Source organism: Methylobacterium sp. UNC378MF (genome assembly GCF_900103195.1).
In the GTDB taxonomy this organism is placed as follows: domain Bacteria; phylum Pseudomonadota; class Alphaproteobacteria; order Rhizobiales; family Beijerinckiaceae; genus Methylobacterium.
Map to the genome: position 1 here is coordinate 56025 of NZ_FMWU01000010.1, position 111621 is coordinate 167645.

At 70.5% G+C, this 111621-nt stretch carries 106 protein-coding genes, 4 pseudogenes and 1 riboswitch (2 of these 111 running past the window's edge); of the genes and pseudogenes, 71 read left to right on the forward strand and 39 right to left on the reverse strand.

Annotated features, from left to right (window positions below; translation table 11 throughout):
* The 4 genes in view from BLT59_RS12180 to BLT59_RS12195 are tightly spaced (at most 31 nt apart) and all read left to right on the forward strand, a layout consistent with a single transcriptional unit that may run on beyond the window.
* Window positions 1-472, forward strand: the 3' portion of a protein-coding gene (locus BLT59_RS12180) for an acetolactate synthase large subunit (RefSeq protein WP_091780242.1). It extends 1073 nt beyond the left edge of the window; the window shows 472 of its 1545 coding nt (coding positions 1074-1545); the start codon falls outside the window, past its left edge; its stop codon occupies window positions 470-472.
* On the forward strand, window positions 469-2826 hold the full coding sequence (locus tag BLT59_RS12185; RefSeq protein WP_091779850.1) for a penicillin acylase family protein: 2358 nt from the start codon (window positions 469-471) through the stop codon (window positions 2824-2826). The genes BLT59_RS12180 and BLT59_RS12185 overlap by 4 nt, the downstream gene beginning before the upstream one ends.
* Before the next feature lie 31 nt (window positions 2827-2857).
* Window positions 2858-4330 carry a M81 family metallopeptidase gene (locus tag BLT59_RS12190; protein ID WP_091779852.1) on the forward strand — a complete coding sequence of 491 codons (1473 nt, stop codon included), beginning with the start codon at window positions 2858-2860 and terminating at the stop codon, window positions 4328-4330.
* Complete coding sequence (locus BLT59_RS12195) at window positions 4327-5469, forward strand: M20/M25/M40 family metallo-hydrolase (RefSeq protein ID WP_091779855.1); 1143 nt, start codon at window positions 4327-4329, stop codon at window positions 5467-5469. The genes BLT59_RS12190 and BLT59_RS12195 overlap by 4 nt, the downstream gene beginning before the upstream one ends.
* 169 nt (window positions 5470-5638) lie before the next feature.
* Here BLT59_RS12195 and BLT59_RS12200 read toward each other — a convergent pair whose 3' ends face one another.
* Window positions 5639-7033 (reverse strand): amidase family protein, encoded by a 1395-nt coding sequence (locus BLT59_RS12200; RefSeq protein WP_091779858.1) that lies wholly within the window; start codon window positions 7031-7033, stop codon window positions 5639-5641.
* Window positions 7034-7353: 320 nt separating this feature from the next.
* Here BLT59_RS12200 and BLT59_RS31275 point away from each other — a divergent pair, with 320 nt between their 5' ends.
* A complete protein-coding gene (locus BLT59_RS31275) occupies window positions 7354-7515 on the forward strand; it encodes a hypothetical protein (RefSeq protein ID WP_173009238.1) in 162 nt (53 codons plus the stop codon).
* Window positions 7516-7574: 59 nt separating this feature from the next.
* Here BLT59_RS31275 and BLT59_RS12205 read toward each other — a convergent pair whose 3' ends face one another.
* On the reverse strand, window positions 7575-8498 hold the full coding sequence (locus BLT59_RS12205) for a metallophosphoesterase family protein (RefSeq protein WP_091779861.1): 924 nt from the start codon (window positions 8496-8498) through the stop codon (window positions 7575-7577).
* A gap of 64 nt (window positions 8499-8562) precedes the next feature.
* Window positions 8563-9054: pseudogene (locus BLT59_RS12210) on the reverse strand (VIT1/CCC1 transporter family protein); the annotation flags it as partial.
* Between the two features lie 294 nt (window positions 9055-9348).
* Between BLT59_RS12210 and BLT59_RS12215 the strand changes: the two are divergent.
* Genes BLT59_RS12215 through lpxK form a run of 3 tightly spaced genes read left to right on the forward strand, consistent with a single transcriptional unit; the run spans window position 9349 to window position 12442 of the window.
* Window positions 9349-10134 carry a lysophospholipid acyltransferase family protein gene (locus BLT59_RS12215; RefSeq protein ID WP_091779867.1) on the forward strand — a complete coding sequence of 262 codons (786 nt, stop codon included), beginning with the start codon at window positions 9349-9351 and terminating at the stop codon, window positions 10132-10134.
* Entirely contained in the window at window positions 10131-11462 is a 1332-nt protein-coding gene (locus BLT59_RS12220) for a 3-deoxy-D-manno-octulosonic acid transferase (protein ID WP_091779870.1), read from the forward strand. The genes BLT59_RS12215 and BLT59_RS12220 overlap by 4 nt, the downstream gene beginning before the upstream one ends.
* Window positions 11462-12442: a tetraacyldisaccharide 4'-kinase gene (lpxK, locus tag BLT59_RS12225; protein ID WP_091779872.1), complete on the forward strand. Its 981-nt coding sequence runs from the start codon at window positions 11462-11464 to the stop codon at window positions 12440-12442. Before BLT59_RS12220 ends, lpxK begins: the two co-directional genes overlap by 1 nt.
* A 3-nt stretch (window positions 12443-12445) precedes the next feature.
* Here the strand turns inward: lpxK and BLT59_RS12230 are convergent, their stop codons facing one another.
* Both BLT59_RS12230 and BLT59_RS12235 read right to left on the reverse strand, forming a co-directional pair.
* Entirely contained in the window at window positions 12446-12664 is a 219-nt protein-coding gene (locus tag BLT59_RS12230; RefSeq protein WP_091779874.1) for a DUF2093 domain-containing protein, read from the reverse strand.
* Between the two features lie 62 nt (window positions 12665-12726).
* Complete coding sequence (locus BLT59_RS12235) at window positions 12727-13713, reverse strand: bifunctional riboflavin kinase/FAD synthetase (protein ID WP_091779877.1); 987 nt, start codon at window positions 13711-13713, stop codon at window positions 12727-12729.
* A gap of 301 nt (window positions 13714-14014) precedes the next feature.
* Here BLT59_RS12235 and BLT59_RS12240 point away from each other — a divergent pair, with 301 nt between their 5' ends.
* The 6 genes from BLT59_RS12240 to BLT59_RS12265 all read left to right on the forward strand — a co-directional run bounded on the left by BLT59_RS12240 (window position 14015) and on the right by BLT59_RS12265 (window position 18124).
* Window positions 14015-14398 carry a response regulator gene (locus tag BLT59_RS12240; protein ID WP_012317888.1) on the forward strand — a complete coding sequence of 128 codons (384 nt, stop codon included), beginning with the start codon at window positions 14015-14017 and terminating at the stop codon, window positions 14396-14398.
* 109 nt (window positions 14399-14507) lie between these two features.
* Complete coding sequence (locus tag BLT59_RS12245; protein ID WP_091779881.1) at window positions 14508-15041, forward strand: protein phosphatase CheZ; 534 nt, start codon at window positions 14508-14510, stop codon at window positions 15039-15041.
* 123 nt (window positions 15042-15164) lie between these two features.
* Window positions 15165-15953: a creatininase family protein gene (locus BLT59_RS12250; RefSeq protein WP_091779884.1), complete on the forward strand. Its 789-nt coding sequence runs from the start codon at window positions 15165-15167 to the stop codon at window positions 15951-15953.
* Window positions 15954-16023: 70 nt separating this feature from the next.
* Entirely contained in the window at window positions 16024-16767 is a 744-nt protein-coding gene (locus BLT59_RS12255; RefSeq protein WP_091779887.1) for a DUF1223 domain-containing protein, read from the forward strand.
* Window positions 16764-17435, forward strand: coding sequence for an RNA polymerase sigma factor (locus BLT59_RS12260; protein ID WP_244513957.1), 672 nt, complete (start codon window positions 16764-16766; stop codon window positions 17433-17435). The genes BLT59_RS12255 and BLT59_RS12260 overlap by 4 nt, the downstream gene beginning before the upstream one ends.
* Window positions 17435-18124: an NrsF family protein gene (locus BLT59_RS12265; RefSeq protein ID WP_091779890.1), complete on the forward strand. Its 690-nt coding sequence runs from the start codon at window positions 17435-17437 to the stop codon at window positions 18122-18124. The genes BLT59_RS12260 and BLT59_RS12265 overlap by 1 nt, the downstream gene beginning before the upstream one ends.
* Before the next feature lie 96 nt (window positions 18125-18220).
* On the opposite strand, the gene BLT59_RS12270 is transcribed toward BLT59_RS12265, so the two are convergent.
* Window positions 18221-18712 (reverse strand): YcgN family cysteine cluster protein, encoded by a 492-nt coding sequence (locus BLT59_RS12270; RefSeq protein WP_091779893.1) that lies wholly within the window; start codon window positions 18710-18712, stop codon window positions 18221-18223.
* Between the two features lie 311 nt (window positions 18713-19023).
* On the opposite strand from BLT59_RS12270, the gene BLT59_RS12275 reads away from it, so the two are divergent.
* The 4 genes and pseudogenes from BLT59_RS12275 to BLT59_RS12290 all read left to right on the forward strand — a co-directional run bounded on the left by BLT59_RS12275 (window position 19024) and on the right by BLT59_RS12290 (window position 23434).
* Window positions 19024-21321 (forward strand): transglycosylase domain-containing protein, encoded by a 2298-nt coding sequence (locus BLT59_RS12275; protein WP_091779896.1) that lies wholly within the window; start codon window positions 19024-19026, stop codon window positions 21319-21321.
* A 4-nt stretch (window positions 21322-21325) separates the two neighbouring features.
* On the forward strand, window positions 21326-22006 hold the full coding sequence (locus tag BLT59_RS12280; protein WP_091779899.1) for a DUF1214 domain-containing protein: 681 nt from the start codon (window positions 21326-21328) through the stop codon (window positions 22004-22006).
* The gene (locus tag BLT59_RS12285) at window positions 21994-22623 is read left to right on the forward strand and encodes a DUF1254 domain-containing protein (protein ID WP_091779902.1); all 630 of its coding nucleotides are present in this window, start codon (window positions 21994-21996) and stop codon (window positions 22621-22623) included. Before BLT59_RS12280 ends, BLT59_RS12285 begins: the two co-directional genes overlap by 13 nt.
* A 145-nt stretch (window positions 22624-22768) precedes the next feature.
* Window positions 22769-23434: pseudogene (locus tag BLT59_RS12290) on the forward strand (isocitrate lyase/phosphoenolpyruvate mutase family protein).
* Between the two features lie 121 nt (window positions 23435-23555).
* On the opposite strand, the gene BLT59_RS12295 reads toward BLT59_RS12290, so the two are convergent.
* Together BLT59_RS12295 and BLT59_RS12300 are read right to left on the reverse strand one after the other, a co-directional pair.
* Window positions 23556-24380, reverse strand: coding sequence for a hypothetical protein (locus tag BLT59_RS12295; protein ID WP_175544004.1), 825 nt, complete (start codon window positions 24378-24380; stop codon window positions 23556-23558).
* A 53-nt stretch (window positions 24381-24433) separates the two neighbouring features.
* Complete coding sequence (locus tag BLT59_RS12300) at window positions 24434-24646, reverse strand: hypothetical protein (protein WP_091779906.1); 213 nt, start codon at window positions 24644-24646, stop codon at window positions 24434-24436.
* A gap of 439 nt (window positions 24647-25085) precedes the next feature.
* Here BLT59_RS12300 and BLT59_RS12305 point away from each other — a divergent pair, with 439 nt between their 5' ends.
* The gene (locus tag BLT59_RS12305; protein ID WP_091779910.1) at window positions 25086-25379 is read left to right on the forward strand and encodes a hypothetical protein; all 294 of its coding nucleotides are present in this window, start codon (window positions 25086-25088) and stop codon (window positions 25377-25379) included.
* A 46-nt stretch (window positions 25380-25425) separates the two neighbouring features.
* Complete coding sequence (gshB, locus tag BLT59_RS12310; protein ID WP_091779913.1) at window positions 25426-26382, forward strand: glutathione synthase; 957 nt, start codon at window positions 25426-25428, stop codon at window positions 26380-26382.
* A gap of 139 nt (window positions 26383-26521) precedes the next feature.
* On the opposite strand, the gene BLT59_RS12315 is transcribed toward gshB, so the two are convergent.
* Both BLT59_RS12315 and BLT59_RS12320 read right to left on the reverse strand, forming a co-directional pair.
* Window positions 26522-28057 (reverse strand): cation:proton antiporter, encoded by a 1536-nt coding sequence (locus tag BLT59_RS12315; protein ID WP_091779916.1) that lies wholly within the window; start codon window positions 28055-28057, stop codon window positions 26522-26524.
* A gap of 57 nt (window positions 28058-28114) precedes the next feature.
* Window positions 28115-29560, reverse strand: a complete 1446-nt coding sequence (locus BLT59_RS12320; RefSeq protein ID WP_091779919.1) for a carbohydrate porin — start codon at window positions 29558-29560, stop codon at window positions 28115-28117.
* Between the two features lie 121 nt (window positions 29561-29681).
* Here BLT59_RS12320 and BLT59_RS12325 point away from each other — a divergent pair, with 121 nt between their 5' ends.
* The gene (locus BLT59_RS12325; RefSeq protein WP_091779921.1) at window positions 29682-31280 is read left to right on the forward strand and encodes a gamma-glutamyltransferase family protein; all 1599 of its coding nucleotides are present in this window, start codon (window positions 29682-29684) and stop codon (window positions 31278-31280) included.
* A 34-nt stretch (window positions 31281-31314) separates the two neighbouring features.
* Here BLT59_RS12325 and BLT59_RS12330 read toward each other — a convergent pair whose 3' ends face one another.
* The 3 genes from BLT59_RS12330 to BLT59_RS12340 all read right to left on the reverse strand — a co-directional run bounded on the left by BLT59_RS12330 (window position 31315) and on the right by BLT59_RS12340 (window position 33935).
* The gene (locus tag BLT59_RS12330) at window positions 31315-32172 is read right to left on the reverse strand and encodes a class I SAM-dependent methyltransferase (RefSeq protein ID WP_091779924.1); all 858 of its coding nucleotides are present in this window, start codon (window positions 32170-32172) and stop codon (window positions 31315-31317) included.
* A 12-nt stretch (window positions 32173-32184) separates the two neighbouring features.
* Complete coding sequence (locus tag BLT59_RS12335; RefSeq protein ID WP_091779927.1) at window positions 32185-32694, reverse strand: OsmC family protein; 510 nt, start codon at window positions 32692-32694, stop codon at window positions 32185-32187.
* 116 nt (window positions 32695-32810) lie between these two features.
* On the reverse strand, window positions 32811-33935 hold the full coding sequence (locus BLT59_RS12340; RefSeq protein WP_091779930.1) for an aminotransferase class I/II-fold pyridoxal phosphate-dependent enzyme: 1125 nt from the start codon (window positions 33933-33935) through the stop codon (window positions 32811-32813).
* Between the two features lie 91 nt (window positions 33936-34026).
* Between BLT59_RS12340 and BLT59_RS12345 the strand changes: the two genes are divergently transcribed.
* The 3 genes from BLT59_RS12345 (at window position 34027) to BLT59_RS12355 (ending at window position 36527) form a co-directional block, all read left to right on the forward strand.
* Window positions 34027-35292 (forward strand): adenosylmethionine--8-amino-7-oxononanoate transaminase, encoded by a 1266-nt coding sequence (locus BLT59_RS12345; RefSeq protein WP_091779933.1) that lies wholly within the window; start codon window positions 34027-34029, stop codon window positions 35290-35292.
* Window positions 35293-35426: 134 nt separating this feature from the next.
* Entirely contained in the window at window positions 35427-35816 is a 390-nt protein-coding gene (locus tag BLT59_RS12350; RefSeq protein WP_091779936.1) for a response regulator, read from the forward strand.
* Between the two features lie 135 nt (window positions 35817-35951).
* On the forward strand, window positions 35952-36527 hold the full coding sequence (locus BLT59_RS12355) for a MarR family winged helix-turn-helix transcriptional regulator (protein WP_244513958.1): 576 nt from the start codon (window positions 35952-35954) through the stop codon (window positions 36525-36527).
* A gap of 9 nt (window positions 36528-36536) precedes the next feature.
* On the opposite strand, the pseudogene BLT59_RS12360 reads toward BLT59_RS12355, so the two are convergent.
* A pseudogene (locus tag BLT59_RS12360) lies at window positions 36537-36938 on the reverse strand (GTP-binding protein); the annotation flags it as partial.
* A 151-nt stretch (window positions 36939-37089) separates the two neighbouring features.
* On the opposite strand from BLT59_RS12360, the gene BLT59_RS12365 reads away from it, so the two are divergent.
* A complete protein-coding gene (locus BLT59_RS12365; protein WP_175544005.1) occupies window positions 37090-39234 on the forward strand; it encodes a TonB-dependent receptor in 2145 nt (714 codons plus the stop codon).
* Window positions 39235-39258: 24 nt separating this feature from the next.
* Here BLT59_RS12365 and BLT59_RS12370 read toward each other — a convergent pair whose 3' ends face one another.
* Both BLT59_RS12370 and BLT59_RS12375 read right to left on the reverse strand, forming a co-directional pair.
* A complete protein-coding gene (locus BLT59_RS12370; RefSeq protein WP_091779942.1) occupies window positions 39259-40743 on the reverse strand; it encodes a peptidase in 1485 nt (494 codons plus the stop codon).
* Entirely contained in the window at window positions 40737-42920 is a 2184-nt protein-coding gene (locus BLT59_RS12375) for a TonB-dependent receptor (protein WP_091779945.1), read from the reverse strand. Before BLT59_RS12375 ends, BLT59_RS12370 begins: the two co-directional genes overlap by 7 nt.
* A gap of 282 nt (window positions 42921-43202) precedes the next feature.
* A riboswitch (cobalamin riboswitch) is annotated at window positions 43203-43396 on the reverse strand.
* A 211-nt stretch (window positions 43397-43607) separates the two neighbouring features.
* Here BLT59_RS12375 and BLT59_RS12380 point away from each other — a divergent pair.
* On the forward strand, window positions 43608-43970 hold the full coding sequence (locus tag BLT59_RS12380) for an NUDIX hydrolase (RefSeq protein WP_244513966.1): 363 nt from the start codon (window positions 43608-43610) through the stop codon (window positions 43968-43970).
* A gap of 142 nt (window positions 43971-44112) precedes the next feature.
* The gene (locus BLT59_RS12385; protein WP_091780253.1) at window positions 44113-45507 is read left to right on the forward strand and encodes an RluA family pseudouridine synthase; all 1395 of its coding nucleotides are present in this window, start codon (window positions 44113-44115) and stop codon (window positions 45505-45507) included.
* On the opposite strand, the gene BLT59_RS12390 is transcribed toward BLT59_RS12385, so the two are convergent.
* Window positions 45474-46205 (reverse strand): alpha/beta fold hydrolase, encoded by a 732-nt coding sequence (locus BLT59_RS12390; protein WP_244513959.1) that lies wholly within the window; start codon window positions 46203-46205, stop codon window positions 45474-45476. The two genes, BLT59_RS12385 and BLT59_RS12390, sit on opposite strands and share 34 nt — an antisense overlap.
* A 179-nt stretch (window positions 46206-46384) precedes the next feature.
* On the opposite strand from BLT59_RS12390, the gene BLT59_RS12395 reads away from it, so the two are divergent.
* The 4 genes from BLT59_RS12395 to BLT59_RS12410 all read left to right on the forward strand — a co-directional run bounded on the left by BLT59_RS12395 (window position 46385) and on the right by BLT59_RS12410 (window position 48786).
* A complete protein-coding gene (locus BLT59_RS12395; RefSeq protein WP_091779951.1) occupies window positions 46385-46765 on the forward strand; it encodes a hypothetical protein in 381 nt (126 codons plus the stop codon).
* 58 nt (window positions 46766-46823) lie between these two features.
* On the forward strand, window positions 46824-47489 hold the full coding sequence (locus BLT59_RS12400; RefSeq protein ID WP_091780257.1) for an HAD-IA family hydrolase: 666 nt from the start codon (window positions 46824-46826) through the stop codon (window positions 47487-47489).
* 46 nt (window positions 47490-47535) lie between these two features.
* The gene (locus tag BLT59_RS12405) at window positions 47536-48327 is read left to right on the forward strand and encodes an ATP12 family chaperone protein (protein WP_091779954.1); all 792 of its coding nucleotides are present in this window, start codon (window positions 47536-47538) and stop codon (window positions 48325-48327) included.
* A 138-nt stretch (window positions 48328-48465) separates the two neighbouring features.
* On the forward strand, window positions 48466-48786 hold the full coding sequence (locus BLT59_RS12410) for a hypothetical protein (protein WP_139174048.1): 321 nt from the start codon (window positions 48466-48468) through the stop codon (window positions 48784-48786).
* 12 nt (window positions 48787-48798) lie between these two features.
* On the opposite strand, the gene BLT59_RS12415 is transcribed toward BLT59_RS12410, so the two are convergent.
* On the reverse strand, window positions 48799-49290 hold the full coding sequence (locus BLT59_RS12415; RefSeq protein WP_091779960.1) for a glutathione peroxidase: 492 nt from the start codon (window positions 49288-49290) through the stop codon (window positions 48799-48801).
* Between the two features lie 205 nt (window positions 49291-49495).
* On the opposite strand from BLT59_RS12415, the gene BLT59_RS12420 reads away from it, so the two are divergent.
* Window positions 49496-49756 (forward strand): DUF6894 family protein, encoded by a 261-nt coding sequence (locus tag BLT59_RS12420; protein WP_091779963.1) that lies wholly within the window; start codon window positions 49496-49498, stop codon window positions 49754-49756.
* A 52-nt stretch (window positions 49757-49808) separates the two neighbouring features.
* On the opposite strand, the gene BLT59_RS12425 is transcribed toward BLT59_RS12420, so the two are convergent.
* The gene (locus tag BLT59_RS12425) at window positions 49809-50342 is read right to left on the reverse strand and encodes a hypothetical protein (RefSeq protein ID WP_091779966.1); all 534 of its coding nucleotides are present in this window, start codon (window positions 50340-50342) and stop codon (window positions 49809-49811) included.
* 136 nt (window positions 50343-50478) lie between these two features.
* On the opposite strand from BLT59_RS12425, the gene BLT59_RS12430 reads away from it, so the two are divergent.
* Window positions 50479-51867: an aminotransferase gene (locus BLT59_RS12430; protein WP_091779969.1), complete on the forward strand. Its 1389-nt coding sequence runs from the start codon at window positions 50479-50481 to the stop codon at window positions 51865-51867.
* Between the two features lie 246 nt (window positions 51868-52113).
* Here BLT59_RS12430 and BLT59_RS12435 read toward each other — a convergent pair whose 3' ends face one another.
* Both BLT59_RS12435 and BLT59_RS12440 read right to left on the reverse strand, forming a co-directional pair.
* A complete protein-coding gene (locus BLT59_RS12435; RefSeq protein WP_091779973.1) occupies window positions 52114-53436 on the reverse strand; it encodes an HlyC/CorC family transporter in 1323 nt (440 codons plus the stop codon).
* Between the two features lie 60 nt (window positions 53437-53496).
* Window positions 53497-54927: a hypothetical protein gene (locus BLT59_RS12440; protein ID WP_244513960.1), complete on the reverse strand. Its 1431-nt coding sequence runs from the start codon at window positions 54925-54927 to the stop codon at window positions 53497-53499.
* 345 nt (window positions 54928-55272) lie between these two features.
* Here BLT59_RS12440 and BLT59_RS12445 point away from each other — a divergent pair, with 345 nt between their 5' ends.
* The 7 genes and pseudogenes from BLT59_RS12445 (at window position 55273) to BLT59_RS12475 (ending at window position 62790) form a co-directional block, all read left to right on the forward strand.
* Window positions 55273-55671 carry a DUF3775 domain-containing protein gene (locus tag BLT59_RS12445; RefSeq protein ID WP_091779979.1) on the forward strand — a complete coding sequence of 133 codons (399 nt, stop codon included), beginning with the start codon at window positions 55273-55275 and terminating at the stop codon, window positions 55669-55671.
* Window positions 55672-55694: 23 nt separating this feature from the next.
* On the forward strand, window positions 55695-56984 hold the full coding sequence (locus BLT59_RS12450) for an App1 family protein (RefSeq protein ID WP_091779984.1): 1290 nt from the start codon (window positions 55695-55697) through the stop codon (window positions 56982-56984).
* Window positions 56985-57109: 125 nt separating this feature from the next.
* Window positions 57110-58222, forward strand: a complete 1113-nt coding sequence (locus BLT59_RS12455; protein WP_091779987.1) for an alpha/beta hydrolase — start codon at window positions 57110-57112, stop codon at window positions 58220-58222.
* A 150-nt stretch (window positions 58223-58372) separates the two neighbouring features.
* Window positions 58373-58630: a hypothetical protein gene (locus BLT59_RS12460; RefSeq protein WP_091779990.1), complete on the forward strand. Its 258-nt coding sequence runs from the start codon at window positions 58373-58375 to the stop codon at window positions 58628-58630.
* Window positions 58631-58831: 201 nt separating this feature from the next.
* Window positions 58832-59998 (forward strand): annotated as a pseudogene (locus tag BLT59_RS12465) (MFS transporter).
* Window positions 59999-60063: 65 nt separating this feature from the next.
* On the forward strand, window positions 60064-62250 hold the full coding sequence (locus tag BLT59_RS12470; RefSeq protein WP_091779993.1) for a primosomal protein N': 2187 nt from the start codon (window positions 60064-60066) through the stop codon (window positions 62248-62250).
* Between the two features lie 177 nt (window positions 62251-62427).
* Window positions 62428-62790 carry a SpoIIAA family protein gene (locus BLT59_RS12475; RefSeq protein WP_091779996.1) on the forward strand — a complete coding sequence of 121 codons (363 nt, stop codon included), beginning with the start codon at window positions 62428-62430 and terminating at the stop codon, window positions 62788-62790.
* A gap of 6 nt (window positions 62791-62796) precedes the next feature.
* Here the strand turns inward: BLT59_RS12475 and BLT59_RS12480 are convergent, their stop codons facing one another.
* The 6 genes from BLT59_RS12480 to BLT59_RS12510 all read right to left on the reverse strand — a co-directional run bounded on the left by BLT59_RS12480 (window position 62797) and on the right by BLT59_RS12510 (window position 67178).
* Window positions 62797-63186: a hypothetical protein gene (locus BLT59_RS12480; RefSeq protein WP_091780000.1), complete on the reverse strand. Its 390-nt coding sequence runs from the start codon at window positions 63184-63186 to the stop codon at window positions 62797-62799.
* 441 nt (window positions 63187-63627) lie between these two features.
* On the reverse strand, window positions 63628-63834 hold the full coding sequence (locus BLT59_RS12490; protein WP_091780006.1) for a Trm112 family protein: 207 nt from the start codon (window positions 63832-63834) through the stop codon (window positions 63628-63630).
* Window positions 63835-63846: 12 nt separating this feature from the next.
* Window positions 63847-64512: an LON peptidase substrate-binding domain-containing protein gene (locus BLT59_RS12495; RefSeq protein WP_091780009.1), complete on the reverse strand. Its 666-nt coding sequence runs from the start codon at window positions 64510-64512 to the stop codon at window positions 63847-63849.
* A gap of 49 nt (window positions 64513-64561) precedes the next feature.
* The gene (trxA, locus tag BLT59_RS12500) at window positions 64562-65476 is read right to left on the reverse strand and encodes a thioredoxin (RefSeq protein ID WP_091780012.1); all 915 of its coding nucleotides are present in this window, start codon (window positions 65474-65476) and stop codon (window positions 64562-64564) included.
* Between the two features lie 82 nt (window positions 65477-65558).
* Window positions 65559-66026, reverse strand: coding sequence for a hypothetical protein (locus BLT59_RS12505; RefSeq protein WP_091780017.1), 468 nt, complete (start codon window positions 66024-66026; stop codon window positions 65559-65561).
* A gap of 123 nt (window positions 66027-66149) precedes the next feature.
* Complete coding sequence (locus BLT59_RS12510) at window positions 66150-67178, reverse strand: glutathione S-transferase family protein (protein WP_091780260.1); 1029 nt, start codon at window positions 67176-67178, stop codon at window positions 66150-66152.
* 261 nt (window positions 67179-67439) lie between these two features.
* Between BLT59_RS12510 and BLT59_RS12515 the strand changes: the two genes are divergently transcribed.
* Entirely contained in the window at window positions 67440-67664 is a 225-nt protein-coding gene (locus BLT59_RS12515) for a hypothetical protein (RefSeq protein WP_091780020.1), read from the forward strand.
* Here BLT59_RS12515 and BLT59_RS12520 read toward each other — a convergent pair.
* Window positions 67658-68626: an alginate O-acetyltransferase AlgX-related protein gene (locus tag BLT59_RS12520; RefSeq protein ID WP_091780023.1), complete on the reverse strand. Its 969-nt coding sequence runs from the start codon at window positions 68624-68626 to the stop codon at window positions 67658-67660. The two genes, BLT59_RS12515 and BLT59_RS12520, sit on opposite strands and share 7 nt — an antisense overlap.
* A gap of 73 nt (window positions 68627-68699) precedes the next feature.
* Between BLT59_RS12520 and BLT59_RS12525 the strand changes: the two genes are divergently transcribed.
* From BLT59_RS12525 to BLT59_RS12545, 4 genes are all read left to right on the forward strand, one after another.
* A complete protein-coding gene (locus tag BLT59_RS12525; RefSeq protein ID WP_348272287.1) occupies window positions 68700-69815 on the forward strand; it encodes an SPL family radical SAM protein in 1116 nt (371 codons plus the stop codon).
* A 26-nt stretch (window positions 69816-69841) separates the two neighbouring features.
* Window positions 69842-70360, forward strand: a complete 519-nt coding sequence (locus BLT59_RS12530) for a 2'-5' RNA ligase family protein (RefSeq protein WP_091780026.1) — start codon at window positions 69842-69844, stop codon at window positions 70358-70360.
* Window positions 70361-70391: 31 nt separating this feature from the next.
* On the forward strand, window positions 70392-71150 hold the full coding sequence (locus BLT59_RS12535; RefSeq protein ID WP_091780029.1) for a phosphatase PAP2 family protein: 759 nt from the start codon (window positions 70392-70394) through the stop codon (window positions 71148-71150).
* A 555-nt stretch (window positions 71151-71705) separates the two neighbouring features.
* The gene (locus BLT59_RS12545; protein WP_091780031.1) at window positions 71706-73004 is read left to right on the forward strand and encodes a Gfo/Idh/MocA family protein; all 1299 of its coding nucleotides are present in this window, start codon (window positions 71706-71708) and stop codon (window positions 73002-73004) included.
* A gap of 6 nt (window positions 73005-73010) precedes the next feature.
* Here BLT59_RS12545 and flgH read toward each other — a convergent pair whose 3' ends face one another.
* The 4 genes from flgH to flgF are packed head-to-tail and all read right to left on the reverse strand — an operon-like array spanning window position 73011 to window position 76512.
* On the reverse strand, window positions 73011-73760 hold the full coding sequence (gene flgH, locus BLT59_RS12550) for a flagellar basal body L-ring protein FlgH (protein WP_091780034.1): 750 nt from the start codon (window positions 73758-73760) through the stop codon (window positions 73011-73013).
* Between the two features lie 36 nt (window positions 73761-73796).
* Window positions 73797-74921, reverse strand: a complete 1125-nt coding sequence (gene flgA / locus BLT59_RS12555) for a flagellar basal body P-ring formation chaperone FlgA (RefSeq protein ID WP_244513962.1) — start codon at window positions 74919-74921, stop codon at window positions 73797-73799.
* 46 nt (window positions 74922-74967) lie between these two features.
* Window positions 74968-75759 (reverse strand): flagellar basal-body rod protein FlgG, encoded by a 792-nt coding sequence (gene flgG / locus BLT59_RS12560; protein ID WP_091780037.1) that lies wholly within the window; start codon window positions 75757-75759, stop codon window positions 74968-74970.
* 12 nt (window positions 75760-75771) lie between these two features.
* The gene (flgF, locus tag BLT59_RS12565; protein ID WP_091780040.1) at window positions 75772-76512 is read right to left on the reverse strand and encodes a flagellar basal-body rod protein FlgF; all 741 of its coding nucleotides are present in this window, start codon (window positions 76510-76512) and stop codon (window positions 75772-75774) included.
* Window positions 76513-76767: 255 nt separating this feature from the next.
* On the opposite strand from flgF, the gene fliL reads away from it, so the two are divergent.
* The 8 genes from fliL to BLT59_RS12605 all read left to right on the forward strand — a co-directional run bounded on the left by fliL (window position 76768) and on the right by BLT59_RS12605 (window position 84494).
* Window positions 76768-77319 (forward strand): flagellar basal body-associated protein FliL, encoded by a 552-nt coding sequence (gene fliL, locus BLT59_RS12570; protein ID WP_091780043.1) that lies wholly within the window; start codon window positions 76768-76770, stop codon window positions 77317-77319.
* Window positions 77320-77383: 64 nt separating this feature from the next.
* Window positions 77384-78601, forward strand: coding sequence for a flagellar motor switch protein FliM (gene fliM / locus BLT59_RS12575; RefSeq protein ID WP_091780047.1), 1218 nt, complete (start codon window positions 77384-77386; stop codon window positions 78599-78601).
* Between the two features lie 19 nt (window positions 78602-78620).
* A complete protein-coding gene (locus BLT59_RS12580) occupies window positions 78621-79151 on the forward strand; it encodes a DUF6468 domain-containing protein (RefSeq protein ID WP_091780050.1) in 531 nt (176 codons plus the stop codon).
* Window positions 79152-79204: 53 nt separating this feature from the next.
* Complete coding sequence (locus tag BLT59_RS12585; protein WP_091780269.1) at window positions 79205-80008, forward strand: MotE family protein; 804 nt, start codon at window positions 79205-79207, stop codon at window positions 80006-80008.
* Window positions 80009-80127: 119 nt separating this feature from the next.
* Window positions 80128-81765: an ABC transporter ATP-binding protein gene (locus BLT59_RS12590; protein WP_091780053.1), complete on the forward strand. Its 1638-nt coding sequence runs from the start codon at window positions 80128-80130 to the stop codon at window positions 81763-81765.
* Between the two features lie 2 nt (window positions 81766-81767).
* Window positions 81768-82988 carry a phosphopentomutase gene (locus BLT59_RS12595; RefSeq protein WP_091780057.1) on the forward strand — a complete coding sequence of 407 codons (1221 nt, stop codon included), beginning with the start codon at window positions 81768-81770 and terminating at the stop codon, window positions 82986-82988.
* Between the two features lie 12 nt (window positions 82989-83000).
* The gene (locus BLT59_RS12600; protein WP_091780061.1) at window positions 83001-83192 is read left to right on the forward strand and encodes a DUF1192 domain-containing protein; all 192 of its coding nucleotides are present in this window, start codon (window positions 83001-83003) and stop codon (window positions 83190-83192) included.
* Window positions 83193-83195: 3 nt separating this feature from the next.
* Entirely contained in the window at window positions 83196-84494 is a 1299-nt protein-coding gene (locus tag BLT59_RS12605) for a leucine-rich repeat-containing protein kinase family protein (protein ID WP_091780066.1), read from the forward strand.
* 53 nt (window positions 84495-84547) lie between these two features.
* Here BLT59_RS12605 and BLT59_RS12610 read toward each other — a convergent pair whose 3' ends face one another.
* Window positions 84548-85147 carry a cysteine hydrolase family protein gene (locus BLT59_RS12610; protein WP_091780069.1) on the reverse strand — a complete coding sequence of 200 codons (600 nt, stop codon included), beginning with the start codon at window positions 85145-85147 and terminating at the stop codon, window positions 84548-84550.
* Window positions 85148-85316: 169 nt separating this feature from the next.
* On the opposite strand from BLT59_RS12610, the gene BLT59_RS12615 reads away from it, so the two are divergent.
* The 5 genes from BLT59_RS12615 to BLT59_RS32140 all read left to right on the forward strand — a co-directional run bounded on the left by BLT59_RS12615 (window position 85317) and on the right by BLT59_RS32140 (window position 90885).
* A complete protein-coding gene (locus tag BLT59_RS12615) occupies window positions 85317-86240 on the forward strand; it encodes a lytic transglycosylase domain-containing protein (protein ID WP_091780072.1) in 924 nt (307 codons plus the stop codon).
* 82 nt (window positions 86241-86322) lie between these two features.
* Complete coding sequence (locus BLT59_RS12620) at window positions 86323-87225, forward strand: alpha/beta hydrolase (protein WP_091780075.1); 903 nt, start codon at window positions 86323-86325, stop codon at window positions 87223-87225.
* Window positions 87226-87352: 127 nt separating this feature from the next.
* Complete coding sequence (locus BLT59_RS12625) at window positions 87353-88678, forward strand: O-antigen ligase family protein (protein WP_091780078.1); 1326 nt, start codon at window positions 87353-87355, stop codon at window positions 88676-88678.
* 450 nt (window positions 88679-89128) lie between these two features.
* Window positions 89129-90685, forward strand: a complete 1557-nt coding sequence (locus BLT59_RS12630) for a sensor domain-containing diguanylate cyclase (protein WP_280141052.1) — start codon at window positions 89129-89131, stop codon at window positions 90683-90685.
* Complete coding sequence (locus BLT59_RS32140; protein WP_280141053.1) at window positions 90667-90885, forward strand: EAL domain-containing protein; 219 nt, start codon at window positions 90667-90669, stop codon at window positions 90883-90885. Before BLT59_RS12630 ends, BLT59_RS32140 begins: the two co-directional genes overlap by 19 nt.
* A gap of 272 nt (window positions 90886-91157) precedes the next feature.
* Here the strand turns inward: BLT59_RS32140 and BLT59_RS12635 are convergent, their stop codons facing one another.
* From BLT59_RS12635 to BLT59_RS12645, 3 genes are all read right to left on the reverse strand, one after another.
* Window positions 91158-91589 carry an acyl-CoA thioesterase gene (locus tag BLT59_RS12635; protein ID WP_091780272.1) on the reverse strand — a complete coding sequence of 144 codons (432 nt, stop codon included), beginning with the start codon at window positions 91587-91589 and terminating at the stop codon, window positions 91158-91160.
* A 52-nt stretch (window positions 91590-91641) separates the two neighbouring features.
* Window positions 91642-93375 (reverse strand): pyrroloquinoline quinone-dependent dehydrogenase, encoded by a 1734-nt coding sequence (locus BLT59_RS12640; RefSeq protein ID WP_244513967.1) that lies wholly within the window; start codon window positions 93373-93375, stop codon window positions 91642-91644.
* 85 nt (window positions 93376-93460) lie between these two features.
* Window positions 93461-93994 (reverse strand): ankyrin repeat domain-containing protein, encoded by a 534-nt coding sequence (locus tag BLT59_RS12645; protein ID WP_091780086.1) that lies wholly within the window; start codon window positions 93992-93994, stop codon window positions 93461-93463.
* Between the two features lie 137 nt (window positions 93995-94131).
* On the opposite strand from BLT59_RS12645, the gene BLT59_RS12650 reads away from it, so the two are divergent.
* Window positions 94132-94350 (forward strand): hypothetical protein, encoded by a 219-nt coding sequence (locus BLT59_RS12650; RefSeq protein WP_091780275.1) that lies wholly within the window; start codon window positions 94132-94134, stop codon window positions 94348-94350.
* Between the two features lie 13 nt (window positions 94351-94363).
* Here the strand turns inward: BLT59_RS12650 and uvrB are convergent, their stop codons facing one another.
* The gene (gene uvrB / locus BLT59_RS12655) at window positions 94364-97099 is read right to left on the reverse strand and encodes an excinuclease ABC subunit UvrB (RefSeq protein WP_091780277.1); all 2736 of its coding nucleotides are present in this window, start codon (window positions 97097-97099) and stop codon (window positions 94364-94366) included.
* 292 nt (window positions 97100-97391) lie between these two features.
* Here uvrB and BLT59_RS12660 point away from each other — a divergent pair, with 292 nt between their 5' ends.
* The 8 genes from BLT59_RS12660 (at window position 97392) to BLT59_RS12695 (ending at window position 103463) form a co-directional block, all read left to right on the forward strand.
* Window positions 97392-98009: a hypothetical protein gene (locus BLT59_RS12660; protein WP_091780090.1), complete on the forward strand. Its 618-nt coding sequence runs from the start codon at window positions 97392-97394 to the stop codon at window positions 98007-98009.
* Window positions 97996-98385, forward strand: coding sequence for a transcriptional regulator (locus tag BLT59_RS12665; RefSeq protein WP_091780093.1), 390 nt, complete (start codon window positions 97996-97998; stop codon window positions 98383-98385). The genes BLT59_RS12660 and BLT59_RS12665 overlap by 14 nt, the downstream gene beginning before the upstream one ends.
* Before the next feature lie 77 nt (window positions 98386-98462).
* Window positions 98463-99185 (forward strand): di-trans,poly-cis-decaprenylcistransferase, encoded by a 723-nt coding sequence (locus tag BLT59_RS12670; RefSeq protein ID WP_091780096.1) that lies wholly within the window; start codon window positions 98463-98465, stop codon window positions 99183-99185.
* 42 nt (window positions 99186-99227) lie between these two features.
* The gene (gene coaBC / locus BLT59_RS12675; RefSeq protein ID WP_091780100.1) at window positions 99228-100451 is read left to right on the forward strand and encodes a bifunctional phosphopantothenoylcysteine decarboxylase/phosphopantothenate--cysteine ligase CoaBC; all 1224 of its coding nucleotides are present in this window, start codon (window positions 99228-99230) and stop codon (window positions 100449-100451) included.
* A gap of 232 nt (window positions 100452-100683) precedes the next feature.
* A complete protein-coding gene (locus tag BLT59_RS12680) occupies window positions 100684-100902 on the forward strand; it encodes a hypothetical protein (RefSeq protein ID WP_139174049.1) in 219 nt (72 codons plus the stop codon).
* Between the two features lie 106 nt (window positions 100903-101008).
* Window positions 101009-101425 (forward strand): FKBP-type peptidyl-prolyl cis-trans isomerase, encoded by a 417-nt coding sequence (locus BLT59_RS12685; RefSeq protein ID WP_053610948.1) that lies wholly within the window; start codon window positions 101009-101011, stop codon window positions 101423-101425.
* 48 nt (window positions 101426-101473) lie between these two features.
* The gene (locus tag BLT59_RS12690) at window positions 101474-102844 is read left to right on the forward strand and encodes a Wadjet anti-phage system protein JetA family protein (RefSeq protein ID WP_091780106.1); all 1371 of its coding nucleotides are present in this window, start codon (window positions 101474-101476) and stop codon (window positions 102842-102844) included.
* On the forward strand, window positions 102837-103463 hold the full coding sequence (locus BLT59_RS12695) for a DUF4194 domain-containing protein (RefSeq protein ID WP_091780108.1): 627 nt from the start codon (window positions 102837-102839) through the stop codon (window positions 103461-103463). The genes BLT59_RS12690 and BLT59_RS12695 overlap by 8 nt, the downstream gene beginning before the upstream one ends.
* Before the next feature lie 64 nt (window positions 103464-103527).
* Here BLT59_RS12695 and BLT59_RS12700 read toward each other — a convergent pair whose 3' ends face one another.
* Window positions 103528-105204: a methyl-accepting chemotaxis protein gene (locus tag BLT59_RS12700; RefSeq protein WP_091780112.1), complete on the reverse strand. Its 1677-nt coding sequence runs from the start codon at window positions 105202-105204 to the stop codon at window positions 103528-103530.
* 175 nt (window positions 105205-105379) lie between these two features.
* Between BLT59_RS12700 and BLT59_RS12705 the strand changes: the two genes are divergently transcribed.
* Window positions 105380-108817, forward strand: coding sequence for an SbcC/MukB-like Walker B domain-containing protein (locus tag BLT59_RS12705; protein ID WP_091780280.1), 3438 nt, complete (start codon window positions 105380-105382; stop codon window positions 108815-108817).
* 96 nt (window positions 108818-108913) lie between these two features.
* Here the strand turns inward: BLT59_RS12705 and BLT59_RS12710 are convergent, their stop codons facing one another.
* On the reverse strand, window positions 108914-109129 hold the full coding sequence (locus BLT59_RS12710; protein ID WP_091780115.1) for a hypothetical protein: 216 nt from the start codon (window positions 109127-109129) through the stop codon (window positions 108914-108916).
* 414 nt (window positions 109130-109543) lie between these two features.
* Here BLT59_RS12710 and BLT59_RS12715 point away from each other — a divergent pair, with 414 nt between their 5' ends.
* The 3 genes in view from BLT59_RS12715 to BLT59_RS12725 are tightly spaced (at most 3 nt apart) and all read left to right on the forward strand, a layout consistent with a single transcriptional unit that may run on beyond the window.
* Window positions 109544-110674 (forward strand): S1C family serine protease, encoded by a 1131-nt coding sequence (locus BLT59_RS12715; RefSeq protein WP_091780119.1) that lies wholly within the window; start codon window positions 109544-109546, stop codon window positions 110672-110674.
* A complete protein-coding gene (locus BLT59_RS12720; RefSeq protein WP_091780122.1) occupies window positions 110671-110931 on the forward strand; it encodes a hypothetical protein in 261 nt (86 codons plus the stop codon). Before BLT59_RS12715 ends, BLT59_RS12720 begins: the two co-directional genes overlap by 4 nt.
* Window positions 110932-110934: 3 nt before the next feature.
* Window positions 110935-111621, forward strand: the 5' portion of a protein-coding gene (locus BLT59_RS12725; protein ID WP_091780125.1) for a J domain-containing protein. It continues 72 nt past the right edge of the window; only the first 687 of its 759 coding nucleotides appear in the window; its start codon is at window positions 110935-110937; the stop codon falls past the right edge of the window.

Consider the following 111621-nt stretch of genomic DNA (forward strand, 5'->3'; position numbering starts at 1 on the left):
CGAGTCGATCACCACGGGCCGCAACTTCTTCACCCTCACCCGGGACGCGGCGCCCCATACCTGGCTTCAGCTCAGCGGCGGCTCGATCGGCCTCGGCATCCCGATGGCGACCGGCGCGGCAATCGCCTGTCCCGACCGCAAGGTCATCAACCTGCAGGCCGATGGCAGCGGGCTCTACACGGTGCAGGCGCTCTGGACCCAGGCCCGCGAGCACCTCGACGTGGTGACGCTCGTCTGGTCGAACCGCTCCTATGCGATCCTGCGGGCGGAACTCACCAATGTCGGCGCGCTCAATCCCGGCCCGAAGGCGCTGGGCATGCTGAGCCTCGACGATCCGGCCGTGGATTGGGTGAGCCTTGCCCGCGGCTTCGGCGTCGCGGGCCGGCGGGTCGAGACGCTGCCCGACTTCATCGAGGCGTTCCAGCACGCGCTGGCCAATTCGGGGCCGCACCTCATCGAAGTGGCTCTGTGAGCGGGGCGACCTATCCCCTCCCCGGCCTCGACGGGCCGGTGGAGATCCGCGTCGATCGCTGGGGGCTGGCGCATATCCGCGCCGGCACGGCGCTGGACGCGTACCGCGCGCAGGGGTTCAACGCGGCGCGGGACCGGCTCTGGCAGCTCGACCTCTGGCGCAAGCGCGGCCTCGGCCTGCTGGCGGCGGATTTCGGACCGGGCTACCTCGCCCAGGACCGGGCCGCCCGGCTGTTCCTCTACCGCGGCGATATGGCGGCCGAGTGGGCGGCTTACGGGCCGCAGGACACGCGGGCCATCGTCACGGCCTTCGTGGCGGGGATCAACGCCTACGTGGCGCTCACCGAGGCGCGGCCCGAATTGCGGCCTCCGGAATTCGCGCTGACCGAGACGCGCCCGGCCCGGTGGCGGCCGGAGGACGTGGTGCGCATCCGCAGCCACGGGCTGATCCGCAACGTCCTGTCCGAGGTCGCGCGCGCGCGGGTGCTCGCCCGCAATCGGAGCCCGGCGGACGGGCTCGCCGTGGACGACCTGCGCAAGCGGATCAGCCCGGCGCATGCGCCGGTCGTTCCGGACGGGTTCGACGCCGCCGACTGGCCGGATGATCTCCTCGACGACTTTCGCCTAGCCACGGCGACGGTGGGGTTCAGTCCCGAACGGATGGCCGCATCGCGCGAAGAGGCCTGGGACTGGTCCAAGGTCGACGCACACGGGGCCGTCACGCGGGGGCCGCGCAGCGCGCCGAAGGAGCCATCCGAAGGCTCGAACAACTGGGCGGTGGCGCCGTCCCGCACCGCCACCGGACGGCCGATCCTGGCAAGCGATCCGCACCGGGTCTACCTGCAACCGTCGCTGCGCTACGCCGTCCACCTCACTGCCCCGGGACTCGACGTGATCGGGGCGGGCGAGCCGGCTCTGCCCGGCATCTCCATCGGCCATAACGGCCACGCTGCCTTCAGCCTGACCATCGCGCCGATGGACCAGGAGGATCTGTTCGTCTGCGAGATCGACCCGGCTGATCCGGATCGCTACCGCTCCGGCGACGGCTGGGCGCCGATCACGCGGATCACGGAGGAGATTCCGGTGCGGGGCGAACCGGACGAGACCGTGATTCTGGGCTTCACCCGGCACGGACCGGTGCTCCGCGAGGCGGGCGGCCAAGCCTTCGCGCTGCGGACCGTGTGGTCGGAGCCCGGTGCCGCCGCCTATCTCGGCAGTCTCGCCTATCTCGGCGCCATGACGCCCGAGGCCTTCGGCGAGGCCCTGCACCACTGGTCGGCGCCCTCCGTGAACCAGCTCTACGCCGACACGACGGGCCGGATCGCGTGGTTCATGGCCGGCAAGGCGCCGGTGCGGCCGGCTCATGACGGCCTGCTGCCGGCGCCGGGCGACGGCCGTTACGACTGGGCCGGCTTCCACGATCCCGGCGCCCTGCCCCGCAGCATCGATCCGGATTCGGCCTGGCTCGCCACCGCCAACGAGATGAATCTGCCGCCCGATTATCCCGCAGAGGATCGAAAGCTCGGGTTCGAATGGGCCGAGCCCTGGCGCGCCCGCCGCATCCGCGCGGTGCTCGGCGGCCAGGTCCGGCACAGCCTCGCCGATTCGCAGGCGCTCCAGAGCGACGTCTTCTCCGAGCCGGCCCACCGGTTGGCCGAGCTGGTTCGGGCGCTGCCCACGGCCCCGGATCCCGATGTCGCGTCGGCTCAGGCCGTACTGGCGTCCTTCGACGGCGCGCTGCACCATGGCTCTGCCGCGGCCGCCCTCATTGAGGTCTTCTGGGTCCGCCATCTGCGGCCGGCATTGCTCACGGCGCTCGCGTCCGACGCCGAGACCCGCGGGCTGCTTCCGCCCGGCGACACGCAGAGCCTGATCGAGCGGCTGGAGACCGATCTCGATCCGGAGGCGCGCATGGTGCTGCTCACGGCCGCCCTCGGCGCCGCCTACGGCACCTGCCGCGAGCGGATGGGATCCGACCCCTCGGGCTGGTCCTGGGGCCGCCTGCACCACGCGGTGTTCGCCCATCCCCTCACCGCGCTGACGCCCGATTCCGGCTGGGACGTCGGTCCGCTGTCCCTCGGCGGCGCCGCGGCATCGGTCATGCACGCGGAGTACCGGACCGATACGTTCCGGCTCACCCACGGCGCCTCGTTCCGCATGGTCGTGGATGTGGGGGACTGGGACCGCTCGGTCTTCATCAACGTGCCGGGCCAGTCGGGGGAGCCGGCAAGCGCGCACTATGCCGACTTGGCCCCGGTCTGGGGGCGCCAGGATTATGTGCCGATGCTCTACGGCCCTGCGGCCGTGGACGCGGCCACCGAAACGGTCATCACGCTGACCCCCAGCCCCGCCTGACCCGGCGGCCGGGACGGATAGGGACAGGACCTTGAAGATCTTCATCGCGGGTCTCGCTACGGAGACCAATACCTTCGCACCCTTGCCTACCGGACTGGCGGCGTTCCACGCCGATTACGCCCGTCGGGACGGCAGCCGGACCCCCCCGAGCCTCAGCAATATCGGTCTCAAGGCCTGGCGCGAGATGGCCGAGGCCGACGGGCATACGATCGTCGAGAGCCTTTCGACCTTCGCCCAGCCCGGCGGGATCACCCTGCGGGCCGTCTACGAGGAGCTGCGGGACGCCCTGCTGGAGGATCTGAAGGCCGCGATGCCGGTCGACGCGGTGCTGCTGTTCATGCACGGCGCCATGGTGGCCGAGGGCACCGATGATTGCGAGGGCGACATCCTGGAGCGGGCCCGCGCCATCGTCGGGCCGGACGCCACGATCGGCGTCGAACTCGACCTCCACTGCCACCTCACCGAGACGATGCGGGCCAATGCCGACGTCATCGTGATCTACAAGGAGTATCCGCACACCGACATCGTCGACCGTGCCCGCGACCTCTACCCGCTGGTGGTCCGGACCGTGTCAAAGGAGATCCGGCCGGTGATGGCCTATGCCGATTGCCGGATCGTCAACATGTGGCGCACCAGCCGCGAGCCGGTCGCGGGCTTCGTACGTCGGATGGAGGCGCTGGAGGGGCGCGACGGCATCCTGTCGGTCTCCTTCGGGCACGGCTTCCCGTGGGGCGACGTGGCGGATGTGGGTGCCAAGATGCTGGTCGTTGCCGACGGTGATGGCGCCAAGGCGCAGGCACTGGCCGACGAACTCGCCGGCGCCGTCTGGGCGATGCGGGAGGAGGCGGCGAGCCACTGCGACACGATCGATGCGGCGATCGATCTCGCCCTCGCCTCCGACGACCCGCGCCCGATGGTGCTGGCCGATTTTGCCGACAATGCCGGCGCGGGCGCGCCCTCCGACAACACCGCGATCCTCGCGCGACTCGCGGAGCGGGGCATCAGGGACGTGGCCCTCGGCCTGATCTGGGATCCCGGCGCGGTCGGCATCTGCCACGAGGCCGGGCTCGGGGCGACCTTCACGGTTCGGATCGGCGGCAAGTGCGGCGTCACCTCCGGGGATCCGGTGGACCTGCGAATTACCGTGCGTGGCCTCGCGGACGACCACAGCCAGACCGGCCTCAGCGGCGGCCGGGCCCATCTCGGCCCCGCCGCCTGGGTCGAGGCCGACGGGATCCACGTGGTTCTGACCCACAAGCGCCAGCAGGCCTTCGCGCCCGACGCGTTCACGGGCCTCGGCCTGACCCTCGACGACAAGCGGATCGTCGTGGTGAAGTCGATGCAGCATTTCTATGCCGCCTTCGCTCCCATCGCGAGCGAGGTCCGCTACGTCGGGGCACCCGGGGCAGTTCCGCCGGATTACGGTGCGATCCCCTATACCAAACGGCCCCGCCCCTACTGGCCGCGGGTCGCCGATCCGTTCGCCGAGGAGACAGCCCGATGATCCGGGACCTGCATTTCGACGCGCGCGAGATCCTCGCGGCACTGCGCCCCTGGGTGGAGTGCGAGAGCCCGACCCACGACGCGTCGGCGGTCAACCGGATGATGGGCGTCGCCGCCCGCGATCTCGCCCTCTTGGGGGCCGCCGTCGAGACGATTCCCGGCCGGATGGGCCTGAGCGACTGCGTTCGCGCGCGGTTCCCGCACAGGGATCGCGATGCGCCCGGCATCCTCGTGCTCGGCCATCTCGACACGGTGCACCCGGTCGGCACCGTCGGAAGCCTTCCCTGGCGGATCGAGGGCGATCGTGCCTACGGCCCGGGCATCCTCGACATGAAGGGCGGCAACGTCATCGCGCTGGCGGCGATCCGCGCCTTGGCGATGGCCAAGATCGAGACGAGGCTGCCCGTGACCGTGCTGTTCACCGGTGACGAGGAGGTCGGCAGCCCCTCGACCCGCGACCTGATCGAGGCGGAGGCTGCACGCCACGCCTTCGTGCTCGTCCCCGAGCCGGGTCAGCCCGAGAACGGCGTGGTCACCGGTCGTTACGCCATCGCCCGCTTCGACCTCGAGGCTCTGGGCCGGCCGAGCCACGCCGGCGCCTCGCCCCACGAGGGGCGCTCGGCGATCCGCGCGATGGCGCGCAAGATCCTGGCCATCGACGCGCTGTCGGATGCCGACTGCACATTCTCCACCGGGATCGTCTCGGGCGGGCAGTGGGTGAATTGCGTCCCGACCGTCTGTCGCGGACAGGCGCTCAGCATGGCCAAGCGCCAAGCCGACCTCGACCGCGGCGTCGAGCGGATGCTGGCCCTCACGGGGGAGGAGGACGGTGTCCGCTTCACCGTGTCCCGGGGCGTGACCCGGCCGGTCTGGGAGCCGGATGCGGGCTGCATGGCCCTCTACGAACAGGCGCGTGCGTTGAGCGAAGCGCTCGGCCGGCCCCTGCCCCACCGCAGCGCCGGCGGCGGCTCGGACGGCAACTTCACCGGCGCCAACGGCATCCCGACCCTCGATGGCCTCGGGCCGCTGGGCCAGGGCTACCACACCCTCGAGGAGCACGTGCTGATCGAGACGCTGCCGCAGCGGGCGCAGCTGTTCGCAGCATTGCTGGCAAACCTCGGAGCGTCAGGCGGGGCCTGACCTAACCCGACCGCCCGCATGTCAGGCGGCGCCCCGTCAGAGCGGCCAGCAACCAGGTTGCTTTCCAGACACCCATTGGTGGCGATCGCCGACATGTTGCGGCGTTTGCAATCACTGATTGCAAACGCCGGGCTATGACGATTCAGTTTCGGGGAATGACGGTCGGGCGTCAGACCGGGTCCACCGGCATCTCCGGTACGCCGCCGGCCTCGATGGCCGCGCCGGCCGCGAGGCACAGGTCTTCCCGATATCGGGCCGCGACCAATTGCACGCCGACGGGGGTGCGTCCGATGAGTCCGGTCGTCACGGTGAGCGCCGGGATTCCAAGCGGCGCCAATCCCACCTGAAGCAGGTTCGCCTCGAAGGCCCGGGCGATCCCGGAATCGCCGGTCCGGTCGAGCCCGTCCGGGAAGGGCAGCTCGCCGGAGACCGGGACCAGCAGCACCGGGTTCTCGGTGAGGAACAGCGACCATTCCCGCGCCAGTGTCGCGCGCCGGGTCAGCGCCCGGGCGATGGCGTCGGGCGCCATCGCTTCGGCCCGCGCCCGGAAGCTGTCCAGAAGCCCGATCGCGGCCGGATCACCCTCCCGCTCCGCCGCAGCCCGGACCGCCGCGTAGCCGTCGCCGAGCCAGAGCTGGAGCTGGAGTTCGCTTGCCTCGCGGATCGGCGGCGTGTCGGCGATCTCCGTGACCACCCACCCGGCCCCGCCGAGGCGCCGCGCGGCCTCGCGCAGGGCGGCCTCGACCTCCGGCACCGTGTCGAGCCCCCCCGGCCGCACGCAGAGAGCGACCTTGCGCGGGACGCGCGGCCCCTCCAGCGGCGCCGGCACCCACCATGGGTCGCGCGGATCCGGTGCCGCCATGACCTCCAGGCCGAGGCGCACATCCGCGATGCTGCGGGCGAGCGGGCCCGAGACCGCCATCAGCTGCGGACCGATGCCGCGCTCGGGGGAGGAGGCGTTCCAGGCCGGGATCCGGCCCAGGCTCGGCCGCAGCCCGTGCACGCCGCAGGCATAGGCCGGATAGCGCACCGAGCCGGCAATGTCGGTTCCGTGGGCGATCGCGCCGATCCCGGCCGCCACCGCGGCGCCGGCGCCGCCGGACGAGCCGCCGGGCGTCAGCGCCGGATCGCGGGGGTTCTTGGTGTCGCCGTGGAGCTGGTTGGTGGTGAACCAGCGGAGGGAGAAAGCGGGCGTGTTGGTTCGCCCGAGCAGCACGGCGCCGGCCCGGCGGAGATTGGCGACGACGGGATTGTCGTCCGTCGCCACGAGGTCGCGCTGGAGGCGCAGCCCGTTCGTCGTCGCGAAGCCCCGCTGGTCGGCGTTGACCTTGATGGTGACCGGCACGCCCGCGAGCGGACCGGCGGCCTCGCCGCGCGCCCGGGCGGCGTCCACCGCGTCGGCCTGCGCCAGCACCTCCTCCGGCCGGTGCTCGACAACGGCGTTGATCCGCCCGTTGACCGCATCGAGCCGGTCGAGAGCGTCCCGCGCGACCTCCCTGGCCGAAACTTGGCCGGTGCGGATCAGGGCCGCGAGATCGGTCGCCGTCAGACGCCAGAGCTGCATGGGGGTACCTTTCGAGCGCCCGGACGGGCGGGATCCATCCTACGATTCGCGCCGCCCGAGCGGCTCTCGGCCGGCCCGCGCAGCATATTCAATATGCAAAGCGACGGCCGCTTTTTTGCGCATCCGCGGATCGCAAGCCCGGGCAAGGCTTTGCCGCGTTGCAGCAGAAAGACCTAAGCATTTCGACGTAGACGGCTCTTGCCACCCCTGGAACGACTGATAACCTCGCCCTCGTTCGCGCGTTCGACCGGCCAATTCAGCAAGAAGGGATGATTTCCTTAGACTAAAGGCAGGCAATCTCCAGCATAAGGCAGGCTCCCATGGCAGAGGTGATTCGCGTCAAGCCGACTCACGACGGCACCTACACCGTGTATCGCGGAACACTCGCGTTGATATGCGGCCTCACCCGCCTCCAGGCCGAGCGCTACGAAGCGAGCCTCAGCCGACAACAGCGCGCCGACCTCGCGGTCGCCGGCATCTGATCCGCCCACCGATCTTCGGGCCGGCGCCGCCGATTGCGCGGTCGCGCCGGCTCAGGAGCTCAGGCGTGTTCCGCCTCGCCGAGATCCAGGGCGCCGAGATCGCCCATGGCGCCTGATGCGTCGAGACCTCGTCTGCGGGCCGTGACCGTGAACCCCCGTTCCGCCCGGCCGATCTCGAACAGCAGATAGGAGGCCCGGCGCGACGCGATCGCCCCGTGCCCGTCCGCGCGTGCCGACGCGGAGGGGGCCCCGATCACCGGAACGACCCGACCGTCCGGTCCCGGGATCTGGGCCGCGCTGGTAATATGATTGTGACCGTGCAGGATCAGGTCCGCTCCGGCCCGCGCGATCATCGCGGTGAACGCCGCGGCGTCCTTCAGTTCGCGCCCCGGCGAGGCGCCTCCCGGCTGCGGCGGGTGGTGGATCATCACCACGCGGAAGGGCCGGCCCGGCTCCGTGGCGAGGGCCCGGAGCAGGGCTTCGGCCGCAGCCAGTTGGGGCGCCCCGAGGCGGCCTGTCGCCACAAAGGGCTTCGTCGGGATCGCGCTCGACAGGCCGACCAGAGCCAGAGGGCCACGCCGCCGCAGGTAGGGAAAGCGGCCCCACGAACCGGAATCGTCGCCCGTGTAGCGGCCGCAGGCCGCGAGCAGGCCTTCCAGGGAACCGCGGACATAGGCGTCGTGATTGCCCGGCACGAAGCTCACCGCCTCCGGCGACCCCAGCGCTTCCAGGAACGTCCGGGCGGTCTCCCACTCGCTCGGCAGGCCGATGTTGCACAGGTCGCCCGTACAGGCGACGTGCTCGGCACCCTGCGCCTTCATGTCGGTGACCAGCGCCTCCAGCACGGTCATGTCGTGGCTGCGCGAGCGCCCGCGCCGCCAATTGGCGTAGCCGGTGGCGCGCTTGCCGATGAGATGGCGGAGGCGCACCCGGCCGAGAGGCCCGACATGCGGATCGCTGAGATGGATGAGGCGGAAGGTCAACGCCGGTGGTCACCCTCGACACGGGGACGTAAGGCGCTCCGCATCGCGGGCGCGACGCTTCCCGTCAAGCGCTTCCGATCAGCATCCCGACCACCAGCACCAGCGCGCCGCCGACCATGACCTGCAGGGCCGCGCGCCAGAACGGCGTTGCCATGAAACGCGTGCGGATCGCCGCGATGACCGCGAGTTCCACCACCACCACGAGAATGGCCAGGCTCGTGGCCAGGACGAAAGGATCCGGCCAGCCAGCCGGGAGCGTGTCGGGGATCGCATAGGGCAGCGTGTGGCCGAGGCCGCCCAGTGTGGTCATCGCGCCGCAGACGAGGCCGCGCAGCCACGGGTCGCCGCGGCCCGTGACGGCGCCGTCGTCCGACAGGGCCTCTGTGAACCCCATGCTGATGCCAGCGCCGACCGAGGCCGCGAGCCCCACCAGGAAGGTCGCGCCGTTATGCCCCGTGGCGAAGGCCGCGGCGAAGATCGGTGCAAGGGTCGAGACCGAGCCGTCGATCAGTCCGGCGAGGCCGGGTTGGACATAGCGCAGGACGAAGGCGCGCCGCGCCTCCTCGTGAATCTCGGCGGCGCTCTGGAGAAGGGCGGCCATCGTAAAACTCCTCTTTGGATCAATTCCAATCTACAGTCTGGAATTTGTCTAAACAAGAGGCGCTGCCGTGTTTTCGCCGCGCCGCGGGAGCATCGGCGGGACCGGAATGGCCACCCGTACAGGTCGCCTATCCGTAGGGTTGTGGGCGAGGCGGATTGTTTCGTCTCAGGCGCGGGGGCTAGACCATGCGCGGTCGAATTCGATCCCGAACTGATCGGGTGATGGCGGTCGAGCCGCCTCAGGCGTGACATGGGTCTCGGCAAGCGTATCCTCCGTCATCCCGCAGTGCAGCGCCTCCTCGGCCGCATCGCCGCGTCCTATCTGCGGCTCGTGCAGACGACCAACCGCTTCGAGGTCCACGCGGCCGGGGCTGCGCCGGGCAGCGTGGACCGGTGGATGGACGCGCGGCTGCCGCTCATCGCCGGCATGTGGCACGGGCAGCACATCATGATGCCGTTCATGCGCCGGCCGGGTGATCGGGTCGCCACGATCATCTCCAAGAATCCGGACGGCAACATCAACACCATCGCGCTGGAGCGCCTCGGCGTGCGCGTGATTCGGGCATCCGGCGCCCGCGGCCGAAGCCGGGCCAGCGACACCCGCGCCAAAGGTGGTGCGGAGGGCTTCCGAGCGATGCTGCGGGCTCTCAAGGCAGGCGAGTCCGTGGCCTTCAGCGCGGACGTGCCGAAGGTGTCGCGCCGGTGCGATGCCGGGATCCTGACGCTGGCGCGTTTCTCGGGCCGGCCGATCGTTCCCGCTGCCGTGGTGACGAGCCGGCATCTGCGGTTCAAGTCCTGGGACCGAGCCTGCCTTGGCCTCCCCTTCGGGCGTGGAGCGATCGTGCTCGGGGAGCCCGTCTACGTTGCGCGGGATTGCGAGGGTGAGGCGTTCGAGGCGCTTCGACGCCATGTCGAGGCCGAGATGAATCGCGTCCATGCCCGCGCCTACGCGCTGGTGGGGCGCGCCGACCGGGCCGCGCTCTACCGCGAGGCGCCCGAGGTGACAGCCTCCACGCCGGTGGGAGACCTCGCGTGAGGCGCCCCTCCGTCACGCTGCCGCTGCAGGCCTACCGGGCCGGCCTGCGCATCGGCGAGCCAGCGCTGACCGGCCTGCTCGCGTGGCGCGCGCAGCGCGGCAAGGAGGATCCGCGCCGGCTCCCGGAGCGGCGGGGCCTGCCGGGCCGGGCCCGGCCCGTCGGGCCGCTGGCCTGGATGCACGGGGCGAGCGTCGGCGAGGCCCTGTCGCTGATCGGGCTCGTCGACGGCATGATCGCCCGCGGCTTCTCGGTCCTCGTGACCACGGGCACACGCGCGGCCGCCGAGCTGGTCGGCGTCCGGCTGCCCCCGGGCGCGGTACATCAGTACATGCCCCTCGACGCGCCGCGCTGGGTCGGCCGTTTCCTCGACCACTGGCTGCCGGATCTCGCGGTCATCGCTGAGTCGGAAATCTGGCCGAACACGATCCTGGCGCTGGACGAGCGCGAGGTCCCCCTCATTCTGGTCAACGGGCGCATGTCTGAGCGCTCGTTTCGGGGTTGGGAGCGCTGCCCGCGCACCGCGAAGGCACTCCTGACGCGGATCGCGATCTGCCTGGCGCAGACTCAGGAAGACGGCGAGCGCTTCGCCAAGCTCGGCGCGCCGCGGGTGAGCATCGCCGGGAATCTGAAATTCGACGCGCCGGTGCCCCCGGCCGATGCGCAGCAACTCGCCTATCTGGGTTCCATGATGGCCGGCCGGCCGGTTTGGGTCGCGGCGAGCACGCATTCCGGCGAGGAGGCGATGGTCGCCTACGCGCACGCGATGCTGAAGGCGCAGTTTCCCCAGCTCCTGACGATCATCGCCCCGCGGCACCCGGCCCGGGGTGCAGAGGCGGTCGCGTGCGCGAACGCCGTCGGCCTGCGCAGCGCCCAGCGTTCCACCGGCGGTCGGCCCCATCCCTCCATCGAGGTCTACGTCGCCGACACGATCGGCGAGCTGGGCCTGTTCTACCGCCTGAGCCCGCTGGTGTTCCTCGGCGGGTCTCTGGTCCCGCGGGGCGGCCAGAATCCGATCGAGCCCCTGCGTCTCGACTCGGCGGTGCTGCACGGGCCCCACACCGAGAATTTCGGCGTGATCTATCAGGCCCTCGACCGTGCCGGCGGCACCCTGCCGGTACGCGACGGCGTCGAGCTGGCGGCGGTCGCCGCCGAGCTTCTCGGCGACCAAGCGCGGCTCGCCGACATGGCCCGCGCGGGGCAGCGCGCCCTCGAGCCCTTCGAGGGGGCGGTGGCCCGTACGCTGGCGGTGCTTGACCCGTTCGTGGCGCAGATGAAGCTCCAGCGCCTCGACCGGGGCACCCCCGTACGACCGCTGGCGCGAGCCTGATGCGACCTCCGGCCTTCTGGGCGGCGGGGCCGGATCACGTGGCCGCGCGCGGCCTCGCGCCGCTCGGGGCGGTCTACGGGGACCTCGTGGCCCGGCGGATGGATCGTCCCGGCGCGCGAGCCGGCTGCCCCGTCCTCTGTCTGGGCAACTTCACCCTCGGCGGGGCCGGCAAGACTCCGGCCGCCCTGATGGTCGCGGCCCTCCTCGCCGAACTCGGTGCCGCGCCGGCCTTCCTGTCCCGCGGATATGGGGGGCGGACCGCGGGTCCGGTGCAGGTGGATCCCGAGCGCCACGCGGCCGCCGAGGTCGGCGACGAGCCGCTGCTCCTCGCCCGTCAGGCACCCACGATCGTCTCCCGCGACCGCCCGGCGGGTGCTGCCCTGTGCCGGAGCCTCGGCGCTGACGTCATCGTGATGGATGACGGTCTGCAGAATCCGAGCCTCGTCAAGGACCTCAGTCTCGCGGTGGTCGACGGCTCGGCCGGCCTCGGCAACGGCCTGCCGTTCCCGGCGGGGCCGCTGCGCGCGCCGCTGGCCCGGCAATGGCCGCATGTCGGCGGGGTGATCGTGATCGGCGACGGAGCCGCGGGCGAAAGGGTCGCCCGGGCGGCCGAGCGACGCGGCCTGCCGGTCCACCGGGCGCGGCTCGTCCGGGAGGCGGACGATCTGGCAGGCCGCCGCTGCCTTGCCTTCGCGGGCATCGGCTACCCGGAGAAATTCTTCGCGAGCTTGGCCGAAGCGGGAGCGGTGGTCGCCGGGATGCGCCCGTTCCCGGATCATCATCCTTACCGGGAGCGAGAGCTTGCCGGTCTTGCCGATGCGGCCCGGCGCCTCGGGGCGGACCTCGTCACGACCGAGAAGGACGCGGTGCGCCTGCCGCCGGCCTTCTCGGCCGGCGTGCGAATCCTGCGCGTCCGCCTCGTCCTCGACGACGCGGACGCCCTGCGCCGGCAGATCCGCGACGCGGTCGGCGCGCCGTAACGGTCAGGGGCGCCCGGTTTCCTTCAGCCGCTTCAGGATCGCCTCAGGGGAGGCATAGGCTTCCTGGCGGGTCGCGCTCCAGTAGCGCAGCGCGTCGATCGCGATCGGCTCGCCAGTCACCGCGCAGCGCACGAAGCTGCCGGGCTTGACCACCCGCATGGTGCCATCGCCGTACTCGACGACCGCCTCGCCGTTGTTCCCGCGCTCGTAACGACCCAGCACGTCCGCCTCCTGCCCGTTGATGCCTTCTACACGATCCGCGCGCCCCGCGATGCCCGCGTGGCTTAGGTCAGCATCGATGGGGTCTCATCCCGCGCCAGCATCGCCCGCGCCGCGGCCGCATCGATATGCATACGCTCGACAAGCGCCTCGGCGCTGGCGAACCGCTCCTCGCCGCGGATGTAGCTGACGAACTCCACAGCGATGTCCTGCCCGTAGAGATCGCCGGAGAAGTCGAAGAGATAGGTCTCCAGCAGCGGTGCGCCGTCATCGAACGTCGGACGGCGCCCGTAGCTCGCCACGCCGCCGTGGAATCCGCCCGAGGCCAAGCGGACCCGCACCGCGTAGATGCCGTGCGCCAGCCCGCAATCGGGCAGCATCATGTTGGCGGTGGGAAAGCCCAGCTGCCGGCCGCGCTTGTCGCCGTGTCGGACCGCGCCAAGGACGAACCAGCGGTAGCCGAGAAGCGTGTTGGCGCGGACGACGTCGCCGGCCGCAAGCGCCGCACGGATCGCACTCGACGAAACCGGCTCGGTCTCGCCGCCGAGGGCGACCGGTGCCACGATCTGGCAGATCATCCCCGCCTCGCGACAGAGTTCGGCGAGGATCGCAGGCGTACCTTCGCGGCCGCGGCCGAAATGGAAATCGTGCCCGACGACCACGCCGGAGAGGGCCAGGGACCCCTTCAGGAAGTCGAGCACGAAGGCGCGAGCCCCGGTCTCGGCCAGAGCCCCGTCGAATCGGCGCACGATCAGCCCGTCGAGGCCCAGATGCGCGAACACGATTTCCTTGGCGGCGAGGCCGGTCAGCCGGAACATCGGCGCGTCGGGCGCAAAATAGGCCCGCGGATGCGGCTCGAAGGTCAGGATGGCGGCCGGCCGACCGGCGGCATGGGCCGCGGCACGCACGATGTCGACGAGCATCCGATGGCCGAGATGGACGCCATCAAAATTGCCGATCGCCGCCACGGCCCCGGCGAGGGCCGCGGGGACTGGCGCGTCGGCGCGGCAGATCGTGAAGGGCCGCGCGGCCGTGTCGTCGCCTGGGGCCATCGGTTCGGGGTCGAGTGCCTGGAAGAGTCGGATGGGGTCGCCTGACAGATCCGCGAGGGGCCCGACGCCGCCGGACCCTGCCGAAAGGTGCCCGGAGGGTCAAGCGATGCCCTGGCGTCCGTGCGCGCCTCCGCGCCGCAGGCATCGGCGTTGTGGGCCGGCCGCGCCGATTAACGGCTTCGCAATGCGGATGCCCTATTTGAAAAGCTGTGCAGCGCAGCTAAATTGCAGCGTTAGCGAAGCGTTAATCTATCCGGGAGCCGCCGCGGCTTCCCGCCGGGCAATACGGAGCAGTTGTTCGATGGCTCTCGATCTGAGCATGCCGATCCTCGTTGTCGACGATTACCAGACGATGGTTCGCATTATTCGCAATCTACTGAAGCAGCTCGGCTTCGAAGAGGTCGATGATGCTTCCGACGGGACCGAGGCGCTCGCGCGACTGAAGGGGCGCAAATATGGCCTGGTCATCTCCGACTGGAACATGGAGCCGATGACGGGCTACGAGCTGCTCCGGCACGTGCGGGCCGACGAAAATCTTCGGACGACGCCGTTCATCATGGTCACCGCCGAATCGAAGACCGAGAACGTGATTGCGGCAAAGAAGGCCGGCGTGAACAATTATATCGTGAAGCCCTTCAACGCGGCCACGCTGAAGTCGAAGATCGAGGCAGTCTGCGGGAGCTGACCGGCCCCCTACTTCGTCCCCGCACCGTCCGACCGGATCGCCGCTGTGGCGCCCGATTCCGAGACGTGGTGTGGCCGGACAGGACGGCCACAGATCCGAGGAGGAGAGCATGTCGTCAGCCGCTGCCCGGCAGGCCGATCTGCGGTTTCGGGAACCGCAGACGGTGATCGCCGAGCTGATCGAGATTGCGGATTACATCGCCCATCTCCGCGAGGAGATCGGTGCGTTGCGCGCGAACGAGATGAGCCGCGACCGGATCCCCATGGCGCACGAGGAACTCGGCAGCGTCGTCACGGCGACGGCGGGCGCCACCAACACGATCATGGAAGCCGCCGAGGCGATGCTCGGCCTGCCCGACGGGACAGGCTACCGCGAGGCCGTCGAGGAGCGCATCAACACGATCTTCGAAGCTTGCGCGTTCCAGGACATCACCGGCCAGCGGATCGCCAAGGTGGTGGAGTCGCTGAGACTGTTCGAGCAGCGCCTGGACCGATTCGTCAGCGCCGTGAAGGCCCGCGATGCGGCCTCGCTGGACCCGGCCGAGCGCGCCCGGCGCACCCGGGCCGAGGATCTCATGTTGAACGGCCCGCAGGCCGTGGACGCTATGCCGTCTCAGGACGACATCGACGCGCTGTTCGCTTGACGCGGTCTCAGCCGGCTGAGCCTCGGCCGGCGATATGACATTCGACTTGGCGGCGACCAGCCGGTTAGATCGCCTTCCGGATCCGCCGCTGCTCGGCGGCGCCGGCAGGAGGCCTCGGCAGGAATGACGGCGCGGTTCTGGTCCGAGCTGACCACTGAAGACTTGGCCCACCGCGACATGGGGCGGGCGATCGCGGTGCTGCCGGTGGCCGCCATCGAGCAGCACGGCCCCCATCTGCCGCTCGCCACCGACACGATCATCGCCGAGGGTTATCTCGCCCGGGTGCGCGACCACGCGCCGACGGATCTCGACGTGCTGCTGCTGCCGGTCCAGCCGGTGGGCAAGTCCGACGAGCACGATTCCTTCCCGGGCACGCTCTCGCTGGAAACCGGAACGGCGCTCGCCGCCTGGACGGGGATCGGCGCCGCCGTTCACCGTGCCGGCTGCCGCAAGCTGGTGATCGTCACGAGCCACGGCGGCAACAGCGCGCTCATCGACCTCGTGGCGGGCGACCTGCGCGCCCGGTTCGACATGGTGGCGGTGACGACATCCTGGGCGCGGCTCGGCTATCCCGAGGGACTGTTCCCGGTGGACGAGATCGCGCACGGCATCCATGCCGGCGGCATCGAGACGGCGCTGATGCTGGCCCTGCGGCCGGATCTCGTCCGGACCGATCGGATCGCCGATTTCCCGCCGCGCACGCTGGCGATGATCCGCGATTTTACCCATCTGCGCGCTGGCCGCCCTGCCGCCTTCGCGTGGAAGGCTGGCGACCTCCAGGCCTCCGGCGCCATGGGCGATGCGCGGCTCGGAACCGCCGAGGCCGGCCGCGTGGCATTGGACCACGGCGCCCGGGCCTTCGTCGCGCTGCTGCGCGACGTTGACGCCTTCGAACTCGAGCTGCCGGCGTAACCGTCGTCGTGGTCCCGCCGAAGAAGCTGGTACGCTGGATTCGAACTGCCGGCGTGCGGGAGTTCCGGCCATGCGCCCTACCCTCTTGATCGCCGCCGCTCTGCTCTCTGCCGGCCTCCGTCCGGCCACGGCGGCGCAGCGCCCCGTCGTTGTCGAATTGTTCACCTCGCAAAGCTGCTCCTCCTGCCCGCCCGCGGAGGCGCTGATCGGCCGTCTCGCGCGCGAGACGGCTGGGGAGCGGGGCGACGTCCTGCCGCTCGCGTTCCACGTCACCTATTGGAACCATCTGAACTGGCGCGACCCCTTTGCCCTGCCGGCCGCGAGCGCGCGCCAGGAGGCTTACGCGGCCCGCTTCGGCGGACCCACCTACACGCCGCAGGCGGTGATCGACGGGCGAATCGGGCTGGTCGGGTCCGACGAGGTCGGCCTGCGTGCCGCGATCGCCCGGGTCCAGGAGACCGGCCCCGGCATTCCCGTGACGCTCGGCCGCGACGGCGAGCGCGTCGTCGCGCAGATCGGGGCCGGCACCGGCGCCGGGACGGACAGCGCACGCGTCCTGCTGATCGGATACGATCCGAGCCACACCACACGTGTGCTGCGCGGCGAGAATGCCGGCCGCACCATCGAGCAGGCCAACATCGTCCGCTCGCTTCAGGATCTCGGACGCTGGTCCGGTACGGCCGCGACCTTCACGTCGACCCGCCCCGAAGGCGCGAGTGCGGCCCTGCTGCTTCAGGCCGTTGACGGGCGCATCCTTGGCGCCGCGCGCCTCGCTGCGGCCCCTGCCGGGACGGTCCGGGAGGCCGTGCGATGATCCTCGCCGTTCCGGGCGGGATGGCCGCGCGCAGCTGGGCCCTGGCGTCGGGATCGGACCACGGGGTAGATACGGCGCTGGCCGGGGGGCGGAACGACGGCGGAGCCCGGATGGCGCTCGAACAGGAACTGGCAGCCCTGATGGCGGCGGCGCAGGGCGGTGACGCGGCCGCCTATCGTGCCCTGTTGAAGGCCTGCCTGCCGGTGGTCTCGGCGATCGCGCGGACGCAGGGCGTGCGCGGCGAAGCGGTGGACGATGTCGTGCAGGATGCGCTGATGACGGTCCACCGGGCTCGGGCGAGCTACGATCCCGCCCGCCCCTTCATGCCCTGGCTGCGCGCCATCACCCAGCGTCGGGCGATCGATCGGCTGCGGCACGCCGGGCGGCGTCCCAGAGAGGTCAACGATCCCCTGGCCTACGAGGCTGAAGTCGATCCGGGCCCGGCTCCCGGGCAGGGGCTCGAGGCACGGGACCGGGCCGCCGCCCTGGCCCGCGCGGTGGCGGCCCTGCCCGACGGACAGCGGCAGGCGGTGGAGCATCTCGGCCTGCGCGAATTGTCGCTCGACGAGACAGCCGCGCTCACCGGCCGGAGCAAGGGGGCCCTCAAGGTGAACCTGCACCGGGCGCTGAAGGCGCTCCGGGCCAGCCTGACGCAGGAGCGGGAGTGATGCCCGGAGAAGGGAGCAACTGGGCCGGCGTCGACCTGTCTCGTCACGAGCGGCTCGTCGAGGAGCTCGCGGGACGGCTCGAACCTGTGCGACGCCTCCCTGCCCCGGAGGCTCGCGCGGCCCTGTGGCTCGGCGCGACGCTGGGGGTTGGGCTGATTCTTGCCGCCTGGAACGGCACGGGTGGCTTCATGCTGCGCATGCACGTGCCGGACCTGGCCTTTGCGGCGATCGGCGCCGTGCTGACGGCGATCGCCGCCGCCTTCGCGGCCTTCGCCACCAGCGTGCCGGGCCGCTCCAGCCGCTGGGCCCTGCTGCCGCTTCCGCCTCTCGTCCTCTGGATCGGCGCGAGTGGGTTGGGCTGCCTGCGCGAATGGATCGCCCCGGGGGCCGACATACCCGGTGCGCATGCGGTCTCAGGCTGCTTCAGCTTCCTGATCTGCGTCTCAGTCCCGCTGTCGGTGCTGATCGTCGTGATGCTGCGACGCGCCTGCCCGCTGCGACCGAACCTCACGGCCGCCCTCGGCGGGCTTGCGGTGGCCGCAGCGGCGGCGGCGCTGCTGATGCCGGTCCACCCGCACGACGCCACCGCCACGGATCTTCTGATCCACGCGGCGGCGGTCACCCTCGTCATCGCGGCGAACGGATTGGCGGGCGGCAGGCTGCTGGGCCGTCAGGTCGGGACCGGATAGGACGCTCTTGCTGAAGCGCGGATCCGCTTACAGCCCGCGGGAACCCTGGACCCGGAGCGAAAGGATCTCCCGCGGCGGAGTTCCGCGCCTGTCGTCTCAGCCGGCACTGGGATCGAGGGCCGGCCAGTCCACGATCCGGTCTGGCAACTCGTCATCCGAGAATTCCTCCTCGTTGCCCGAGAGCCGGCCACGAACCGAGATGCCGGCCTCGTGCACGCTCGCGGCCCGGCCGGAGACCAGCGGGTGCCACGGGTAAAGCGGCTTCCCGTCGCGCACGAGCCGGTATGCGCAAGTCGGCGGCAGCCACGCGATCGACCGCACCGCATCTGGCGTCAGGCGCACGCAATCGGGCACGCGCTTCTGCCGCCGGGCATAGTCGCGGCACCGGCAGGTAAGGCCGTCGAGCAGCGTGCAGCCGATATCGGTGTGGTGGACGTCACCGGTATCCTCGTCTTCGAGCTTCATCAGGCAGCACCGGCCGCAGCCGTCGCACAGGCTCTCCCATTCGGACGGGGTCATGGCTTCGAGCGTCTTGGTCTGCCAGAACGGCTCGACCGCCCCGCGGCGCGGCGCCTCGGGCTTGGGCATCGGAATGGTCTCTCGATCGGGGAGGCGCCTCTCTGCCCGAGCCACAGGACCGCTGCAAGCGTGGCCGCCGCCTCACGAGCGCCGGGACGCCGGGCCCATGCGGCCGAATCGCGCGCTCGTGCGTTATGCCCAAGCTCGTCCGCGGCGATTCGCGAGACTGCGCAGAGCCTCGCCCACGGGTCCGGATCCTGCTATGGACGTCGGGCGCTGCGCGGTGGCGTCGGCGCAGGTTCCGTGTCCGCGGCGCGGGCGCCCGACCATCCGCCGCCAGGATCCGCCGCAGAGGCGCTCGACAAGCCGGGTTCGACATCGTGCGCCTGCCGACGCTCACCGAAATCAAGATCCGCCTAGAACGCGCCGCGCTCGCGTTCGACGCCTGGGTCAATGCCAGCCTGTACGACAGTGGCCAGTCCACCGGGAACGCCTACGAGCGCTTCCAGCGCGTCATGAGCCGCTTCGCGGTGCGCGGCTGGAAGCGCGTCGCCCTGGACCTCACCAGCGAGGGCGTCACCATCGGGACCGGCGGCGCGGTGCTGATGCTGGCCCTGGCGCAGCCCGCCTTCCAGCTGACCAGCGAGAACTGGCTGAAGCAGCAGGACCTCGCCGTCACCTTCCTCGACCGTTACGGCACCGAGGTCGGGCGGCGCGGCATCAAGCACGACGACTCGCTCAAGCTCGACGACTTTCCCGACATCATGATCAAGGCGCTGGTCTCCACCGAGGACCGGCGCTTCTACGAGCACTGGGGCATCGATCCGATCGGCACCCTGCGGGCGCTGGTCAACAATTCGAAGGGCGGCGGCGGCACGCAGGGCGGCTCCTCGATCACCCAGCAGCTCGCCAAGAACCTGTTTCTGACGAATGAGCGCTCGCTCGAAAGAAAGGTCAACGAGGCGTTCCTGGCGCTCTGGCTCGAGAGCCATCTCACCAAGAACGAGATCCTGAAGCTCTACCTCGACCGGGCCTATATGGGCGGCGGCACCTTCGGCGCGGTCGCGGCGGCGGATTACTATTTCGGCAAGCCGCTCAAGGACATCAGCCTCGCCGAGGCCGCCATGCTGGCGGGCCTGTTCAAGGCGCCGACCAAGTACGCCCCGCACGTCAACCTGCCGGCGGCCCGCGCCCGGGCGGCCGACGTGCTGCACAACATGGTGGAGGCGGGATTCGTCACCGAGGGGCAGATCCAGACGGCGTTGCGCAATCCGGCGACACCGGTGACCCGGACCCGCGACATCACCGCCGACTACTACCTCGACTGGGCCTTCGGCGAGATTAAGGGCATGGCCGATGCCGGGAAGCTGCGCAACGACCGCGTGCTGACGGTGAAGACCCCCCTCGACCTCGCCATCCAGAAGCGTGCCGACGAGGTGGTGGCGGACATCCTGCGCAAGTCCGGCGACGCCTACGACGTCGACGAGGCCGCCATGGTGATCCTCGATCCCGACGGGGCGCTCCGCGCCATGGTGGGCGGCGCCGACTACGGCGAAAGCCAGTTTAATCGCGCCACCGACGCGCTGCGCCAGCCCGGCTCGTCGTTCAAGCCCTACGTCTACTCGGCCGCGCTCGCCTCCGGTCTGTTCAAGCCCGACACGGCGGTGGTCGACAGCCCGGTCTGCATCGGCAACTGGTGCCCGCAGAATTACGGCCGCTCCTATGCTGGCCGGGTGCCGATGTGGCTCGCCGTGGCGAAGTCGATCAACACGATCCCGATCAAGATCTCCATTGCGCTGGGCAAGGCCATGGGCATCTCCCACGAGGCCCGGGCGGCCAAGGCGGGCCGCGCGAAGATCACCGAACTCGCCCACAAGATGGGCATCACCTCGAACCTGATCGACACCGTCTCGATGCCGATCGGCTCCGACGAGGTGACAGTCATCGATCAGGCGGCCGGCTACGCGGTGTTCGCCAATGGCGGGTTCCGTGCCAAGCCCTACGCGGCCATCGAGGTGAAGAACTCGTCCGGTGACGTGATCTACCGCCACGCCGACGAGCCGCCGGACCGGGTACTCTCGCCCCAGGTCGTGGCCGACATGAACTTCATGCTCAACAAGGTTGTCGAGGAGGGCACGGGCAAGCGGGCGCAGCTGGAGGGCGTAAAGGTCGCCGGCAAGTCCGGCACCACGAACGCCTACCGGGACGCTTGGTTCGTCGGCTACACCGGTAATTATGTCGGTGCCGTCTGGTTCGGAAACGACGACCACACCTCGACAAACAAGCTGACCGGCGGCTCGCTCCCGGCTCAGACCTGGCACGACGTGATGGAGCCAGCCCACCGGGGCATCGAGATCAAGGGCCTGCCCGGCCTGAAGGAGAGCCCTCGCGCGGCCCAGCAGCAAGCCTCCGGCGGCCCTACAGCCCCGATCGACCCCAACGCCAGCGCCTACGGCAAGCTCTCGCGCCGCTCCTTCGAGGTGATCAGCGGCCTGAACGGCCTGTTCCGGACGGTGGAACGCTCGCCCGGATCGCCTTCGGACGCGCGGTCCGGCGCCGGTGACGCGCCGAAGACCGGCCGGAAGCCCGGCGATCGGGCGGTGGCGACGCCGTCCGGCCCGCTTCGCGAGGTCGCCGAGGGCGGCCGTCCGGTCGGCGGCTTTACCGAGGTCCGCTGAGCGCATGAAGCTCACGATCCCTGATGCATTCGGCAGGGCCTCGCCCGCCCGTGCTCCACGTCACGGCGCGGTCCGGTTCATCCTGCGCCTCTGGCGCAAGAGTTCGATCGCTGGCCTCGCCGTCTACGTCCTGGCGTTGGGGGCCCTCCTCGGGCTCGCCAGCGCCGATTGGGCCACGAGTGGCGGCTATCCGTTCGGCGGGGTGCAGGTCGGGTCCTGGACCGCTTGGCCACGGGCTGGCGCCGCGAATGCCGATCCCTATACGCGCGCGGTCAATGCGCGGCGGGGGGAGATCCCTCTGGCGGTCGGGGAAGGCCTGCTGCTCACGGCGGCGGTCGACGATTCCGGGCAGGCTCTCGACGCCACCTGCACCTACCGGATCGGCGGCGCAACGCCGCCCGCCCGCGCCTGGACCGTCACGGTGGCCGGCCGTGGCCCGCGCGAGCCCGGGCGCGCGCCCCTGCGCGAAGGCTTCACTTCCACGGAAGTGCTCCGCGCGGCGGATGGGCGGTTCGCGATCATGCTGGCGCCGGACGTTCAGCCAGGGAACTGGCTCCCGAGTCCACGGGCGAGCGGCCCCGTGCGTCTGGCTCTGCGCCTCTACGACACCCCGGTCGCCGCCAGTGTCGGAGCCCTCGATCGGAATTCCGTGCCGGCCATCACCCGCCTGGGATGCGCCCCGTGAGCCTGCGCTTCGTCTACGCCACGCTGATCGGCCTGGTGCTCGCCGGGATTGTCCACGTCGCGGCGGTCCTGGCGATCCCCGCCTTGTCGGAAACCGACGCCGTCTCGCGTGCCCGCACCAGTGAGAACCTCGACCATCCGCAATCGATCTACACGGTTGCCACTGGTGACGACCCCTCCCCGGCCGAGGCATGGCTGCCGATCCCGGATCCGGCGGTGGCGGTGGGTGTCTGCGCCTACAATCTCGCCGACGGACCGATGCGCGTTTCGGCCCGCACCGGGGCCCTATCTCTGTCGCTCGCCGCGCATGGCCGCCGGGGTGCCTTCTACGCGGTGACCGATCAGGCGGCGGTTCGCGGTGCCCTCGACCTCGTGATCCTCACCCGTGCCCAGTACGACGAGGCGCTCGCCGATGACGACGAGAACGACCCGAGCCGCGACGTGCGCATCGTCGCGCCCGACACGCGCGGGTTCGTTGTGGTGCGGGTGATCGCCAGCCTACCGAGCCAGCGCCCCGCCGCCAATGCCGCGGTCCAGGCCGTCTCCTGCACCACCGACACGCCTGCGGACGACACGGCGACGGGCAAGGATGCGTCCGGCAAGGGCACGGGGCGGTAGCCGGCAGGTCGAAACGGACTCGTCGTGTCGGCCGATCTCGGATCTTGACGGCCGCATCTCCTGAGGAGGGCGGATAGGATCCGGCGCGTGTCGTTCCCTCTTTGTGCCGATCCGGGATAGGTTCAGCCCTCAGACGGAGATGCGCATGTCCTGCCTGGATGCCAAACACAAAGCCTTCCTGACGCTACACGAGCGGCCCGGTGCCTTCGTGATGCCGAACCCGTGGGACGCAGGCTCGACGCGTATCCCGCAGGCCTTGGGATATGAGGCTCCGGCGACGACCAGCGCGGGCTTTGCCTTCTCCATCGGGCGCCGGGACTCCACCGCCGCCCTGTCTCGTGATGCGATTCTGGAGAATGCCCGCGCCATCGTGGAGGCGACCCATCTGCCCGTCTCGGCCGATCCGGAAGACGGGTTCTGTGAGGCCTCCGAAGAATGCGCGCCGAGAACTACCTGTGGGGCAAGCCCGACCTCGACGGCACGATTCGCCGTCTGCAGGCCTTCGAGCAGGCGCGCGCACGTCTTGAACGCACCGAACCTGCCGGATCCGGACGCTGTTCGGACCGTGTGCGCCGCAGTGAGCCGCCCGGTCAACGTCGTGGCGGGCTTGTCGGGGCAGCAGCACACGGTGGCTGAGTTGCAGGACGCCGGTGTGAAGCGGATCAGCGTCGGCGGGTCATTTGCGCAGGCGGCGCTCGGCGGTCCGGCGCGGGCCGCGCAGGAGGTGCTCGAGCGGGGCACGTTCACCTACGTATCCGAGGCGATGTCGGCACGTGAGGCGAAGTCCCCCACGGCCGATGCGGCTCGATAAATTCGTTCACGTTCCACGCCGAACCGCCGGGAAGAGACCGGCGCTGCGTGTGATTATGCTGGGTGATCCCAGGCGCTGACCTTATCCGCAGGGCGTTTTCGGGAAGATTGCCCCCCGCCGCTCAGTCCTTGACCACCAGCGGCCCCGCCTGCGCAACCGGCAACGGGGTGGGGACCGGTCCGAGGCCGCATCGCGCCGCGGCATCGGGAGGAAGGAGCGGTTCGAGCAAGTTGCGGCGCGCGGCCAGCATCATGATGGAGCGCTCGGCCGAGACCGATTCCGGCGCCGGCGCAGCGGCGAACAGGTGCTCCAGGGCGAACCGGTAGCGGGCGAGCCGCAGGCCGGCCTCGAAGCGCACCCAGGCGATCAGGCAGCGGTTCTCGGCCACCCGCTGGACGGCATCCCGCATTGCGGCATCGTCGAGGGTCTTGGCGAAGGGCAGGCTGCGCAGTCGTGCGGCATCCGCGTCGATCACGCGGGCGGCCAGCGCCACGAAGATCGGGATCAGCCGCGCATCGGCGGTCGCGTCGTCACTGAGCTTCCGGTAGCGGGAGACCGGGGAGCGGGACGGCTCCGCCGTCAGGGCCTCGTAATAGGCGCCGACCTCCTCGTAGCGCCATGTCGGCGGGAGCGCGTGGGCGCTGGCGAGGCCGAACACCGTGTCCTGGAACGCCGCGAAGCTGCTGGCGGGCTCGACGAAGCGCCACGCGCGGTCGCGCAGGGCCTGCTCGTCGTCGGTGAGGCCGGACTCAAGCAGCAGACGCCCGCGATCGCGGCTGCTGAAGCTGCCTGTCGTGTCGATGAGCCCATTCCAGACGCCTGTGCGCGGCCGGCCGAAATCGCCGCTCTGGGTGCAGGCGGCGAGGAGCGCCAGCATCGCGCCGAAGGGGGCGAGACGAAGGGCGAGGCGCGTGCGGTCGAACGGCCGGCGATCCGGGACTGACATGGGGTAACCGTCGATGGCGTCGCGCGGCCGGAGGGATATGCGCCTTGGCGCCCTCAGGACGCGAGGCGCTCGTAGCGGACGCCGAGGAACAGCAGGATCTCGCCGCGTCGCTCGCTGGAACGCGGTACGCGCGAGGTCGGCCGCGCCTCCGCGGCGGGAAACGGAATCAGCGTGGCGGACGCGGTCGGGGCAGCCCTGCGAGTCGGATCGGCAGCGTTCTGCGACGGACGGAGTCCACCGGTCTCCTGCGGCTTGAAAAGGGTCATGGTCTCCGGCTCCTGTCGGCGGTCCGAGCATCTGGCCCGGGCCCTTCGGAGGGCGTCGGCAAGGGCTACCGAAACAATCCAGCACGACGTAGTTAACGGAGTCTTTCCAGGCTTCGCCCGCGGAAATGGTATGCGACGGGAGTTGGCGCGCGAATTGCTGTGCCTCTCACGCCCATGGCGGGCGTTTCCTCCCTTCGACTTAAGGCCCTGTCCGACCCCGGACAGGGCCTTCTTGTTACCGGACACTCATGCTTGGGCCGCGGCCCGGTGCGACCTGCGCGCCACACTGGGGTGAAGCGTGGCCGCGACGTTCCTGCGCGGAACCCGCGGCGACCTCCCGCGCTTGCCTACCGCCCGGCCCGACCGATATGCCGGACACGGGCGAGGGCGGGACTGCCGCGTCGGTTCTCCGCCCGATCGAGATTGAGGACACCGCTGAATGCGACTGGTTCCGGAACGATCACTGCGCTTCTCTCGCCGCGGCGGGTTGGCCACGGCGGCGCTCGCACTGCTCGCGCTGACGGCCGCCCCCGCCTATGCCCAGCGGGAGGACCAGGGTCTGCAGCTCGGCTGTGCGAACGATTATTTCCGTCTCTGCGCGGGCGTCGACCCGAACAGCCAGGATGCGGATCGCTGCATGATGCGCAACCGCAAGCGCCTGTCGCCCGAATGCCGCTCGGCGATCGGCGACTACGACAAGCGCACGGGCAGCAAGTCGCTGTCCGACGATTGAGACCGCATCGGGTCGAGATGCCCGCCGTTGGCGAGAGGCGTTTGGTATGAGCCTGACCGTCGCGGTTCAGATGGACCCGATCCAGAATATCCGGATCGCGGGCGACACAACCTTTGCCCTGCTGCTGGAGGCCCAGCGGCGGGGACATTCCCTCGTCTACTACACGCCGAACCGGCTCTCGATGCAGGGGCGGCGCGTGACCGCGCGGGTCGAACGCCTGACCGTGCAGGATGTCGACGGGGCGCATTTCACGCTGGCGCCGCCGGAGCGGATCGACCTCGCCGAGGCCGATGTGGTGCTGATGCGCCAGGATCCGCCGTTCGACATGGCCTACATCACGGCCACCCACATGCTCGAGCGGATCCACCCGCAGACGCTCGTGGTCAACGATCCATTCGAGGTGCGCAACGCACCCGAGAAGCTGTTCGTTCTCGACTTTCCCGAGCTGATGCCTCCGACCCTGATCAGCCGCGACAAGGCGGAGATCGAGGCCTTCCGACTGGAGCACGGCACGGTGGCGATGAAGCCGCTGCACGGGCATGGCGGCGCCGCGGTGTTCAAGGTCACCGAGAAGGACCCGAATTTCGGGTCGATGTTCGACCTGTTCGCCACCACCTTCCGCGAAGCCTGGGTCGTCCAGCGCTACCTCGACCGGGTCACGGAAGGCGACAAGCGCATCATCCTGGTCGACGGCATCCCCATGGGTGCGGTCAATCGTGTCCCGGCGGCGAACGACATCCGCTCGAACATGGTCCGGGGCGGTGCCGCCTCCGCGTCGGAGCTGACCGACCGCGAGCGCGAGATCTGCGCGACGATCGGCCCGGAACTCGCGCGGCGGGGCCTGGTCTTGGTGGGAATCGACGTCATCGACGGCCATCTCACCGAGATCAACGTGACCTCGCCAACCGGAATCCGGGCGATTCAACGCCTCGGCGGGCCGGACCTGTCGGTGGCTGTCTGGGATGCGATCGAGGCGCGGATCGCGGCGCGCAACGGCGTGTGAGAGCGCTCCGCTGACGCGGCCATCCGCCGTCGCGCGCGCAGTGAAGCGACCCGGCGCCGCGCAGCGTCTGCCCGCGGTGTGTCATCAGCGATTCCCCTGCTCGGCGCATCAGGGCGGCGACTGACCCTGGATACCGCACTCACGTTTCCGCGCGCGGCGTCGCGCTGAGTTCGGCCCAGTCGAACTCCTCCTCCAGCAGGTAATAGGCGTCGTCGCCGATCCGCCCCTGGCGCCGCAGGGAGAGCACCGCATCGCGGGCGGCCTCGACGGCTCGGCGACGTGCGGCATCCGCCGGGAGGCTCTCCGGCGCCCGGCCCTCCTCGTGCGCTTCAGCCTCCGCGAGCGCCGCGCGGAACTCCGCGCGCAGGGCGTCGGCTGCCGGTTCATCCTCGGCGTCGGAAAGGCTGTCGAGGGCGGCCTGGTAGGCGGCGGCCCGGGCCCAGCCGGTCTCCCGCCCGACCGGGTCGTCGTCCTCCAGCTTCAGGAAAGCGAGGAGCGGGCGCAGGGTCAGGCCCTGCACGATGAGCGTGCCCAGCACGGTGAAGAAGGCGGTGAAGACCACGAGATCGCGGTGGGGAAAAGCGGCGGGCAGCGCCAGCGCAGCCGCCACCGTGACGATGCCGCGCATGCCCGCCCAGGACAGGGCGAGACCCGGCCCGAGCCGTGCCGGCGCGCCGGCCTGCCGGAGGCCGAGCCCGCGCATACCCGTGGTCGGCAGCACCCAGGCGAGACGGGTCACCACCACGGTGGCGAAGGTGGCACCTGCGAGGATCAGGGCCTGCCACGCATCCGGGCCGGTCAGCCGCTCCCGGATCGGGTCGATCTGGATGCCGATCAGCACGAAAGCCAGGACGTTGAGCACGAACACCGCCGTGTCCCAGACCGCGTAGGAAATCACCCGGGCGCGTGGCGCCGTGATGCCCGGCGCCCGCCGGGCGACCGTCACCGCGAAGGTGACGATGGTCAGGACCCCTGACAGCTCCAGCCGCTCGGCGGCGAGCCAGATCCCGAAGGCCACGACGAACTGCATCACGATCGCGCTCGCCGGGTCCGTCACGCGCCGCGTCAGCGCGACGAAGAGCAGACCGAGGACGGGGCCGACGACCAGGCTCGCCACGACGCCCAGAAGGAAGGCGGGCGCCACCTCGGCGGGGTGGAACGTGCCGGCCATCGCGGCGGCCACGCCGAGCCGGTAGATCAACAAGGAGGCCGCATCGTTGAGCAGGCTTTCGCCGCGCAGGATCGTGGCGAGCCGGTGGGGCATCGGCGCGTGCTTGAGCACCGCCAGCGCTGCCACCGCGTCCGGCGGCGCGACCACTGCGCCGAGCACGATGCAGGCGGAGATCGGCATGTCCGGCACGACGAGCCGCGCCACGACCGCGACGGCGAGCGTGGTCACTGCGACCGCGCCGACCGCGAGCCCCAGCACCGCGCGCCAATTGTCCTTCATGTCCCGGACTGAGGCGTCGAAGCCGGCATCGAGCAGGACGGGCGCCAGGAACAGCGCGAGGGCGAGTTCGGGGTCGAGCCGCAGGTTCGGGACACCGGGCACGAAGGCGAGACCGACCCCGCCCAGCGCCAGGAAGGCCGGATAGGGTGCGCCCAGCCGGCGCGCCAGACCGGCCAGAAGGACGGCGCCGAACAGGACGCCGACAACCCACTCGAAGATCAGCATGCTGCGGAAAGAACCGGGGCACCGTCACCGTTCCCGGCATCGCCGTCGCAGGCCGGCTCAGTACTGCACGGTGGCGCGGACCCCGAGCACCGCGGCGTTGCGCAGGCGGTGCCCGTCAGGCCCGGCGATGCCGGCGCCTGGATGGATGACGTATTGTGCGTCCGGCTGAACCGTGAAGCCCGGACCGACGACGGCCTGATAGGTCGCCTCGATCACCGCCTCGGCGCGGCGCCTTGGCATCGGCATGCCCGTATAGAGGATCGTGTCCCGGTCGGCCCGCTGCGCCTCGTCGCTGATGCGGGCGTAGGCGACGCTGAGGCCGATCGTGTCGTCGTCGCGCCCGTCGAACAGGCCTTTGTAGGCCAGTCCGGTATCCAGGTAGGCGTCGATCAGGCTGGAACGGGTGGGCGACCATGCGGCCCGTACGAAGAAGCCGAGACCCTCGTCGTCCTTGCCGGATTCGCGGTACAGGGTCTGGTCATAGATCGCGTAGAGGCCGGCATTGCCGCGCACCGGACGGCCGATCCCGCTGGCGTTCGGATCGGCGAGCGGCACGCCGGTGATGTCGAAGCGCAGGCTGTCGAAGCGGCCGAAATGCTGCCAGCCGCCGAGGGTGATGTCCCCAGGCAGGCCCTTGGCCCCCGGGGCGATGTTGTACGCGTAGGTCGCCTCGGCGATGACCAGGGCCGGATCGCGCACGCGGAAATTCGTGCCGGTCCGATCGAGGCGCTGCGCCTCCGGATCGTCGCCCGGCCGATTGGCGCCTGCCGGATCGCCGTCATAGAGCCCGACCTGCAGGGAGAAGCCGTTGCCCGGCGCGTATTTGGCCCGGATCGCCGGCGCCGCGAGCGGGTAGGCCGGGCCGCCGCTCGGCAGGTCGAGCCCGGTGATCGCCGGCCATCCGAAGGTGGAGTTCACGAACAGGGTCGCGGTCTGACTGACGAAGAACTCGGTGTCGGCGGCCTGCTGCCCGATCCGGAGGCCGAGCTGGCCGTCCATCAGGCTCTGGTCGAGCCAGAGCACGTAGAGACGGCTCGACGGCAGCGCCTCGATGACGCTCGTGGTCAGCAGGTTGCCGACATAGTAGCGCGACAGACCGGTGCCGTGGATGAAGTAGGCGTTGGCGTGGACCGTGGCGCCCTGCCAACCCACGAGCCGGTCGAGGTCGAGATTGAGCCGCAGGTTGAGGCGATCCTCGACAATCGCGCCCTGCCGCAATCCGCCGACGGGGTTGCCGAGCACGTCGGCGATGTAGGTCAGGCTGTACTCGATGCCCCGCTCTTTCAGAATCGGGCGGATCCCCAGCGGATCGCCGAGCGGGCCGAGAGACGGCTCCACCGATCGGACATAGCCGCCGGAGGCTTGGCTGGTCGTCTCAGGCTGGGAGACCGAGATGCGGGGATCGGCGCCCGCACCCTCGAAGACGGTCGGGACATGCTGCTGCGCTGCGGCAGGCACGGCCGACAGGCCGACGGCGAACCAGGGTGAGAGTGTCCGGAACATTGGCCGCTTCTGGGCGACAGCACGCTTACAGCATAGCACGGCGCACCGCCTGGACATGCGTGGCCTTTGCAGGATGCACAGGCTCGCCTAACCCTGCGCCGGTTACACCACAGGACCACTGATGCCCGAGACTCCCGTCTTCACCGCTGCCGCCGTCGCCGCGCCCCACAGCCTCGCCGCCCAGGCCGGCCAGACTGTGCTGGCCCAGGGCGGCAACGCCATCGAGGCGATGGTGGCGATGGCCGCTTCCATCGCGGTGGTCTATCCGCACATGAACGGCATCGGCGGCGACGGCTTCTGGCTGGTGCGCGAGCGCGGCGGCCGGGTGCGCGGCATCGAGGCCTGCGGACCGGCCGGCCGCCTCGCCACGATGGCGCGCTATCGGGAGAAGGGCTACGACGCGATCCCCGCGCGGGGTCCCGACGCCATGGTGACGGTGGCTGGCGCGGTGGGCGGCTGGCGCCTCGCCCTGGAACTGGCCCGCGCATTGGGCGGGCGCCTGCCCCTGGAGACGCTGCTTGCCGACGCGATCGGCCAGGCGCGCAACGGCGTGCCGGTCTCGCCTTCGGAGGCGCGCTACGTGCCTCAGGAACTCGACACGCTGCACGATGCCCCGAATTTTTCGAAGACGTTCCTGAAGGACGGCAAGCCCTATCCGGCGGGGGAGACCCGCGCCCTGCCGCTTCTCGCCGCCACATTGGAGCAGCTCGCCCATGCCGGCCTGAGCGACTTCTACCGCGGCGATATCGGCCGGGAGATCGCCGCCGACCTGGAACGCCTCGGCGCGCCGGTCACCCGGGCGGATCTCGAGACCTTCGCGGCGGCCGAGCGGGCGCCGCTCTCGATCCGGCGCCGCGACGCGACGCTCTACAACTTCCCGCCGCCGACCCAGGGACTCGCCGCGCTGCTGATCCTCGGGATTTTCGACCGGCTGAACATCGCCGAGGCCGAGAGCACGGCGCATTATCACGGGCTGATCGAGGCGACGAAGCGGGCCTTCGCGATCCGTGACCGGGTGGTCACCGATTTCGCGCGCCTGCGGCATGACCCTGCCGCTTTCCTGACAGCGGAACGGCTCGCCCGCGAGGCGGCACAGATCGAGATGGGCCGCGCCGCCCGGGTGCCCCTGCCCGATCCGGGCCACGGCGACACGGTCTGGATGGGGGCGATCGACCAGGACGGCCTCTCCGTCTCGTACATCCAGTCGGTCTACTGGGAGTATGGCTCCGGCACGGTTCTACCCGCGACCGGCATCTGTTGGCAGAACCGGGGCATGTCCTTCTCGCTCGATCCGAAAGCCGTGAACCCGCTGGAGCCGGGCCGGCGGCCGTTCCACACGCTGATCCCGGCGCTGGCCTGCTTCGATGATGGCCGGGTGATGAGCTACGGGAGCATGGGCGGCGACGGGCAGCCGCAGTTCCAGGCTCAGATCTTCAGCCGCTACGCCGATTACGGGATGTCGGTCGCCGACGCGGTCGACGCGCCGCGCCTCCTCTACGGACGCACCTGGGGCGCGCCCTCTCTCAGCGTGAAGGTGGAGGACCGGTTCGATCCGGCTTGCATCGCGGCGCTCGGCCGCCTCGGACACGAGGTCGAGGAACTGGGCGGACCCTATATCGACTCGCTCGGGCATGCGGGCATGCTGGTCCGCCACGCACGTAACGGGCGGATCGAGGCGAGCCACGATCCGCGCTCGGATGGCGGCGCGCTGGGCCTCTGAGGGGCGTGCCGCCTCGGCGGCACGTGACGACTGCTCACCCCGCCTGAACGAGCCAGCAGGCGGCGCGCAGACTGACGGTCCCCCCTTGGGCGTGGCGCCGCAGAACCTCCGTCACCGCCGCTTCGGCCTGCATCCGCAGATCCGGCGCGGCCTCGCGGACGAGGTGCGAATTGGGGCCGAGGTCGAGAGACACGTGGGTGGCCGTCGCGGTCGCCGCCGCGTCGGTCTCGCCCTGTCCGAGGACGATGTCGCGGTCGAGCGCGTCGCAGGTCACGCTTGCGAACCCGGCGCCGCGCAGGAGTGCGACCAGCGGGTCGGCATCGGCGAAGCGGAAAGGCCCGGGTGTGTCGGGCTGGGGTGGCGGCGGGATCTCGGGCAGGAGCGGCAGAACCGCGTCCCGCGGCACGCTTACCCAGAGGTTTTCGGAGAGCGGCCGCCAGCACAGGAAGGTGAGCCGGCCGCCCGGCTTGAGCATCCGCCGCAGGTTGGCGAAGGCACGCCCTGAATCCGAAAAGAACATCACGCCGAAGCGCGAGAGGGCGTTTTCGAAGTGCCCGAGATCCGCCTGCTCCACATCGGCCTCGACGAATACGACCGGGGCCGCGCCCGGCGCCTCCGCGGCGACGCGGCTCCGGGCGACAGCCAGCAGCGGCGCCGAGATGTCGGCTCCGGTCACAGCGCCGCCGGGCCCGATCCGGCGCGCCGCTTCCAGGGTCGTGGCCCCCGCGCCGCAGCCGATATCGAGCACCCTATCACCGGGGGCGAGGGGCGCACGGGCGAACAGCGCCTCGGTCAGCGGGACGAACATCGCGTCGAGGACGGCTTGGCTGCGCGCCCAGCGCACGCCGACCTCGCCGTTCCAATACTCGGTCTGGGTGACACCGCCCGCCATAACGCTCCTCCCTCAGACGGTGGTCGTCGCCACCGACAGTTCGGGCTTGTGGTTCAGGGTCTGGAACACCACGCAGTAACGCTCGGTGAGCTTGAGCAGCTGCGCAAGCTTGTCCTCCGGTGCGTCGGTGTCGAGTTCGAAGAACAGGCGGATGCTGCGGAATCCCACCGGCGCCTCCTTGTCGACCCCGAGGGTACCGCGGAAATCGAGATCGCCCTCGGCGCTGACCGTGCCGGACCGGAGCGGGATCTCCAGAGCGGTCGCCACCGCCTTGAGGGTCACGCCCGCGCAGGCGACCAGCGCCTCCAGCAGCATATCCCCCGAGCACAGCTCCGCGCCCGATCCGCCGGTGGCCGGATGAAGCCCGGCCTCCGCAATGGCGCGGCCAGTCTCGACCTTGCAGGCAATCTTGGTGTCGTCCAGCGTGCCCCTGGCCTTCAGGGTGATGACCGCCGCGTCCGGCGCGGTGCGGTACTTGTCCTTGATCGGAGCCTGGAGGGCTCGCAGCGCAGTGGCATCCATGGCGTCGTCCTCTCGAATTCGCTTCGCGCCCGCTTCTCTGCGGCGGGCCGGCCGGAGCGCTCCGGCTCCGTCGAGGCTCCGGTATAGGTGCGCGGCGTGCGGACGGAAAGCGGCCCTCAGGCCCGCCCGGTGAGTGCGGCAACCGCCTCGGCCATGGCGTCGACCTGGGCTTCGTCGTGGGCGGCCGAGAAGGCCACCCGCAGCCGTGCGGTCCCGGACGGAACCGTCGGTGGGCGGATCGCCACCACCAGGAAGCCGGCCGCCTCCAGCGCGGCCGAGATGTCGAGCGCCGCCTGCGCCTCGCCGACCAGGACCGGCACGACGGCGCTCTCGGCCTCCGGCAGCCTCAGGCGGGCGGTGAAACGCCGGGCGAGCGCCACGGGCCGGGCCCGCCGGGCGGGCTCCGCCTCCAGGATCGCGAGGGCCTCCAGGGCGGCCGCTGCAGAGGCCGGAGGCAGGCCCGTCGTGTAGACGAAGCTGCGGGCGCGGCTCGTCATCAGATCGATCACGGGGCGCGACGCGCAGAGATAGCCGCCATACGAGCCGAGCGCCTTCGACAGTGTCCCCATCTCCAGCGGCGCCCGCGGGCCGTCCTCGACCACGCCGATGCCGTGGGCGTCGTCCACGAGCGTCCAGGCGTCGAAGGTCTCCGCGATGCCGAGGATGTCGCCGAGCGGCGCCCGGTCGCCGTCCATGCTGAACACCCGCTCGGTCAGCACGAGGGCGCGGCCGTGATGGGACCGGTGCTCGGCGAGCTGCGCCGCAAGGTCGCCGGGATCGTTGTGGCGGAACGTCATAACCCGCGCGCCCGACAGTCGCGCGCCGGCCCACATGCAGGCATGGGACAGCTCGTCCAGCAGGACGAGGTCGCCGCGCCCGGCCAAGGCCGGGGTGATGCCGAGATTGGCGAGATAGCCGCTGCCGAAGACCAGGGCCGCTTCCAGGCCCTTGTGTCGCGCCAGACGTTCCTCCAGCGCGCCGAGATACGGGTGATCACCGGTCACGAGCCGGGACCCGCCCGCCCCCGCGCCGTACGCAGCCGCGGCAGCCTGCGCAGCGGCGATCACGCGGGGATGGTGGGAGAGGCCGAGATAGTCGTTGCAGGAGAACGAGACGAGCGCCCTGCCCTGCCGGGTCGCCGCGGCGGCCGGGCCGCGCTCGGTGGGCCTCAGCCGACGGCGCAGGCTGCCGGTCTCCAGGGCGTCGAGTTTTCCGCGGGCGAAGGCGTCGAGGCTGTCCATCAGGCCGGGGATGGGAGCTGCCGCGGCGGCAAAGTCAAGCGGCTCGCGCTGGACGCTTGACCCCCGTCCATGGTCCCACCATGCCGGACGCATGACCCGCGACGCGCCCGCCCGCCATCTCTGGCGGCCCTACACGCAGATGCGCCTCGCCCCGCCACCCCTGGAGGCGGTGGCGACGCGCGGCACCCGCATCGTGCTCGCCGACGGCCGCGAACTCGTGGATGGTATCGCCTCCTGGTGGACGGCCGTGCACGGCTACAATCACCCGCACATTGCCCAGGCCGTGGCCGACCAGCTCGCGCGCATGCCGCACGTGATGTTCGGCGGCCTCACCCATCAGCCGGCCGAGCGGCTGGCGGCCCGGCTCGCCGCCCTGCTTCCGGGCGACCTCGATCACGTCTTCCTGAGCGATTCGGGTTCGGTCGCCGTGGAGGTTGCGCTCAAGATGGCGGCGCAGATGTGGATCAACCGCGGGGTGAGCGGTCGGACGAAGGTCCTGGCCTTCCGCGGCGGCTATCATGGCGACACGATGGGGGCGATGTCGGTCTGCGATCCCGAGGAGGGGATGCATCGCCGCTTCGGCGCCTACCTGCCCACCCAAATCTTCTGCGACCTCCCGCGCGGCGCAGTCGAGACTGCGGCCCTCGACGCCGCCCTGGCGGCCCATCGCGACACCCTGGCCGCCGTGATCGTCGAGCCGCTGGTCCAGGGCGCGGGCGGTATGCGGATGCATCCGCCGGAGGTGCTGGCGACCGTCGCGAGGCTCGCGCGCCGCCACGGACTGCCGCTCATCGCCGACGAGATCTTCACCGGCTTCGGGCGCACCGGCAGCCTGTTCGCCTGCGAGCAGGCGGGGATCGTGCCCGACATCCTGTGCCTGTCGAAGGCGCTCACCGGTGGCACGATGGCGCTTGCCGCCACGGTCGCCCGCACGGAGGTGTTCGCGGCGTTCTGGTCCGAGGATCCGGCAGCCGCGCTGATGCACGGTCCGACCTTCATGGCCAATCCGCTGGCCTGCGCGGCAGCCAATGCCAGCCTCGACCTGTTCGAGGCGGAACCGCGCCTGACTCAGGCCCGCGCCATCGCGGACCGCCTTGCGGAGGGGCTGGAACCCCTGCGTCGGGTGCCCGGCGTGGCGGATGTTCGGGTTCTCGGTGCCATCGGAGCGGTGCAGTTCGCGCGGATGCCTGATCTGGCTGTCCTCAAGGCGAAACTGCTCGCCCAGGGCGTCTGGGTCCGGCCATTCGGCGACATCGTCTATCTCACCCCCGCCCTCACGATTGACGCGGCGGATCTCGACCGGCTGATCCAGGCGGTCGCCGCCACGGTGACCGCGCTGGCGCCGGCATCGACATGATGCCGGCGCCTTCCACATTCCCGTGACCAGCGCCCGCGCTGGCCTGCAACCCGAGGCCGTTTCTGCCGTTGGGCCTAGGGCTGGAGACGCGTGCGGCGGCCCGCGCGGCCGGACGCTGCCGGAGGGAGTACACAGTGGCGAGCGAGCAGACGGGTGCGAGCGGCGATCGGCCGGTGATCCTCCTCGTCGAGGACGAAGCACTGACGATCATGGACCTCGGGGATGTGTTGGAGGAAGGCGGCTACGACACCGTTCAATGCGCCTCGGCCGAGCGGGCGCTGAGCATTCTGCAGGCGCGCCCTGACATCTGCGGTCTGGTCACAGATGTGCAGCTCTCGGGAAAGACCGACGGGTTCGACCTCGCAAGCTCCGTGGCCGAGGCACGGCCGCAATTGCCGATCCTGATCGTGTCCGGGCGTGCGGCACCGGACCCGGCCCGCATGCCCGAGCATGCCGAGTTCATTGCCCGTCCCTGCACCGGTGAGGACATTCTGGATCGACTTCAGCGCCTCATGCACTGCTGAGCGCTTCTCTCAACAAGCCCCGTCATCGCACCGTCACCGGTCCGCGCCACAGGGTCCTGGGCGGCCGCTTGATGGGGGTGCACGGTGCAGATTCAGGATCGTCCGGCGGCCGCCGGCACTAATTCGGGCGCGTCGGTGGGCGACAAGCACAAGCGCGATCATCAGGACGAGGCCGCTTCCGTGCTCGGCCTCCCGTCGAAGAAATTGAGGCCGCCGGGCGTCCGCAGCGTCGGTTGGGCCCTTGTCCAGGCGGCGCGCCTCCATCGGGCCCGGACCGGCGACCGCCTCGCCAAGCTCGGCCTGTTCGCCGGGCAGGAGCAGGTGGTCCAGGCGCTGGCCTCGGCCGGCACGATGACGATGGGCGATCTCGCCGCGCTGCTGCGCGTCCGGCCGCCCACCGCCTCCAAGACCGTGACGCGGCTCGCGGCTCTCGGCATCGTCGAGCGCCGGGCCGAATCGGGCGACGGCCGCGTGGTCCGGGTCCAGCTCACCGAGGCCGGCATGGCCAAGGCGGAGGCCATCGAACGGATCCAGGAAGAGGTGGAGGCCGAGTTGCTCGACCACCTCGACAAGACCGATCGCCGCCGCCTCCGGAAGCTTCTGCGCAAGGCCGCCCGCGGTCTGGCCGAGGCGGCGGGCGCCTCCGGTCAGACGACCGAGGCGGATGCCGAGATCGAGGCTGAGGACGAAGCCGAGGCGCTGGCGACCTGATCGGCCGATTCAGGCCGCGCGCTGCCAGGCCGGGAACGGATCCGGGAGGCCGCGACAGGGCTCGGGATCGAACGGCGCCTGATCGGCGCCGGTCTCGATCAGGCAGGCATCGAGCGCCGCGGTGAGCCCGGCCTCGTCCATGCCGGTGCCGATGAAGACCAGCTCCTGGCGTCGGTCGCCCCAGACTTCGCTCCAGACATCCTGCAGCCGCTCCCGGAACTCGGGCGCCTCCGGCCAGCGCCGCCGCGGCACCGACGACCACCAGAAGCCCATCGCGGAGACCCGAGCCACGGCGCCCGCCAGGGAGAACGCGCCGACCCAGTCCGGCCGCGTCGCCAGCCAGAAATGGCCCTTCGCCCGGATTAGGCCCGGCCAAGTGGCCTTGACGAAGGCGTTGAAGCGCTCCGGGTCAAGATGTTTGGTTCGGCTTGCCCAAGGCCCCACAGCCACGCTGTTGCAACGATGTAACGTTTCCCGGTCTTCTTGGGTCCCAGCTAAGTTGACCCTTGCGCGCCGCCGACGTGCCGCAACAATGAAACGATATAACACTGTGTGAGTCCCGATGTCCCTCTCTCGCCGCTTTGGCTTTCTCGCCAGCACGGTCCTTTCTTCCACTCTCTGCGCTGGCCTGCTGGGCCCATCCGACGCCCAAGCCCAGCAGGCTGTCGCGCTCGACGAGATCAGCGTCACCAGTCCGAGTCCGATCCAGGCGCCGCGCACCGCACCCGTGGCCGATGTCTCGGTCCCGATCGGCATCCTGCCGGTGGCGACCAACACGTTCTCGCCCGTGACCGTGGTCACGCAGGACCAGATCGCGCGCGATCAGCCCCGGACCCTGGGTGATGCCCTGTTCGATCGGCCGGGCATTTCGGGAACGTCCTACGCGCCGGGCGCGGCCTCGCGACCGATCATCCGTGGCCTCGACAATGCCCGGGTACGGATCCAGGAGAACGGCATCGTCAATGGCGGCGTGTCCGACCTCGGCGAGGACCACGCCGTGCCGGTGAACCCGCTGGTCGCCGACCGGATCGAGGTGATCCGCGGCCCCGCGACCCTGCGCTATGGCTCCGGCGCCATCGGCGGCGTCGTCTCGGCCGACAACAACCGGGTGCCGACCTTCATCCCGGCGAACGGAGTGCAGGGGCAGGTCACCAGCGGCTTCTCCAGCGTGGACAACGGCCGGCTCGGGGCCGCCACGGTGGATGCGGGCGGCGACGGCATCGCGGTCCACGCCGACGGCTTCAAGACCGCCAACGACAGCTACGCGATCCCGGGGGGGATCCAGCGCAATTCCTACAACGAGTCGCAGGGCGGCGCGGTCGGCATCTCGGCGATCGGCGACCGCGGCTTCGTCGGCATCTCCTTCAGCCACTACGACGCGGTGTACGCGATCCCCGGCGGCGTCGCCGAGCAGGACCGGACCCGACTGACCCCCAACCAGGACCGGGTCCTGTCGCGGGGCGAGTACCGCCCGCTCGACGGACCCTTCGAGGTGATCCGCTACTGGGCGGGCTACTCGGTCTACCGCCACAACGAGGTCGGGATCGGCGACGACGGAATCGAGGGCGTCCAGGCGATCTTCAAGAACCGCGAGGCGGAGGGGCGTCTCGAACTCCAGCACGTCCCGGTCTTCACCCCGTTCGGCAAGCTCACCGGCGCGCTCGGCTTTCAGTCGGACCGGCGCGTGATCAACACGCAGCTCGAATCGTTCCTGCCGAAGACGGAGTCGCGCGCCAACGCGGTCTACCTGTTCGAGGAGCTGGAACTGCGCCCGGGCACGCGGCTGCAGGCGGCCGGGCGCTACGAGGTCGACCGGCTGTCGAGTACGGCGGCGCAGTTCCCTTCCGACTACGTGCCGGCCGACGGCCAGGAGCCGTTCCAGTACGCGCGGACCCGGCGCTTCGCCCCGAAGAGCGCCAGCATCGGCGCCCTGCAGGAGCTGCCCTACGGCTTCGTGGCGAGTCTCACCGGCTCCTATGTCGAGCGCGGGCCCACGGGCTACGAGCTGTTCTCGCAGGGTCCGCACGACGCCACCGCGACCTTCGAGATCGGCAACCCGAACCTCAAGAAGGAGCGCGCCCGGACCGTCGAGGCCAGTATCCGGCGGGCCGAGGGGCCGTTCCGCCTCGACGCCACTGGCTACTTCACGCGCTATACCGGCTTCATCTACCGCAACTATACCGGCCTGATCTGCGACGACGACTTCGCGTCCTGCGGCACCGGCACCGACAACCGGCAGATCGTCTACCAGCAGCAGAACGCCACCTTCTACGGCGCCGAGATCATCGGCCAGTACGACCTCGTTCCGGTGGGCAACGGCTTCGCCGGAATCGAGGCGCAGTTCGACTTCGTGCGCGCCCAGTTCGACAACGGCGCGAACGTGCCGCGCATCCCGCCCTACCGGCTCGGCGGCGGCGTCTACCTGCGGGCTGACGGGTGGTTCGCGCGGGTGAACCTGCTCCACGCCTTCAGCCACGACGCCACGGCCGTGTACGAGACGCCGACCCCCGGCTACGACGACCTGCGCGCCGAGCTGAGCTACACCAAGGCCGTCGATCCCGCGGTCTACGGGGCGAGCGCGATCACCCTCGGTGTCCAGGGCCGCAACCTCCTGAACGACGACATCCGCAACGCGACCTCGTTCAAGAAGGACGAGATCCTGTTGCCGGGCCGGAACGTGCGGCTGTTCCTGACAGCGCGGTTCTGAGGGCCGCGTCGGCCATCGGAGGTCCTATGCCGAGAGGGTCCGGCGCAGCCTGCGCCAGCCCGCGACGATCCCCGTCACGGCGATCCCGGCCGCCAGGAGGTTCAGCACCCACTGGGCCGCGGCGTGGAGCAGTCGGCTGCCCGTGAGCCCTGGCAGGTCGAGGCGGTGCGCCGCGTCGAACAGCCAGCGGTTGATCCGGCCCGAGCGGTCCAGGCGCTGGAGGATGGTTCCGTCCCGGGGATCGACGTGGAGCCAAGTGGCGTCCGGGTCGCCGAACCGCAGGCGCAGCACCGGGAGCGGCCGCGGATCGGACCCGTGCGGGTACCAGTACAGATCGTAGGCACCCAGGCGCTCCGCCGCCCGCAACCCACCGCCGGGCAGCGCAGCGCCGGCGGCCCGCGCGATCGCGGCATCATCGAGAACGGCGCCGTCATCCGCGCGGCGCGCCGGAACGCCGGCCGTGCCGTCGGCCGGATCGTCGGCGACGACCCACCACGATCCGCCGATGGTAGCGAAGCGCAGCGCCCGCGTCCCGGGCCCGGCGAAGCCGCGCAGGGCTTCGGCGGTGAGGCCGAGGGCCCGAGGCTGCCCGGCATAGGCGGCGCGGACGGTCGCCGGCGCGGCACTCGACGAGAACCAGCGGTTCGGGTTCATCGAGATCCAGCCGCTGAGGATGAAGGTGCTCAGCCCGATCCCGCCCGCGAGGCCGAACAGGTGGTGCCAGCGGCCGAGCCCGCGATAGGGTGTGACCGCCCCGCCCGCGTAGCGGCGTCGGAGGCGCAGGCGCCAGATCCCGATCGCCAGCCCGCTCAGCGCCCCCAGGGCGGCGAAGCCCGACAGCCAGAGCAGGACCGCCCGCCACAGCTCCGGCCGGGCGCGCAGCGGCGTGAGGTAGATCCAGTGCGCCACGGCGCCGACCCAGTTCCAACCCCGCTCGGACCGGGTCGTGTCGAGGACGATCTCGCCGGTGACCTGCGAGACGTAGAGCTCGGTCCACGCCGGGTCGCCGAGGGCGACCTTCAGGAAAGGGCGGAGCGGGTCGTACCGGGCCGTGACGGTCCACTGGTCGCGCTCGACCGGCGCGACCCGCGCATCCGGAGCCCCTTCCGGAGTCCCCTCGGTCGCGAGACGCAGCGCGTCTTCGGGCGTCACCGGGCCGAGCCGCGCCCCGGTCCGCGCCGAGACCGTGGCCCGACGGCCGTCGCGGTCGGCGATCCGGTAGACGGGCTCCCCGCCTCGCATCTCCAGGCCGAAGGCGGCCGGCACGCCGCCGAGGCCGCCGGCCCGCAGCGCCGCGTCCGGCGCGACCGCGACTTGGTCCCAGGCGATCGGGCCGAGCCGTGACAGGCGCTCGGCCTCGGTGAGTGCCGGGAACGGCACGTAGAGCATCACCAGCCCGGATCCGATCCACAGCGCGAAGAACAGCCCCGCGACGATCCCGGCCCAGCGGTGGAACAGGAGCAGCCAGCGCCGTCCCGCCTTGCCGAGCCGAAGCCGCAGGCTCACCACGTCACCGTGTAGGCAACCTCGACCGAGCGCGGGCGCCCGAGCAGCCAGTTGGTGCCGGCCCCGTTCACGGCGTTGCCCGAGATCGCGTAGACCTTGTCGAACAGATTGTAGACCCGCACGGACAGGCGCGACTCCGCCGTGACCTGATGGTCCAGGACGAGGTTGACGAGGTTGTAGGCCGGGCGCCGCGCCGTGTTGCCGAAGTCGCTGTAGACCTGCCCGACATTCTGCAGCCCGACCCGCGCGGTCCAGTCGCGGGTGACGTCCCAGGTCAGCCAGAGGTTGGCCACGCGCTCCGGCACGTCGATCGGCTGGTTGCCGGCATACGAGATCGTGGCGCCGCTCACCGTCTGGTCGAACCGGTCGTACCGCGCGTGGAGGAGCGCGAGGTTGCCGTCGAGCCGCCAGCCGGGTGCGAACCGCCAGCCGACCGCCAGCTCGAACCCTTGGGAGGACTGGCTCCCCACCTGCGTGGACAGCGTCGGCTGGCCGGGGACCGCCGAGATCAGGTTGTCCTTGACGATCCGGTAGCCTGCGACGGTCCATTCCAGGGCGCCGTCAAAGGCCAGACCCTTGGCGCCGATCTCGACCTGATCCCCGGTCGCCAGCTTGAAGCCGGCCAGCGACTGCGACAGCGTGATCAGGCTGTTCACCGGGTCGGTGGCGAAGCTGTACTGGGTGTAGAGCGCGCTGTCCGGCGTCGGGTTGTAGACGAGGCCGAACCGGTAACCCAGCGCCCGGTAGGTCTTCTCGAACCGCGATCCCGTCTGCAGATCCTCCCGGTTCAGCGTGGGCACGTCGAGGCGCACGCCGGTGAGGAACGAGAGCTTGTCCGACAGGAGCACTCGATCCTCGGCGAAGACCGAGGCCTGGCTCGTCTGCGTGGCGTAGGCCGGACGGGCACGCCCGTTCTGCGGGAAGAAGCCCGGATCGTAGCCGACGAGCGGCACGCTCGTGGTCTGGTCGAAGTAGAAGTTGTTGGTGTGGCGGAAGTCGATGTGATTGACGTCGAACCCGGCCACGAACTGGTTCGGCAGACCGAACAGGCTGCCCCGGAGGGTCGCGTCGAGCCGGTCCCCGACCTGTTCCTGGCTGTGGTAGATCTCCAGGTAGTCGCCCCGGTCCACCAGCCCGGTGCCGCGGTTGTAGGAATATTGCTCGACATCGAGCCAGTGGCGCCGGCTGGTCAGCCGGTACGCGGTGTTCCGGATCGTGACGTCGGCCGAGGGCGACCACTCGGTCTTGAGCTGAGTCCAGTTGTCGGCCCAGGTAATCTTCGCGTCGCGGACATTGTAGTTGTTGAACCGGATCAGGTCCGGGATCCGGCCCTCGACCAGCGGCGTGCCCCAGTAGCGGGCGGGCTCCTGGTAGCCGAGATCGTGGCTCAGGGTGAACGCGAGGTCGGCGCTCGGTCGGAACAGCAGTGCGGCGGAGACCGCGAGGTTGCGGAAATCGCCCTCCGGCCGGATCCAGCCGTCCGCGCGGTTGCCGCTGACGTTGAGGCGATACGCGAAGGTGTCGCCGAACTCCGCCTGTCCAATCGGCCCGCCGGAGTCGAAGGCGAGGCGTGCGACGCCGTCTGTGCCCACCACCGCGCGGGCGGCGTTGATCGGAACGAAGACCGGCTTCTTCGGGACCACGTTGATGACGCCGCCGATGGCGCCGTCGCCGTAGAGCACCGAGGACGGCCCGCGCAAAACCTCGATCCGCTCGACGTTCCACGTGTCGAACGGGAAGGTCACGGTGTTGGCGCCGACGTAGAAGCGCGTGCCGTCGTAGAGCTGCTGGATCGAGTTCGGCCCGGCGAAGCCGCGGGACGTGAATGCGCCGTTGCCGTTGCCGGGCGCCGCGATGGTGGTGATGCCTGTGGCGTCCTGGGTCACGGCCTCGGCGATCGTGTCCTGACCGCGCAGCCGCGCGGTCTCGCCCGACACGATGTCGAGGCTGGCCGGCGTCTCCAGCGGCGTCAGGCCGAGGCGGCTTGCGGTCCGGTCGGAGGTGCGCAGGTTGAGGCCGTTCGGCGGCAGGCGGCTCGGGTCGCCGCCCGCGCCCGCGACGGATAGTTCATCCAGGGTGACGGCCTCCTGGGCAGCGGTCGGACCGGCGAGGAACGCCAGCAGCACGCCGTAGAGCGGGGCCCGCCCGCCGAGGCGGGAGCGATGGGTCTGTGGAGACATGGGAGAAGCGGTCCCTGCACGGCGCGCGCCGGCCCCCGCGTCCTAACTGCATTGTAATAACATTACAATGCCCGCTGTCCGAAGGCCTCAGCCTGCTCGGGCGCGCGACGGCGTCCCGGTGCAGGAATCGGTGGGCTTGAGACGGAGGGGACAGGCATGGGGAACGACGTCGCGGGCGCGCTTGCTGTGGCACGTCACCGCGAACGAGGCCTCGGCGACCGCCTCCCCTCGGGACTGGCGGCGCCTCGACACCCGCCAGGACACCCCGCCCGGCGCGTTTCGCGTGTGACCACGGCTGACGGCAGGTCTCCTGGCTCGCGGGTCGCCGCCCTCGCACCGTCTTCCCGGGGTGACCCAGTGACGTGGTGGTGAAGGGCTCGCCGCTTACAGTTGCGGGGGCAGCCGCGGCTTCGGGGCGAACCCCTCATCGCGTTCCCTTTTGATCCCCGAGGGGAACCGTCGAGGCAGAGCTTGGCCGTAGTGTGACCGGGCGTCAACCGTGTGTCTGGTCGTTGCCGTGGATCGACGCGCGGCGCGCCGACCCGTTGCGGCTTTGCCGACGACGGGTTAGCCGATGCGAAATGACCGTCTGGCGGCCCCCCTGCGGAAATTCGCGTCAAGGCGCTGGGCCTGCCCAGGCGCGGCAACAGCCTGCTGGTCGCCGAGGTCCGTGCGGATGACGGGCGGCTGAAGGGCGTCCGACCCCTCGGTGGCAGCGTCGCGTTCGGCGAGAGTGCCGAGGACGCCCTGATCCGCGAGTTCGAGGAGGAGCTCGGCGTCACCGTCTCGGTGCTCGGCGGACCACGCGTCATGGAGAACATCTTCACGCACGAGGGGCAGGTCGGGCACGAGGTGCTGTTTCTGTTCCCGGTCGCCCTGCCGCCCGGTCGGTTCGACGGGCAGGAGCGCTTCGACTTCCACGAGGATTGCGGCACCGCCTGCGTGGCGCGGTGGTGCGATCTGGACGGGCTCGACGTGCCGGGCGGCCCGGATCTCTTCCCCGCCGGCCTGAAGGCCCGGCTCCGCGACGCGTGGGACGCGCAGCCTTGACGGACGGAACCGGCCCGGCGCCTTTGCCGCTCGGCGCCGGCGATGCTACAGCCGGGCAATCCCATCGGTCCGGACGTCCGCGACGCCGCGGCCCATGCGCCCGGACGCTCCGTCCGACGCGAAGACGGGTGCCGGCGGAAGCATGACGACACGACCTCCCAAAAGCGGCGGGCCGAAGGGGCGCAAGCCTCAGGCCGGCAAGTTCCAGGCTGGCAGACCCCCGGCCGGCAAGTTCCAGGCCGACGGCCGTGCTCGCACGGGCCCGCGCACCAGCGCCCGCGACGCCGCCGAGCGCGCGGCGCGCAATCGCGGCGACGACGCCGGCGCGCGCGATCCCTGGGGAGGGCAGGTCGCCGCGGCCCCCGCGCCGGCTCGGCCCCCGAAGCCGCGCCGCGACGCCGCCGCACCGCGGGGTCCCGCGGTGGCCAAGCCCGGCAGCCGGCCTCCGGCCAAGCGCGCGGCGGCCCCAGCTCCTGCTCCCGCCCCCGCTCCCGGTCCGACCCGGCGCGAGCAGCGCGCCGCCGCCTCGGCGACCCTCGCCTCCGGCGTGCAGACCCTGACGGTCGAGCCGGACGAGGCCGGGATGCGGATCGACCGCTTCCTCACCGCCCGCTTCCCGCTTCTGCCCTTCACCCGCGTGCAGACCATCGTGCGCAAGGGCGAATTGCGGGTCGACGGCAAGCGCGCCAAGCCGAACGACCGGCTGGAGCCGGGCATGAGCGTGCGCGTGCCGCCGCTGCGCCTCGACCAGCCCACCGAGCGCCCGCGCAGCGCCGCCCGCGAGCAGGATGACGCCGAATTCATCCGCTCGCTGATCCTCTACGAGGATGCCGACATGATGATCCTCAACAAGCCCTTCGGCCTCGCGGTCCAGGGCGGCTCGGGGACGGTCCGGCACGTGGACGGCCTGCTCGCCGCCCTCACGGGTCCGGACGGCCAGAAGCCGCGCCTCGTCCACCGGCTCGACAAGGATACGGCCGGCTGCCTGATCGTTGCCAAGACCCGTCTCGCCGCCGCGACGCTGGCCAAGAGCTTCCGCTCGCGGGCGGCCCGGAAGATCTACTGGGCGCTCACCGCGGGCGTGCCGCGGGTCCGGCAGGGGCGCGTCTCGACCTACCTCGCCAAGGAGGAGCCCACCGACGCCGACGCGCGGATGCGGGTCGCCAAGCACGGCGACGAGGGCGCGAGCCACGCACTGACCTACTACGCGATGGTCGATCAGGCCGCGCAGAAGCTGTCCTGGCTGTCGTTCAAGCCGGTCACCGGCCGCACGCACCAGCTGCGCGCCCATGCGGCCCATATCGGCCACCCGATCGTGGGCGATCCGAAATACTTCTCGGTGGAGAACTGGGAGCTGCCGGGCGGCATCCAGAACCGCCTCCACCTGCTCGCCCGGCGGATCGTCATCCCGCATCCGCGCACCGGCAAGCCGGTGGACGTGAGCGCGCCGCTCCCGCCCCACATGGCCCAGAGCTGGAATCTCCTGGGCTTCGACGCCGCCCGCTACGACCCGATCGTCGAGGCCCCGGAGGCCTGAGCCCGCAGCCAGGGCACGATCGCGTCGGCCAGCGCATGCGGGGCTTCCAGCGGCAGCATGTGGCCAGACCCGTTGATCACCGTCAGCGCCGCGCCCGGGATGCCGTCGCGAAGCTCCTGCGCCTCGTCGAGGCTGCGCAAGGCGTCCTGAGCTGCCGCCACGACCAGGGTCGGGCAGCCGATCGCGCCGAGGCTGTCGCCGTCGGATTCGCGGGCCTGCCCGGCTTGGCGCAGGAAGACGGGTCCGCCGAGCCGGTCGCCCATCTGCCGAATGCGCGCGACCAGAGCGGTGTCGCCGGCCCGGCCCGGATGCACCGACTGGAGGATCGCGCCCCGGCTGAGGCCCCTGTAGCCCTGCTGGCGGATATGGGCGATCGCGGCCGCCTTCCGGCGCGCCTGGGCTTGCGTGTCGGCCCGCGACGAGGTGGCGACGAGGACGAGCGCCTGCACCCGTTCGGGCACGAGCCGCGCGACCGCGCGGGCGACATAGCCGCCCATCGAGAAGCCGATGAGACCGAATCGCGCAGGAGCCGCCGCCGCCACCCTGCCCGCCATGGCGGGAATGGTGGCATCCTGGCTCAGATCGCCGTGCGTCAGCGGCCCGACCTGCGCGAGGCGCTCGGCCATGTCTGACCAGAGGTCGGCATCGGTCATGAAGCCGGGCAGCAGCACGAGGTCCATCGCCGGATCGTCCTTCATACCTTCGGATCGCCTCCGCGAGCCCCGCCGCGCCGCAGCCTCTTCCGTGGAAGGTGGCACACCCTCCGAGACTCCTGTGTGGCGCATGCCTTGGCAATCGGCTGCGCCGCCTCATATGCTGCCCCGCGCCCCGCACATCCGCGGCGGGGCCTGTTTCCGGCGGTTCGAGACCCTGACACATGAAGCTCGCGACGCTGGCCTGCCTCGCCGCCCTGTGCCTTACCGGGCCGATCGTGCACGCTGCACCGGGCGAGGCAGCCAAGCCGGCGCCGGCGGCCAACGGCGTGCATCCGGCCGAGGCGGCGCCGCCGCATTCGGCCGCGACGCCCGGGGCGAGCGCGGCGCCCGCGCAGGCGGGTCCGCGTCCGGCCAACAGCGCCCGCGCGGAGCGCCGGCGGCGATCTTACGCGGCCTGCAACCGCGCCTCGCATCAGCGCGGCCTGCGCGGCGGCAAGCGCCGCCGGTTCCTGATCCGCTGCCGCCTCGGCTACGAACGGACCCGTGTTCCCGGCGGGCAGCCGGCAGCCGCGGCGCCGGCACAGCCGGGCCGGAAGCCGTGACGGTGGCCGATATTTCCCGCTTCGCGCCGTCGGGGCGGCCTTTCGCGCGTCGCCGGCGATGAAACTCGTCGTCTTCGATGTCGATGGCACCCTCGTCGACAGTCAGCACCTGATCGTGGCGGCCCAGGAAGTGGCCTTCGCCGAGAACGGTCTGCCGGCTCCGGGGCGGCGCGAGGCCCTGTCCGTGGTGGGTCTGTCACTGCCGCAGGCTTTCCGACGTCTGGTCGGCGAGGACGGCCCGGTTGCGGAACTCTCGGAGAGCTACAAGCAGGCCTACAACCGCCTGCGGCTCGACCCGGCTCACGAGGAGCCCCTGTTCCCCGGTATGGCCGACCTGCTGGCCCGGCTGCATGACCGTTCGGACGTGCTGATCGGCCTCGCCACGGGGAAGTCGCGACGCGGGGTTGATCGGCTGATCGCGCATTATGGCTGGGCGGACTGGTTCGCCACCACTCAGAGCGCCGACGACGCGCCGTCCAAGCCGGATCCGACCATGCTGCAGCAGGCGATCAGCGAGGCCGGCTGCGAGCCCGGGACCACCGTGATGGTCGGTGACACCACGTTCGACATCGCCATGGGCGTGGCGGCCGGCGCCACGGCCATCGGGGTTGCCTGGGGCTACCATCCTCCGGATGCGCTCTACGAGGCCGGCGCGGTGACGGTTGTCCCGAGTGCCGCGGCGCTGGAGGCGCTGCTTCTCGGGGGGCTCGCAACGGGCGCCTGATCGCGAAAGGCTCGCGCGCCGGGCCGGAAGCGCCTATCTCGCGTCCATGAGCGATCAGACGACAGACTGGCTCGGCGAACCGAGCGATGGAGAGCGGCCGGATCCGGTGCGGGCAGCGCGCGGCCACGCCAAGCCGGCCCTGCCCCGGCGCTTCTACACAGAGGCCGGCTTCTCCGAGGACGCCGACGGATTTCGGCTGACCCTGGACGGACGTCCGGCCAACACACCCGCGCGGAACCCGCTGCAGCTCCCGAGTCGGACCCTGGCCGAGCGCGTCGCGGCGGAATGGGCGACCCAGGAGGCCGTGATCGATCCGGCGCGGATGCCCCTGACCCGGCTCGCCAACACGGCGATCGACGGGGTCACGCCCCGCATGGCCGCCGTCGCAGCCGATCTCTGTGCCTATGCGGGCACCGATCTCCTGGCCTATCGCGCCGGAGATCCGGATCGCCTCGTGGCGGCGCAGGCGGCGGCCTGGGATCCCATCCTCGCCTGGGCTCGGGATGAGTTCGGCGCGCGGGTGATCCTTAGTGAGGGTGTCATGCATGTCGCGCAGCCGGCCGACACGATCCAGGCTCTGTCCGCGGCGGTGACTGGGGTCACCGACCCGTTCCAGCTCACCGGCCTGCACACACTTACGACGCTGACCGGCTCACTGTTGATCGCGCTGGCGGTGCTTCGGGGGCGCCTGACGCCGGCGGAGGCCTGGGCCGCGGCCCATGTCGACGAGACCTTCCAGGCCGCTGTCTGGGGGCGCGACGCCGAGGCGGAAGCCCGCCTCGAGACGCGTCGGACGGAGTTCGAGGCGGCTGCCGCGTTCGTCGGTGCCGGCGGCTGATGCCAAGCCCCTGTCCCGGGGCCGTCGCGCAGATGCAATTGCGCAACAATCCCGCATTCGCGGCGCTCAACCTGGGTCGGCGGCTGACAAGGACCGAACACTGTTTTAATCTCAGCACAGATTGTGTTCGAGTCGACGATGCGTGCCGACCAGACTGCCGGATGTAGGTTCGAAGACGAACTTGCTAGTTTGATAGCGTCGATGCAGTCTTCCCGGGATATCGGCAAGCGATACGCGCTCTTCGACGCTCTTTCGAACCTCGAACGTCGAGCTCAGTGTGCCGGCGCGCCCGACTCGACCTTGCGCAAGATTGCCGAGATCCGCTTCCTGACGGGTATCCTGCGTGAGGCGGTGCGTCCGTTCCCGATCGCGCCCCTGCGGACGGTGCTGCGCGCGCGTGAACGGGTCGACACGATGCGCGTCTCCCCCGCCGAGGCTGCGGATCTCGACGTCCTCTGACGGCGGCGTGGCTCAGGCGTGCGTGGCCAGGGCAGCCTGGATCTTCGCCTCCAGGGCGGCGGGCTTCGTCCCGGGCGCGAAGCGGGCGAGGACCCGGCCGTCGCGTCCCACCAGGAACTTGGTGAAATTCCACTTCACCGCGCGCGTCCCGAACAGCCCGGCGCGGGCGCGGGTGAGATAAGTGTAGAGCGGATCGGCCCCCGACCCGTTCACCGCGATCTTGGCGAGCACCGGAAAGCTCACATCGTAACGCAGCGCGCAGAAATTCGCGATCTCGGCGGCGTCACCCGGCTCCTGGGCGCCGAACTGGTTGCAGGGGAAGCCCAGGATCGTGAGGCCCGCATCCCGGTACCGGCGCCAGAGCGCCTCCAGACCCTCATATTGCGGGGTGAAGCCGCAGCGCGAGGCCGTGTTCACGATGAGCAGAACCCGTCCGCGATGCTGGGCGAGCGGGTACGGGGTCCCATCGGCCGCGGAGACGCTGAAATCGTGAACCGTCGTCATGGCCGATCAGTCGGGCAAACCGACTTAATCCGCAAGGCTCACGCCTCGCGGCATCGCGACTGCGAAGCCGGCCGAATGTCTATCCCGGTATATGGCCAAGCGCCCACGGGTCACGTCAGCGGGTGACACTCGCGGCAACGATCCTCGGCACGGCCGCGCGTGGGGGTAACCGCATCCCCCGCCTGGACCCGGCCGGGATCTGTGGATGGAGCGCTATCAGCCCAACCTCCACGACGGATCCACGATCCCGGACGCGGCGGGCACCGATCTGCCGAACTGGCAATCCGCCTGGCTGGAGACCGTCCGGCGCGCCGGTGAAATCCTGAAGTGGGATGCTCAGCGCCTCGCCCTGGGTGAGGATTGGCGGATCGAGGTCGCCGATCAGACGGGGCTGATCCTGTTCCAGCTGACGTTCCGCGTCGTGGAGGTGCCGGTTATGCAGAGAAGTTCCGGGACGGAGCGCTGAGCCGGGTCGGCGAGGGGTTCTGAGCGCTGTCGGGACCCTACGAGCGATCGGTTCAGGCCGGGACTTTCCGGACGTCGAAGCTCGGGCCTTGGGGCGTGATGCGGTCGGTTGTGACGATGCGTTCGTCGGCGCCCACGACCCCGAGACTGACATCGCGGTCCGGCAGGATGACGGTGGTACTCTTGTTGACGTGGACCAGCACGTGCCGCCGCAGCGGCACCGAGGCTACGGCCCAGCGCTTGAGCTGCCCGTAATAGGGTTCGCGCCGCCATGTGCCCGCCTGTCCGGGATCGACCTGCACGTTCATGTTGCGGGTGAGCGGGTCGAGGCTCAGCACCATCTTGGCACGATCGGGTTTCCATTCCGGCCCGAGCCAACCCTCCGTCATCCAGAGGCAGTGGAATGCCCGGCAATGATCGGGCCGCGTGGCGTGGATGGCGCAGCCCTGGCCGGCCCGGGTGTGGCGGCACCATTGGCCCGCGACGCTCTCGACGGCGGGCACGTCGTAGACCTTGCAGCAGAGCGTGCAGGCACCGCAGGCGCGGCCGGGGGCGGGCTGCGCGACGAAGGCTTCGGGATTGAGCATGGTTTGTGCGTCGCGAGAGGCAGTCGCTTCCGGCATGCGTCCGGCAACGGCCGGCCGCGGATCCATCGGGCTACCTGCCGGGGCATCGGGTCGGTAGTGTGGCGACGGTGACCCTCGCACGAGGACCTTGCGAACCATGCTCTCGAACCTCGCGACCCGCGACGTCGAAACCCTCCTCCATCCCTACACCAACTTGTCGACGCACCGACAGACGGGTCCGCTGGTCCTGGAACGCGGCGAGGGCGTGCACGTCTTCGACACCGAGGGGCGTCCCTACATCGAGGGCATGTCGGGCCTGTGGTGCACGGCTCTCGGCTACTCGAACGCCGAACTCGTGGAGGCTGCGCAGGTGCAGCTGGCGCGCCTGCCCTTCACGCACCTGTTCTCCGGTCGGAGCCACGATCCGGGCATCGAACTTGCCGAGACGCTCAAGGAGCTGATGCCGGTCCCGACCTCGAAGATCTTCTTCACCTCGTCGGGTTCGGAGGCCAACGACACGCAAGTCAAGCTGACTTGGTACTACAACAACGCCCTCGGCCGACCGAAGAAGAAGAAGATCATCGCCCGTCAGAAGGGCTATCACGGCGTGACGGTAGCCAGCGCCTCTATGACCGGGCTTGCGGCGAATCATGCCGACTGGGACCTGCCGCTGCCGGGCTTCCTGCACGTCTCTGCAGCCCACCATTACCGGGGCGCGGAGCCGGGGGAGAGTGAGGAAGCCTACTCGGCCCGACTCGCTGGCGAGTTGGAGGAGACGATCCTGCGCGAGGGTCCGGAGACGGTGGCGGCCTTCATCGCCGAGCCGGTGATGGGTGCGGGCGGCGCGATCGTGCCGCCGCGGGGCTATTTTTCCGCGATCCAGGCCGTGCTGGCGAAGTACGATGTCCGCTTCATCGCCGATGAGGTGATCTGCGGCTTCGGCCGGCTCGGCACATGGTTCGGAAGCGAGGCGCTCGGTGCCCGGCCGGACTCCATCTCCTTCGCCAAGGCGCTCACCTCGGCCTACATGCCGCTCGGCGGCGTCAGTATCGACGCGCCGCTCTACGACGCGCTGGTCGGCCAGAGCGAGAAGATCGGTACCTTCGGTCACGGCACCACCTATTCCGGCCATCCGGTCGCCGCCGCGGTGGCGCTGAAAGCGATCGAGATCTATCGGCGCGACCGGGTGATCGAGGGTGCGGCCGAGAAGGCGCCGCATTTCCAGCGTCGGCTCTCGGCCCTCGCCGGGCATGACATCGTGGGTGAGGCCGGAGGGATCGGGCTGATCGGCGGCCTGGAGATCGTCGCCGACAAGGCCACGAAGCGCCAATACGACCCGAAGAAGGGAGTCGCCGCCCGCTGCGTCGCCTTCGCACAGGCCGAAGGGCTGATCGTGCGGGCGCTCGCCGGTGACCGCGTCGCCGTATGCCCGCCGCTGATCATCGCGCCCGACGAGATCGACGCCCTGTTCGACCGGCTCGGCCGGGCTCTGGACCGTACCCGCGACTGGATCCGCGCCGAGGGTCTGCAAGCGACGCCGGGGTGAAGGTCATCGGCCCCGCGCATCGTGGAGAGGGGGTGAAACGGCGCCCTCCCAGGGTGCAGCAGGCGAGCCCGGAATCCAGATCCACTGTCATTGCAGAGCTTGGCACGTCGGCGGACCTGGATTCCGGGTTCCGCTGCGCGGCCTCGGAAAGACGGGGTCGGGCACGGCAATTCGCGTCAAGACGCCGGCTGCCCTGATAGACCGCCGCTGAGCGCGATCACCTCGCTCACCGGGGAACGGCTGCCCTCATACCGCGTCGCGCTGGGTCTCCGGCTGAGCGGGGGCCTGAAGGCCGGCCGACGTCAGCGGCGTGATCCGCAGCGTCGTGATCCGATTCTTCGCCTTCCGCAGCACTTGGAAGCGGAAGCCGTGGAAGTTGAAGGCCGTCCCCTGATCCGGGATGGTCCGGGCCTCGTGGATGACCAGGCCGGCGATCGTCGTCGCCTCCTCGTCGGGCAGTTTCCAGTCCATGGCCCGGTTCAGGTCGCGGATCGGCACGCCGCCGTCGACATTCACCGATCCGTCCCCCTGGGGCCGAACGCCCGAGACCGTGACGTCGTGCTCGTCGGCGATGTCGCCGACGATCTCCTCCAGGATATCCTCCAGGGTGACGAGGCCCATGACTTCGCCGTACTCGTCGACCACGAGGGCGAAGTGGGTCTTCTTGGTCAGGAAGGCCTTGAGCTGCGCGCGCAGCGACGTCGTGCCCGGCACGAACCACGTCTCCAGGGCTAGCGCCTCGACCTTGAGGCCGGACGCGTCGCCGCCCGCGGCGTCGAGCGCCCGCAGCAGGTCCTTGGCGTGAAGGACGCCGACGATGTTCTCCGGCGTGCCGCGCCACAGCGGCATCCGCGTGTAGGGCGAGGACAGAACGGCGCGGACGATGTCCTCGGAGGGCTGGTCGGCATCGATCGCCCGCATCTTGGTGCGGTGGACCATGACGTCGGAGACCGACAGGTCCGACAGGTCGAGGAGGCCGCCCAGCATGTCGCGCTCGGCCTTGGCGACGCCGCCCTCCCGGTGCATCAGCGCCACCTGCCCGCGCAGCTCCTCAGCTGCGGTGAGGATCGACTGGTGCTCGCCGATCGTGATGCCAAACGGCTTCAGCATCAGCCGCACCAAATGCTCGATGGCGATAGCCAGCGGGCCCATCAGCGCTACCGCGAAGGCCACCGGCCGTGCGGTGAGCAGTGCCGCCTTGTCGGGCTTGGAGATGGCGAGCGTCTTCGGCAGGACCTCAGCGAAGACGATGACCAGCACCGACATGCCGACCGTGGCATAGATCACGCCACTCTTGCCGAACAGCGCGGTGAGCACGCTCGTGGTGAAGGCCGAGGCGCCGATCGCCACGATGTTGTAGCCGATCAGCATCGCGCCGATGAAGCGCTCGCGAATCGCCAGGATGCGGTTGACGATCGCGGCCCGGGGATCCCCCGCCTGTTCGAGGGCGTGCATCCGGGCCCGCGAGGCGGCCGTGAACGCGGTCTCCGCGCCAGCGAAGAACGCTGAGAGCAGCAACGAGATCGCCACGATGCTCGCGGCGAACCACAGGTCGATATGGGTTTCCATCGGGTCCGTCAGGCACGCCGCGCGCGGCTTGTCGGCCGCCCATATAGCGTCTCCCGCGACTTATTGCGCGCCGATCGCGCGCACCGTCCACGTCGCCCAGTAGACGGGCCTTCCATAGAGGCTCGACGTTTCGCGGCCTGAAGCGGTCGGGGCGAGCCGGTCGAGCCACGTCAGGAACCCGGCCTTGTTCGGGTAGATCGCGGGAGTGTCGAGGTTGCCCTCCGCATCCGTCATCCAGAAATGCGCGCTCCGGTCGTACCGGCCGCTGCCGTTGCCTCCCGAGCGCAGCCCGAGATAGGCGGAGGAGCGGCCCGCTTCCACCGGATCGGCATAAAGCTTGAGGGCGCCGATCCCGTCGAGGCTCAGATCGGCCGTGTACTGGAGGCAGATGTCCGCCACCGGACCGCCCGGAGCGTTGGCGGGGCGCTGGCACGTGTAGGAGACCGCCCAGCGCGGCATACCCTTGGCCCGCGCCACGCGGACGAGGGTCCCGGGCGGCAGCGGCCCGGCGAGCTTGCGCGCTGTCGACCAGACCTTCGGTCCCGACAGGTCCTGCGCGGTGCGCAGGAACAGCCCGGTGCGGCGCTTCTCGGGGGCGAGACCGCAATCCTCGGGCAGCACGTCGGTGTAGATGTAGTGATAGGTGCGGTCGACGACGCTGATCGAGCCGGCGAGTCCGTGGGTCTCGAAGGCCGGCGCCGTGCAGGCCGACGTGACCGGCTTGCCCGCCTCGTCGACCACCGCGGCCGGGACGGGCGGGTCGCTGCGCCGCCCGCGGCCCGCGCCGGCCTCGAACGGCGTCCAGGCCAGCCCGTAGCCGTCGGCGGTGCGGGTCCGGATCTCGAACGTCTGGAAATCGAGGGTGCGCGCCTCGATCTGGACGCGGCGCCGGACGTCGGCCGGACCGGTCGCAGGCTCGTCTCGCTCCGCCCGCCGACGTCGGCCGCGGCGCTCGGTCTCGGCCTCGTCGCCGCCCGTGACGCCGACGCGCTCCTGCCCGAGCAGGAAGACGTAGCTGTAGGCCTCGCCGGCCCACGTCCGGCCCGTTACGGCGATCGGGTCGCGCGGGCCTATGCCCTCGGCGGACGGCGTCGGCTCCGACCAGCCGCGGGTCCGCGCACGCTCTTCCGGCAGATCGACCCAGAACCGGTCGGCCGATGGCGGCAACGTCGTGGCCAGGGCCTCGAAGGTCCGGCCCGTGCGCAGGGCACCGCCGTCCCGGCTGTCCGTGGCGCGCCGCTCCGGACAGGGCTCGTCCCGGCGAGAGGCCACGGGGGTCTGGCCCTGGAACACGGTCTGGAGCGGCCCGGGCGACTCGGAGCGGGCAAGTCGCAGGATCTGCACGCCGCGCACGAAGGCGCAGGGGGCCGGCGCGATCAGGACGCCCTCGGCCTCCGAACCTTCGCGGCAGATCTCGAGGGCGCCGCCGCCGGTCAGGAAGCAGCTCGGCGCGCTGCCCTCGTAGCTCGCGGATCGGGCTTGGGCGGACACTGGCCCGAGCAGCGTGGAACCGGACAGCGCGCAGAGCCCCGCGAGGGCCAGGACGTGCCGTCGCCGCCCGGCCGAACACCGGGACTTTACGTCGCGTGCACACGAGATGACGGTATCGGAGAGGGACGTCTTGAAAATCTTTATAGAAATCACGTCTATCGCCGAGGTTGATCCGGTGATCGAATTAGTTTCGCAGCCTCTATCCCAGGGTCGTTCAGGCGGGAAGTGGCGCGGACCACGCAAGCGGGCTTCGAAGGGAAAGAGGCGAACCCGGCGCCCGCTCGTCCGTTGTCGCGGCTTGAGGGCCCCGCTTGCCCGACCCTGTCAGCGTCCGGAGATCAGCGCATGGATATCGCCGTCGAAACCGTCACCGACATCGTCATGCGGCTGCGCGCCATCGAGGTGAAGGAGGGTAACACCGACCCGGATTCGGGCTCGAACCCGATCGACGACGGTGCCACCGATGTCCTGATCTCCGGCACCGACGATGCCACCGAATCCGAGGTCCGCAGCGTCATCGCTGGCCTCGACGACGATTCCCGGGCCGAGCTGCTCGCCCTTCTCTATGTCGGGCGCGGCGACATGGAGCCGGAGGAATGGAGCGAGGCGGTACGCTTCGCCCGCGAGCGCGAGGCTGCCGGCGAGGGCGCCGTGCGGGAGCTGCTTGGCAGCCCCGATGCCGGGGATCTCCTGGAGGAAGGCCTTGATGCGATGGGACTGAGCCCTGAGCTGCCGCAGGCCTGAGCGTCCGAGCGGCGTCTGATCCCATGACCTCGCGCGTGCGGAGGGGCGCCCTCAAGGCGCTGCGGGTCCTCACCCGGCCGGTCCGTCGTGCGCAGGGGCATGGCGGCAAGGGCCGGGGCGGACTCGTGGTCGAGCCTTATCGCGGCTACGGGTCCCGGGACGAGCTGTTCCTGATCGGCCGGGTCTTTCGGCAATCGCCGGGGATCCCTGGCGAGGATCCCGAATCCCTGCGGGCGCAATGGCGCGACCTACGCCGCCGCATCGCCCGGCGGACAGTCGCCGGAGCGGTCGTGACTGCCCGGTTTGGCGACGATGCCGTCCGGGTCGAGACTGACCGGGACGGGTATTTCCGCGTGCACCTGCATCCGCGCACGCCCCCGGCCGGGTCCGGCGACTGGCACGCGGTCGATCTCCTCCTCGACGCCGAACCGCCGATTCCTGCCGAGGGCGCGGTGTTCATCCCGCCCGATCGCTGCCGCTGCGTCGTGGTCAGCGACATCGACGACACGGTCATGCGCACCGGCGTCGCCAACAAGCTGAAGATGCTCTGGCGCCTGTTCGTGGAGGATGCCGAGAGCCGTGTCGCCTTCCCGGGCGTCGCGGCCCTGTATTGCGCGCTCCATGCGGGCGCCGGCGGCGACGAGGGCAACCCGATGCTCTACGTCTCCCGCGCCCCCTGGGGTCTCTACGAGATGCTGTCGGAATTCTTCCAGCGCCACGGCATCCCGGCGGGGCCGGTGCTGTTCCTGCGGGAATGGGGCTTGTCCTGGACCCATCCGCTGCCGCGGCGGGCCACCGACCACAAGCAGGCGCTGATCAAGCACATGCTCGCCCTCTACCGCGACCTGCCCTTCGTGCTGATCGGCGATAGCGGCCAGCATGACCCAGAAGTCTACGCGCAGATCGTCGAGGAGAATCCCGGGCGGGTGCTGGCAGTCTACATCCGCAACGTGTCCCGTGGCTCCGCCCGGGTCGAGGAGATCGTCCGCCTCGCCGGCGCTGTCGCCCGGGCTGGATCGAGCCTCGTGCTCGCCGCCGACAGCGTCGCCATGGCCGAGCACGCGGCCGCCACCGGGCTGATCGCTCCGGAGGCCGTGACTGGCGTGGCCGAGGAGCATGCCGCCGCGGCCGAAACCGGCCCGCGCCGGGAGACCGCCCGGATCACGCCGGCACCCGCGGGCGTCGCCGACGCGGCGGAGGATCCGATCGCGCCGGAGGCGATCGCCGAGGTGCTCGCCGGCGAGGGCAGCGTGCCCGCGACCCTGGTGGTCGAACCGGAGACGCCGGCCGCGCTCCCGCGGCTCGGCCCGTGAAGGCGCGGCCGCGATCGTAACCGCGGCCGCTGTCGCGGCCCGCCCGGTCCGATAGGTTTCGGACGAGTGCAGCCGGCGCCCGCCGAGACGGGGGCGCGGAACAGGCTGCCGCAAGAGGAACCGAGATGCGCCTGAGCCTGTCCGCTCTGCTGATGATCGCCTGCGGCACCCAGGCCGCATTCGGGCAGGCCGCGCCCGCGGAGAGGGCCGTGCCCGGCTTCGCGCAGTTGGAAGCCGAGATAGGGGCGGCCAACGCCGCCCCGGGGCCGCGAACGCTGCCGGCCAAGGTCGTGCCGGTGCCCGACACGACGAGCCCGGAATTCCGCACGGCGGTGGCGGCGCCCTACCGCGTGCAGGCCTGGAACGCGAACCCACCGGACGCCGCGGCTTGGAAGGCGCTGGTCGACCGGCTGGCCGCCGCCGGAGCCGCCACCCTCCCCGCCCTGCGCGAGAAGCTCGGCGTCACCAGCGAGGCCGCCGTGATCGGCGGCGTGAAGGCCTACGTGATTCAGCCCCGGCAGATACCGGAGGCCAACCGCAACCGGCTGCTCCTGCACATCCACGGGGGCGGCTACGTCTACAATCCCGGCGAGTCCGGCACCTTGGAGGCGATCTTGATGGCCGGACTCGGCGGGTACAAGGTGATCTCGGTCGATTACCGCATGCCGCCGGATGCCCCCTACCCAGCTGCCATGGATGACGCGGCCGCGGTTTGGCGGGCCATGCAAACCATGCAGAAGCCTCAGAACATGGCGGTGTTCGGCACCTCCACGGGGGGCGGCATGACCCTGTCCCTGATGCTCCGAGCCAAGGCCGAGGGGCTGGCGCTGCCGGCGGCGATCGGCCTCGGCACGCCGTGGTCCGACATGACTGAGACCGGCGACAGCTACCGGACCAACGAATGGCTGGACAACGTCCTCGTCAGCTATTCGGGCTACCTCACGCCGGCCGCCAAGCTCTATGCCGCCGGTCGGGATCTGAAGGACCCGCAGCTCTCGCCGATCTACGGCGACTTCATCAGCCTGCCGCCCGCGATCTTGATCACCGGCACCCGCGACCTGTTCCTGTCCAACACGGTGCGCACCCACCGCAAGCTGCGCGCTGCAGGGATCGAGGCGTCGCTCCAGGTTTTCGAGGGCATGTCCCACGCTCAGTATCTGTTCACGCCGGACGCACCCGAGACCAGGGAGGTGTTCGGAGAGATGGCACGCTTCTTCGACGGGCATCTGGGTCACTGAAGCCCTGCGCGTGGGGCTTGTGCGGGGCTTGTCCTCACGGAATGGTGCAATGCAGCATTTCGTGAGGAAGGGTTCACATTCGGCTCGCGATGCCTAGGTTCGGGCGCTCCCGTGCCGGTCCACGCTCTGCGAGCCCCTTGGAGCCCATCCGTGCAAACCTATACCCTCGCCATCGCCGACGGCGTCCTGTTCGCCTGCCTGCCCGACGAGGCCGACATCACGGCCGCGATCACTGACGCGACCGCCACCAATTACGGGTTCGGCCTCAACCTCGATATCGTCCGCGGCGCGACCTTGACCGACGCGACGGGTCCCGAGGACGAGGTCGTCTGGCAGGAAAGCCCCGATAGCGAACTGCTCGATTCCCAGGGCCGGCGCTATCGCTACGCCGTCCGGCGCCCGTGCTGAGCGCGATCCGCTGAGCCCCTGACGCGGACCCGCCCTGTGGTGCTACGTTCCGTTCATGCGGCTGGGAGCCTGTCGCGCTTGGAACGGATGTTTCGCCCGCAGCAGGATCATCCTCACAGGCAACCCCGTTCCCATCATGACGGGTTCGCCTTCGGCGACTCGGATTGACGGGGCGATGACGTTTATGGCCCCAACACCCTGATGCGGACAGGGGTGCGCAAAGCGGGACAACAGAGCGCGCTCGCCCGGTTCCTCGTCCTGTACGCCGCGCTCTACGGCGCCTATGGCGGCCTGTCCCCGATCCTGCCGGGATTCCTGGCCGCGCGCGGTCTGACGCCGGGCGAGATCGGCGTTCTGCTCGCCGCGGCGGGTGTCCTGCGCCTCGGGGTCGGACCCCTGGCCGGCGCCTTTGCCGACCGCCATCGGGCCGGCCGCTCCGTCCTGGCCGCGAGCCTCGCAGTGGCAGGGCTAAGCGCCCTGGCGCATCTGCCCGGGGAAGGGCTGGTCCAACTGATCGGGCCGGCCCTCCTCTACGCGGCCGGAACTGCGGCGCCGGCGCCCCTCGCCGACGCGCTGGCCTTGGCAGCCGCACGGGGCGGTGCGGCATTCCAGTACGGCTGGGTCCGCGGCGCGGGCTCGGCCGCTTTCATCCTCGGTACCGCCGCTACAGGCTGGCTGATCGGCCTCTTCGGCCTCGCCGCCGCCCTGGTCGCGAGCGGCAGCCTGTTTCTCGCCGCCGGCGTCGCGGCTCTGGCGCTGCCCGCCGCCTCAGGCGGAGCGGTCCGGGCTGAGGCACCGTGGCACGGCTTCGCCACCTTGATCGCGCTTCCGCGCTTCCGCCGCACGGTCCTGGCCGCCGCGCTGGTGATCGGCGCGCACGCAATGCACGACGGCTTCGCCATGATCCTGTGGCGCTCGGCCGGGATCGCGGCAGGCATCGCCGGCCTGCTCTGATCGGTTTCGGTCACCGCCGAGGTTCTGATGTTCCTGCTGGCCGGGCCGCCGCTGCTACGGCGTATCGGCCCCGCGGCCGGCATCGCGGTGGCGGCCTGTGCGGGGGCGGTTCGCTGGGCGGTGCTGGGCTCCACGACGGCGATCCCGTGGCTCGCGGCCGTCGAGGCCCTCCACGGGCTGAGCTTCGCCCTCCTGCACCTCGCCTGCTTGGAGCTGATCGAAGACTCCGCGCCCGCCGATCTCCGGGCGACCGCTCTGGCCCTCTACGGGACCCTGGGCCTCGGCCTGTCCAGCGTGGTCGCGACTCTGGCGTCTGGGGCACTGTACGGGTCCTTCGGGGCTTCCGCCTTCTGGGCGATGGCCGCCCTGAGCCTCGCGAGCCTGCCTCTGGTGCCGGGGCTTCGGGAGCGCTGAAGCGGCGGGTTCTTTTCCCGCGCCTATGGTACGGACCCGGAACGGACCCGCCCGAAAAGCCCTGCATGCCCGTCGTTGCCGAGATCCTGATCCCGCTCGCCCTGGATGCGCCCTACAGCTACGTGGCGCCGGTCGGGCTCGACCTCGCCGCGGGCGATGTGGTTCAGGTGCCCCTCGGACCGCGCGAGATCGTCGGGGTCGTCTGGGGCGTGGCCGAGACCGCCGGCGGCTCCAACCTGCGGCCGGTGACCGGCCGCCTGCCCTACCCGCCGCTCTCGGAGCCTCTGCGCAGCCTCGTCGACTGGATCGCCCGCTACACATTGGCGCCGAAGGGCTCAGCGCTGGCTATGGTCTTGCGCCTTCCCGACGAAGCGGCGGCCGGCGAGACCGCCCGGGTCGCCGTGCGCGTCACCGACAAGCCCCCGGCCCGGCCGACCCCGGCCCGCACGAAGGTCCTGGCGGTCGCCGCCGACGGCGCGCTGCGCGGCAAGAGCGCGCTCGCCAAAGAGGCCGGCGTCTCGCTCTCGGTGGTCGACGGGCTCATCGACGACGGCGCCCTGGAGACCGTGGCGGTGGCGCCCGAGCCGGTCGCACCGCGGCCCGACCCGGACTTCCCGCGGGCGCCGCTCTCGCCCGCCCAGGCCGAGGCGGTGGCGGCCCTGGTCGCCCCCTTCCCGTGGGACGGGCCGCAGGAACAGGAAGCCGATCTCAGGCCGGTTCTGCTGGAGGGCGTCACCGGCTCGGGCAAGACCGAGGTCTATTTCGAGGCGGTGGCGGCCTGCATCCGCGCCGAGCGTCAGGCGCTGATCCTGATGCCCGAGATCGCCCTGACGGCGCAGTTCCTCGACCGGTTCGCGGCCCGGTTCGGGGTCCGGCCAGCCGCGTGGCATTCCGGGATCGGCGGCAAGCGGCGCGAGCGCCTGCGGGCGGCAGTGGCCGAGGGCGAGGCCCTGGTCGTGGTCGGCGCGCGCTCCGCCCTGTTCCTCCCCTTCGCGCGGCTCGGCCTGATCGTGGTCGATGAGGAGCACGAGACCGCCTACAAGCAGGAGGACGGCGTTCACTACCACGCCCGCGACATGGCGGTGGTGCGCGGGCGCCTGGAGGCCTGCCCGGTCGTGCTGACCTCGGCCACGCCCGCCATCGAGACCCGCGTCAATGCCGCGCGGGGGCGCTACCGGCACGTCCTGCTCCCAGAGCGCTTCGGCGGGCGGCGCCTGCCCGACATCGCGGCGATCGACATGCGCCTCGACCAGCCCGAGCGCGGTCGCTTCCTGAGCCCGCCGCTGGTCAACGCCGTGAAGAGTACCCTGGAGCGCGGCGAGCAGGCGCTCCTCTTCCTCAACCGCCGGGGCTACGCGCCGCTGACCCTCTGCCGCGCCTGCGGCCACCGCTACCAGTGCAAGAACTGCTCGACCTGGCTCGTGGAGCACCGGTTCCGACGGGCGCTGGTCTGCCACCAGTGTGGCTACGCGGAGCGCAGGCCGGAAGCCTGCACCGAGTGCGGCACCTTCGACAATCTCACCGCCTGCGGGCCCGGCGTCGAGCGCATCGCCGAGGAGGCCGCCGAGATGTTCCCGGACCGTCGTATCGTGGTCCTGTCGAGCGACTTCCCCGGCGGCGCCGAGCGCCTGCGGCAGGAACTCGAAGCGGTGGCGGCCGGCGCGTGCGACGTCGTGATCGGCACGCAGCTCGTGGCCAAGGGCCACAATTTCCCGTTCCTGACCCTGGTGGGCGTCCTCGACGCCGATATCGGCCTGACTTCGGGCGATCCGCGGGCGGCGGAGCGCACCTTTCAGCTGCTCCAGCAGGTGACCGGCCGGGCTGGCCGCGGCGAGAAGCCCGGGCGCGCCCTCGTCCAGACCTACCAGCCGGACCATCCGGTGATCGCGGCCCTGCTCTCGGGCGATGCTGAACGCTTCTACGCGGAGGAGATCCAAGCCCGGGAGGCGGCTGGACTCCCGCCCTTCGGGAGACTCGCGGCCCTGATCGTCTCGGCGAGCGAGCGCGAGGTTGCAGAGGCACACGGGCAGGCCCTCGCCCGCGCCGCCGAGCCCCCGGAGGGCGTGATGGTGCTGGGGCCTGCCGAGGCGCCGCTGGCCCTGGTGCGCGGCCGCTACCGCTTCCGCCTCCTCGTGAAGACCGAGCGCAACGTCGACCTCCAAGCCTATCTGCGCGCCTGGATCGCCCGGGGCCCGAAGGTTCGCGGCAACGTCCGGGTCGCCATCGATGTCGACCCGCAGAGCTTTTTGTAGGACACTTCGCAGGCTTCCCGGCAACGTGGACGCCGGTTCACCGTCGGAAAGTACGCCAGAGCCAGGGTTCGAAGCCATACCGCATCGCGACGGGATCGGGTATGGCTCAGGTCACGGGCGGCGGACCCTGGCCGGTTTCCGGCCACGGGACGGATGCGGTTCCCGAAGGAGCGATCAGTGCTGACCTACACCAAGACGCCGGATTCGAACGTTGCCGAGATCGTGGTCGACGGCAAGATCACCGACGAGGAGATGAGCGCGGCGATGACCGCGATGAAGGCAGACCTCGACAAGGGCGGCAAGATCAAGCTGCTCGAGGATATCCGCGCCTTCGAGGGCATGGAGCCGGCGGCCTTCTTCAAGGATCCGCGCTTCGGCTTCTCGATGATGAAGAGCGTCAGCCATGTCGCCCTGGTGACGGACGCCCCCTGGCTGAAGGCGCTGGCCGAAACCTTCAACTTCGTTTCGCCGACCCAGATCAAGGTGTTCGAGCGCGCCCGCATCGACGAGGCGCGCACTTGGCTCGCTGCGGCAGCCTGAGGCGCTTCAATCGGCCTGCGCGGTACGGGTGTCGCTGCGCCGCGCGGTCCAGTGCCCGGAGCACAGGGACGAAACCTTCCAGGTGCCGGCGCCGCTGCCGGCCTGGAGCCGCCCAGTGCCGGTGCCGCTTGCCGTTCCGTTGCTGACGATGAGCCCGACGCTGCCGTCGGCTCCGACATGGCCGTTGACCCGAGCCCCGGCGGCGGCCGAGGTGAGCTGAACCTGACCCTCCCGGATCGTGAGCGCGTAGGAATAGCGGGCACTGCACAGGCCGCTTTCCGTCACCAGCTCCACCGACCAGCGCCCGTTATGCGCGCTCGGCGCCGCGTGGGCGGGCATGCACATCGGAAGAGACAGGCCGGCGGCGAGGGCCGCAGCCGAGGTCAGCTTGATCATTCGGGGCAATCTTTCAGCGAATCGGACGCCGCGCAGGACGGCGTGTGCGGTCAGAATCAACGGTCGGGGATGACTCGACGCTGAACGATAGAAGCGGCAAGAGTATGACCGCAACGCTCCCGTTCAAGACAGGTTACGGACGACGATCGCTTCAGAAATAGTCAAGCTTGATGTCGGCGATGCTGTTGCCCGATCTGCCGGCCGGGATCCGGTGTTGCCCCTGGTCGCGGAGGGACCGGAACGAGGCGCAGGTCTCGAGGCCAAGTTCCAGGGCTGCAATGCGCTCTCGGAAGCGCAGTTGCGGTTGATCCCGAGCGTTCCGGGCCCCGCCTTCGTTCATGGCGCAGCGAAGCGATCCAGCATGCCACGGCCGAACGGCACGCGAGGCCCAGAGCCGCTTCGCTGGCGATGATGGGAGCTAGCGAAGCGACGGTATTGGTCTCAATCCGTCAGCTGACGGGCTTCCTCCGGAAGCATGATCGGGATTCCGTCACGGATCGGGTAGGCGAGCTTCGCCGAGCGGCTGATCAGCTCCTGCCGGGCCGAGTCGTATTCCAGGGTGCCCTTGGTCAGCGGGCAAACCAGGATCTCCAAGAGCTTCGGATCGACGCGGGTCGCCTCGACGGTGGCGGTGAGGTCGTTGGACATCGATTGCGCAACCTATTGCATCGGCGACTCGGGACCCGAGCCGCGAACCAGTTCCATCTGCGTGACCGCGATCAGGATCTCGGCCCGGGTCTTCAGGTCGGGAGCCTCTAGCATCGCCTGCTTCTCGCGCACGCCGAACGGGCTCATCATGCACAGGGCGTTGACCAGCGCCTCGTCGGGCGCCTCGTCGATCCCGGCCCAGTCCACCTTGAGGTCGTTCGACTCCACGAAATCGCGCAGCGCCTTGAGGACGCCGTCACGGTCGACTTGCTCCTCGCCCGCCCGCGGCTCGAAGTCCACCGCGAACTCGTCGTAGGAGACATGGCAGCGACGATAGGGGCCGACCGAGGCCAGCTCGCTCTCGACCCGGAACCGGGTGATTCCCGTGAGGGAGATCAGGTACCGGCCGTCGCCGGTCTCGGCATACTGGGTCACGCGACCCGCGCAGCCGACGCGGTAGAGCTTCGGGTTCGCCCCGCTCGAACCCTCCGGGTCGGGCTGGATCATCCCGATGATCCGGTCCGTGCGCATGGCATCGTCGACCATGGCGAGGTAGCGCGGCTCGAAGATGTTCAGCGGCATCTGCCCCCGCGGCAGCAGCAACGCGCCTGACAGCGGGAAGACTGGGATGACGGCGGGGCAATCCGCAGGGCCCTTGTAGCTCGCATGGGTGCTCATGGCGCCTCCCGGAGGGGCCGATTGGTGGGCCGGAGCGCGAGCCGGCGCCTCACGAGAACAGAAGCGCCGAGAGCTTGCGCCGCCCGCGGATCGTGTCGGGATCCATCACACCCCAGGCCTCGAAGAACTGCAGCAGCTGCTTGCGCGCCCCGTCCTCGTTCCAGTCCTTGTCGCGCCTGCGCAACTCGATCAGGTGATCGACGGCCTGGCCGCGTTCGCCTTTTGCCGCGAGCCCCAGCGCGAGGTCGAAGCGCGCCTGATGGGCATCCGGATTGGCCTCCACCTCCCTCTGCAAGCCGGCAAGATCGCCTAGCGCGGCGGCCTGCTCGGCGAGTTCGAGGGCGGCGCGAATACCGACGAGGGCCGGGTCGCCGGCCTTCGCCTCCGGAACCATCGCCAGGACGCGCTTGGCGTTCTCGATCTCGCCCGCGTCGAGCTGCATCTTGGCGAGGCCGGCCAGCGCCGTGACATTGTCGGGCTGCTGCTCCAGGACCGCCGCATAGATCTCGGCGGCGCCGGCCAGGTCACCTTCCTCGATCAGGGCGGCGGCATCGGCGAGGGCCGCCTCGAGCGGATCCTGCTGAGGGCCGGCCACACGCCCGATCAGCTCCTTGATCTGGCTCTCAGGAACCGCGCCCATGAAGCCGTCGACCGGCTGTCCCTTCTGGAAGACGATAACCGCCGGGATTGACTGGATGCCGAGCTGACCCGCGATCGAGGGATGCTCGTCGATGTTCATCTTCGCCAAGACGACCGCGCCCGCCGCCTCCCGGACCACTTTCTCCAGAACCGGCGTGAGTTGCTTGCACGGGCCGCACCAGGGCGCCCAGAAATCGACCAGAACCGGCCGGTGCATCGACTCGGCGATAACATCCTGACGGAAGCTCGCGGTGGTCGTGTCCTTGATGAGGGGGCCGGTGTCGCCGGCCGGGGCACCGCCCGCAGCGAGGGTGTCGTTGAGCATCGGTCTGGCTTCGGAACCTTTTTCGTGGAGCCCCTTAAATGGGGCTTCCGCTTCGATCTGACCAGTCCAAAGGCTGGTGGCCTCAACGCGTCGGCGCGGAACTCGGGGCGCCGGTCGCCGCTTTGGCGGCGGTCACGAACGTGCCCGCGAAGGGACGCCCGTCGGCCGCGTTGGCCTCGCAGGTAATCGCGGTTCGGCCGGGTTCGGGGGTGGAGAATCGGCAGGCTCCGATCGCGAGGATCGGGCCGCCGTCCTTGCCTGTCGTGACGACGTTGATCGGCTGTAGCGGATCGGTCTCCTCGGTGGCTTCCTGCTGGGCGCCATTTCCACTGAAGCTGAGGGTCTGGCCGTCCGTCGTGGTGAAGTCGAAGCTTGTGCGGTTGCGGCTCACCGCATTCGTGAGGACGTTGCTGCAGGAGCTGCTCAGATCCTGCGTGGCGATCACGAGCTTCACGCAGGTCCCTTCCAGCCGCAGGGCCGCCTGGGCGTGCGCTCCGGAGGGCAGGCTGACGAGGGCGCAGAGCAGCGCGAGGCGCAGGCTGTTGGTCATGGCGTGTCGGGCATCCTCCGGTTGAGAGCCGAACTAGGCGCGACGCGTCCGCCGTCGAGGGCGACGACACATAGTCGGGCCGCAGATAGGTCAGCACCATGCTGACCGACCCCTCTCCGTCTGTCAGGGCGCAGCGCGCTGAGATGCGGAGAATCCAGATCCGCGACAACCGCGCTCAGCCGAAAACCTCAGGGCGCGATCGTGCGGGGCGGCGAAGTTCAGATCCGGTCCGAGGGGCACGATCCCAGTCGGATTGATGGTCGAGTGACTCTCGTAATAATGCCGCTTGATGTGTGTCAGATCGACCGTCGGTGCGACGCCGGGTAGCGCGTAGAGATCACGCAGGTAGTTCGAGAGGTTCGGATAGTCGGCGATCCGGCGCTTGTTGCACTTGAAGTGCCCGACATAGACCGCATCGAACCGCACCAGCGTGGTGAACAGGCGGATATCGGCCTCGGTCAGCCGCTCTCCGCACAGATAGCGGCTGCGATCAAGCCGCACTTCCAGCGCGTCGAGTTCCGCAAACAGGGCGTCGAAGGCGTCGGCGTAGGCCTCCTGCGTCGTCGCGAAGCCCGCCTTGTAGACGCCGTTGTTCACGCGATCGTAGACCCGGGCATTCACAGTGTCGATCTCGGCACGTAGGTCCGGCGGGTAGAGGTCGGGTCCCGCGCCCCCGAAGGCGTCGTTCAGCATCCGCAGGATTTCGGCGGATTCATTCGATACGATGGTGGCGCGCTGCCGGTCCCAGAGCAACGGCACGGTGACGCGACCGCTGTAGGCGGGATCCGCCGCCACGTAGACCTCGTAGAGGCGCCGTGCGCCGTGGATCGGATCCGGCGTCGCACCGGGCGTGTCACCGAAGACCCAGCCCTCCGCGCCCATATGCGGATCGACCACCGAGACGGAGATCGAATCCTCCAGCCCCTTCAGGGCGCGCCCGATCAGGGTGCGGTGTGCCCAGGGGCAGGCCAGGGATACGTAGAGATGGTAGCGCCCCGCCTCGGCCAGGAAGCCGCCCTCGCCGGAGGGACCGGGTGATCCGTCGGCGGTGACCCAGTTGCGAAAGGCCGAAGCCTTGCGCTCGAAGCGGCCGCCTGTCGCGGCAGTGTCGTACCACTGGTCGCGCCAGATCCCGTCCACGAGGAGGCCCATTGTCGTCTCCGGTTCCACGAGCGATCCGACGGAGATGGGCCACGCCTCGCGCGGGTGAAGACGCACAGGCCACGCCCCGAGGATCACCGGATGCGCGGCCCCCATCCCGGTTTCCGCCGGCCGCGAATTCCGCGCAAGGCTGGCTTGCGCTGACCTGTCTGTTGCAGTGCAGCAAACTTCGCCATCTCTGGCGGCATCCACCCGTCGCCGTGCGCGTGCCGCAGCTGCCCGACCCGGTGGGAGATCGATGGAGGTGAAGTGATGTCGTTCGCGCTGGTGCCCGTCGCCGAGGCGGCCCTGTTCACGTTCGGGTGCTTGGTGATCCATGCCCTTCGGCGCCATGCCGACGTGGTCACGGCGACGCTCGCGTGCCTCGCGACGCTCCTCGTCCTGATGATCGGCATCGCTTACGCGCCGGAATCCTTCGCCAAGTATCAGGCGGCCAGCGTCACCGATTTCGCCCGCCTGGACCCGGCGATCTACTGAGGCACCGCCCCGCGACCAACAGCGCCGAGGCCGCCGGTCCGGAGCTTTGCGAGGCGGCCGCCGGTCCCGCGCTGGCCAGCGACGGCCACGTCGAAATCGTCCTTCGGGAGTTTGGCGAGGAAGCGCTCGGCCAGCTCGAACAGAAGGATGTCGGCGCGCACGCGCTCGATATAGGACCAGTCGAGACTCGACGACCAGACGAAGTGAACCTCGCTGAAGCTCTCGGCGAGCAGCCCGGTCAGCAGGAACGGGTCGAAATGGGCGCAGGAATCACCGAACAGGACGAGGCGGCGCGGATCGGCCGCCGGTGACGGGTTCCGGTAGACGACATGCGCGCCGACATGCACCTCGCGATCGCGCCCTTCCGCCTCGTAGGCGGCAAGCAGCGGCCCGGTCTCGACCCGCGTCGCATCGCGCAGCAGCATGAACCGCTCCAGGCGCTCCCGCGGCCGCTCGGGCAGCTTCTCGCCGAGATCCATGATCTGGTCTGAGACGATGCCCGGACGCGCGCCGATATCGGCGGGCGGGATCGCCCCGAGCGCCCGCATGATCTCGCGATAGGCCAGCAGGCAGCCCTGTGCCGTCCAGTGGGTGTCGGTACGCAGATAGAGCGGCGCCGGGCCGTTGCGGGCGGCGCGGAGCGGGGCGAGGAGATCGAGATAGGCCGGATGCCGGGCGAGGCTCCGGGCCAGACGCCGGGTCGAGGCCTTGCCCGGCGCGTAGCGCAGGCCGTCGGTCTTGTCGTCGTAGACCGACAGCTTCTCCGGTACGATCACGTGGAGGCAGCGGATGCCGAGGCCCTCGGCTCTCCGCGCGCGGTTCTTGATCAGCCGCGTCCAACCGCGCAGTAGCAGCCAGTGCCGCAGACCGCCGCGATACCGGTCCATGACCCTGTTGGTCCCCCCGACGAGGAATAACCAGCCATCGCGGCCGACATGGACGCTCTCCCTGCCTGCAGACATGTCGGTGCTTTAGCCGCACCGCGACCGGCCGACTAGGCCGGACCCGGCGCCGCTCACCACGCGTTCGTCAGGCATGCCGCCCTCGCCCGCCCCGGCCGTCCAGATCCATCATCGCCCGGAGCCCGTCCGCCCGACTCGCCTTTGGCACCCGCGCCGGGTGTTGGTGATGCCGGCCGCCCTGGAGCATGCGCACGGGCGGGCCATGCTGGCGCGTGCCGAAGCGCTGGGCCTGCCCGTGGAACGCCTGTCCTCCAACCGGCTGCCGAGCCCGCGCGAGCCGGATCCCCGCCGGGCCTATGCGGCCGCCAAGGCGACTCTGGCCCTGACGGTCGCGCCGCCGACCAAACTGCGGCTGCAGCCGATTCCGCCTTCGGCCGACTGGCGCTTCGACCTGGCCGAGGGCTGCCCGGCCCATTGCCAGTATTGCTATCTGGCGGGCTCCCTCCAGGGGCCGCCGCTGACCCGCGCCTACGCCAATCTCGCGGCGATCCTGGGCAATCTTGGGGAATATGCCGGGCGCGGCGCGGTGACCTCGACCTCCGCTGAGCGGGCGAACGAGGGGACCACCTTCGAGGCGTCCTGCTACACCGATCCCCTCGGCATCGAGCACCTCACCGGCTCGCTCTCGGCGGCGATCCGGCATTTCGGTGCCTGGAACGCGCCGGTGCAGCTGCGCTTCACCACCAAGTTTGCCGCGATCGGACCGCTCCTCGACCTGCCGCACAACCGGCGCACGCGCATTCGTTTCTCCGTCAACCCGCGGTCGGCCGCGCATTACGAGGGCGGCACCGATCCCCTCGACGCGCGGCTCGCCGCCCTGGGCGAGGCGGCCCGAGCCGGCTATCCGGTCGGCCTGACCATCGCGCCGATCCTGCCGGTCCCGGACTGGGAGGCAGCCTATGCCGGGCTGATCCGCGCCGCCGCCGATGCGCTGGCTGGCGTGCCCGACCTCGACCTTACCGCCGAACTCATCACCCACCGCTTCACGCCCGGCTCGAAGGCGGTCCTGCGCGGCTGGTATCCCGGCTCGGACCTGCCCCTCGACGAGGCCGAGCGCGTCGAGAAGCGCACCAAGTTCGGCTCGGTGAAGCACGTCTTCCCGAAGCCGCTGATGCAGGCGATGCGCGCCCATCTCACCGCCTGCCTCGCCCGCGACCTGCCGGCGGCGCGGGTCCTGTACTGGACCTGAGCGCCCGCGGGCGCCATTTCGGCCCGATGATCGACGCGGCCCCCCTGATCCTGACGCTCGCCTTCGACGAACCGACCTTCGCGCGGTTCGACGGCGAGCGCCGCCGGTACTTCCCCGAAGCCCTGAACCACATCCCGGCCCACGCGACGCTGTTCCACCATCTCCCGGGCGACCGGGAGCGGGGCGTGATCGAAACCATCACCGCCCTCGCCCGCACGGTGCCGCCGCCCGAGGTCGCCGTGACCGGCCTCCGCGTCACCGGCCGAGGCGTCGCCTACGTGCTCGAATCCGAAGCGCTGGTGCGCTTCCGGGCCCGTCTCGCGCAGGAGTTCGCGTCACATCTCACGGCCCAGGACGGTCAGGGCTGGCGTCCTCACGTCACGGTGCAGAACAAGGTATCCCCGGACAAGGCCAGGGCGCTGCACGCCGATCTGTCGGCGGGGTTCGCGCCGTTCCGGTTCTCCGCGCCGGCGACGCTTCTCTGGCGCTATCGCGGTGGTCCCTGGGATGCCGCGGCCTGCCTGCCCTTCGGAGAGAACACCTGATGGCTTTCGTCGCATATCGAGGTCTCGCGTCATGAGGGCGCCGGGCAACCTGCGGCAAAACCGGCTGATCGAGCCCGCCCTGGCGGTGTGGCTGCGGTTGCGCCTGAACGAGGTCGGCCCCCTCGTCGCCCTGCTCTGCCTGAGCATACTCGGCTACGGGTTCTTCTACCTCGCCCATGAGGTCGGTGAGGGATCTACGGCGGCCCTCGACCGCCGGATCCTGCTCGCCCTGCGTAACCCTGCCGATCTCGCCGACCCGATCGGGCCGCCCTGGCTCGAGGAATCGATGCGCGACATCACCGGGCTCGGCAGCGTCTTCACGGTGCTGTTCCTGACCTGCGCGGTGGCGAGCTATCTCGGCGTGTCCGGTCGTCGGCGCATCGGCCTCTACGTCCTGGTCGCCGTGGGCAGCGGCGAACTGGTTTCGACCGTGCTGAAATTCTTCTATCACCGGCCGCGGCCGGACCTCGTGCCCCACGGCATGGAGGTGTTCACGGCGAGCTTCCCCAGTGGCCACGCTACCATGTCGGCCATCGCCTATCTGACCCTTGCGACCCTGATCGCCCGGGTCGAGCGCAACCGGCGCGCCAAGGCGCTGGTCCTGGCCCTCGGCGTCAGCGTGACGCTGCTGGTCGGCCTCAGTCGCATCTATCTCGGCGTGCACTGGCCGAGCGACGTGCTGGCCGGCTGGTGCATCGGCGCGGCCTGGGCGTCCTTATGCTGGTTCGTCGCCCTGCAACTGCAACGGCGCGGCGAGGTCGAGGCGCCGGACCCGCCGCCGCCCGCTTGAACCCGGAGTCAAGGGAAACGCAGGGTTAAACCGGACGGCCGCGTACCGACCGGCATGGATCGCGGTTGTCCGGTCATCCGGGACCATCCGGATCAACCGATCGTGGTCGACCGGTGCCGCACTGCCCGACGCCGAGTGTGCCTCGGCGGCCGGCTGCGTGTTGCAGCCATTCTGCCGGAACTCGGCTGCACAATCCGCGATGTGTCCCTGGACTGGGACGGATCCGCGTGCCCGCCGGAGCCATCCCGCCGGATTGCGTCGAGCTGTTCATGCCCCGCTGCGGCGAGACCCGGCGCGCCTTCGTGGCTTGGGGGCGGATGAGACGCTCGGCCGAGGCTTTGCCGACACCCTCGCGGCCACGGAGCCTGAGGCGATCGCGCGTCGGCTCACCGCCGGTGAGGCAGAGGTGGCGCGTCTGCGCGCCGCGCTCCATGACGGAAACAGCCCGGACCCGGGCCGCGTTCACTGAGGGCGTGGTTCCGCTCTCGGTGGTTTCCGGCCCACGCGGCGGCGCCCCGGGCGCAGACCTTCCGATCCGGCAATACGGCGAGGCACATGGCGGACGACACCCGGCTCTCACGACGCAATCTTCTCGCGACCGGGGGCGCCCTGGCCGGCGCCGCGATGGCCGGCGGCGCGCAGGCCGCCCCGCCGGCCCCGTCCGTTCCGGCCGATACCGGCGCCGTGCAGGGTGGACGGGTGATGTTCCCGAACTGGCGCGGCTCCGGGGACAGGCCGCCCGCCCCCAGCCCGGCGCCGCAGCCGCCGGGCCAGCGGGTCGGCTACTGCGTGGTCGGTCTCGGACGCCTGAGCCTCGATGAAATCCTGCCGGCCTTCGGCGAGACCAAGCGCGCCCGCCTCGCCGCGGTGATGTCAGGTTCTCCCGAAAAGGCGAAGCTCGTGGCCCGGCAATACGGGCTGCCGGACGATTCCGTCTACGGCTATGACGAATGGGATCGGCTGAAGGCCAATCCGAACGTCCAGGCGGTCTACATCGTCACGCCGAACGGCGTGCACCGGGACAACGTCGTGGCGGCCGCGGCGGTAGGCAAGCAGGTCCTCTGCGAGAAGCCGATGGCGGTGACCTCGGACGAGTGCCGCGAGATGATCGGCGCCTGCGCGAAGGCCGGCGTCAAGCTGATGATCGCCTACCGGTGCCAGTACGAGCCTCACAACCGGGCCGTGATCAAGCTCGCCCGCTCGGGCGAGTTCGGCCGGCCCCGGCTGATCCAGGCCTTCAACGGCCAGACCACGGGATTGCCAGAGCAGTGGCGCCTGCGGAAGGCGCTGGCGGGGGGCGGCTCTCTGCCGGATATCGGGCTCTACTGCCTGAACACGACCCGCGCGATCATGGGCGAGGAGCCCAACCTGATCCAAGCCCAGATTCATTCACCGCCGGACGATCCCAAGTACCGCGAGGTCGAGGAGACGGTGAGCTTCACGCTGCACTTCCCGTCCGGCGTGATCGCGCAGTGCCTGTCGAGCTACGGTGTCTACGAGGCGCGGAGCCTGACCCTGCATACCGGGACGGCCTCTGTCGATCTCCAGAACGCCTTCGCCTACCAGGGCCAGCGCCTGACCATCGGACACCGCGATGGCAAGAACGCCGCCCGGGACGAGAAAATCCTCAGTCCCAGGAACCAGTTCGCCCTGGAGCTGGATCATTTCGCGCGGTGCGTCCAGGAGAACCTGCAGCCCCGCACCCCCGGTGAGGAGGGTCTGCAGGATCAGGTTCTCATGGAGGCGATCTACGAGTCCGCCCGGACCGGCGCGCCGGTCAAGGTCGGGCCGCCTCCCGGCGCCGGCGCCGGCCTGGATGTCACCCGTGGGCCGGAGCCGGAGGAGCCGGGCTGAGATGCCTCAGAACGGCAGCAGGATGTCGACGAGCTGCTGGCCGTAGCGCGGCTGCTGAACGTCGGTGATCTGGCCCCGGCCGCCATAGGCGATCCGGGCCTGGGCGATCTTGGTCGAGTCGATCGTGTTGTCGGATTCGATGTCCTCCGGCCGCACCACGCCGGCGACGATCATCTCGCGGACCTCGAAATTCACCCGGATCTCCTGCTTGCCCTCGACCACGAGGTTGCCGTTGGGCAGGACCTGGGTGACCACCGCGGCGACGTTGGTGGTGACTGTCTCGGCGCGCTGGACAGAGCCGGCCCCGTCATTGGCGGTCGCCGAGGTGGCGGAGAGCAGCGCCGTGCTGCCGACGCCGAAGGATTTGCCCACCGCGTTGTTCTCCAGTCCGAGGGCATTCGGCAGGCCGAAGCTCTCGGTGTTGGCCCGTGAGCGCTTGGTCTCGTTGCTGATGTTCGCCTGATCGGTGACATTGACCTTCACGGTCAGGAGGTCGCCGAGCCGGGCGGCGCGCTGGTCCTTGAAGAAGGCGCGCGAGCCGGTGCGCCAGAGCGAGTTCGGGGCAAATGAGACCGGCTGCACGTCCGGCATCGGCATCCGCACCGGCTTGTAGCCCGGCTGGCTGGTCGGATCCTCGATCGCCGACAGAGCCGGGGTCGCGCCGATCTGCGAGAGGCGGTCGGCAGTGTTGCAGGCACCGAGCGCGCCGGCAATCACAGCGGCGGCGAGCGGGTTCAGGACGATGCGACGGGCCATCGGGCAATCACTCTTCGACGCGTGCGGGGCGGGCGGTCAGCGCAGGGAGGCGGTCGCCCGGACGGGGGCGGCGCCGGCGGCCTGCTGAGCCGCGGGGCTGGGGCTTACCGAGACTCGGCCGGGGCCGATCACGGTGGCCTGCAGGACCTTCTTGGAGGCGACGTTGACGACGTTGACGACGGCGCCCATGCGGCCGGAATCGTTGGACAGGCCGCGCATCGACAGGCTGATGCTCGGCGTCTCGTAAACGATGGTCACGTTCTCGCCGCGCGCGACCAGTTCAGGCGGGGCGGTGTCGGTGACCCGCAGCACGGTGCCGGCCGAGAGCGTGTTCTGGGCGATCTCGCCGAGGATCGTCGTGGCGCTCCCCTGTGCGTCCGGGGCGACGGCGTCGCGCGGACGCCGCTCCAGGGCGACATCACCTTCCTTCACCGGCTCGCCGCGGTTAAGGTTCCGGGTGAGCACGGCTACCTCGCGCAGCTCCACGACCACGCCGGAGACACGCAGGGAGGCCTGCCGCTCGCCCAGACTGACCAGGCCCGCGACCCGGCGCGTCCGCGGATCGTAGGTCAGGTCCAGGGCCGCGGCCTGACCTTCGAGGTCCATCGGAGCGAGCAGGGTCGGGCCGTCCCCGTCGAAGCGGACCGCGACGGTGCGGGGGTTGAGCCCGTAGCCGGTCTCGAGGCTAAGCTTGAGTGCCGCTTCGATCTCCGGGGGGCCGATGCGGCGGGCGGCGCGCTGCACGGCGATCTGCATCCTTCCGCCGGTCTCCAGGCCGTTGAGCCCCAGGGCTGCCGCCGCGTCGAGGATGCGGCGGGTCTGGATCGTCCCCGTTGCTCCGAGCGCCGGCGAGCGGAACAGCGGACGCGTGGCCAGGCGCTCCGGTGCGCCCTCCACCAGATCGGCCAGCGTCAGGACGTCGCCGCGGGCGGTGACGTCGCCGCGCAGCCTCAGCTCGTCCGCCCGTGCCATGGCGGGGATCGCCAGGGCGCCGAGGACCGCGAAGGTGAGGAAGGCCAGCACCGCGCGCAGGATGACGGCGGAGCCGAGGGGCATCACCCGCGGCGGGACGCGTCGGACGATCGGACTGATGTCGGTTCCCTTCGCCGCGCCTATGCGAGGCAGGTCGAGGGTCTCGAAATCGGGATGATCGGAATGCATGCCGGCATACATGTTCAGGGGCCTGAAGCGGGTGCGGGTCGCGCGGTTAGCTGCGGAACATCTGCGTCGTGGTGGAGAGCATCTGGTCGGCCGCGGTGACGACCTTCGAGTTCATCTCGTAGGCGCGCTGCGCGGCGATCAGGGAGGAGATCTCCGTGACGGCGTTCACGTTCGCCTCTTCCAGGTAGCTCTGCTGGAGGTTGCCGAAGCCGTCGGCGCCCGGCAGGCCGCTGATCGCCTGTCCGGAGGCCGCGGTCTCGACGAACAGGTTGTCGCCGATCGACTCGAGGCCGACCTTGTTGACGAAGCGCGACAGCTGGAACTGGCCCAGCGCCTGCGGCGCTGTCTGGCCAGGAATGGTCGCCTGCACGGTGCCCGTGGCACTGATCGTTACCGAAGTCGCGTTCTGCGGCACGGTGATCGCCGGATCGAGCAGGTAGCCGTCGCGGGTGACGAGCTGGCCCGAGGCCGAGAGGTCGAAGGAGCCGTCTCGGGAATAGGCGGTGCGTCCGTCCGGCAGCGTCACCCGGAAGAAGCCCTCGCCGCGGATCGCGACGTCGTAATCCTTCTCGGTGGAGGAGAGCGTCCCCTGTGACATCACGCGGGCCGTCGAGGTCGTCTTCACGCCCGAGCCGAGGGCGAGGCCCGCCGGGAGCTGGGTGTTCTGCTGCGAGGTCGAGGCGCCGGCCCGGCGCAGGTTCTGGTAGAGCAGGTCCTGGAAATGCACCTGCTGGCGCTTGTAGCCGGTGGTGCGCAAATTCGCGATGTTGTTGGAGATGACCTGGACGTTGAGTTCCTGGGCCGCCATGCCGGTGGCGGCGGAGTAGAGCGCGCGCATCGATCCTGCTCCTTACGCGACGTCGGCGAGGCGGCGGATCGCCGTGCCCCGCAGGTCGTCGAGGCGCGAGATCATGCTCGACACCATGGCGTAGGACCGGTTCACGTCCATCAGCCGGGTCATCTCGATCACCGGGCGGACGTTGGAGCGCTCCAGCGATTCGGGCTCCAGGCGCCCATCGATCCCGGCCGGGCGCGCGGGCTCCGGCGAGGCGTAGAGGTTCATCCCCTCATTGGTCAGCCGCTGCGGGTTGGCGAAGGTGACGAGCTTGATCCGCCCGCGAATGCCGAGATTGGTCGACACGGTTCCGTCGGGGCCGATGGCGAGGCCGGTTTCCTGCGGGTTGATGGCGATCGGGCCGCCCTCGCCCACCACCTTGTAGCCGTCGCTGGTGACGAGCGTGCCCTGCGCGTCGATTTCGAGGGCGCCGTTGCGGGTGTAGCGCTCGCCCTGCGGCGACTGAACAGCGATGAACGCCGAGCCCTTGATCGCCACGTTGAGCGGATTGCCGGTTTGCTCGATCGGACCCTGTCCGAGATCGAGGGTGGTGCCCTGGTCGATCACGTAGGAGAGGCGCCGGTCAGGCCGGGCGAACGAATCCGCGCTGGCGACCGGCATCAGGTATTCCTGAAAGCGGGTGTTGCGGGCCTTGAATCCGGTGGTCGAGACGTTCGCCATGTTGTTCGCGATCACGTCCAGCTCGCGCTGGAGCGCCATCTGGCTCGACACGCCGACGAAGAGGGCATTCTGCATCGTGGACTCTGGGACTCGCGGGCCGCGGAGGCGGCAACGATCCATTCAGCATCCGCTGTGCCAAAGCCTGCCGTCTAGGATTATCGTTATCTGAAAATAGTTTAACTGCGATGAGCCGGCGCCGGCGCCAGCGCCGAGGCTGCGCCGCGGCAAACCTGGCCCGGCAGGAATTGCCTGCTTAACGGCACGTTAACCGTGATGCTCCGATATCGAGGTGTACCTGGCGCGCAGTCTCCTGCGAGAGAGCATTATTCCATGGCCAAGACGCCCAAGAAGGCCTCCGCCGAGGAAGGCGAGGCTGCAGACGGTACCCCGAAGAGCAAGAAGAAGCTCATGATCATGGTGGCCGTCGCGGTTCTGGCCTTGGTCGGGGGCGGCGGCGCGGGCGCGTACATGATGATGGGCCACGGCGACGGTAAGGAGGCCGCGCAGGGCGGTGGCCATGGTGGTGGTCACGGCGGCGACAGCAAGGCTGCCGGCCCGGACAGCAAGAAGCCTGTGGTCTTCGTCGATGTGCGGGAGATGCTTCTCAATCTCAGTCCGGAATCGCCGCAGGACAAGGCCCGGTTCGCAAAGGTCCGCATCGCCCTGGAGCTGAAGGACGCGAAGGTCGAGGAGGAAGTGAAGCCGCTGATGCCGCGGGTGGAGGATGCGCTGCAGGTCTACATGCGCGAGCTGCGCGCCAGCGACATCACCAACTCGGTAGGCCTGTTCCGGCTGCGCGAAGAGCTGCTGCGGCGGGTCAACATCGCTCTGTATCCCGCTAAGGTCGACGCGGTGCTCTTCAAGGACGTGATCGTCCAATGAGCGGGCCTGTACCCGCGTCCGTTCCTTCGAAAGCCGCGCCGCGCCGGGCCCTGATCGAGCACGCCTGATGGAACCCGAGGACGAACTTCCCGAGGACGACTGGTCGGCAGCCCTTTTGGAGCAGGGCGCCGAGGGCGGCGACACGTCGCTCGCCGAGGAATGGGGCGCGGCGCTCGCCGAGCAGGGCACCACGCGCAACGCGGGCGACGTCGCCGCCGAATGGGCGACGATGATCGAGGACGGGGAGAGCGACAACCTCCCCGAACTCGCCGGCAACGACCGGGTGCTGAACCAGGACGAGATCGACGGCGTCCTCGGCTTCTCCATGCGCGAACTCTCGGCCTCTGGGGCCGGGGGCGTGCAGGCCATCGTCGATTCGGGCGTCGTCCAGTACGAACGCCTGCCGATGCTGGAGATCGTCTTCGACCGGATGATCCGGTTGCTGTCGACCTCCCTGCGCAACCTGTTCCAGGACAACGTCGAGGTGACCCTCGACAACATCACCTCGGTGCGCTTCGGCGACTATCTCAACGCGATCCCGCTGCCGACGCTTCTGGGCGTGTTCCGGGCCGAGCAATGGGAGAATTCCGGCCTCGTCACGGTCGATTCGAACCTTGCCTACGCGACCTTCGACCTGCTGCTCGGTGGCAAGCGCGGCGGCTCGTCGAGCCGCCTCGACGGGCGCCCGTTCACCGCCATCGAGATGACGTTGGTGCGCCGCCTCGTGGAGATCGTGCTCGGCGACCTGGAGATGTCGTTCCAGCCGCTCTCACCCGTGACCTTCGGCATCGACCGGATCGAGACCAACCCGCGCTTCGCCACCATCACGCGGCCCGGCAACGCCGCAATCCTCATCAGTCTGCGCCTCGACGTCGACGGGCGCGGCGGCATGCTGCAGATCCTGTTTCCCTATGCGACGATCGAGCCGATCCGCGAGCTGCTCACCCAGAGCTTCATGGGCGAGAAGCTCGGCCGCGACCATGTCTGGGAAGGCCATCTCGCCACCGAGATCTGGCAGGCCGACGTGACCATGGAGGCGGTGCTGCACGAGATGATGCTGCCGCTCAAGCAGGTCATGAGCCTGAAGGTCGGCGAGACGCTGATGTTCGAGGCCAAGCCCTCGGACCTCATCACCGTGCGCTGCGGCGACTGGGCGCTGACCCAGGGGCGGATCGGCCGGGTCGACGGGCACATCGCCGTCCAGGTCACGCGGCCGCTCCGCCGCTCGCGCACGACGATCCAGGCCTACGAGGCCTCGATGAACAACCGCTCGGACAGCTAGCGCCGATGAAGGTCCCGTCATGAGTCTCTTCGTCACCCTCGCGGCCGACATCCTGGTCGCCGTCCTCCTGGCGGCGACCATCGTCACGTCCCTCCGCCTCTCGCGCCGCATCGGCCAGATGAAGAGCGACGAGGCCGCGCTCCGCCAGACCATCGGGGACCTGATGGTCGCGACTGGCACGGCCGAGCGGGCCATCGCCGGCCTGCGGGCGACGATCGACGAGGGCGACCGCACCTTGAACGCGAGCCTGGAGAGCGCGACGGTCCGCGCCGCCGAGCTGCGGCTGCAGGTCGAGGCCGGCGAGGGGGTGATCGCCCGCATCGGCGCCATCGTGGCGCAGATGCGCGCTGTGCCGGTCCGGCCCGAGCCCGCGCCGGAGCTGAGGTCCGCGCCGCAGGCGGTCCCCGAGCCGACGCGCGCGCCGGAGATCCCGGCCGAGCGCCGGCCGGAGCACGCCGGTCCGAACGGGGAGCGCCTCGGGTTAGCGGCCGCGGCGGCCCTCGCGATGAGCGAGCGCGCCCTCGCCCGCGTCCGGGCACGCGCCGCGTGACCGGGGTCAAGGCTCCGAAGCTCCCGCCGCCGAAGCCGGATCTTGAGGCGAAGATGCGCCGCGCCGCGACGCCGCTGCGGCGCTCGCGCCTCAAGCCCGTCCGGAAGTTTCGGCTGCGCCTCATCGATGCCGTGGCGCTCGCGGCAGGCGGGCTGCTCGTGCTCAAGCTCCTAAGCCTGCTGCAGGCCGGCCTGCCGGAGAGTGGTGCGCTGCCGGAGTACGGGCGCGCAGTCGTCCGGGCGCGCACCGGCTTCGAGCCCTATGACCCGGTGACGACCGGATCGGTGGGCGCCAAGGAGGCGCCGGCCCCTGCGTCGGACCAGCCGGCCGAAGCGGCGCCATCGCAACCCGCCCCTCCCGCGGCAGGGGCCTCGAACTCCCCCACTGAGCGCCTGCTCCTGGAGAAGCTCGGCGCCCGCCGCGACGCCCTGCGCCAGAAGAGCGACGAGCTGGAGCTGCGCGAGAAGATGCTGGGCGAGGCCGAGCGCAAGCTCGAGACTGGCCTCGGCGACCTCAAGAAGGCCGAGGACAAGGTCGACGCCGTCGCGAAGGCGAAGGAGGAGGCCGAGAAGCAGGGCCTGAAGAACATCGTCACGATGTACGAGGCGATGAAGCCCAAGGACGCCGCCCGGGTGTTCGACCGGCTCGGGCTCGACGTGCTGGTGCCGATCGTGCTGGCCATGAACCCGCGCAAGATGTCCGAAGTCCTGGCGGTGATGCAGCCCGAGACCGCCGAGCGGCTGACCGTGGCGCTCGCCAACCGCGCCCGCGGCGCCGCAGGGGCGCAAGCCCAGGCGGGAACGGGCCTCCCGGCCAACGAGCTGCCGGCGATCGATCCCGGGCAGCCGGCCCGGTAGACTTGCGGCGCGGCGCAGACCTGCCGTGCTCCGCGCCGGAGCCCTCCGAGAAATCCGTTTGTCGGGCCGCGTGCAGCATCCGCATTAGGGTCCAGGGCCGGGCGCGCTATAAGGGGCTCATGTCAGAGGCCGATCCCCAGCCCCTCCTCGCCGTCGAGGACCTGTCCGTGGCGTTCCGCGGACGGGAGGGTGAGACCGCGGCGGTCGACGGCATCACCTTCGCCATCCGCCGGGGCGAGACGCTCGCGCTGGTGGGCGAATCGGGATCTGGCAAGTCCGTGACCGCGCTGGCGATCCTGCGCCTCCTCGATGGATCGGCCCGTCAGGATGGCCGGATCCTGTTGAAGGGCCGCGACCTCGCGCGGTTGCCCGAGCGGGCGATGCGCGACGTGCGCGGCGCCGACATCACCATGGTGTTCCAGGAGCCCATGACTTCGCTGAACCCGCTCCACACGATCGAGCGGCAGATCGGCGAGGTGCTCGGCCTGCACCGCGGCCTCACCGGAAAGGCGGCCCGCCGGCGGATCCTGGAGCTTCTGGAACTCGTCGGCCTGCGCGACGCGGAGCGGCGCATGGGCGCCTACCCGCACGAGCTCTCCGGCGGCCAGCGGCAACGCGTGATGATCGCCATGGCGCTCGCCTGCGAGCCCGACCTTCTGGTCGCCGACGAGCCGACCACGGCCCTCGACGTGACCGTGCAGGCCCAGATCCTGGCGCTGCTCGCCGACCTGCAGAAGCGCCTCGGCATGGCAATGTTGTTCATCACCCACGATCTCGGCATCGTCGAGCGGATCGCCGACCGGGTCTGCGTGATGCTGAAGGGCAGGATCGTCGAGACGGGCGCGACCAGGACCGTCTTCGCGGATCCGCAGCACGAGTACACGCGCCGCCTGATCGCCTCCGAGCCGAAGGGCCGGGCTAACCCCGTCCCCGCCGACGCCGCGCCGCTCCTGGAAGCCGGCCCCCTGAAGGTCTGGTTCCCGCTGAAATCGGGTCTGCTCCGGCGCGTCACCGGCCATGTCAGGGCCGTGGATGGTGTCTCCCTGCGGGTCCGGACCGGCGAGACCATCGGCGTCGTCGGCGAATCCGGCTCGGGCAAGACGACCCTCGGCCTCGCCCTGCTGCGCCTCACGGGCTCAGAAGGCCCGATCGTCTTCCTCGGGAAGGCGATCGACGGCTACGGCGTGGCACAGATGCGCCCTCTGCGGAAGGACATGCAGGTGGTCTTCCAGGATCCCTACGGGTCCCTCTCGCCGCGCATGTCGGTGGCCGACATCGTCGCCGAGGGATTGGTGGTGCAGGGGACCGCACGCTCCCGGGCGGAGCGCAGGGCCGTGGTCGCCAAGGCGCTGACCGATGTCGGGCTCGATCCGGCCGCCATGGACCGCTACCCGCACGAATTCTCCGGCGGCCAGCGTCAGCGCATCGCCATCGCACGGGCCATGGTGCTCAATCCCCGCTTCGTCGTCCTCGACGAGCCGACCTCGGCCCTTGACCGCTCGGTCCAGGCGCAGATCGTGACGCTGCTCCGCGACCTCCAGCGCGAGCGGGGCCTCGCCTACCTGTTCATCAGCCACGACCTGAAGGTGGTGCGGGCGCTGGCCAACTACGTGATCGTCATGCAGAACGGGCAGGTGGTCGAGGAGGGGACCGCGGAGACCATCTTCGCGAATCCCCAGACGCCCTACACCCGCGCCCTGTTCAAGGCCGCCTTCGCTCTCGAGAGCGACGCACCTGCCGAGCTGGAATCCGCCTGACCGTGGCGCGCGCGCTCCTCATCGTGCTGGATTCCGTCGGCATCGGCGGCGCTCCGGATGCGGACGGCTACGGCGATGCCGGCTCCGACACGCTCGGGCACATCGCCGAGCGCTGCGCGGAGGGCCGCGGCGACCGGGCGGGTCTGCGCGCGGGTCCCCTGCGCCTCCCCCATCTCGCCGCCCTCGGTCTCGGGCTGGCCGCCGCCGGGGCCTCCGGCCGCATTCCGCCGAATCTCGCGCCCGACGGCGTGCCGACCGGAGCCTACGGCCACGCGGTGGAGAGAGCCGCCGGAAAGGATACGCCCTCCGGCCACTGGGAGATCGCCGGCCTGCCCCTGACCGAGCCCTGGGGTCATTTCCCCGACACGCGGCCGGCCTTCCCGCCGGACCTGACCCGCGCGCTCATCGCCGCGGGCGGACTTCCGGGCATCCTGGGCGATTGCCACGCGCCCGGCGTCGCGATCATCGACGCGCTGGGCGCCGAGCACGTCCGGACCGGTCAGCCGATCTGCTACACCTCGGCCGACAGCGTGTTCCAGATCGCCGCCCACGAGGAGGCGTTCGGGCTGGAGCGGCTCTACGACCTGTGCCGCGTGGCGCGCCGCCTGTGCGACCCCTACCGCGTCTGCCGGGTGATCGCGCGGCCATTCGTGGGTTCGCCTGAGGCGGGCTTCCGCCGGACAGGCAACCGCAAGGATTTCGCCGTCGCCCCGCCTGGGCGCACGCTGCTCGACCGGGCCGAGGCGGCCGGCCGCGCGGTCGTCAGCGTCGGCAAGATCGGCGACATCTTCGCCCACCGCGCCACCGGCCGCGAGATCAAGCCGGGCCCGAACGCGGCCTGTCTGACGGCGGGGCTCGAGGCGTTGGCGGCGCTGCCGGAGGGCGGCCTGATCTTCGTCAACCTGGTGGATTTCGACACAGAGCATGGCCATCGCCGCGACGTGCCGGGCTACGCCGCGGAACTGGAGGCGTTCGACGCGCGGATCCCAGAGATCCTGGCGGCGCTGGCGCCGGGCGACCTCGCCGTGATTACGGCCGACCACGGCAACGATCCGACTTGGACCGGGACCGACCACACCCGCGAGCAGGTCCCGATCCTGGCCTTCGGCCCTGACGTCGCCGCCCGGTCGATCGGGCGACGAGAGACCTTCGCGGATATCGGCGCCACCGTGGCGGTGCATCTCGGCCTGGAGCGGGACGGGGCCGGAACACCGTTCCTGTAGGGAGGACACGACGTGCGGGACGACGACGACCGGCCGCGCAAGGCCTTGGTCCATGAGATCGGGCAGGCCCTCGACACCCTCTCGCTCGGGGATATCGACGAGCGTGTCGCGCTCCTGCGGGCCGAAATTGCCAGGCTCGAGGCAGCGCGTGCCGCCAAGCAGGCGGCGCAGGGCGCGGCCGACGCCTTCTTCAAGCGGGGCTGAGGTTTGGACCGGAGCGAAACCCTCGCCGCTCTGCGGCGCGGCGATCTCGGCGGCGCGCGGGAATTGCGGTTGCCCGACGGACTGACCGAGGTTCCGCGCGAGGTCTTCGCCCTCGCCGACACGCTGGAGGTGCTCGATCTCGGCCGGGGCAGCCTCGCCGACCTGCCGGACGATCTCGGCCGCCTGCACCGCCTGCGCGTGCTGTTCTGCTCCGGCAACCCGTTCCCGCGCCTGCCGCCGGTGCTCGGCGCCTGCCCCGCGCTGAGCCAGCTGGGCTTCCGCGGCTGCGGCATCCGCGAGGTCCCGGCGGAGTCGCTGCCGCGCGACCTGCGCTGGCTGACGCTGACCGACAACGAGATCACGGAGCTGCCCGCCACCCTCGGCGAGCGGCCGCTCCTGCAGAAGCTGATGCTGGCGGGCAACCGGCTCACTGCGCTGCCCGATAGTCTTTCAGGGGCGGACAGTCTCGAGCTGATCCGGCTCGCCTGCAACCGTCTCGCGGCGCTCCCGCCGTGGCTCGCGCGCCTGCCCCGCCTCGCCTGGATCGCCTACGCCGGCAACCCCGCCGAGCCGGCGACGGCGCCGGTGGCGGCCCCCGCGGTGCCGTGGGCCGACCTCGTCCTCGGCGACCTGCTCGGCGAGGGCGCTTCTGGGCGTGTCTACCGGGCACGGTGGCGGGATCCGGCCGGGGGTCAGGACGTGGCTCTGAAGCTGTTCAAGGGCGTGATGACCAGCGACGGCCTGCCCGAGCGGGAGATGGAGGCCTGCCTCGCCGCCGGGACTCACCCGGCCCTCACAGGCGCGCTCGGCCGGCTCGACGGCCATCCCGACGGCGCCCACGGCCTGCTGCTACGGCTCCTTCCGGCGCACTGGCGCGTGCTGGCCGGGCCGCCGAGCCTCTCGAGCTGCAGCCGCGACGTCTACGACCCGGATCTGCGCCTCGACGGCGACGCGGTGCTGCGGATAGCCCGCGCCGTGGCCGAGGCGGCGGCGCACCTGCACGGCCGGGGCCTGCTGCACGGCGACGTCTACGCCCACAACACGCTCTGGGATGCTGGAACTGGCGCGGCCGTGCTCAGCGATTTCGGGGCGGCCTCGGCCCTGCCGGACGGGCCGCTCGGCGCGGCGCTGGCGCGGATCGAGGTCCGCGCCGTCGGAATCCTGATCGGCGAATTGCTCGACCGCTGCGCGGCGCCGCCGGACAGGCTGCGCGTCCTGGCGCAGGCCTGCACGGAGCCGGATCCCGACCGGCGACCGGGACTCGGGGCGGTGATCGCCGAGATCGGGCGGCTCCAGGCCTGAGCGCCGCGCAGCGTCGACCGGTGCCGGGACCGGTCCGCCATCCTCAGCTCGGCTCAATCCGGGATGTCGCCCTGCCCGCGCGCGACCACGGCGAACAGGTCGCCGAGGGCGGCGAGGCTCGCGGCCTGAAGCTGGACGGCCGGCACCACGGTGCCGTCCGGCCCAGGCAGATCCCGCGTCGCCGTGGCGGCCGCCACGACGGTAGGGCGGAACCCGAGGTTGAAGGCGCTTCGGGCGGTGGAGTTGACGCACATATGCGTCATGAAGCCTGCCAGGACGATGTCCTTCACGCCGGCCTGCTCAAGCCGCGCCTGGAGGTCGGTGCCCACGAAGGAACTCGGATAGGCCTTGGTGATGACCGGCTCGTCGCCCTGCGGCGCCACCTCCGGGCTGATCTGGCCGATCGGCGCGGTCACGTCGTAGGGTGTGCCCGGTCCGGCATCGTGGCGGACATGGATCACCGAGATCCCGGCTTCGCGGGCCCGTCTCAGAAGCTCCGCCGCCTCCCGGAGCGCGGGCTCGACCCCGTCGAGCCGCATCACGCCCTCTCGATAGGTCTGCTGCAGGTCGATCATCAGGAGCGCCGAGCCCTTGAGCGGGGCCGGCGCGGGGCTCAGGCCGGACAGGCCGCGCAGCGTTGCCAGATCGGACATCGGCGGATCTCCCATGGGGCCGCCTTGGTGGCGGCTCTCTGAAGCCGGGACGCTACGACAGGGCGGCCCGGTCGCGCCAGTGCGCAGAGGTGCAACCCGCGGCCGTGGAGCGGGATGTTCCCCCAGGAAGGTTCAGGGCGCGGATTGATCCGCACCCGCAGGTCGCTACATGCCCAACGTGATCGCCCTGCCCCTGCGCCTCGGCGCGCTGCTCCTCGCCCTCGCCTGCGCGCATCCGGCTGCGGCTGCCCCGTCCGAAGGGGCGACCGAGACCGTCGAGCAGGCGTTGTGCCGCCTCATCGACGATTCCGCCAAGGCCCGCGGCCTGCCGGTGTCGTTCCTGACGCGCCTGATCTGGCGCGAGAGCAGTTTTCGCGTGGGCGTCGTGAGCCCGGCCGGCGCGCAGGGCGTCGCGCAGTTCATGCCCGGGACGGCCCGCGAGCGCGGCCTCCTCGACCCGTTCGACCCCGAGCAGGCAATCCCGCACGCCGCTCATCTGCTGGCCGATCTGAAGAGCCAGTTCGGCAATCTGGGCCTTGCCGCCGCGGCCTATAACGGCGGCGCCGCGCGGGTCAGCAAGTGGCTCGCCGGGGACGGCGGCCTGCCCGCCGAGACCCGGACCTACGTGGCCGCCATCACCGGCCTGCCGGTGGACGATTGGCGGACGGGTCCCGCCAAGGCGATCGAACATCCGGAGGGCAGCACGCCGGCGAATCCCGAGGACAAGGACGCGAAGGACACCAAGCCGGAGCCGCCGAAGACCTGCCTGCAGGTGACAGCCAGCCTGCGTATCCCATCCCGCGGCGACCGCTTCGCCCTCGGCCTCAACGAGGGGCCGGCCGCACCCTGGGGTATCCAGCTCGCCGGCAACTTCTCAAAGGCGCTGGCGCTCCAGAGCTTCAACCGCGCGCGGAGCGCCTATGTGGGGGTGATTGGCGAGGTGCGGCCGATGATCATCGGGACGCGTCTGCGCAACCGTGGAACCCGCGCCTTCTACCGGATCCGCATCCCCGCACAGAGCCGGCAGGCGGCCGACGACCTGTGCGGCCGTATCCGCAAGGTCGGCGGCGCCTGCGTCGTGCTGCGGACCTGATTTTTACGATCCGCCCCGAGACCGTCATCAATCCGCCCCGAGGGCGGTGCGGTATGGCCCGGTCGGGACAACCGGATGGGAAATGACACGTCTCCTCATCGCGTTCGCTAGCCTTCTCTGCCTCGGGCTCGCCGCGTTCGGCTTCACCGCCGCCTCGCCGCTCGCCCTGTTCGACGCGATCGGCCCGCGTGATCCGGGGGGGCGCCTCGCCGCGAAGGATCAGGCCTTCGGAGAGGGGCCGCGGCGGCAGCTCGACGTCTACGTACCGACTGCGGCCGCCGAGAACGCGCCGGTCCTGGTGTTCTTCTACGGCGGATCCTGGCAGAGCGGCTCCAAGGACGACTACGCCTTCGTCGGCCACGCGCTCGCCGCGCAGGGCTTCGTCACGGTGCTTCCCGATTATCGCCTCTTCCCGGAGGCGCCGTTCCCCGGCTTCCTGGAGGACGGCGCGGCCGCCATCGCCTGGGTGCGCGACAACATCGCTGCCTATGGCGGCGATCCGCGCCGCATCGTGCTCGCCGGCCATTCCGCCGGCGCCTATAACGCGGTAATGCTCGGCCTAGACCCGCGCTACGTCATCGCGGCCGGCGTCGATCCCAAGGTGATCAAGGCCGTGGCGGGCCTGTCCGGCCCTTACGACTTCCTCCCGCTCGATCAGGACACCACCATCAAGGTGTTCGGGAACGCACCCGACGCGGTGGCCACGCAGCCGGTCACCTTCGCGGGCCCGCTCTCGCCGCCCGCCTTCCTGGCGACCGGGGACGCCGACACGATGGTGAAGCCGCGGCACACGGTCAGCCTCGCCGCCAAGCTGCGGGCCGAGCACGTCCCGGTCCAGGAGCGAATCTATTCGGGGCTCGATCACAAGGACACGCTCCTGGCGTTGTCCGTCACTTTCCGCGCGAAGGCGCCCGAACTCGCCGAGATGGCGTCCTTCCTGATGCGGCAATCGGCCGGCCGCGCCCAATACACGATGCGGCGCTGAGCAGCCCGGGCGGGCGTCAAGGTTATCGCGCGATCATCGTGCACAGCGTCTGATTTTCCATCGCCCCGGTCCCGCGAGCCGCTAAAATGCTCTCGGCCGCGCGACGCGGCTCTCGCGGTGGGACGGTATGGCTTCTGCGCACGCGGCGATCGGGGTCCCGGCCGACGGGCGGCAGCGTGGTGCGGCGGGTCGCGACGTGCCGGACGTGCTGCGCGTGCTCCTGAACGGGGCCGTCTTCGTCCTGCTCTGGAACCACGTCTGGTTGAAGGACCTGTCGGACCGATCGATGCTCGCGGCCTCCGAGGAGGGCAGCCTGCTGACGCAGATCCTGTTTCTCGCTGCCGGTGCCGCCATGGCGGCGGCAATCCATCGGATCGGCTTCCGCCACCTCGGGCCCCTGGTGACCCGCCCCCTGGTACTGTGCGCCCTCTGGCTCGGCGCCACAGCGCTGCTCTCCATAGAGCCGAGCCTGTCGTTGCGGCGGCTGGCGCTCTTCGCCATCGCCGCGATGCTCTCGGCGGGCGTGCTGATTGTCGCCCGCTCACCGCGGCAGCTGGCACTGACCATGGCGGGATCCGCCCTGGTGATCGTGCTCGCCTCCTACCTCGCGGTCGCCTTCGTGCCGAACCTGGCGGTCCACTCGGCCTTCGACGTCAATTCCGATCCGAGCCATCCGGGCCTCTGGCGAGGGATCTTCCCGCAGAAGAATGAAGCCGGCGCCGCCATGGTGATCCTGGTGATCGTGGGCCTCTACGTCTCCAGCGTCGCGAGCCGCCTCCTCGGCTGGGCGATCGTGCTCCTGGCGGCCGGCTTCCTGGTGGCGAGCGGCTCCAAGACCGCGATCCTGCTCCTGCCGGTGATCCTCGCCGTGACCGGCCTGTGCCAGGTCCTGACCGGCGGGTTCCTGCGCCGTCTGCTGCTCCTCGGCCCGGTGATCGGGTTTTCGCTGATCTCGATCGGCTCGGTGCTCGCGCCGCCGATTCAGGAGGCGGTCGGATCGCTGCTCACCGACGCGACCTTCACGGGCCGCAGCGAGATCTGGCAATTCGCCATCGACAACATCATGATCCGGCCCTGGCGCGGCTGGGGGATTGGCGCGTTCTGGATGACCGAGCGCACCATGTATGGCGGTTCCGAGGAGCTGACCTGGGTCAACACCGTCGATCACGCCCACAATGCCTATCTCGATACGGCCCTGATCGGCGGCCTTCCATTCCTCGCCCTGACCGTGCTGGCCTTCGTGCTTGCGCCGGTGCGCGACCTTCAGCGCGTGTCCGGCGGGACGCGTCTCGACGCGGAGAGCATGCTGTTCCTGAGGCTGTGGTTCCTCGGGCTGGTCTCGGCGTCCTTCGAGACCGTCCTCTACAACGGCAACAACGCCACCTGCTGCATGTTCATGATGGCGGTGTTCGGCCTGCGCCTGCGCACGCGCTACGCCATCGCGGCCGGCTGAGGCGGTTCCATCCCGCCATGATCCGCTGCTCTCAGCGTTCCGCCATCCCGGCGTGGAGTGCCGCCGGCGAGCGGCAAGCTTGCACATTCGATTTTCGTTGCCGGGCGGGACGAAGCGCCCGATCGCGCCCACAGCCGCACCGCCACTCTGTGGCCTCCCGTCAGACCGACACGTCAAACTTCAGATCCAGGCAAGTCGTCCGACTGATTTCCGTAGGTGCTCCGAAGCAAATATCTTATCCCAACATGTCAGCCGTCTGTCGCGATAACTTAACCCTTCGCGCAGTCTCTCAGACGAGAAAGGAAAGCAGAAAGGTCTGTTCTTCTAGCTTGGCTGGGGCGAGCCGATGCTCGAAGCGGGTGGAGAAGCTACGCGCCGCTCGGCCGCATGAAGGCTCGCTGTCGCCAAATGTCAGAAATCCTGCGCCACGAGCGGTTTGAGAAGGAGCGCTTGGCCGCGCTCTACGAACTCAACCTCCTCGACACGCCACCAAGCGAGAGCTTCGACCGCATCACGCGGATGGCCAGCCAAATCTTCAACCTGCCGATATCCGCGGTGTCGCTGACGGATCGCGACCGGCAATGGTTCAAATCACGCGTCGGCGTCGACCATTGCTCGATCCCCCGCGATAGGGCGCCGTGTGCCCAGGTGGTCGAGCGTTCGGACGTCCTGGTGATCCCCGACTTTGCGCAGGATGCCTGTTACGCCGACAGCACGCTTGGCCGTTCTGGGATCCGCTTCTACGCCGGCGCACCGCTCGTTACGCGCGACGGTTACAGCCTCGGCGCCCTCTGCGTCCTGGGCACCGAGCCGCGCGCGGCCGCTGCCGCCGAGGTGACCGCTCTCAAGGACTTGGCCGCGATGGTCATGGCGCAGATCGAGCTGCAGCATGCCTTCGGCCGGGTCGATCCGCGGAGCGGCCTACCCAGCCGGAACCAGTTCTTGGATGATCTCGCCGACCTCGCCGCCGAGCATCCGGACGTCGCCCGGATCGCCGTGCTCGTCGACCTCGCCCGTCCCGAGCAAATCGCCGCCTATGCCCGCGTCATGGGGCCGAGCCGCATCGACGATCTGGTGCGGGAGGCAGCCCGCGAGATGAGACGGCTCGTGGGTCCGGAGCGCCGGCTCTACCACACGGCAGCCACGCAATTCGCATTCCTGGCCGCCCCGAGCGTCCGGCAGGAGGATTACGTCCAGCGTCTCGCGGAGGAGCATCGGAAGGCGCGAGAGCGCTCCATGACCGGCATGCTCCTGACCAGCGCCATCGGCGTGAGTGTGTTCAAGCCCGCCTCGACAACGCCGCAGGATGTCCTGCGCGCACTCTACAGTGCAGTCCAGGACGCGCGTTCCTCGTCCGACCTGATCAGCGTATACTCGGCCATCGCCGACGAAGCCTATCAGCGCCGGTACCAGCTGCTCCAGGATTTCGGCCCGGCCCTCCTTGCCGACGACCAATTGCGGCTCGTGTTCCAGCCGCGTATCGACCTGTCCACCGGGGAATGCGCTGGCGCGGAAGCGCTTCTCCGCTGGAACCATCCGGTTCTGGGCACCGTGTCTCCCGGTGAATTCGTCCCCGTCATCGAGCACTCGCCCCATGCGCAGGCCATGACGGCCTTCGTCCTCGACCGGGCGCTCGTCCAGGCGCGTCGCTGGGATGAGGCCGGGCACGGGCTTGTGATATCGGTCAACATCTCGGCCGCTAACCTGCACGAGCCGGGCTTCGCGAGCGCGGTCAAGGCCGCCCTCCGGCATCACCGCCTCGCACCTGAGCGGCTGGAACTGGAGGTGACCGAGAGCGCGATCATGCAGGATGCCGGCCAGGCGCGTCATCAACTCGACGCGATCGCTGCCGCAGGCATCCACTTGGCTATCGACGACTTCGGGACCGGCTACAGTAGCCTGGCATATCTTCAAGAAATCCCAGCCCAAGTCGTGAAGATCGATCGGAGTTTCGTCAGCAAGCTGGGAGAGGGCAAGAGAGAGAGCAGTTGCTCGTCCGCTCGATGATCGGGCTTTCGCACGACCTCAACTATCGCGTGGTCGCGGAGGGCGTGGAGACCATAGAGGCCGCCGACCAGCTCGCGGCGATGCGCTGCGATGAGGCGCAAGGCTACTTATATGCGCGTCCGCTCGAGATTAGACAGTTTGAGGTTTGGCTTCAGGAATACGCGCGGCGCGCCGGGCGCGCTTCTGCACCGCAGGTCTGAGACAGGGTGCGTGAGAGCAGGCTGGCCTGCTTCAACGGGGATCGCCGGCGGTCGCGCGCAGCCTGTCATTTACTGAAGGTCTGACCCCGGCCCAGTGAAACGGGGGCGGGCAGACTGAAAACCACGCCGCTCGGGTTATCGCGACGGTTACCGAGGATCGGGCGTGGATCATCGGGAACACGCCACGATCCTGGGCCGCGCTGGCATCGACGGCCGCACGGAACTCCTGAGGCCGCCGAAGGCTGCGCCCGGCTCTGTCCGCCGAAGCAGGATCAGAGACCGGAATCCTCCGGTGGCACCAATCGCGGGCGCCGATCGTCGCCGATTGCCACGAAGGTGAAGGTCGCCTCGGTCACCTTCATGGTGGCCTCGCTCGCTCGCTCGCGGCGCCAGACCTCGACCTGGATGCGCAGGGAGGACCGTCCGACCTTCAGGAGCCACGCGTAGAGGCTCACCTCGTCGCCCACGAAGACCGGATGGTGGAACGTGATCGCGTCGACCGCGATGGTGGCGCAACGTCCCCGCGCCCGGCGGGCCGCGACGTTGCCGGCCGCGAGATCCATCTGCGCCATCAGCCAGCCGCCGAAGATGTCGCCGGCCGGATTCGTGTCAGCGGGCATCGCGATGGTGCGGATCACCGGCGGCCCGCGATCCGTCGGCTGGGCCGCTGCGCCGACGCCGGTGCCCTCGCCGCAATCCGCCATGACCATCCGTCCCCCGAACCGGCAGGACACATCCGGCCAAGCTCGGCTGCGGTCAATCGGGCAGCGCGAAGACCAGCAGTGCGTCGCCGGTGCCGAATCCGGACGCCTTGGTGAAGGACGCGCCGCCTGCCGCCACCGCGAGGTACTGCTTGCCGTCGAGCGCGTAGGTCATCGCCGGGCCGCTGATGCCGGCCCCGCACTGGAACCGCCAGAGCAGCCGGCCGTCCCCGGCATCGTGGGCGTCGAAGTGACCGTCCTCCTCACCGGAGAAGACGAGGCCGCCGGCAGTCGCCAGCGTTCCCCCCGAGAGGCGGCTCGCCGACCGGACCGACCACGCGATCGTCCCGCCGTTCACGAGGTCGACGGCCGTGAGGGTGCTGAAGGACGGCTCGCCTTTGGCCTCACCCGTTTCGGTGTAGCGGATCTCCGGACGCCCGGCGGCCGCCGGCACGGTCTTCACCGTGTAGGCCGTCGCTCCGTGGCGGACCTGCACGTAGGCGCGCCGGCCGTCATAGGCGGTGGGTGGCCACGAGACTGCGCCGAGCGGTCCCGGCGCCACCACGGTGCCCTGCGCGGTCGGTGGTGCGAACAGGTTCTTCTGCTCGATGAGCGGTGCCGAGCGCTCGATGAGCGTTCCGGTGGCGCGGTCGTGGACGTAGATCCACCCGGTCTTGCTCGCCGAGGCTACGGCCTTCGCGCCGCCGGGCATGTCGAGCAGGAAGGGCGGCGCAGCGACGTCGTAGCCCCACTCGTCGTGTGGCACCTGCTGATAGTACCAGCGCAGCGTACCGGTCTTCACGTCGAGGGCGACGAGGCACATCGTGTAGAGATTGTCCCCCGGCCGCGAGAGGCCGAAATTCTGCGGCGCCGGGTTGCCGGTCCCGAGGAAGATCAGACCGAGACCGGGATCGTAGGCCGGCGTCATCCAGAGCGATCCGCCGCCCACGCGCCAAGCGTCACGGTTGGCGTGTGCCGCCGCCTTCTCGGCGGCGATGTCGCGGTGGAGCGGCGTGCCATCGGCGGTTTTTTCCACGAAGCCGCCCTCCCAGCCCTCCGACGGCGTAACGTACCAGCGCCAGCGCTCTTCGCCGGTCTTGGCGTCGTAGGCCGCGAGCCAGCCGCGCCGTCCGTAGCCACCCTCGATGCCGACCACCGATCCGCCGTCGAGCCCGCCGGCCTCGTCCTCGATGTGGAGACCGTAGCCCGCTCCGGTGACGCCGACGATCACCAGGCCGTCGGCGACCAGCGGCGGCATCTTGAAGCCGAGACGGCTCGAACCCTGCACCGGCTTGCCGCCGAGCGTCGCGGCGAGGCCCGAGGCGGTCTCGCTCTCGCCGTCCTCCGGGCGCACCGCCTCCTTGTCCCAGACGATCCGGCCGGTCTTTGCGTCGAGGGCGATCAACCGCCCGTCCATGGTCGCCTCGAAGACGAGGCCGCCCGACACCGCGAGCCCGCGATTCGAGGGCGGTCCGAAGATCTTTTCGGTGCGCGGCTTGTGCGTGTAGGTCCAGAGCGGCTTGCCGGTGCGCGCGTCGAGCGCCGCGACGTTGTTCTGTGTCGTCGAGACGTAGAGGGTACCGTCAACCATCACCGGCTGGGCCTGGAAGTAGCCGGTGATCCCGGTCTGGAAGATCCAGGCGGGGCGCAGCCGCCCGACAGTGTCGCGGTTGACCTGGGTCAGATCGGAGAAGTTGCGATTGCTCGGATCGTGCCCGAAGGCCGGCCAGGGCGTCTCGATGGCGAAGGCCGAACCGAGGAAGCCAGGTCCTGCAAGCCAGGCCAGCAGGGCGGCCCCAATCCATCGCGACAAAGCTGTGCTCCCGTGTGCGGCGACCGTCGCGCCCGAATGGGCCTGTTTCTGAGCCGAGGGCCTATGCCGACCGCTTCCTAGCCCCATCGAGCTGCGCCGGCGTCGCCTCGGCACCCATTGCCCGGGCCATGTCGGCGGCGCTCTGGCCGGAGGCGTCGCGTCGATCCGGGTCGGCGCCATGCTGGAGGAGCAGGTCGACCATCTCGGTGCGGTCGAACATGGCCGCGGTCATCAGGGCCGTGCGGGTGCCGTCGCCAGTCCCGTCCACCGCGGCGCCGTGCCGGAGCAGGAGCTGCGCGATGGAGAGATCGTTCTTGAAGGCTGCGCCGGCGAGCGGTGTCTGACCGCGGTCATTGGCGAGTTCCGGGTCGCCGCCGGCTTCCAAGATTATCCGGGCCGCCTCCGCCTGACCGTTATAGGCGGCCAGCATCAGCAGGCTGTCGCCCTTGTCGTTGCGCAGGTTCGCCGGCAGCCCCTGCGCGAACAGCGCGGCGAGTTCCTCCGCGTGGCCCATCCGCGCGTACTGGAAGACCCGCGCCGCGAAGGCCAGGGTTTCGTCGTCGAGGGTCGGGGGCGTCTTTGTCTCTGAGGCCATCGCGTGCTCGTCTCTCGTCGCGGCTGATCTGGGCCGCTGCGGCATCCACGTCCAGCGGTGGCGGGAACAGTTTTGGCGTGCGGCTCGTTCCAGCCGCCAATCCGGGCCCGAAGGTCCGGCGCTTCCGGAGCGCGACGATGCCCCGACCGTTTGAGCCCTACGCTGACGCGCTGCGCACCGCCCGCGAGATCGTGCGCGAGCAGGCGGGCGCCATCGTCGAGGCGGCGGTCCGTGCGGATTCCCACGCTTACGACGAGGCGTGCAACGTCCTCGTGGTCCGGATCGCCCAGGCCATCGTCGATGCCGGCGAGGCCGGGACGGCGCATCGCCTGGCCCGAGGCGACGCGGCCGCCTGAACTTCGCCGCCGGTCAGCCCCGCCGCCGTCCGCCGCCGCCCTTGTACTTGGGCTTCTGCCCGCCGAGTCCCTGCGTCGAGCGTGGCTTCGGCCGCTCCTGCCAGACCGGTGCGAGGCCGCCCACCGGCAGCTCCCGGTCCGTGCCGGGGCCCATATTGTCGAGGTCCGGCTTGGCGATCCGGCTGCCGCCTCCCCCGCGTGGCGCCTTTCGTCCGAACTTGCCGGCCTCGCGCTCCACGTCGCTCTGCCGGGCCATCGGATCGTCCGAGACCAAGAGTTCGGTCGCCTGGAGCCGCTTCAGCTCGTCGCGCAGCCGCGCCGCCTCCTCGAAGTCGAGGTCGGCGGCCGCCGCCCGCATGCGCTTCTCCAGATCCGCCATGACGGCCTTGAGGTTGTGGCCGACCGTGATCGCGTCCTTGGCCAGCCCGGTATCGACCTGGACATGATCGCGCTCGAACACGCTGCTGAGGATGTCGGCGATGCCGCGCTTCACGCTCTGAGGCGTGATTCCGTGCTCTTCGTTGTAGGCGAGCTGCTTGGTGCGCCGGCGCTCGGTCTCGGCCATCGCCCGCTCCATCGAGCCGGTGATGGTGTCCGCGTACAGGATGCAGCGCGCGTCGGCGTTGCGGGCTGCGCGGCCGATGGTCTGGATTAGCGAGGTCTCCGAGCGGAGGAACCCCTCCTTGTCGGCGTCGAGGATCGCGACAAGGGCGCATTCCGGGATGTCGAGTCCCTCGCGCAGCAAATTGATGCCGATCAGCACGTCGAAGGCCCCGAGCCGCAGGTCGCGGATGATCTCGATGCGCTCCAGCGTGTCGATGTCGGAGTGCATGTAGCGCACCCGCACGCTGTTCTCGTGCAGGTACTCGGTGAGATCCTCGGCCATGCGCTTGGTGAGCGTGGTCACGAGCGTCCGGTAGCCGGCCTGCGCCACGGCGCGGACCTCGCCCAGCAGGTCGTCGACCTGACTTCGGGCCGGGCGGATCTCGATCACCGGATCGACGAGGCCGGTGGGCCGGATGACCTGCTCGGCGAAGACGCCACCGGTCTGCTCCATCTCCCATTTGCCAGGCGTCGCCGAGACGTGGACCGTCTGCGGGCGCATCGCATCCCACTCCTCGAAGCGGAGCGGCCGGTTGTCGAGGCAGGAGGGCAGCCGGAACCCGTACTCGGCCAGCGTCGCCTTGCGACGGAAGTCGCCCCGATACATGCCGCCGATCTGCGGCACCGTGACGTGGCTCTCGTCGGTGAAAACCAGGGCGTTGTCGGGCAAGTACTCGAACAGGGTCGGCGGCGGCTCGCCGGGCTTTCGACCGGTGAGATAACGGGAATAGTTCTCGATGCCGTTGCAGGCGCCGGTGGCCTCGATCATCTCGATGTCGAAGGTACAGCGCTGGTCGATGCGCTGCGCCTCGATCAGCCGGCCCATCTTGGTCAGCTCCTCGATCCGGGCGTTCAGCTCGTGCTTGATGCCCTTGATCGCCTGCTGCAGCGTCGGGCGCGGCGTGACGTAGTGCGAATTGGCGTAGACCTTCACGAACTTCAGCTCGGAGATGGTCTTGCCGGTGAGCGGATCGAACTCGACGATGCTCTCGACCTCGTCGCCGAACAGGCCGATGCGCCAGCCGCGATCCTCCAAGTGGGCGGGCCACAGCTCGATCGAATCGCCCCGCACCCGGAACGTGCCGCGGGCGAAATCAGACTGGATGCGCTTGTACTGGAGCGCGACGAGATCGGCGATGAGCTGGCGCTGCTCGATCCGCTCGCCCAGACTCACCGTGAACGACATGGCCGTATAGGTCTCGACCGAGCCAATACCGTAGATGCACGAGACCGACGCCACGATGATCACGTCGTCCCGCTCCAGCAGGGCGCGGGTCGCGGAGTGCCGCATCCGGTCGATCTGCTCGTTGATCGAGGATTCCTTCTCGATGAACGTGTCCGAGCGCGGCACGTAGGCCTCGGGCTGATAGTAATCGTAGTAGGAAACGAAGTATTCGACGGCGTTTTCGGGGAAGAAGGCCTTGAACTCACCATAGAGCTGAGCGGCGAGCGTCTTGTTGGGCGCGAGGATCAGGGCGGGGCGTTGCGTCTCCTCGATGATCTTGGCCATCGTGAAGGTCTTGCCCGAGCCGGTGACGCCGAGCAGAACCTGGTCGCGCTCCATCGCCTGCACGCCGCCGACCAGCTCGGCAATCGCCCTGGGCTGGTCGCCAGCCGGCTTGAACTCGGATTTCAGCGTGAACCGGACGCCGCCCTCGGATTTCTGCGGCCGCTCCGGCCGGTGCGGGACCCAGGTCTTCCCGTCCTTGAACAGCGGGTTGCCCTCGACGAGCAGGCGCTCCAGGGCGCTCACCGTTGCCGAGGCGCCGGCGTCGCCGCCGGGATCCGGCAGGTCTGCGCCCTCGGGCACGGGGCCGTCCTCGGGCGGCGTCAGGCCCAGCGCCTGCGCCAGACGCGGATCGACATCAGCCGCATCGCCGAGCGCGTAGCCGGCCTGAGGCGCCTCTGCGAAGCCGTCGCGGGCGATCTCGGCCCGGCGCGTGGCGGCCTTGGTATCAACCTTGCCGGCGCGCGCCTTCGGCTTGCCCGGCCGCACGGGCGGCTCGATGGGCGCCAGCCGGTTGCGATTGAGCGCCGGGTTCAGGAGCTCCGCCAGATAGGTGTCCAGGGGCTTCAGCTCGGGCTTCGACGCCTTGGCGGACGTGGCCGTGACGGAGGCGGCGCGCGGTTTCTTCGGTGCGGGCATGTGCACCATATGGGCCCGGACCCCGCTCCGAGAAACCCTGTCGGGATGCGGTTTGACGGCTTTCGTTGACCGCTGGTCGCGCCGCGGACCGGTGGTGGGACGACGCGCCTTTGCCACTAAAGACGGTGTGGCGAATACAACCATTCGGTAGAATTCACCCGGGAGCGAACTCGACCGCGGCCCCGGTTGCTGAGAAGATCGGCAGGCGCGGCGCGGGAAATCGGCTTGCCGTGAGCCGACGTGGTCGATACTTTGCGCTGCAAAGCATGCTGCAGCCGGGGGCTTTTGGCACATGCAGGACCTGGACAAGGCGCTGGCCGACATCGTGGCGATCCGCTCGCAGATCGCCCGCGACACGGCGTTCCGCGGGGTGGGGGCGGCGACGGTGGCGGGCACCGGCGGCTTGGCGCTGGCCTGTGCGGCGGGCCAAGCGCTGTGGCTCGGCGATCCGGCGGTGCGAACCGGCCTGTTCTTCGGCCTCTGGATCGCGGCCGCCCTCGCGGCCTTCGCGATGATCGGCGTCGAGGCGGTCCGGCGCAGCCGGCGCCTGCATTCCGGCCTCGCCGATGCGATGGTGTGGAATGCCATAGAGGTGTTCCTGCCGGCGGCGGGTGCGGGGGCCTGCCTCGCCCTCGTCATCGCGCGTTTCGCCCCCGGCGAGGTCTGGATGCTGCCGGGTCTCTGGCAGGTGCTCGTCGGCCTTGGCCTGTTCGCCTCGGCGCGGATTCTGCCCCGAGGGGTGCAGGGCGTCGGTGCCTGGTATCTGCTTGCCGGGCTCGCGGTGCTGGCAATGTCGGCCGAGACGCGCGGCCTGTCCCCCTGGACGATGGGCCTGCCCTTCCTCGTCGGTCAAACCTGGCTGGCGGGGATCATCCATCGCGGGGCGCGGGCCTTCGATGACGATCGCTGACCGTTCCGACGGGCGCTTTTCCTACGAGGGGCTCGACAGGATCATCCACGAGCGGGCACGCCTGAGCGTGCTGACCTCGTTGGTGGCGCATCCGAAGGGATTGCCCTTCCCGGATCTCAAGCGCCTGTGCGGGCTCACCGACGGCAACTTGAGCCGCCATCTCGCCGTGCTGAGCGAGGCCGATCTGGTGAGCCTCGAGAAGGGCTTTGCGCACAAGCGGCCGCAGACGGTCTGCCGCCTGACCTCCGTCGGGCGCCAACGCTTCATTGGCTATCTCGGCGTGCTCGAGCAGGTGGTGCGCGACGCCGCGGAGGCCGCCGAGCGCGGGTCCGAATCCGGTGTCCGCGGCCTCGATCCGGCCACGAAAACGGCGTGAGGACGCCCCGCCCGGCCGGGAATATTAACTCCGTTTCGATAGAGCTCAACGCCACGCCCATGCCGGGAGACTTTACGATGCAAAGCGAAGCGGTGCCGGGCCCCCTGCACGCCGCGATCATCATGGACGGTAACGGGCGCTGGGCCACGCAACGCGGCCTGCCGCGGCTGGCCGGCCATCACCGGGGCGTGGAATCGATCCGGCGCACCGCAGAGGCCTGCCCGGATCTCGGCATCGGCACGCTCACGCTCTATGCCTTCTCGGCGGATAACTGGCAGCGGCCCACCGAAGAGGTCGGCGGCCTGATGCGGCTCCTTCGCTCCTACCTGCGCAACGAGACCCAGCGCCTTGCACGCACCGGCACCCGCCTCAGCGTCGTCGGCCGGCGCGACCGCCTGCCGGACGGCATCCCCGAGGCGATGGCTGCGGCGGAAGCCGCCACGGCGGCGGGGAGCCGGCTGCATCTCCGGATCTGCGTCGACTACTCGGCCCGCGACGCGATCATCGCGGCCGCACAGCGTCTCCAGGGCGATGACCTGACGCGCGAGGGCTTCGGCCAGCTGGTGGCCGGCCCGATGCACGGTTCGCCCGTCGACGTCGACCTGCTGATCCGCACCGGCGGCGAGCGCCGTCTCTCCGACTTCATGCTCTGGGAGGCGGCTTATGCCGAGCTGCATTTCACCGAGCGGATGTGGCCTGATTTCGGCCCCGAGGACCTCGCCGAGGCGGTTGCCGAGTTCGGCCGCCGCGAGCGCCGGTTCGGCGGCCTGAAGGCGCCGGCCGTCTCGGCCGCGGCCTGAGCCGCTTGACGCGCGCGTACCGGCGCGCAGAGGGTCGCGCGCATGATCGAGACCCTCCACAAGCGCCGCGTCCTCCTCGTCATCGGCGGTGGCATCGCGGCCTACAAGGCGCTCGACCTGATCCGGCGCCTGCGTGAGCGCGGCGCCAGCGTCTGCCCGGTGCTGACCGCGGGGGCGCAGGAATTCGTGACACCCCTCGCGGCTGCGGCGCTCGCGGGCGAGCGGGCGCATACCGATCTGTTCGACCGGGCCTCCGAGGCCGAGATCGGCCACATCAAGCTGGCCCGTCAGGCGGATGCCGTGGTCGTGGCGCCCGCAACCGCCAACCTGATGGCCAGCATGGCTGGCGGACACGCGGCTGATCTGGCGACCACGATCCTGCTGGCGACGACCCTGCCGATCCTGCTGGCGCCGGCCATGAACGTCCAGATGTGGGCCCATCCGGCGACACGGCGGAACCGCGCGATCCTGGAGGGAGACGGCATCCGGATCGTCGGCCCGAATGCCGGCAGGATGGCGGAGCCCGAATCCGGGCCTGGCCGCATGGCTGAGCCCAACGAGATCGCCGACGCGCTGGAGCGGATGCTGGGGCTGCAGGCCGGCGACGGGCCCCTCGTCGGCCGGCGCGTGCTCGTCACCTCCGGTCCGACTCATGAGCCAATCGATCCGGTCCGCTACATCGCCAATCGCTCGTCGGGCCGCCAGGGCCACGCCATTGCGGCCGCCGCCGCCGCGGCCGGTGCCGCCGTCACCCTGGTCTCCGGGCCGGTGGCGCTCCCCGACCCGCCGGGCGTCGCCGTGGTCCGGGTCGAGACTGCCCGGGAGATGCTCGCCGCCGTCGAGGCGGCGCTTCCGGCCGACATCGCGGTCTTCGCCGCCGCCGTCGCCGATTGGCGTCCGGAACACGAGGCTGGAACCAAAAAGATCAAGAAGGACGGCACCGGGCCGGCGCCGATGTCGCTGGTGGAAAATCCCGACATCCTCGCCACGATCGCGCGCCGGCCGGCGGGCCGCCCCCCCCTCGTGGTCGGGTTCGCCGCTGAAACCGACAGGGTTATCGAACACGCACGGGCGAAAATCGCCCGAAAGGGGTGCGACCTGATCGTGGCCAACGATGTGTCGGCCGAGGGCGGTGTGATGGGCGGCGCCGACAACGCGGTGCACGTGATCCGCCGGGACGGCGCGATCGAGACCTGGCCGCGCCTCGGCAAGGACGAGGTTGCCCGGCGCTTGGTGGCGTATTTCGCGGGCCTTCTGGCTGATTGATGGAGGTCGGCCCGACTGGAGTGCTGTGACGCACCTGGGACGATCGCTTCCGTTCGGGAACAACTACGCACAGGAGAGATGGAAGACTGGCTTTCAGGTTTGCATCGGATCGTGAGTGAGAATTTCGGATCCGGCGCATTTTGGAAGCGAAAAATATGATTATTCTTGATGCTTGCCTTTCTGAACTGCTCGGAACGAGAGTCGCATTAAAAAGAGTTTGAGCGTCGCGGCGGTGGCTGCAGCGCTGGGCGCCGCCACGCAAGAGATCGTCCGCAACGTCGGCCGAGCGGCTCAGGCCGCCGCCGCAATGGTCGGTCACATCGCCGGCGTGGCCGCGGCCTCGAAGGCGACCGACGCAGCGACGCACCCTGTCCTCAGGGGGGCCTGTCGGACCGAGCCTTTCCCTGCGGAGGTGGGCCGCTTCCTGGCCGCCAGCGTCCGGGCCGCCTGAGCGGTCCCGGTGGTGCGGTCGGCCGCCTCCCTGGCCTGGACCGGTCCGAAGCGATAGAAGGCCCTCCGAAGGCCGGCGCGTACGGCGCCGGCTCCAGGGAGAAACCATGCCTCGCCTGTCCCCCCTCTTCGGAGCCGCGTTGATCGCCATGACCACAGCCGCCAATGCCGAGACCGTGACCACCCCGTCGGGCCTCAAGTATCAGGACGAGGTCGTCGGCACCGGGCCTGAGCCGAAGGCTGGCCAGCAGGTCACCGTCCAGTACACCGGCTGGCTCGACGAGGGCGGCAAGAAGGGCAAGAAGTTCGACTCGTCCCGCGACCGCAACCAGCCCTTCAGCTTCCCCCTCGGCGCTGGCCAGGTGATCAAGGGCTGGGACGAGGGCGTCGCCACCATGAAGACCGGCGGCAAGCGCACCCTGATCATCCCGCCGCAGCTCGGCTACGGCGCCCGCGGCGCTGGCGGCGTGATCCCGCCGAACGCCACCCTGATCTTCGACGTCGAACTCCTCGGCGCGAAGTAAGGCATCGATCGGGGCTCGGGCTGCGCGGCGGCGAGAGTTTTCAGAACCATGCTGTTCGCGCAGCTGTCCGACGAGCTGTTCAAGCCGCTCGCCTCGCCGAGCCGCGGCTTCAACGCCGCCCTGCTCCTGCACCTGCACCGGCGCGTCCTCGGGGCCGAGCCGGTGCGCAAGGCCGAACTCCTGGCCGAGATCGGCGACTTCGCCGCCGGCTGGGGCGATCCCGAGGTCAGCGGCGACGAGCCGATCTCGGCGGATCCGACCGAGCGCCGCACGGCGCTCTACCGGCGCCTCCTCGACACCGGCTGGCTGATCGAGCGCCGCGAGCGCTACGTTCCGGTCGCGGAATTCGACCCCGAGGCCCGCCTGCTCTTGGAGGAGCTGTCGCGGCTGGAACGGGGCGAGACCCGCTCCTACGGCGGGGCCGTGCTGGAGGTGTTGGGCGGGCTCGAGAGCGCCCTGTCGGACCCGGCGAACCGCTCCGAGGCGCTGTCCAACGCCGCCCGCGGCGCGGCCGCCTTCCTGTCGCACGTGCGCGGCCTGGCAGCCGGCATGCGCAAGGTCGAGGAACGCATCCTGCGCGAGCCCGACCGCGCCAAGACCTTCCGGCTGTTCTTCGAGGATTTCGTCGAGCGCCACCTGATCAGCGACTACCGGACGCTGCATACCCGCTTCAACCCGTTCCGCTTCCGCGCCAGCGTGGTGCGCGAGGCCGGGCGGGCGCTGCGCGACGCCCTCACGGTCCGGGCGCTGGCCGAGGGCCTGATCCGCGAGGGGCGGAGTGCCGACCTCGACGCGGCGCAGAAGGCCGTCCGGGCCGATCTCGCCCAGATCCTCGCGGTGTTCGAGGGTCTCGACAACCACCTCGACGCCGTCGACGCCGTGGTGGCGCGCCTGGAGCGCCGGATCGCCTCCACGCTGCACGTGATGGACCGCCCGGACCCGAGCGGCGTCGAGCGCGTCGCCGCGCTGCTGCGCGCCGTCGGGGGAGCGGAGATCGCCCCCGAGGTGCCGGGCGACGTCTCGCTGCTGCGGCCGCCGATCGGGCACGCGCATCTCCAGGCGCCGCGGGCCCGCAAGGCCGCGATCGACATGGAGCCCCTGCCCGACATCGAGGACGACCCCGTGGTCGACGCCTTCGCGGCCGCCAAGGCGGAGTTCCGGCGCCGCACCACCGTGACGCCCGAGAGCATGAGCGCCTTCGTGGAGGGCCGCCTCGGCAAGGCCGTGCGGCTGCGCGGGTCGCAGATCGTGATCGCGGGCGTCGACGACTTCATCGTGTTCCAGCGCCTGCGTGAGATCGACGTGCTGTTCGACGCCAAGCTCGGCGCGCGCTACGCCCTGACCCGGCTGCCCGAGCGGGTGGTCAACGGCTGGCTGGACTGCCCGGATTTCCTGCTGGAGCGCCGTCCCCGTGCTTGAGGGCTTCCGCGCGATCATCGACGGCGACGAGCCGCCGCCCCCCGGCGCCCGGGCGCCGGACGCCGAGGAGCTGTGCCGCGCCCTCCAGGTGCTGCTGAAGGGTCAGGTGATCTACGCCGAGACCCAGAACATCGGCCGCTCCTACGAGCTCGCCCGGCACTACGCGCCGTTCTTCACCGACTACTTCGCCTGCCTCGGCTACGCGCTGACCGTCTCGCACCGCGACCAGATGGTCTCGCTGAGCCCGGCTGCCGACGCCCCGCGGCACGACATCGTCTCGGAGCGCCTGCGCAAGGACGAGACCCTGGTGCTGCTGGCGCTCCGGCTGCTCTACGAGGAGGGGTTGCGCGACCATCGGGCCGGCACGGACGGGATCGTCGACTGCACCACCGACGAGATCGTCGAGAAGATCCGCGCCGTCGCGCGCAACGAGCCCCCCGAGGAGGGGCGGCTCGCCGACATCCTGCGCCTCTACGCCAAGCGCGGCGGCCTGCGCCTCGGCGAGCGCGACCGGGTCGAGCGGGTCACGCCGCTCGCGCTCCTGCCGGGACTGACGGTGCTGGCCTCCGACGCCTGGATGGAGCGCCTGCGGGCGTGGTCCGAGGCCGGCGAGGCCTGAGGCCGGCGCCGGCCGCTCCGGAAACGCGTCCCCGGGCGACCGAGCCGTGCCTGTCGGCTCCCGGTCAGGCCGCCCGGACCGTCGCCAGGAAGTGCTCGACCTCGCTGCCGAGATGGGCCGCCTGGCGGGCCATCTCGGAGGCCGAGGCCAGGACCTGCGCGGCGGCCGCGCCGGTCTCCTCTGCGGCGCCCGCGACGCCGCTGACGTTGGCGGTCACCGACCCGGTCCCGGTCGCCGCCTCGGCGACGTTGCGGACGATCTCCTGAGTGGCCGCACCCTGCTCCTCCACCGCCGCCGCGATGGAGTTGGCCATGCCGCTGATCTCGCGGATGCGGCCGGCGATGCCGTCGATGGCCTGGACAGCCTGACCGGTCGAGCCCTGGATCTGCGCGATCTGCGCCGAGATCTCGGCCGTGGCCTTGGCGGTCTGGTCGGCCAGCGCCTTCACCTCGGTTGCGACCACCGCGAAGCCGCGGCCGGCGGTGCCCGCGCGCGCGGCCTCGATCGTGGCGTTCAGCGCCAGCAGGTTGGTCTGGCTGGCGATCGCCGAGATCAGGTCCACCACCTCGCCGACCCGGCGCGCGCCGGTGCTCAAGGCCTGGACGAGGTCGGCCGTGGCGGCCGCCTCGCGGACGGCGGCCTGCGCCAGATCCGCGGAGGAGCCGACCTGACGGCCGATCTCGTTGACCGAAGAGCCGAGCTCCTCGGCCGCCGCCGCGACCGTGGTCACGTTGGTGGAGGCCTCCTCGGCGGCCGCCGCTGCGCTGGTCGACTGGCCGGCCGTCTGCGTCGCCGTCGCGGTGAGGCTCTGGGCCGTGGCCTGAAGCTGCGTCGCCGCCGACGTCACCGAGCCGACGATGCCGCCGATGGCGGATTCGAACCGGTCGGCGAGCTCGCGCGTCGCCTGCCGGCGCTGCGCCTCGGCGCCGGCCCGGGCCTGCGCGGTCTCGGCCTCCAGGGCGCGGGTGTGCAGCAGGTTCTCCCGGAAGACCGCGACGGTCGCCGACATGGCGCCGATCTCGTCCCGCCGCGCCGCGTAGGGAATCTCGGCCTGCGCGTCGCCGTCGGCGAGGCGCCGCATGGACAGCGTCATACGGGCGAGCGGCCGCGACACGCCCGTGAAGGCGTACAGCATGGCGCCCAGCGCGATGACGAGGCTGGCGAGCAGGCTCACGATGGTGGTCCGGACCGCGTCGGCCTGGCTGTCGCGAGCCGTACGCCCGGCGGCCTCGCCGGTCTTGATGTTCAGGTCGGCGAGCGCGCGGGTCGCGGTCGAGGCCGCGAGGTAGTTGGCGTTCATCGGCCCGCGGAAATAAGCGAGCGCCTGATCGTGCTGATCGGCCGGGAAGGCGCGCAGACGAGTCCAGTCGGTCTGCTGCACCGCAAGCTTGGCGAGCAGGTCGTCGTAGATCGCCTGCTCCTCCTTCGATGCCACCAGACTGCGGTAGGCCTCGGCCTTCGCCTGGCGGTTCCGCATCATCTCGTCCGCATTCTTCAGGCTGGTTTCGCGCTCGGCGTCAGTATCCGCCGTCACGTAGCGGAACTGCCACAGTCTCGCGCGCATCACGAGGGCGTTGATCGTCTGAGCCTCGTTGATCGACGGCACGGCGTTGTCGATCAGCTCCGCAAGTCGCTGGTCGACCAACTGCATCTTGTAGAGGGTCACGCCACCCTGAACCATCGCCGTCAGGAGCAGGAGGGCGAAGAGGCCGCTGAGTTTCGCTTTGAGACTGAGACGCATCGGTATTTCCGGTCGTGCGGACGAGACCGGAACGGCATGAACAGGTTGTGCTAACAGGGTCATAACCTGTGGTGGAATCGGGCTTCAGGGCTGCGCGTGTGTCGGCTTGCATACGCGGCCGAGTCCGGCCAACTGGGCCGATCATTCTCCGCCACCGGCCCGGCTCACCGACATCGTGTACGTCCTCACCGACATCGCTATCTCGAATTGGTACCTGATCCGCCGCGAGCAGATTCGCCTGCGCGGCGCCGCGGCGCTGGTCGGGCCGACCGGGGCCGGGAAATCGACGATCTTCGACGCGGTCGGCACGGTGCTGGCCGGCAACAATGCCAGCCGCCTCGCCCTCAACGCCTCGGCCTCCGGCCGCAGCGCCCGCACCGTGCGCGATTACTGCCTGGGCTGGATCAGCGACCCTGCGGAAGGCGGCCGCCCGACACGAGAATCCTGCGAGACCGTGCTGGTCCTGGTCTTCGAGAACCCCGATTCCGGGCGCGTGGTCTCGGTCGGCCTCGCCCTGGCGGCCCGAGCGGCGGAGCCGAAGGAGACGGTACTGTCGCGCTTCATCGCGGTCGGACACCGGTTCGAGGTGTCCGACTACGCCCGCACCGCCCCCGGCGGCACCTACACGGCGCCCTGGAGCGAGATCGCCGCCGACCTGCGCGCCCGCGCGTCGAGCTTCACCGAGTATCGGACCTCCGGCGAGCGCTTCACGGCCGACGTGCTCGCCACCCTGCGCGAGGGCGCGCCGGCGCCGGAGCCGCGCCACTTCCTGCGCAGCTTCGCCAACGCGGTGGCGTTCAAGCCGATCTTCGACACAAGCGCCTTCGTGCGCGCCTTCGTTCTCGACCCGGAGCCCCTCGACGTCGAGCGCGTGCGCCACTCCATCGCCAACTGGCGGCGCCTCCTGGAGACCATCGCCGAGCTGGAGAGCCGGCTCGGGCGCCTGCGGCGCCTGCGCGACCGCTACGAGGCCTGGGGCGAGGCGGTCCTCGCCGCCGCGACCCACGAGTTGCGCGCGGCCAGCGCCGAGCTGCGCCGCCGCAGCCTCGACCTCATCGCCGTCCGGAGCCGGCTCCGGGAGGGCGCCGACACCCTGCGCATCGCCCGCGAGCGGGTCGCGGCGAGCCGCGGCTACGTCCGCGAGATCGACGGCGAGATCGCCGAGAAGAAGGCGCTGGCCGCCGCGAGCGCCGCCGAGGGTCGGCTCGCCGCCTCGACGCTCGGCCTGTCCATGCTGGAGCGGGACCGCAAGGAGCTGATCGGCCGGATCGGCGACCTCGTCGCCCTCGTCGGGCAGATGGCCAAGCTCCAGCCGGTCGCCCCGATCCTGCGCCAGAGCTGCCCGCAGGCGGCCCGCCTCGCCGAGGCCTGCGCCCGGGCGGGCCTGCGCCGGGAATCCTCCCCCGAGGAGATCCTGCGCCCCGAGGGGCCGCTGGCCGAGCTGGCCGACGGCCTCGCGCGCCTCCCCGATTTCGACGAAGCCCTGGAGCGGGCCGCCGAGGACGCGGCGCTGAAGGCCCGCGCCCAGGAGAGCGAGGCCGAGCGCACGGCCCCCCGCACCGGCGGCGGTCCGGCGGCGCGCCTGTCCTCCGACACCGTGGCGTTCCGCGGCGAGCTGGAGCGGCGCGGCATCGACGCGCTGCCGATCTGCGAGCTGGCCGAGATCGTCGACCCGACCTGGGGGCCGGCCCTCGAGGGCCTGCTCGGGCGCGCCCGCGAGGCTCTCGTGGTCGCCCCGGACCGGCTGAACGAGGCGCTCGGCGTGCTGCAGTCGGGCCGCGACCGCTTCAGCCGCTGCATCCTGGTCAAGACCACCGACACCGCCAAGCAGCGGTCGCGCCGCTACGACGACGGGCCGCTGACCGTGATCGAGACCAGCGACCCCCACGCGGAGGCCTTCCTCGGCGTGCGGCTCGGCGGCTACGACCTCGCCCGGGACGATGCCGAACTGGCGCGCCTGTCCCGGGCCGTGGCGCCGAGCGGCCGGACCACGGCCGGCATGGCCTATACGGTGACCCGCAGCGTCGACCTGCTGATGACCCGTGGCCATCGCGGGCCGACCGCCGACAGCCGCCGCGCGCACGAGATCGCCGCAGCGGAGGCGCGGCGCCTGCGCGGCGAGGCCGCGGTCCTGCGCGAGGCCGCCCGGACGGCCGCGGCGATCCGGGCCCGCGTTGCCCGGGGCCTCGACGACGTGGAGGCCCTGCGGGCCGAGCTCGACGGGCTGGAGGGACGGCGGCGCACGCTGCAGACCGAGCGGGAGGGCATCGAGAAGCGCGATACGGCCGGGCTCACCGCCGAGATCGCCGCGCTGACCACCGAGCGGGTCGGCTACCTGCGGGAATTGTCGGAGGAGCTGGAGCCCAAGCTCGACCGCCTGCTCGCCGACGAGGCGGCCCTGCGCGCCCGGATGGGGCCCGTGCGCGAGGCCGTCCGCGCCGCCCTGTCCGCCCGCCGCGCGGCCCTGCGCCAGCTGAGCGCGGGCGACGCGGCGCGGGTGCGCCTTGCCCGGGCCGAGCCCTTCGACCTCGGCGTGGTCGCCGAGGCGCGGCGGGCGCTCGCCGGCCTCGACGCCAAGGCGGCCGGGTCGCGGGTGAGCGCCGAGCGCGGCCTCGCCCGGGATTCCGCCGAGGCCGCCCGCTCGCACGGGCGAATCGCGGAGCGCGAGCTGGCGGAGGCCTGCGCAGCCTGGCGAGTGGAAAACCCGCTCGCCTCCGGGGACGCGCCGGCGATCGACGGCTTCGCCTGGGTGCGGCGAGAATACGAGGCGGTGGAGGGGCACGAGCTGCGCCGCTACCGGGCGCAGGCGGAGCGGGCCGAGTCCGAGATGCGCCGCCTCATGACCGAGGACCTGCTGACGCGCCTCGCCGACCGGTTCGAGCGGGTCCATGCCCGGCTCGCGGCCCTGAACGAGCGGCTCTCGGCCCGCAGCTTCACCGGCCAGACCTACGCGTTCGAGGCGGCGGTGGATCGCCGCTACGCCGCCGTCCACGCGCTCGCCACCGAGACCGCCCGCTCGCCCGAGGCCGCGCAGGCGCTGCTCGCCGGCGAGGCCGAGGGGCCGATGGCGGCCGCGCTGGAGGAGATCACCGCCCTGATCGCCGGCGAGGAGGACGCGGCGCGGCTCGCCGATTACCGCAACTACTTCGTGTACGAGATCGGCATGCGCGACCGGGCGGGCAACCGCACCACGATGTCGGCCCGGGCGCTGCGCGGCTCCGGCGGCGAGGCGCAGGCGCCGTTCTACGTGGCGATCGCCGCGTCGCTCGCCAGCGCCTACTATCCGGGCGACCGGCCGGGCGACGAGAATCCGGGCTTGGGCCTATGCCTGCTCGACGAGGCGTTCTCGAAGCTCGACGTGCGCAACAGCCAGGCGCTGGTCGATCTCTACCGCGCCTGGGGGCTGCAGCTCCTGATCGCCGCCCCCGAGGACAAGCGCACGACGCTGACCGAGGTGATGGACACGATCGTGACGGTCTACAAGAGCCCGGATCTGACCTCGGTGCGGATCGAGGCCGAGCACCCCCTCGAGGCGGCCCGGCGGGCGCTGCACGCGATCAACCCCGACCAGATCGGGATCGAGGGCTTTCGCCAGTCGGACGCGGCGGAATGAGGTCTCGACGTGAGGGACAAGCGCGAGGCCGCGGGGCACCGGGGCGGGGCTTTGCGCCGCCGTCCCCGGTATCCCCGTTCATCGGGTGAGCGACCGTCAGTTCAGGTAGGTGCGGATCCAGTTCGGCGAGAGGATCTCGCCCTCCTCCGTGATGATCCAGGGCTGCTTGGCCGGGTCGGTCAAGGCGCCGGCCGCGGCGGCGATTGCCTCGCGCAGGGTATCGTAGCGCTCGGGCTGCGCAAGCGGGGCGCTCGCCGGGGCCGTGCGCCAGATCGTCAGATCCGCGGGCCGTTCCAGAGCTTCGGTTTCCATCGGTACTCGTCCTTCCGAACCGTTTTTGACCGTTCAGATCGCCGCGGCCGGGCTGAGCCGGGAGGTTGCGGCGATCAAAGGTCTGAGCGTCAATGCAAGCATCTCTGCGGCAGCTTTGCGATCAATTCAGGCGGTTTTCGAAGCCAGCCTCTCGTGCCGAGGCACGAGAATGAGCGTGTTTCGGTTTTCCATGTCCGTATCGAGCGCGACTGAACTGCCCTGGACTTGCAAGAATTGTGGCTCCTGAATGATGACCATTCCGTTAGCCAGTTTGCGCCGGTCGCCGACGTGCGCCAGAACACGTCAGGGGCCTATCGGCGCCCGTGCCCCTCTGTGTTGACGCCCCGATCCTGAACGCGCACTTAAGGCTCAGCCCGTCGAGGGCCCGCCTTCGCGCTTCTTTCGGAGACACCCGTGCCGGATCGCACCGTGCGCATCGTCCTCGCGGCGGTCCTGGTCCTGCTGGCGCTCTATGTCGCCCAACCCTACTTGCAGCCGCTCCTCTATTCCGCCGACGCGCCTCGGGCGGTGCTGGCCCGCGGCGATTTGGCGCCGGCTGAGACCTCGACGATCGCGCTGTTCGAGCGGGCGAGCCCGTCCGTCGTTCACGTTTTCGCGCAGGGTGCGGCGCAGAACCGCGATCTGCTCGACCTCGACGATCAGGGGGGCGAGCAGGGCGGCACACAGACGGGCACCGGCTTCGTCTGGGACGGCGCCGGCCACATCGTCACCAACACCCATGTCGTGCAGAACGCCGCGCAGAGCGGCGGGTCTGTCTCCGTCCGGCTGAGCGACGGCACGGTGGTCTCCGCGACGTTGGTTGGTTTGGCGCCGTCTTACGATCTCGCGGTCCTGCAGCTCGGGCGGGTGACGCGCATGCCGCCGCCCCTGGCAATCGGCACCTCGGCGGATCTGAAGGTCGGGCAATCGACCTTCGCCATCGGCAATCCGTTCGGCCTCGACCACACCCTGACCACCGGCGTGGTCAGCGCCGTGCGGCGGCGCATGCCGACCAGCGAGGGCCGCGAATTGTCCGGCGTCATCCAGACGGATGCGGCGATCAATCCCGGCAATTCCGGCGGACCCCTGCTCGATTCCGCCGGCCGACTGATCGGCGTCAACACCGCCATCGTCTCGCCGTCCGGTGCCAGCGCGGGGATCGGCTTCGCGATCCCCGTCGACGTGGTGAACCGGATCGTGCCGGAGTTGATCAAGGCCGGCCGGGTGCGCAATCCCGGCATCGGCATCATCGCCGCGCAGGAAGCGGCTACCGCGCGCCTCGGCATCGATGGTGTGGTGATCGTGCGGGTGCTGCCCGGCTCGCCCGCCGCGCAGGCCGGACTGCGCGGCGTCGACCCACAGACCGGCGACATCGGCGATGTGATCGTCGAGGCCAACAATCGTCCGGTCCATCGGCTCGCTGACCTGACGGCAGCCATCGAAGAGGCCGGCCTCGGTGCCGGTGTGACTCTGAAGGTCGAGCGCGACGGCCGGGTCCGGCAGGTCCGCGTCACCACGGCCGATGTCGCGGAGAACCGGCGATGAGACGTCTCCGCCTTGCCCTTCTGCTCATCCTCCCCATCGCGCTGATCGCTGGCGCCGCGCAGGCCGGCGAGCCGCCCACGCGCGCGCGCCTTTGCCAGGACAATCTCCCCGAGGGCGTGCGCCTGCCGCCGCAACCCGGCTGCGACGCCGGCACCCGCGCACCGAAGCCGCGCCGGCCGGGCTTCTACGATCTGGGCGACGGAACGAGCCTCCAGATCGGCGGGAGCGCCTCGGCTACCTACGGCGTGCGGCGCTGAGCGATGGTGCTGTTCGCCGGCCTGCTCGCCTGCCTGACCCTGTGGTGGCTGTCCAAGAACGGCGGCCTCGGCCGGCGGCTCAAGCGCGGTCTTGGGGCGGCCCTCGCCGCCGCCCTCGGGGGCGCGCGGCTGCAGACCTTCGGCGCCTTCGCACTGCTCGCCGCCGGATTTCTGCTCCTGCGCGGCAACTTCGTCCTCGCGGCGCTCCTCGGGCTCAGCGGCGTCTGGTTGATCGAGGGGCAGACCGCGATGACCGCACGGCTCCGCCGCTTCATCCGGCCGGGTCCCGGTCAGGGAGCCCGCGACGCTGAGGACCGCCGCTTCCGCACGACTCTGATTGACGCCCTCCTGCGCCCCGACGGCAGCCTGCGCACCGGCCGGGTCATCGCGGGTCCGGGTGCCGGCACGTGGCTCGACGCCATGCCCACCGGGGCCGTGGTCGAGCTGCTGCGCCTCTGCCGCCTCCGAGACGCCGCGGGCGCCGCCCTGCTAGAGCCGTATCTCGACCGCAGGTCGCCCGGTTGGCGTGTAGACGCTGAGGGCGATCGTGACCCGCGGCCGCGCCGTCCGCCGAACCCAGGGGCGATGACGCAAGAGGAGGCGTACCAGGTCCTGGGGCTTCAGCGCGGGGCGACCGCTGAGGAGATCCGGTCGGCCCACCGGTCTCTGATGAAGCGGGCTCACCCCGAC

Excerpts from the sequence above, each read along its gene's own strand:
- BLT59_RS12195 (WP_091779855.1), top strand. The coding sequence starts at position 4,327 with ATGATCCGGGACCTGCATTTCGACGCGCGCGAGATCCTCGCGGCACTG.
- BLT59_RS12200 (WP_091779858.1), bottom strand. The coding sequence starts at position 7,033 with ATGCAGCTCTGGCGTCTGACGGCGACCGATCTCGCGGCCCTGATCCGC.
- BLT59_RS31275 (WP_173009238.1), top strand. The coding sequence starts at position 7,354 with ATGGCAGAGGTGATTCGCGTCAAGCCGACTCACGACGGCACCTACACC.
- BLT59_RS12215 (WP_091779867.1), top strand. The coding sequence starts at position 9,349 with ATGGGTCTCGGCAAGCGTATCCTCCGTCATCCCGCAGTGCAGCGCCTC.
- lpxK (WP_091779872.1), top strand. The coding sequence starts at position 11,462 with ATGCGACCTCCGGCCTTCTGGGCGGCGGGGCCGGATCACGTGGCCGCG.
- BLT59_RS12235 (WP_091779877.1), bottom strand. The coding sequence starts at position 13,713 with ATGGCCCCAGGCGACGACACGGCCGCGCGGCCCTTCACGATCTGCCGC.
- BLT59_RS12240 (WP_012317888.1), top strand. The coding sequence starts at position 14,015 with ATGGCTCTCGATCTGAGCATGCCGATCCTCGTTGTCGACGATTACCAG.
- BLT59_RS12245 (WP_091779881.1), top strand. The coding sequence starts at position 14,508 with ATGTCGTCAGCCGCTGCCCGGCAGGCCGATCTGCGGTTTCGGGAACCG.
- BLT59_RS12250 (WP_091779884.1), top strand. The coding sequence starts at position 15,165 with ATGACGGCGCGGTTCTGGTCCGAGCTGACCACTGAAGACTTGGCCCAC.
- BLT59_RS12255 (WP_091779887.1), top strand. The coding sequence starts at position 16,024 with ATGCGCCCTACCCTCTTGATCGCCGCCGCTCTGCTCTCTGCCGGCCTC.
- BLT59_RS12260 (WP_244513957.1), top strand. The coding sequence starts at position 16,764 with ATGATCCTCGCCGTTCCGGGCGGGATGGCCGCGCGCAGCTGGGCCCTG.
- BLT59_RS12265 (WP_091779890.1), top strand. The coding sequence starts at position 17,435 with ATGCCCGGAGAAGGGAGCAACTGGGCCGGCGTCGACCTGTCTCGTCAC.
- BLT59_RS12270 (WP_091779893.1), bottom strand. The coding sequence starts at position 18,712 with ATGCCCAAGCCCGAGGCGCCGCGCCGCGGGGCGGTCGAGCCGTTCTGG.
- BLT59_RS12280 (WP_091779899.1), top strand. The coding sequence starts at position 21,326 with ATGAAGCTCACGATCCCTGATGCATTCGGCAGGGCCTCGCCCGCCCGT.
- BLT59_RS12285 (WP_091779902.1), top strand. The coding sequence starts at position 21,994 with ATGCGCCCCGTGAGCCTGCGCTTCGTCTACGCCACGCTGATCGGCCTG.
- BLT59_RS12295 (WP_175544004.1), bottom strand. The coding sequence starts at position 24,380 with ATGTCAGTCCCGGATCGCCGGCCGTTCGACCGCACGCGCCTCGCCCTT.
- BLT59_RS12300 (WP_091779906.1), bottom strand. The coding sequence starts at position 24,646 with ATGACCCTTTTCAAGCCGCAGGAGACCGGTGGACTCCGTCCGTCGCAG.
- BLT59_RS12305 (WP_091779910.1), top strand. The coding sequence starts at position 25,086 with ATGCGACTGGTTCCGGAACGATCACTGCGCTTCTCTCGCCGCGGCGGG.
- gshB (WP_091779913.1), top strand. The coding sequence starts at position 25,426 with ATGAGCCTGACCGTCGCGGTTCAGATGGACCCGATCCAGAATATCCGG.
- BLT59_RS12315 (WP_091779916.1), bottom strand. The coding sequence starts at position 28,057 with ATGCTGATCTTCGAGTGGGTTGTCGGCGTCCTGTTCGGCGCCGTCCTT.
- BLT59_RS12320 (WP_091779919.1), bottom strand. The coding sequence starts at position 29,560 with ATGTTCCGGACACTCTCACCCTGGTTCGCCGTCGGCCTGTCGGCCGTG.
- BLT59_RS12325 (WP_091779921.1), top strand. The coding sequence starts at position 29,682 with ATGCCCGAGACTCCCGTCTTCACCGCTGCCGCCGTCGCCGCGCCCCAC.
- BLT59_RS12330 (WP_091779924.1), bottom strand. The coding sequence starts at position 32,172 with ATGGCGGGCGGTGTCACCCAGACCGAGTATTGGAACGGCGAGGTCGGC.
- BLT59_RS12335 (WP_091779927.1), bottom strand. The coding sequence starts at position 32,694 with ATGGATGCCACTGCGCTGCGAGCCCTCCAGGCTCCGATCAAGGACAAG.
- BLT59_RS12340 (WP_091779930.1), bottom strand. The coding sequence starts at position 33,935 with ATGGACAGCCTCGACGCCTTCGCCCGCGGAAAACTCGACGCCCTGGAG.
- BLT59_RS12345 (WP_091779933.1), top strand. The coding sequence starts at position 34,027 with ATGACCCGCGACGCGCCCGCCCGCCATCTCTGGCGGCCCTACACGCAG.
- BLT59_RS12365 (WP_175544005.1), top strand. The coding sequence starts at position 37,090 with ATGTCCCTCTCTCGCCGCTTTGGCTTTCTCGCCAGCACGGTCCTTTCT.
- BLT59_RS12375 (WP_091779945.1), bottom strand. The coding sequence starts at position 42,920 with ATGTCTCCACAGACCCATCGCTCCCGCCTCGGCGGGCGGGCCCCGCTC.
- BLT59_RS12385 (WP_091780253.1), top strand. The coding sequence starts at position 44,113 with ATGACGACACGACCTCCCAAAAGCGGCGGGCCGAAGGGGCGCAAGCCT.
- BLT59_RS12390 (WP_244513959.1), bottom strand. The coding sequence starts at position 46,205 with ATGAAGGACGATCCGGCGATGGACCTCGTGCTGCTGCCCGGCTTCATG.
- BLT59_RS12395 (WP_091779951.1), top strand. The coding sequence starts at position 46,385 with ATGAAGCTCGCGACGCTGGCCTGCCTCGCCGCCCTGTGCCTTACCGGG.
- BLT59_RS12400 (WP_091780257.1), top strand. The coding sequence starts at position 46,824 with ATGAAACTCGTCGTCTTCGATGTCGATGGCACCCTCGTCGACAGTCAG.
- BLT59_RS12405 (WP_091779954.1), top strand. The coding sequence starts at position 47,536 with ATGAGCGATCAGACGACAGACTGGCTCGGCGAACCGAGCGATGGAGAG.
- BLT59_RS12410 (WP_139174048.1), top strand. The coding sequence starts at position 48,466 with ATGCGTGCCGACCAGACTGCCGGATGTAGGTTCGAAGACGAACTTGCT.
- BLT59_RS12415 (WP_091779960.1), bottom strand. The coding sequence starts at position 49,290 with ATGACGACGGTTCACGATTTCAGCGTCTCCGCGGCCGATGGGACCCCG.
- BLT59_RS12420 (WP_091779963.1), top strand. The coding sequence starts at position 49,496 with ATGGAGCGCTATCAGCCCAACCTCCACGACGGATCCACGATCCCGGAC.
- BLT59_RS12425 (WP_091779966.1), bottom strand. The coding sequence starts at position 50,342 with ATGCTCAATCCCGAAGCCTTCGTCGCGCAGCCCGCCCCCGGCCGCGCC.
- BLT59_RS12430 (WP_091779969.1), top strand. The coding sequence starts at position 50,479 with ATGCTCTCGAACCTCGCGACCCGCGACGTCGAAACCCTCCTCCATCCC.
- BLT59_RS12435 (WP_091779973.1), bottom strand. The coding sequence starts at position 53,436 with ATGGAAACCCATATCGACCTGTGGTTCGCCGCGAGCATCGTGGCGATC.
- BLT59_RS12445 (WP_091779979.1), top strand. The coding sequence starts at position 55,273 with ATGGATATCGCCGTCGAAACCGTCACCGACATCGTCATGCGGCTGCGC.
- BLT59_RS12450 (WP_091779984.1), top strand. The coding sequence starts at position 55,695 with ATGACCTCGCGCGTGCGGAGGGGCGCCCTCAAGGCGCTGCGGGTCCTC.
- BLT59_RS12455 (WP_091779987.1), top strand. The coding sequence starts at position 57,110 with ATGCGCCTGAGCCTGTCCGCTCTGCTGATGATCGCCTGCGGCACCCAG.
- BLT59_RS12470 (WP_091779993.1), top strand. The coding sequence starts at position 60,064 with ATGCCCGTCGTTGCCGAGATCCTGATCCCGCTCGCCCTGGATGCGCCC.
- BLT59_RS12480 (WP_091780000.1), bottom strand. The coding sequence starts at position 63,186 with ATGATCAAGCTGACCTCGGCTGCGGCCCTCGCCGCCGGCCTGTCTCTT.
- BLT59_RS12490 (WP_091780006.1), bottom strand. The coding sequence starts at position 63,834 with ATGTCCAACGACCTCACCGCCACCGTCGAGGCGACCCGCGTCGATCCG.
- BLT59_RS12495 (WP_091780009.1), bottom strand. The coding sequence starts at position 64,512 with ATGAGCACCCATGCGAGCTACAAGGGCCCTGCGGATTGCCCCGCCGTC.
- trxA (WP_091780012.1), bottom strand. The coding sequence starts at position 65,476 with ATGCTCAACGACACCCTCGCTGCGGGCGGTGCCCCGGCCGGCGACACC.
- BLT59_RS12505 (WP_091780017.1), bottom strand. The coding sequence starts at position 66,026 with ATGACCAACAGCCTGCGCCTCGCGCTGCTCTGCGCCCTCGTCAGCCTG.
- BLT59_RS12510 (WP_091780260.1), bottom strand. The coding sequence starts at position 67,178 with ATGGGCCTCCTCGTGGACGGGATCTGGCGCGACCAGTGGTACGACACT.
- BLT59_RS12515 (WP_091780020.1), top strand. The coding sequence starts at position 67,440 with ATGTCGTTCGCGCTGGTGCCCGTCGCCGAGGCGGCCCTGTTCACGTTC.
- BLT59_RS12520 (WP_091780023.1), bottom strand. The coding sequence starts at position 68,626 with ATGTCTGCAGGCAGGGAGAGCGTCCATGTCGGCCGCGATGGCTGGTTA.
- BLT59_RS12525 (WP_348272287.1), top strand. The coding sequence starts at position 68,700 with ATGCCGCCCTCGCCCGCCCCGGCCGTCCAGATCCATCATCGCCCGGAG.
- BLT59_RS12530 (WP_091780026.1), top strand. The coding sequence starts at position 69,842 with ATGATCGACGCGGCCCCCCTGATCCTGACGCTCGCCTTCGACGAACCG.
- BLT59_RS12535 (WP_091780029.1), top strand. The coding sequence starts at position 70,392 with ATGAGGGCGCCGGGCAACCTGCGGCAAAACCGGCTGATCGAGCCCGCC.
- BLT59_RS12545 (WP_091780031.1), top strand. The coding sequence starts at position 71,706 with ATGGCGGACGACACCCGGCTCTCACGACGCAATCTTCTCGCGACCGGG.
- flgH (WP_091780034.1), bottom strand. The coding sequence starts at position 73,760 with ATGGCCCGTCGCATCGTCCTGAACCCGCTCGCCGCCGCTGTGATTGCC.
- flgA (WP_244513962.1), bottom strand. The coding sequence starts at position 74,921 with ATGCATTCCGATCATCCCGATTTCGAGACCCTCGACCTGCCTCGCATA.
- flgG (WP_091780037.1), bottom strand. The coding sequence starts at position 75,759 with ATGCGCGCGCTCTACTCCGCCGCCACCGGCATGGCGGCCCAGGAACTC.
- flgF (WP_091780040.1), bottom strand. The coding sequence starts at position 76,512 with ATGCAGAATGCCCTCTTCGTCGGCGTGTCGAGCCAGATGGCGCTCCAG.
- fliL (WP_091780043.1), top strand. The coding sequence starts at position 76,768 with ATGGCCAAGACGCCCAAGAAGGCCTCCGCCGAGGAAGGCGAGGCTGCA.
- BLT59_RS12580 (WP_091780050.1), top strand. The coding sequence starts at position 78,621 with ATGAGTCTCTTCGTCACCCTCGCGGCCGACATCCTGGTCGCCGTCCTC.
- BLT59_RS12585 (WP_091780269.1), top strand. The coding sequence starts at position 79,205 with ATGCGCCGCGCCGCGACGCCGCTGCGGCGCTCGCGCCTCAAGCCCGTC.
- BLT59_RS12590 (WP_091780053.1), top strand. The coding sequence starts at position 80,128 with ATGTCAGAGGCCGATCCCCAGCCCCTCCTCGCCGTCGAGGACCTGTCC.
- BLT59_RS12610 (WP_091780069.1), bottom strand. The coding sequence starts at position 85,147 with ATGTCCGATCTGGCAACGCTGCGCGGCCTGTCCGGCCTGAGCCCCGCG.
- BLT59_RS12615 (WP_091780072.1), top strand. The coding sequence starts at position 85,317 with ATGCCCAACGTGATCGCCCTGCCCCTGCGCCTCGGCGCGCTGCTCCTC.
- BLT59_RS12620 (WP_091780075.1), top strand. The coding sequence starts at position 86,323 with ATGACACGTCTCCTCATCGCGTTCGCTAGCCTTCTCTGCCTCGGGCTC.
- BLT59_RS12625 (WP_091780078.1), top strand. The coding sequence starts at position 87,353 with ATGGCTTCTGCGCACGCGGCGATCGGGGTCCCGGCCGACGGGCGGCAG.
- BLT59_RS12635 (WP_091780272.1), bottom strand. The coding sequence starts at position 91,589 with ATGGCGGATTGCGGCGAGGGCACCGGCGTCGGCGCAGCGGCCCAGCCG.
- BLT59_RS12645 (WP_091780086.1), bottom strand. The coding sequence starts at position 93,994 with ATGGCCTCAGAGACAAAGACGCCCCCGACCCTCGACGACGAAACCCTG.
- BLT59_RS12650 (WP_091780275.1), top strand. The coding sequence starts at position 94,132 with ATGCCCCGACCGTTTGAGCCCTACGCTGACGCGCTGCGCACCGCCCGC.
- uvrB (WP_091780277.1), bottom strand. The coding sequence starts at position 97,099 with ATGCCCGCACCGAAGAAACCGCGCGCCGCCTCCGTCACGGCCACGTCC.
- BLT59_RS12660 (WP_091780090.1), top strand. The coding sequence starts at position 97,392 with ATGCAGGACCTGGACAAGGCGCTGGCCGACATCGTGGCGATCCGCTCG.
- BLT59_RS12665 (WP_091780093.1), top strand. The coding sequence starts at position 97,996 with ATGACGATCGCTGACCGTTCCGACGGGCGCTTTTCCTACGAGGGGCTC.
- BLT59_RS12670 (WP_091780096.1), top strand. The coding sequence starts at position 98,463 with ATGCAAAGCGAAGCGGTGCCGGGCCCCCTGCACGCCGCGATCATCATG.
- coaBC (WP_091780100.1), top strand. The coding sequence starts at position 99,228 with ATGATCGAGACCCTCCACAAGCGCCGCGTCCTCCTCGTCATCGGCGGT.
- BLT59_RS12685 (WP_053610948.1), top strand. The coding sequence starts at position 101,009 with ATGCCTCGCCTGTCCCCCCTCTTCGGAGCCGCGTTGATCGCCATGACC.
- BLT59_RS12690 (WP_091780106.1), top strand. The coding sequence starts at position 101,474 with ATGCTGTTCGCGCAGCTGTCCGACGAGCTGTTCAAGCCGCTCGCCTCG.
- BLT59_RS12700 (WP_091780112.1), bottom strand. The coding sequence starts at position 105,204 with ATGCGTCTCAGTCTCAAAGCGAAACTCAGCGGCCTCTTCGCCCTCCTG.
- BLT59_RS12710 (WP_091780115.1), bottom strand. The coding sequence starts at position 109,129 with ATGGAAACCGAAGCTCTGGAACGGCCCGCGGATCTGACGATCTGGCGC.
- BLT59_RS12720 (WP_091780122.1), top strand. The coding sequence starts at position 110,671 with ATGAGACGTCTCCGCCTTGCCCTTCTGCTCATCCTCCCCATCGCGCTG.